Source organism: Arthrobacter sp. zg-Y1219 (assembly GCF_030125545.1).
In the GTDB taxonomy this organism is placed as follows: Bacteria; Actinomycetota; Actinomycetes; order Actinomycetales; family Micrococcaceae; genus Arthrobacter_B.
On the sequence record NZ_JASKLY010000003.1, the window covers coordinates 114926 to 230268 of the forward strand.

Consider the following 115343-nt stretch of genomic DNA (forward strand, 5'->3'; position numbering starts at 1 on the left):
TGGATCCGGTGAAGGACACCTTGTCGACACCGGGGTGCTCGGCCAGCGCAGCACCGATGATGCTCCCCCGCCCGGTCAGGGCGTTGACCGTGCCCGGAGGCAGGTGCCGGGCACAGATTTCGGCCAGCAGCAGGATGGTCAGCGGCGCGTCGTCGGCCGCCTTCAGAATCACTGTGTTGCCCGCCGCCAGGGCTGCCGGGAGCTTGAATCCCGCAATCATCAGCGGGGAATTCCACGGCAGGATGCAGGCGACGACGCCGAGCGGCTCCAGCCGCGTGTACTGCAGCTGGCCCTCACCGGCGGGCAGCGTTACACCCTTGACTTCACCTGCGATGCCGGCGAAGTAGCGGAACAAGGCGACCAGGGTGGTCACTTCCGGGCGGGCCTGGGTGCGAAGGGCGTTGCCGGTATCCAGGGCGGTGAGCCGCGAAAAGTCCTCGGCCCGGGCCTCAATGTCATCGGCGATGAGGGACAGCGCCCGGGAACGGACGGTGAAATGGGCGCTGCGCCAGCCCGGGAAGGCTTCCCGGGCAGCGGCGACAGCGCGGTCCACGTCTTCGGGACCGGCCGCCGGCACCCGGGCGATGACGGTTTCCCGTCGGGCCGGATTCAGCACCTCACGCCACTGCCCGGAGGCGGCTTCGACCGGTGCGCCGCCGATCCACATCGGCTGGTCGAAGCCGGACAGGAACGAGCTGTAGTCGGAGCTGTCCGAGGTGCCGGCGGTGCTGCGTCCGGAGTCCGACGGAAGGTTGAGCTGGGTCATGATGCCTCGTTTTCTCGGGTCGTGCTGGGCCGGTGGTGCTGGGCGGGTAGTGCTGAGCTGGTCGTGCCGGGCTTCTCGTGCCGGGCTTCTCGTGCTGGAACGGATGCTCCTCAGCGGTGCTGGAAATCCGGTTTCCGCTTCTCGATGAAGGCCGCCATGCCTTCCTTCTGGTCTTCCAGGCCGAAGACCGAATGGAACACCCGCCGCTCGAGCCGGATGCCCGAATCCAGGGTGGTCTCAAACGCAGCGTTGACCAGTTCCTTGCCGAGCATGGCGACGGGAGCCGACATCGACGCAATGGTCTCGGCGGTGGAACGGGCGTCGTCGAGCAGCTCGGCGGCGGGCACCACACGGGCCACCATTCCGGACCGCTCGGCCTCGTCGGCGCCGATGGTCCGGCCGGTGAGGATCATTTCCATGGCCTTGGCCTTGCCCACTGCGCGGGTCAGGCGCTGCGAGCCGCCAATCCCGGGGATGACGCCCAGCTTGATTTCGGGCTGGCCAAACGTGGCGGTGTCAGCGGCGATGATGAAGTCGCACAGCAGTGCCAGTTCGCAGCCGCCTCCGAGGGCATGGCCGGCGACGGCGGCAATCACCGGGGTGCGGACGGCGGCAAGGGTGTCCCAGCCGCGGAACCAGTTCCCCAGGTACATGTCCATGTAGCTTTTTTCGGACATTTCCTTGATGTCGGCGCCGGCAGCGAAGGCCCGCTCGGATCCGGTGATGATGATGGCGCCGATGCCCGGGTCATCGTCGAGCTCCGTCGCCGCCGAGACCACATCCTGCATCAGCCCGTAGTTCAGGGCGTTCAGGGCCTTGGGTCGGTTCAGGGTAATGATGCCAACCCGCCCGTTGCGCTCCAGGAGGATGTTCTCGTACTCGCTCATACTGCTCCGCTCTGTTCCGCCGGCGACTGTCCGGCCGCCGGTGTGTGCTGGTTCACTTCAGTATTGCTTTCCGCGCCGGATGAAGCGGCACGGATGACGTTGATGACGGCGGAAAAGTCCTGCCCACCGCCACCGGACGCCGCAAGATCCCGGTAGATTTCTCCGGCCCGCCGGCCCAGTTCGGCGCGCACTCCGGTGGAATCCAACGCGTCGGCGGCCAGACCCAGGTCCTTGGCCATCAGGGCCGCGGCGAATCCGGGCTGGTAATCCCGGTTCGCGGGGCTGGCCGGCACCGGGCCGGGAACCGGGCAGTTGGTGGTCAGCGCCCAGCACTGGCCGGAGGCGGCCGACGCGACGTCGAACAGCGCCTCATGCGTCAGACCAAGTTCCTCCCCGAGGACAAAGGCCTCGCTGACGGCAATCATTGACACACCCAGGATCATGTTGTTGCAGATTTTTGCCGCCTGGCCGGCTCCGGGATCGCCGCAGTGCACGACGCGACCGCCCATGACATTGAGCAGGGGAAGGGCTGCAGCGAAGTCGGCTGCCGCTCCGCCGACCATGAAGGTCAGGGTTCCCGCCTCGGCGCCGACCACTCCGCCGGATACCGGGGCGTCCAGGCCGCGGTGGCCCATTTCCAGCATCAGGGCGTGGGCGGTGTGGGCATCATCCACTGAAATCGTGGAGCACTCCAGGAACAGGGCGTCGGCGGGGGCCGCTGCGAGCAGGCCCAGGCTGTCGCCGTCGCCGGACAGCGCGTTGAGCACATGCTGACCGGTGGGCAGCATCGTGATGACGACGTCGGCACCGGCCGCTGCCTGATCAGCCGTGGCTGCCATTCGGATACCGTTCGCGACGGCGCGTTCCGCTGCGGCAGGCACCGGGTCGTAGCCGGTGACCGGGTAGCCAGCGGTTACCAGGTTGGCGGCCATGGGACCGCCCATGTTGCCCAGCCCGATGAATCCGATCCGGGTCTCGTGTTCTCCGGTCATTTCTGCTCCGAACTGGCAGTGAAGAGGCTCCCCTGGCCGGCCAGCGGCTCAAAGTAGGCATCCACGTCGGCCTGCCGAACCTCCTGCAGAGTGGCGGGCTGCCAGCGCGGCTCGCGGTCCTTGTCAATGACCTGCGCGCGGACGCCCTCGGCGAAGTCAGGCGCGGCAAGCGCATGAAGGGACACCCGGTACTCCTGCTCCAGTACGCTGGCCAGGTCGGGAAGCTCCCGTGCCCGGCGCAGCGACTGCAGCGTCACCTTCAGCGCGGACGGGGACTTGGCGAGGACGACGGCGGCGGCACGATTCGCGGCCTCATCCTCCGAACGGAGCAGGGCATCCACGATGGTCTCGACGTCGTCGTGCCCGTAGCAGGCGTCTATCCACTGCTGCTCGGCGGCGAGCGGTGCTTCCGGTGCCTGCTGTGCGAAATCCTGCAGGACCTCCTCGGCCGGCTTTTCCGCGAGCGCGGCCGTCAGGTCCTCCAGCCGGCTGCTGTCCATGTAGATGTCGGCCAGCCCCAGGAGCAGGGCATCCGGGCCGGTCATGGTCGCTGCGGTGAGGGCTGCATGAGTGCCCAGCTCACCGGGCGCACGGGACAGCAGATAGGTGCCGCCGACGTCGGGAACAAAGCCGATGCCCGTTTCGGGCATGCCCACCTTGGTGCGCTCGGTGACCACCCGGTAACGGCCGTGGGCGGAGACGCCGACGCCGCCGCCCAGGACGATCCCGTCCATCAGCGCCACATAGGGTTTGGGATAGTTGCTGATCCGCGCGTTGAGTTCGTACTCCTCGGCCCAGAACCGGGCCGATTCCGCTCCGCCGTTGCCCGCGTCCCGGTAGATGGCCACGATGTCTCCCCCGGCACACAGTCCGCGCTCCCCCGCGCCCGACAGCAGGACGGTGGCCACGCCGTCGTCGTGCTCCCATTCGTCCAGCGCGCTGCGGATCAGGGAGACCATGGTGGCGGTCAGCGCGTTGATGGCCCGGGGCCGGTTCAGGATAATCCGGCCCAGGTGTCCGCTGCGTTCGATGCGGACCTCCGGCTCGGCAATTTCAGTGGGTACGGGGGTTTCGGTCATTTCAGGCCTCCGCCAGCGTCCGGCCAACAATTAGCTGCATGATTTCGTTGGAGCCTTCCAGTATTTGATGGACCCGCAGGTCCCGGACAATCTTTTCCAGGCCGTATTCCGAGAGGTAGCCGTAGCCGCCGTGCAGCTGCAGCGCGTCATTGGCCACAGCGAACGCATTGTCGGTTGCCACCCGCTTGGCAATGGCGCAAAGCGTAACGACGTCGGGAGCGCCGCGGTCCAGCGCATCAGCGGCGCGCCACAGCATGGTGCGTGCGGTTTGGAGCTTCATTTCCATGTCCGCCAGCCGGAACAGCAGCGAGGACTGCTCGATTAGCGGCTTGCCGAAGGCACTGCGTTCCTTCAGGTACGCCACGGTCTTGTCCAGGGCTGTCTGCGCCCCGCCCAGGGAGCAGGCCCCCATGTTCAGGCGCCCGCCGTTCAGTCCCTTCATCGCGATGCCAAACCCGGCTCCCTCCTCGCCCAGCCGGTTGGCCACGGGAACCCGCAGGTCGGTGAAGATCACCTGGCCGGTGGGTTGCGCGTTCCAGCCCATTTTGCGTTCCGCGGGGCCGAAGGACAGGCCCGGGGTGTCGGCCGGAACAACTATGGCGCTGATGCCGCGAGGGCCGGTGCCGCTGGTGCGCGCCATTACGATGTAGTAGCTGGAGGCACCGGCTCCCGAGATGAACTGTTTGACGCCGTTGAGCACGTAGTGGTCGCCGTCGCGTTCCGCCCGGGTGGTCAGGGCCGCTGCATCGGAGCCCGCCCCCGGTTCCGTCAGGCAGTAGCTGCCCAGCGCCTGCATGGACGCGAGCTCCGGAACCCAGCGGGCGCGCTGTTCATCGTTGCCAAAGGTGTCGATCATCCAGGCCACCATGTTGTGGATGGAGATGTAGGCGGCAATGGAGGGATCAGCTTTGGAAAGCTCCTCGAAAATCACCACCGCATCGGTCCGTGAAAGACCCGATCCGCCGTGCTCCTCGGAGGCATAAATTCCACCCATGCCGAGCTCTCCGGCCTGGGCAAGGACGTCGACGGGAAAGTGCTTGGTCTCATCCCATTTGGCGGCGTTGGGGGCGAGGGCATCCGCGGCAAAATTCCGCACCATGTCCCTGATTGCCTGTTGATCCGCTGTGAGTTCGAACATGCCCTGCCCTTCATTGGTACCGTGGACGCCCAATTTACTTGGACTACCTAGTAATTACTAGGGGCATGTTCGGAGAGATTTTATTCCCTCCGGGTCACGGGGCTTCACTGCTCTTCACGCGGCGCCACATTCTTTGCCGGGCTCCGGCCGGGGCACTAGCGTTGATGGACTGCAGGCGCCTTCCACTTCCGCCTGCTGCGCCGCACCTTTCGTGCCCCACTTCTTCTCCCACCCCGGAAGGGGAATACTGCCATGCTTATTTCCGGCCTGTTCATCGGCATTGCCCTGGGCTTTGTGATGCAGCGCGGACGCTTTTGCGTCACCGGCGCCTTCCGCGACATCTGGGTCACGCGCAACACCCGCTGGCTGACCGCCTTCATGGTGGTCGTTGCAGTGCAGAGCATCGGCGTGTTCGCCCTCGATGCCGCCGGCGTCATCTCACTGGATTCCGGGCCCTTCCCGTGGCTTGCCACCATTGTGGGCGGCTTCATCTTCGGTTACGCCATCGTGCTGGCCGGGGGCTGCGCAACGGGTACGTATTACCGTGCCGGCGAAGGCCTGGTGGGCAGCTGGCTGGCCCTGATCACGTATGCCCTGTTTGCCGCCGTGATGAAGACGGGCCCGCTGGCGGGATTCACGACCTCGATGCGGTCGGTCACCGTGGAGCAGAGCAACTTCTATTCCGTGCTGAATGTCTCCCCCTGGGTCTTGGTGGCCCTTCTCACGGGCGCCGTCGCCCTGGCCGTCCGCCATCACTTGAAAAAGCCGAAGTTCAAGATGGCAACCCCGCCGGCGTCGAAGAGTGGTCTGGCACATCTGCTGTTCGAGAAGCCGTGGAATGCCTTCGCTACGGCACTGGTCATCGGGTTGATCGCCATCGCCGCCTGGCCGCTGAGCTGGGCCACCGGCCGCGAAGCAGGCCTGGGCATCACCACTCCGTCCTCGAACCTGGTCAATTACCTCGTGACCGGCGACCCCGAACTGGTGGACTGGGGTGTCTTCCTGGTTCTCGGAATCCTGGTGGGCTCCTTCATCGCGGCCAAGGGCAGCGGTGAATTCCGGATCCGCGTTCCGGACGCCAACACCGTGCTCAAGAGCCTGGGCGGCGGCGCAATGATGGGTGTCGGCGCTGCACTGGCCGGCGGCTGCACCATCGGCAACGCGATGGTCGAGACCGCACAGTTCAGCTTCCAGGGCTGGACGGCCCTGGTCTGCATGATCCTGGGCACCGGCCTTGCTGCACGGCTCACCATCATGAAGCGCCGGCCCGCGGCCAATCGAACACCTTCTCCCGTTCCAACCACCGTTTCCTCCTGAAAGGAAGAACATCAACATGGCACAAGTAACCCTCGAAACCAACGGTCAGGTCTGCCCCTTTCCCCTGGTCGAAGCCAAGGACGCAATGACCACCCTGGCCACCGGCGATGAGCTGGTCATCCACTTTGACTGCACGCAGGCCACTGACGCCATCCCGCGTTGGGCAGCCGAAAGCGGCTACCCGGTCACCGACTTCTCCAAGATCGGCCCGGCGAAGTGGTCCATCACGGTGCAGAAGGCCTAAGGACCGCCAAAACGCACTCCGGCAGATCTTTTCCGGCGCCACCCGGTGCGGCAGATGTGGGCCAACAGGTCCGCAGCCGCACCGGGTGCTGCACAGCGGGAAGCATTCAACTCCGGGGGTGCAGTGTCAGTTCTTCCATTTCCATCGCCGTCAGCCCGCGAGTCCCGCAGCCTCCCTCGGTGACCTGCCGCGGCGCACCGCACGTCGTTTTCCGGACGGCACCCCCGTAGTGGACGGCGACACCCGCCTCACCTTCGGCGAATTCGAACAGGCTGTCGCCGCAGCTGCCTCGGCGCTCTCCACTCACGGCGTCTCCCCCGGCGACCGACTGGCCCTGCCAGCGGCTGCCTGCCACAGGTGCATCGCCGCATAGGAACGCCACGGAGCCCAGTCCGCGGCACGGGCGGCCAGCGCGCGGTGGGCCGCTGCCTTCGACCCGCCCGCATCGAGCAAGCCGGTGGCTTTCGCACCGGCGATGAGGGCAACGTCCCCCACCAGCCACGCGTCGGGATCTCCGAGTACCCGCATGGCGATGTAGGCGGCAGTCCAGGGGCCGATTCCCGGACGGGACACCAGTTGGGCACGCAGAACTTCCGGATCGGCCCCCACCTGCACGTCCAGCTCTCCGGCTGCCAGGGCACGCGTCGCTGCGAGGACGGCGCGAATGGAAAGCCCGGGAAGCCGCAGCGGACGGTCCGGGTCAAGGTCCGCTCCGGGAACAGGCTCGGGCACCGCTGCCGCAATTTCCGCCGGCGCAGGGAACAGCCGGATCAGGCCCGGAATCGCAGAGCTGTAGGACGATCCGGCCAATGCCGTAAGCCGGCTGAGGTGGGTGCGGGCGGCGGCGATCGAGATTTGCTGGCCGACGAGCGCCCGCACGACGAGCTCCTGCGGATCCACAGCCCCGGGGACTCTGATGCCCGGGGTGCTGGCAACCAGCGCGGCAAGCGCGGGGTCCCCCGCCAGTGCGGCGTCGACGGCGGCCGGGTCTGCGTCGAGGTCCAGCAAACGGCGCACCCGGGCCACCGCGGGTACGACGTCGGCGGGCGATGTGAGCTCCAGGCGCACCCGCAGCCTCCAGCCGGCAGCGGATGTCTTTATTGCGATGAGGTCAATGGCTCCGGGGCCCTGCGGAAGCGCGAGTGTCCGGGCATACCGCAACTGCCTGGGGTCCGTGAGGTCGGCCGTCTCCACCCCCTGAACCGCGCGCACCGCAAGGAACCGGAAAATCCCCGGCGCGTCAAACGGCTGGCGCACCGGCAGATCCAGGTCGAGGTGCACACGTTCACGAGGGCCGGCGTCCGGCTCCGGCCGGGTGCCCGGCGCCTGCTGGGTGCCCGCCTCCTGTGGGGTGCCCGGCTCCTGCCGGGTGCCCGGCGCCGTTCTGCCGGAACGGCGGAACCGGGTGCGCAGCTCACCCGGCCGTGCAGCAAACACGTTCTGCACGGTCTCATTAAACTGCCGCACCGAACCGAAGCCCGCTGTGAACGCCACCTGTGACATCGGCAGTTCGCTGTCCACCAGCAGCGATCGGGCTGTTTGGGCCCGCCCCGCACGGGCCAGCGCCAGCGGTCCGGCACCAAGCTCCGCCACCAACAGCCGGTGGATGTGCCGGGGTGTGCAGCCAAGGCGTGCAGCCAAGCCGGGAACGCCTTCCCGGTCCACGACGCCGTCTGTTATCAGACGCATGGCCCTGCCGGCCGCGTCGCGTCGGAGGTTCCACTCCGGAGAACCCGGAGCCGCGTCCGGCAGGCACCGCTTGCAGGCCCGGAACCCGGCCCCGTGCGCCGCCGCGGAGGTCAGATAGAACGTGACGTTTTCCGGTTTCGGAGTGCGCGCCGGGCACGAGGGCCTGCAATAGATGCCCGTGGAGGACACGGCGGTGAAGAACTGGCCGTCGAAGCGGGTATCGCGCGCAGCGATGGCGCGGTAACACTCGGCGAAGAGCGGATCGCCCGGGGTGCATGCTGGTCCGCCGAACGAGTCTGGTCCGGAACGCTTCGGCCTCAAGTCGGTGATCACAGCTCCAGTACAGCATCCCCGGGCCAACATAACCGGCGGTTTTCGGACGTCACCCGTTTCCGCTTCCCCCGGTGATGCTCCGCCCCGTACGTGAACTCTCGCGGCAGGGCAGGTCGGCCCTCGCCGATTTGCCGACTAAGGTAAGTGATCTGCATTACATCCGCTACCTCTAGGAGAACCCATGGCAGACGCAGCACGGCTATTTGACGGGCACCGCATCGTGTTCGCAGGCGACAGCGTCACCGACTGCGACCGGCTGGCTGGTGTCGGCGGAGGGCTGGGTGACGGCTATGTCCGCCTGCTGGCCGAGAGTGCCTCCCTGGCCGGAGCCGCCGTCGTCAACCGGGGTGTCGGAGGAGACCGCATCGAGGATCTCGCCCGGCGCTGGGATGCCGAGGTACTGGCTGAAACTCCGCAGGTGGTGTCGGTCATGATCGGCATTAACGACACCTGGCGCCGCTACGATGCCGGCCAGAAGACAGATGAGGCGACTTTCCTGGCCAGGTACCGGGCTTTGCTGGAGCGGCTGGCGCCTGACGCCGTCGTCGTCCTCATGGAGCCGTTCCTGCTGCCGGTGACTGCTGAACAGCAGACCTGGCGGCAGGATCTGGATCCCAAGATCGCGGCCGTCCGGCGTCTGGCCAAGGAGTTCGGGGCAGTCCTCGTCCGGACGGACGAGGTCCTGAACTCGCTTGTTGCAGCGGGTGCCGCACCCGAATCCCTGGCCGACGACGGCGTCCATCCCACGGCACAGGGCCATGCGGCCATCGCTGAAGCATGGCTGGATGCGGTGTGCGTCAAACTCTAGAAACCGCCGGCTGTGCAGGTCCGCCGTTTTCACTTTTCCGTTCCGTTCCAGCCCTGAGGATCTCATGAACATCGCGTTTCCGTTGGCCGGACGGACCGCCGTCATCACGGGCGTTAGCCGCCGGCAGGGCATCGGCTTTGCCGTCGCCTCCCGACTGGCACAGATGGGTGCAAACCTGTTCCTGGCACACTATTCCCCGCACGATGTTGAGCAGCCCTGGGGTGCCGACCCGATTGCCGACGTCGTCGGCGCCCTGCGTTCCCAGCTGACGGACGGTGCGCGGCTGGCTCACGAGAGCATCGATTTGGCGGAGGCCGACAGAGCCGGGCAGCTGATCGAAAAGGCTGTGTCCGAGCTGGGACATCTGGACATTCTGATCTGCAACCATGCCCGCAGCGGCAGCGATGGACCGCTGGAGGATACGACCGCGGAGAAGCTGGATGGCCATTGGCAGGTCAATGCCCGCTCAACACTTCTGGCCACGCGCGCTTTCGCCGAGCAGCACGACGGACGGGTCGGCGGCCGAGTCATCTGGATGACCTCCGGGCAGGTCAACGGCGGTGTGATGGAAAACGAAATTGCCTATGCCACGTCGAAGGCCGCCCTTGCCGGGATCACGCCGTCAGTGGCAGCGGATCTTGTCCGCCGCGGCATCATCCTGAATACCGTGAACCCGGGTCCGGTGAATACCGGCTATCTGGATATTGATACTGCCGACCGTCCGCCTGAAGTTCTCCAAGAGGTGCTTTCCCGCTTTCCGGGCGGCCGATTCGGAGAGCCCGACGATCCTGCCCGCCTGATCGCCTGGCTGGTGAGTGACGAGGGCCGCTGGATGATCGGACAGGTGCTGAGCACCGATGGCGGGTTCCGCTGAGCCGGCGGGCTGACTGAGGCGGGCAGAGGCGGCGGGCAGGAGATTCCGCTGATCGCAACGGCGGCGGGGCGGCGAGACTTACAGCTAGAAGGGTGGCGGGTTGTCTCCGTAGTCATCCGGATCACCGGGGATGGACGGAGCTTGGGAGGCCGGATTCGCTGTGCTGTTGATCTGCTCGTCCTGCGGCAGCAAGCTGTCGTCGCCTGTAGTTGTCGATGCCAGGGTGAGGTCCGGTTCGGTCCGGTACCTTCGGCCACTGGGCGAGGTCCACTCAATCACGCCTGGACGAGGCTGTCGGGCTTTCCAGAACCCTGCGGTTTTGAACATGTGATGCCGCCGGCACAAATGCTCCAGATTGTCATGATCAGTCGGCCCGCCCTGAGCCCACGGTTTGGTGTGGTCGATCTCCGAAATCACCGCATTGGTCCGGCAGCCCGGGAACCGGCAGGTCCCGTCCCGCACCCGCAGAACCCGCTTCAGTCCGTCGGGAACCTTCCGCCGTTTCCCCACCCGCAGGACCTCTTCGGTGTCCGGATCCCGTTCCACCGGAGTCCATTTCATGGCCTCGCGTGCCATCCGCCGAGCCGTTACGGGACTGATCGGTCCGTATCCGTTCAGTTCCGCCGGCTGATCATCGGCTCCGAAGAGGGTTTCGGCGTTGATCAGCACCAGGATCTCCGTCCGCGCCCGGGGACCATGTCCAATCCGGCAGGACCCGGACCCCTTGCCGGAACCGGAACCCTCACCTTGGCTGCTGGCCTCTCTGCCGGAGCCGGAACTCTTGCTACGACCCTTGCCCCTCTTTGCTCCCGCGCCTGCGCCACCTGCGTTGCGTCCACCACGGCTACCTTTGCTGCCTTTGCCACGGCCGCCACCACCGTTGCTGCACTCGTCCCCGCATTCATGCTCGTGGCCGCCGAGCAAGTCCGTGAGGATATCCGTGCGCAACTGATCCACCGTGCGCGTGTCCCCGGCGGCCTGCTCACCCCGGGCCGCAACACTGAGCTGAGTGAAGATCGCTTGGGCTTTCTCTGCCGGCAGCAACGCCGAAAGCCAGGACATCCCGTCCGGCTCCGGACGCACCCACACCGTCCGCTGCTCAAACGCCGTCAACTGCCGCTGCACGATGGTTTCCGGATAGTACTGCTCCCGCAGCCGGTGAGCCTTCACCCGGAACTGGGTTCTGGTCTGGCCCGCCGCCAGACCCAGCAGCTCGGCCTCGAATCCGGTCAGCTCGCCCGGCGCCACGCCCACACACTGCTCCACCAGGGTCTCGACGTGACCGTAACTGATGTGCCCGGCCTCCAACGCCTTCAGCGTGGCAGTGTTCCTGGTGCAGAGATCACCGGCCTGACTCATCAACGCCTTTCCCGTACCGGTAGGCACCCCCAGAATAGTTGCTGCTTCCTCCGCGGCGAGGCTGAACGCCAGGCCGGGGTCTAGCTTGCCGGTGACAACGAAGGCCCCGTCCTGATAGATGTCATAAAGCCGTGCCAGGAGCCTGGCCTGCTGGGCCTGCGCCCACCGAATCAACTGATCCACCCGGACAAGTGCGTCACCGGTTTGTTCCCCGGTCAGGGACTCCACATTCTGCAGGACCAAAAACCCGCTAAACCCATCCCGGCAGCCGCCCCGATCCGCGAAGCCAGAAACTCTCCCGCCTTCCACGCCGGGCCCGACCCCCGCCTCGGCAACACCGGCGCCGGCAACATAGACGAACCGGCTGCAGGCTGCAGCCTCATCGCCAGTGCCGGGAGTCCCGGTCGAAGATCCGTTCTGATCCATGTCTAAAGACTGTCACCCGGCACTGACATTTCCGGCTCCACAAGAGCCCCAAAGAGTCCAAAACAGGCCCCAAATGCCTTTTCAATTGACAGCCAAGTACCCTACTTTTGGAGCAGACTACCTAGACCTTTCCGCCGGTTCCGGGTTGAGCTGATCCGGGCGCAGCCGCGGAATCCCGAATCAATATGCCTGGACCCAAAAACATGGCTTCCGGGCAGGCGGGCTTCACAGCTCATCCTGCGCGGAGACCCGTGGCACCGGCTTCGACAATGTCAGCACCGGCGCTGACAGACGTCAGCCGTGGCTCAGGTCGTGACGCGCACCGGGCCGGCAGCAGCGTCAGCAGCATCGCCGGCAGCGTCTGAATCATCCACAATTGCGCCGTAGCGCTCCACTTCGATCTCCTGCAGCGACTTGCCCTGCGTGTCGGGGGAATACAGGACACCCACGATGGCGGCAACAACCAGCAGCACGATCAGGGTCAGGCCCAGCGGAACGAAGCCGACGGTGGCCAGCATGGTCGGGAAGAAAAAGCTGAGCAGACCGGTGGTCGTCCGGGCCGCGAAGAACAGGATGCCCTGCGCACCGGCACGGTAGCGCGTGGCGAACAGCTCACTCGCCCAGAGGCCGTAGAAGGCCTGCGCACCGATACCGGCCGAGATGCCCCACAGAACAACAAAGGCACCGAGCACCAGGGGAATCGGCGGTGCGAAGACCAGCAGCACCCAGGCGATGATGCCCAGAGCGGCTCCAATCCCGTAGAGCAGACGGCGGCTGTAGCGGTCAGCAAGCCGCATGAAGCCGAAGTACGTGGCCAGCACGGTGAAGCTCCACAGAACAACCTGCAGCAGGTTGGCCTGCACACCGTTGAGACCGCCAACAGCTTCATAGATCCGAGGCATGAAGATCCCCATGGCACCGGCCACAGTGTTCCAGAACGCGTACACGCCAAACAGGAACAGCAGGGCCTTGAGGTTGGTTCGGTTGGTGAAGAGTTCAGAATATTTGAGCCGGGACCGCCGGCCGCTGTCCTCATTGCGCTTGGCCTGTGCCTTTTCTTCTGTCCACATCACTGATTCCTTCAGTCCCTGACGGATGTACCAGGTCACGAAGGCCACAACGAACAGGTGGAGGAAGATCAGGCGGCTGCCGAGCAGCCCCAGAGGCCCGACGAGGATGGCAAGAGCGAAGCCGATAACCGGTCCCAGAGACCAGGCCAGCTGGGCCATGCCCACATGGGCGGCACGCTTGTCGGCCGGCGCCTCTTCGGCAATGTAGGTCCACGACGCCGGAACCCCGGCGCCCACAGCAATGCCCGTCATCACGAACGCTGCCAGCAGCATCCAGAAGTTCCCGGCAAACGCGGCGAGAAGGACACCCGCCATGTAGAGCATGAGGTCGTACGTGTAGATGAACTTGCGGCCAAACCTGTCGCAGAGCGGGCCACCGATGGCAGCGCCAAAGGCATTGGCGCTCAGCGCAGCCAGCAATCCGGTGAGGTAGTTGTCGATGCCGAGGTATTCCTGCCAAAGGGACAGGCTCGAAGCAATCGCAATGATCGATCCCGCTTCGATGTAGTTGGACATCGCCACCGAGATGGTGGCCTTCCAACCTTTGGTTTCCTTGCTGCCTATACGCACGCCGTTGTGTCGCCTGATCTTTGCGGTCCCCCGGTATTTCCGACCCGGGCGAAGTCTTTGGAACGTTTCATAAAAACGATTCAATGTTAGACTCGACACAGATTACAACACCCCCGGCGGAAGCTAAAACAGCGTCCGTCATGATTTTGGAGGTTCCCATGCAGCGGGTTTGCTTTACACTTCAGGTCCGTCCCGAATGCATGGACGAGTACCGGAAGCGGCACTCCGAGGTCTGGCCCGAGATGCAACAGGCACTGCGGGAAACCGGCTGGCACAACTACAGCCTCTTCCTGAAGCCGGACGGCATGCTGATCGGCTACTTGGAAACCGAAGACTTTGCCGCCGCCCAAGCCGCCATGGACAAGCGCGAGATCAACGCAACTTGGCAGGCCTCCATGGGAGACCTGTTTGCACCCCTGGACGGCCGGCGCCCCGATGAGGCAATGGTCGCCATCCCAGAGGTTTTCCACCTCGACTAAGCGGCGGGCACGGCCGACGACGACGACGGGGGCTGGCTGGCTTCCTGGCTGGCTGGCCCACGACTGGGCGGCCGAGCCGCCCGGCGCGCCAACCCACCCCAACCCGAGGCTTAACCAGCAGTGGACCGGCTCCCCCGCAAAAGCGGAAGCCGGTCCACGCCCCCGGCCAAACGCCGGGACATGAGTTGTTGCAGGACTAGCCGACGTGCGGAACGGCCGGAACGTCCATGAGGTCCTTCTTGGACAGCCGGATCATGAAGTAGCTGATCGGAGCGGCCAGAAGGATGGCTGCACCGGCCCAGATGAAGGCCGACGAGTAGCCGCTGACCAGGGCTTCCAGCTGTGTGACGGGCAGGCGTTCGGCGCTGTTGCTGAGGTAGTCCGAAACAGCAGCGGTGTAGATCGCGGTGAACAGCGCGGTACCAATGGAACCGCCGATCTGCTGAGTGGCGGAGACAGCGGCACTGGCAACGCCGGCGTCGTGCTCGTCAATGCCCGCCAGCGCAACGTTCTGCAGCGGCACAAAGATCATCGCGAGTCCGAAGCCCAGGAGAACCAGTCCCGGCAGGACCTCCAGGGCGTAGTTGCCTTCAACCGTAATGAAGGACAGCCAGAAGAGGCCGACGGCGCCAACCACCGGACCCAGCGTCATGGGCAGGCGAACGCCGGTGCGGGGCAGGAACTTGGACAGCACGCCGGCGCCGGCCGTGATGGCCAGCGTCATGGGCAGCGATGCCAGGCCGGACTTCAGCGGCGAGTAGCCCAGGACAATCTGGAAGTAGAAGACCAGGAACAGGATGCCGCCCAGCAGTGCGGCACCGGTCAGGGTCGAGACCAGGAACGCTCCGCCGCGGACCCGGTTGGTGAGGACGCGCAGGGGCAGCAGCGGATTGGCCACCTTGGATTCCACGAACACAAAGAGGGCGAGGATGACGACGCCGGCGACGAGGAAACCGATGGTCTCCAGGCGGGCCCAGCCTTCTTCAGCCTGGGCGAATCCGTACACAAGCGAAGCCAGGCCGGCGACCACGAGAATGGCACCGGGCAGGTCGTAGCGCGTATTGCCGTGGGCCTTGCTCTCACGGATCAGCGGCAGGCCTGCGGCAATGGCGACGACGGCGATCGGCACGTTCACGAGCAGGCACCAGTTCCAGGACGCGTACTGCGTCAGGACCCCACCGAGCAGCAGGCCGATTGCGGCTCCACCGCCGCCGATCGCACCGTAGACGGCAAACGCCTTGATGCGGTCCTTGCCCGAGGGGAAGGTGATGGTGAGGATGGCCAGGGAGGCCGGAGCCAGAAGCGCGGCGAAGGCGCCCTGCAGGCCGCGGGCAGCCAGGAGGACCTCGGTGCTTTCGGCAAAGCCACCCAGCGCGGAGGCGACGGCGAAGCCGAGCATGCCCACCATGAAGGTGCGCTTGCGGCCCCAGTAGTCGGCGATGCGGCCACCGAGCAGCAGCAGTGAACCGAAGGCCAGGGCGTAAATGGTGACCACCCAGGTGCGGTCACCGTCGGACATGCCAAGCTCGCGCTGGGCATCCGGCAGGGCGATGTTGACGATGGTCCCGTCGAGGACCACCATCAGCTGGGCCAGCGCCAGGACGGCAAGAAGCATCCATCGGTGCGGATGGGCGGAGTGGTCAACGGCCGGAGGCAGTCCGGCGGTGGTCGTGCGGTCCATGTAGGGGAAATCCTCAATCAAACGAACTAGTTGGTTGGCTTAGCTAGACTACAGGTATGAGAACCGACGGCGAAGCTACCCGGGCCCGAATCCTGGCGGCAGCACGAACAGAGTTTGCCCGCTACGGACTGGCCGGTGCCCGCGTGGACCGGATTGCCGCTGAGGCCCGGGCGAGCAAGGAGCGCCTCTACGCCTATTTCGGTGACAAGCGCTCACTCTTCACCGCGGTGCTGGAGGTCAACATGCAGGAGACGACGGAACGGATTCCCCGTGACGCCCACGACCTGCCCGGCTTTGTCAGCGCCATGTTTGACCACGCGACGGAGAACCCCGACCATCTGCGCATGCTTGACTGGGCGCGATTGGAAAACGAACCCGGGCTGGCTCCCCAAACCCCCTGCGGCCGTCCCGGACCGACCACTGAGGACATCGTCCGTGCCCAGGAGCAGGGAATCATCGACCCGGGCTGGGATCCGGATGACTTGGTCGTCCTGCTCCTGTCGCTCGCGACAGCCTGGGCGCAGTCACCCCAGTCATTGTTCACCGGCGAGCCGGAGGAGGCTTCCGGCTCCCCGCGCCGGCGCGACGCAGCCGTTGCGGCTGCCTGCAGGATCCTGAACCCGAAACCGCACGCCGGATAAAAGGCAACCGGCCGAGCCCTTTCCTGAACGGAGCGCATCGGCCCCCGCGGTCAGGGCTTTTGCAGCAGCTGCAGGCGGCTCACCATCCGGAAGGCGTCCGGCCGCCTGTCCACGGTCAAGCGGAAGTCGTCGATCGACAGCGGCGAGGTGATGGTCATCCGGACATCGGCATCGCAGAGGACATCAACAACGTTGATCAGCCGCTGTTGAGCCTGCGCATCGGTGTCGGCAAAGGATGGAAGATCCAGAACCACCCAGGAGTCGAACTCCCGTGACCATTTCAGGTACTCGATCGTTGAGGTTGGGGTCCCGCACAGCTGGTCGAAGGTGATCCACAGTTCGTTGCCGCGCCGGGCAGCAACCGGAAACTGCCTGCTGCCGACCGTAAGTTCCGAAGCTTCCGCAGCTTGCGGCAATTGGAGACCGGCGGCGCCCGGCCGGGGGTCCTGTCGGAGGTCCGTCCGGAGGTCCGTCCGGAGGTCCGTCCGGAGGTCCGTCCGGAGGTCCGACTTCAGGCTAATCCAGTGTCCGGACCGGAATCCTGAAACGGATTTCCGTGGCCGTCCCCGGTAGTCTTCCGTTCCCTCGAGCCTCAGGACTTCCATGTTGGCCAGAATCAGGTCAATGCCCGGTTCGAACATGTGATGCCATTGCGGATCCGGCAGCAGCGACCGGGGTGCGTAATTGGAACTGGCCAGCAGGACGATGCCGGCGTCGAAAAGCGCACGCAGGAGTTTCGTCAGCAGGGTGGCGTCGGCCGGGTCATGCACATGGAACTCATCGAAGTACAGGAGCTTCAGTCCGGCGGTGAGCTCCCGGACGGCACGCTCGACGGCGTTCGACTCTCCCCTGAGCTCATGGATCCGGCGGTGAAGCTGGTCCAGGAATCCATGGAAATGGACACGGAGTTTCGCCTCGGTGGGAAGGGCCCGGAAATAGGCGTTCAGCAACCAGGACTTGCCGCGGCCTGCGTCGCCCCAGACGTAGAGGCCCTGGACATCCAGGCGCGCGGCACTATCGCCCCGTGTCTTGGAACGTCTTATTCGGGGTGCAAACAGCTCGACGCCGAGGGCCAGGAGCCGGTCCCGGACCACCGCCTGTGCACTGTCCAACGTGAATCCCGCCAATGCGGCAGATTCATCGATAGCTGCTTCAAGCCGGTCCCTCACGTCTGTTCTCCGCGCCACCCCTTGATTATGCCGCCTTGGCGACCGGCCGATTTCCACGGCGGCTGCGGCCGGCGGCGCTGAAACGCCGGCCATTGGCCTCGGCAGGCGGAAATTCTCCGCCCAGCATCCGGAGCATCCCTTTCGTTGGCCAATCGCCCACGCCGGGCAATACTGGAAGCCGGGGTTTCTCCCGTTTCCACGTCCCCCATCCCCGTCCCGCACCCCCGTCCCCCATCCCCGGTCCCCCATCCCCGTCCCGCACCGCCCGAAAGGCCCTCCGTGTCAGAGCGAACCATTGTCATCACCGGCGCCAGTGACGGCATCGGTGCCGCCGCGGCCCGAAGCCTGCGCAGCCTCGGCAACCGCGTCGTCGTCGTCGGCCGGTCGCCCGAAAAAACCGCAGCGGTGGCCCGAGAGCTGGACAGCGATTACCTGCTGGCGGATTTTGCCCGGCTCGACGACGTCCGCGCCCTCGCTGAAACCCTGCTCGAGCGGTATCCGCGGATCGACGTCCTGGCGAACAACGCCGGAGGCATCATGGGCAAGCGCGAAGAGACAGTCGACGGCCATGAGAAGACGCTGCAGGTGAACCACCTCGCACCGTTCCTGCTCACCAACCTGCTGCTGGACCGCCTGACGGAATCCGGCGCCAGCGTCATCAACACCTCGAGCGTGGCCAACAGCCTCTTCGCGCACTTCGACGTCGACGATCTGGAAGCCCGCCGCAAGTACAGCCCGAACCGCGCCTACGGCAATGCCAAGCTGGCGAACATCCTCTTCACCCGAGAGCTGGACGCCAGATACCGCGGGCAGGGCATTTCAGCTGCGGCCTTCCATCCGGGCGCCGTGGCGTCGTCCTTCGCCGCAGGATCCACCAGCACCATGCGCGTGATGTACCGGACCGCGCTGAACCGGTTCCTGATCTCGCCGGACCAGGGCGCCCAGACACTGGTGTGGCTGGCCACCTCGGTGCCCGGAGAGGACTGGCAGTCCGGCAAGTACTACTACAAGCGCAAGATCTCCACTGCCAACAAGGACGCGTACGACGCCGCGCTCGCTACCCGGCTCTGGAACCAAAGCGCCGCAATGGTCGGGCTGCAGGCCGATAGGTAACCGTCGGCGAACTCTCCGCTACGAGCCGGCGCAGATCGGCCAGGGAGCCTGACACGGCTCCGGCGGCCCGCGCCTGTACCAGCACGTTGCCCAGCGCTGTTGCTTCCACCGGACCGGCAATCACCGGCAGCCCGGTGGCGTCGGCCGTCAGCTGGCACAGCAGCGAGTTCTGCGAGCCGCCCCCGACAATGTGCACGACGTCGATGTCCTGGCCGGACAGTTCGGCCGCCCGGGAGAGGGTGCGGGCGTAGGCGGCCGCCAGGGAATCCAGGATGCAGCGGGTCACCGCCGCCGGATCCTCCGGCAGCACCCCGCCGGAGGCCGTCACCGCGGCGCGGATCCGGCCGGGCATCTGCCCTGGCGCAATGAACTCGTCGGCGTCCACGTCAATCAGCGGCCCGCCGGGCGGCAGCTGGGCGGCAGCGGCCAGCAGGTCAGGCAGCTCCGGATCGACGCCGGCTTCGGTCCAGGTGCGCATTGATTCGCTCAGCAGCCACAGGCCGCCGACGTTGCGCAGATAGCGGATGGTGGCATCAACACCGCGTTCATTGGTGAAGTTGGCGCTGCGGCTGGCTTCAGTGAGGACCGGCTGCGCCAGTTCGATCCCGGCCAGTGACCAGGTTCCCGAGGAGATGTACGCGAATCCGGGCTGCAGCGCGGGCACCGCCGCCACTGCCGAGGCGGTGTCGTGCGAACCCACCGCCACCACGGGAGTGCCGGCGGGCAGGCCGGTGCGCTCGGCCACCGCCGGCAGCAGGACGCCCACCGTCTGCCCCGGCGCAATCAGCTCCGGAAACAGGTTTGCCGGCAGTCCCAGGGCGGAGAGGAACTCCGGGGCCCACTCCCCCGCCACGGCATCAAAGAGGCCGGTGGTGGAGGCATTGGTTTCCTCAGTGCGTCTTTTCCCGGTGAGCCAGAAGGCCAGCAGGTCAGGAATCAGGAGCGCCTGCCGCCCGGCCAGCTCGGACTCGCAGGCCAGCTGGTAGAGCGTGTTAAAGGGAAGATGCTGCAGCCCGGTCGTCGCGTACAGGGCCGCTTCCGCCAGCTTTTCGTGCACCAGCGGCACGACGGCGGCAGTCCGGCCGTCGCGGTAGCTGTGCGGCAGGGCCGCCATGGCGCCGTCGGCGTCGATCAGTCCGTAGTCCACCGCCCAGGTGTCGATTCCGATGCTGACGATCCGCTCGCCGCCCTCCGCCGTCCGTGCGGCGGCCAGGGAGAGTCCGGTGAGGACCTCGTCAAAAATTCCGCGCAGGTCCCAGCGCAGCGCCCCGTCGATTTCCCGGACACCGTTGGGAAACCGGTGCACGGTCTCCAGGGCGGGACCGCCGGGCCCCGTCCGGCCGAGGATGACCCGGCCGGACGAGGCACCAATGTCGACGGCGGCAAACACGCCGCCCGCAGCCCGCGTGTCCGGCGTGTTCGCGTTCATCGCAGGAAAGCCGCCGCCACGCCGGCGTCAACCGGAATGTGCAGGCCGGTGGTGTGCGAGAGGTCCTCGCCGGTCAGCACCGCCACCGCGTTGGCGACGTTTTCCGGAAGCACCTCGCGCTTGAGCAGGGTGCGCTGGGCGTAGAACTTGCCCAGCTCTTCCTCGGGCACGCCGTAGACCGCAGCACGCTTGGCGCCCCAGCCGCCGGCGAAGATGCCGGAGCCGCGGACCACGCCGTCGGGGTTGATGCCGTTGACCTTGATGCCGTACTCCCCCAGCTCAGCGGCCAGCAGGCGCACCTGGTGTGCCTGGTCGGCCTTGGTGGCGGAGTAGGCGATGTTGTTGGGCCCGGCGAAGACCGAGTTCTTGGAGGAGATGTAGATGATGTCCCCGCCCATGTCCTGGTCGATCAGCACCTTGGCCGCGGCCTTGGAGACAAAGAAGGAACCCTTGGCCATGACGTTGTGCTGCAGGTCCCAGTCTTTCTCGCTGGTTTCCAGCAGCGGCTTGGAGATGGACAGGCCGGCGTTGTTGACTACCAGGTCCAGGCCGCCGAAGGCGAGGACGGTGGCGTCGATGGCCGCCTGCACCTGCGCTTCATCGGTCACGTCCGCCTGCACGCCGACGGCGACGTCGGAGCCGCCCAGTTCGGCGGCCACCGCTTCGGCGTTCTCCAGGTCCAGGTCCGCGATGACCACGCAGGCGCCCTCGGCAGCCAGACGCGTGGCGATGGCCTTGCCGATGCCCGAGGCCGCACCGGTCACCAGGGCGATGCGCGTGGCGTGGGACTTCGGCTTCGGCAAACGCGCCAGCTTGGCTTCCTCCAGCGCCCAGTACTCGATCCGGAACTTTTCGGATTCCTCTATCGGAGAGTAAGTGGAAATGGCTTCGGCGCCGCGCATGACGTTGATGGCATTGATGTAGAACTCGCCGGCCACGCGAGCGGTCTGCTTGTTGGCACCGTAGGTGAACATGCCCACCCCGGGAATGAGGACGACGGCGGGGTCGGCGCCGCGCATCGCCGGCGAGTCTTCGCTGCGGTGGCGGTCATAGTACGCCCGGTACTCGGCGCGGTACTGCTCGTGCAGCTCCTTCAGGCGGGCAATGCTGTCCTCAATGGAGGCGTTGGCCGGCAGGTCCAGGATCAGCGGCTTGACCTTGGTGCGCAGGAAGTGGTCCGGGCAGGAGGTGCCCAGGGCACCCAGGCGCGGGTGTTCGGCACGTGCCAGGAAGTCCAGGACGACGGCGTCGTCGGTGAAGTGCCCCACCTGCGGCTTGTCGGTGGAGGCCAGACCGCGGATGACCGGAGCCAGGGCGGCTGCCTTGGCGCGGCGTTCGGCTTCGCTCAGCGGCGAGTAGCCCGGCAGCACAGCGCCGAAGGGGTCCTGCCGGCCATTTCCGGCGATGAAGGCTTCAGCGGTTTCGATGATCCACAGCGAGTTTGCCTCGGCTTCCTCGGACGTGGCGCCCCAGGCAGTGATGCCGTGGCCGCCGAGGATGGTGCCGATCGCCTGCGGGTTGGCTTCCTTGATGGCCGCAATGTCCAGGCCGAGCTGAAAGCCCGGACGGCGCCAGGGCACCCAGACCACCTTGGAGCCGAAGATCTTCTGCGTCAGCGCTTCGCCGTCGGCTGCTGTGGCGATGGCGATCCCGGAGTCCGGATGCAGGTGGTCAACGTGCGCGGCGTCGACCAGGCCGTGCATGGCGGTGTCGATGGAGGGGGCGGCGCCGCCCTTGCCGTGGAGGCAGTAGTCGAAGGCCGCCACCATTTCGTCCTCGCGGTCCAGGCCCGGGTAGGTGCTGACCATGGCGCGCATGCGGTCCAGCCGCAGGACGGCCAGGCCGGATTCCTTCAGGGTGCCCAGGTCTCCGCCGGAGCCCTTGACCCAGAGCAGTTCGACGTCCTCCCCGGTGACCGGGTCGGCGGCGGTGCCCTTGGCGGAGGTGTTTCCGCCGGCGTAGTTGGTGTTGCGCTTGTCGGCTCCGAGACGGTTCGAGCGGGCGATCAGCGCGCTGACGGTTTCGTTGGTCATGTTCTTAGGCTCCCCATCCCGCCTGCTGGCCGCCCTGGCGTTCGGTGTTGATCTTGTCCTGGTAGCCGCTGGCCGCGTAGGCGGCCATCGGATCCGCAGGCAGTCCGCGGGACTCGCGCCACTGCGCCAGGCCCGGACGGACATCGGTGTAGAAAGCGTCCATGAAGACGGCATTGGCGCCGAGCACGTAACCGGCGGCCTGTGCCGCATCCAGTGCGTCGGAATCGACCAGCAGGGCCCGGGCCATCATTTCCTGCACATTGAGCACGGAACGGATCTGGCCGGGGATCTTCTCTTCGAGGTTGTGGCACTGGTCCAGCATCAGGGAGACGCCGCTGTCCGGGCCGAAGCCGCCGCCGCGGACAACCTCGAAGAGGATCCGGAAGAGCTGGAACGGGTCGGCCGAGCCGACAATCAGGTCATCGTCAGCGTAGAAGCGGGAGTTGAAGTCGAACGAGCCGAGCTTGCCCAGGCGCAGCAGCTGGGCCACGATGAATTCAATGTTGGTGCCCGGCGCGTGGTGGCCGGTGTCGAGGCAGACCAGGGCCTTCTCGCCCAGGGCCAGGGTGTGCGCGTAGGACGTGCCCCAGTCGGGAACGTCGGTGTGATAGAAAGCCGGCTCGAAGAACTTGTACTCGAGGACCAAGCGCTGGTCGTCGCCGAGGCGGTCGTAGACCTTCCGCAGTGATTCCCCCAGCCAGTCCTGCCGCGAGCGCATGTTGCCCTGCCCGGGGTAGTTGGTGCCGTCCGCGAGCCAGATCTTCAGGTCCCGTGAGCCGGTCTGGTGCATGACGTCGATGCAGTCATACATGTGGTCAATGGCCTTCTGCCGCACTGCGGGGTTGCTGTGCGTGAGGCTGCCGAACTTGTACTCGTCGTCCTGGAACGTGTTGGAGTTCACCGTTCCCAGGGCGATGTTGTGTTCCTTGGCGTAGGCGCCCAGCTCCGCGTAGTCGTCAACCTTGTCCCAGGGAATGTGCAGGGCGACGGCGGGGGCCAACCCGGTCAGTTCGTTGACCTTGGCTGCATCGGCGATCTTCTCCCGGATGGTGCGCGGCGTGCCGGGGGTCGCGAAAACCTTGAAACGGGTGCCGGAATTTCCGTAGGCCCATGAGGGAACCTCGATTCCCAGGCCCTCCAGGGCGGGAAGGATGTCGGTCAGTGACGTCATTGGCTGTACTCCAAGCTGGGCGGGAAGGTGGAAAGCGATTCCTGCGGACGCCGGCGCGCCCTGGCCGCTGCTGAACCGAAAGATGCGGAACAGCGGCGGACGCTGGGAGCTGAACGAACGGCGCGGCCCGCGAGGCTTTGAATCGTTTCATTAATACGATTCAAACATAGGGTTTCCGCGATAGGCTGTCAAGACAGAGGCGGCACGAAATCAGGGGATCACTATGGCAGCGAGCATAAAAGAGGTGGCGGCGCGTGCCGGCGTGGCCGTGGGAACCGTATCGAACGTCCTGAACCATCCGGACCGGGTGTCTGCGCCCACCCTCGAACGGGTGATGGACGCCGTCAACGCACTGGGTTTTGTCCGCAACGACGCGGCCCGCCAGCTGCGGGCCGGCCAGAGCCGCACCATCGGCCTGATCGTGCTTGACTCCTCCAACCCGTTTTTTGCCGCCGTCGCCCGTGCGGCCGAAAACGAGGCCACCCGCCACGGCGCAGACATCATCCTCGGCAACAGCGGCAATGATCCGGCGCGCGAAGCACGCTACGTCACCCTGTTCGAGGAGCAGCGGGTCCAGGGTGTGCTGATCTCGCCCGCCGGAGACATCAGCAGCCGCCTCGGCTCCCTGCGGGACCGCGGCGTTGCTGCCGTCCTGGTGGACCGTGAAGGCGATCCGTCGGTCCACAGTTCCGTCTCGGTGGACGACACCGCCGGAGGAACCATGGCCGCGGAGCACCTGCTCGAGACCGGACGACGGCGGCTGGCCTTCGTGGGCGGCTCCCCCGGCATCCGGCAGGTCGCCGACCGGCTGGCCGGCGCCCGCAGCGCCGTCATCAAGGTTCCGGGAGCCAGCCTTGAGGTACTGGAGGCCGCTGACATGACAGTCCTCGCCGGACGGGCCGTCGGCCAGGAGCTGGTGGAGCGGGGCAGGGATCAACTGCCGGAGGCCATCTTCTGCGCCAACGACCTCCTGGCGGTGGGCGTGCTGCAGTCCCTGCTGCTGATCAACGGGCTGCGCGTGCCGCAGGACGTGGCACTGATCGGCTACGACGACATCGATTTCGCCCAGTCCACCGTGGTTCCCCTCTCCTCGATCCGCCAGCCGGCCGAGGAGATCGGGCGGACCGCCGTCGCACTTCTGCAGGAACAGCTGGGGGACTCTCCGGCTCCGCCCCGCCAGGTGCGTTTTACGCCCGAACTCGTGGCCAGGCAGAGCACCCGGACCTAGCCCGGCACCTCCCGGCGCTGCCACCTCACCGCTGCTTCTTAACGGCTCTTCCATAACCGCTGCTTCTTGACCGCTGCTTCTTAACCGCCCGCCGGGTGTTACCGGCGCTTCCCGCTGGCTACCGTGGAAGGACCGGTGCGATCCGGGCGAGCAGAGAGGCGAAGTCCATGCACGACTCATCAGGCATCAACGTTTCCGTTCCGCCTTCGGGGCCGGGCTGCGTGGAGTGCACGGCGGAGGGAAGCTGGTGGTTCCATTTGCGCCGTTGCGCCGAGTGCGGCCACATCGGCTGCTGCGACTCATCCCCGAACCGGCATGCCACGGCGCACGAAGCCTCGACCGGCCATCCGGTAATCCGGAGCTTTGAGCCGGGCGAAGACTGGTTCTGGGACTACCGGACCAGTTCGGCCTTCGAAGGCCCGGTCCTGGCGGCGCCGGACTCCCATCCGCCGAGCCAGAGCGTCCCCGGTCCCGCGGGCCTGGTTCCGCCGGACTGGGTCTCCAAGCTGGCCCGGTGACGCACGTCCCGGGATTCCAAGATCCCGACAACCAGACCCGAAACCCCAGACCCCAGACCCCCAGAGCCCCAGGCCCCGGACCCCAAACCCACAGAGCCCGGACGCGCCGACGCGCCGTCATGCAGCTCACAAAGATCCGCACGCTCCCATGTTTACAGCGTAAGCTGGAGCTATGACTCGTACATATATCGTTACTGGATCAGGATCGGGAATCGGCGCCGCTACTGCCGAGCTGCTGCGCGAACGCGGTTACACAGTGGTTGGCGTTGACCTGCGCGGCGCTGAGGTCGAAGCGGACCTGAGCACTCCGGAGGGCCGGCGCGCAGCCGCCGACAAGGCACTCGAGCTGGCCGACGGCCGCGTCGATGCCGTGATCGCCTGCGCAGGCATCTCCGCGCCCGCGCCCATCACCGTCGCAGTGAACTTCTTCGGCGTCACGGAATTCCTCGAGCTGCTGGCACCGGTGCTGGCCAAGAGCGACGCTCCGCGCGCCGCCGTGGTCAGCTCCATGGCTTCCCTGCAGCAGAACTCCCCCGAGCTGGTGGAGGCCCTGCTGGCCGGGGATGAAGCCCGCGCCCTGGAAATCGGCGCCGCACTGGCCGAGCAGGGTCCTCGCGTCGGATACCTCAACTACCCGTCCTCCAAGCGCGCCCTCAGCCGCTGGGTGCGCCGCGCCGCCGTGACCGAGCAGTGGGCAGGCGCCGGCATCCCGCTGAACGCCGTCGCTCCCGGCACCGTCCTCTCCGCCATGACCAAGGACCTGCTGTCCACACCGGAAGGCCGCCAGATGGTGGACTCCTCGGTGCCCATGCCGCTGAACGGCCACTCCGAGCCCGTTGTCATTGCCCGGCTGCTGGCCTGGCTGACGAGCGAGGAAAACACGCACACCACCGGCCAGACCATCTACACCGACGGCGGCGCCGACGCCACCCTGCGCGGCGACGACATCTGGGGCGGGGCCGGCCAGAGCATCTCGGCCGGCTAAGCAGCACCGCCGGCTAGCCAGCGCCGCCGGCTAAGCAGCACCTCCGCCGGCCAACCAGCACTGCCGGCTAACCAGCACGACGGCGGCTCCGGAACCGAGGTTCCCGGGCCGCCGTTCGCGTTTCCGGATGCCGGACTTCCTGCCGCATAATCCCCAGCCGCAGCGAAAGATAGGCCAAGCCCCCCACCGGAATCGGCAACCAGAACTGCACCACCCGCCAGGACAGCACGCCCAGCACCGCCACATGGTCCGGCGCCCCAAATCCCACGAGCATCGGCACCAGCACCCCCTCGACCAGGCCGAGGCCACCCGGCGTCAGCGGCACGAGGGCCACCAATTTAGCCAGCGAATACGCCAGGAGCAGCTCGCCCGGCTGCAGGACATGCCCGAACGCGGCCAGAAAGACCCAGAGGGCAGCGGCATCCAGAACGTACCGCAACGCCGCCAGCAGCGCTGCCGCAGCCGGCCGCCGGGGATTCCCGCGGAACATATGCACTTCCGCCGCAATCGTCCGGACAAACTGCTCGGCTGACTCCGGATGGATCAGCCGGACGGTGCGCGCAATTCCCCGTGCCGCCCGAACGGCACCCTCCAAGTGCCGTTCAAGCAGCGCCAGGGCCACCAAGGCGAGTGCGAGCAGAACCAGCACGACCGCTCCGGCCGTGGCAAGCGACCGGCCGCCGGCGCTGCCGTCCCGGCCGAAAAGCAGGCCGGCCGCAAACAGCCCGGCCAGCACCAAGTTGCTTCCGAGCACTTGTATCGTGGCGGCGCTGAGCGCGTTGTCCGCTTGCACACCGCAGCGCGTCAGCAGGCGGAACCTGACCGCTGCCGCCGTCGCGCCCCCGCCGGGAACAGTATGGTTCACTGCCAAGTCACACAAGTCGATCCGGAACAGGGTGAAAAACCCTGGACTGTCGTCCCCAAGCAGCACCGCCCGCGTCAACAGGCTGTAGCTGGCCAGAGACGCCGCCTCAAGCAGCAGTGCAAACAGCACAAGAACCGGCGGAAGCCGCCGCAGTGCCGCAACGACGTTGTCCGACCCCACCAGCTGCGGCAGGACAACGTACTCAACCACCAGCACCACGGCCAGGATCGCCGCCATCCAGCGAAGCAGGCGGCTGCTTCGCACGCGGCGCCAATCCGCACTCAGGTGGTGCCGGGTCATCAATCAAGGACAGCAGACGCCCGGGGTTCAGGCTAGAGCAAGGAAGGCTGATCAGCGCGGCAGCGCTGAAGCAGATGCCAAGCCGAAGCAGATGCAAAGTTGCACCCCGCCGGCGCGGGGAACCGCGGAGCGGGGCGTTGCTACAGTTATGGTGACGCACGATCACGACGGCCTGCGCCATTGCCACCGGGTAGTGGAGATGGTCGACGGACGGCTCATCAACCCGTAACCGCAGCAAACAGGAGGGCTTGTGCCCCGCATCACCGCCCCCACGGTCGCAGCACACCGCGCGGCCCAGCAACGGGCGCTTCTGGATGCGGCACGCACCCTACTCGCCCAGACGGGCGAGGCCCCCAGCATGGCCGACGTGGCCGCGCTGGCCGGCCTCGCCCGCCCAAGCGCCTATCAGTATTACAAGTCACGCCAGGACCTGCTCCACGCCCTGGTCCTGGACGTCTTTCCGCGGTGGGCTCAGCGGGTCGAGGAGGCCATGCGTGCCGAGCCCGAACCGGCCGACCGGATCCTTGCCTACGTGCTGACGAACATCGCCCTGGTGGCCGAGGGCGAGCACGCCGTGGGAAACGCCCTCGCGGCCGTCGCGCCCAGTGAGGAACTCAACACGCAGAGTGCCATGATGCACTCAAAGCTGCTGGATCCCTTGGTCAGCACACTCCAGGAGCTGGGCTCCCCGGATCCGGCCGCCACTGCCGAACTCATCAACGGGATTGTCCATACCGCGACCAAGCTGCTCGATGGCGAAAGGACGCAGGACGCCGTCACGGCACGCGTCACCGAACTTTTGGAACCCTACGTACGGGAGCACCGCCGCAGCGCTCCCGGAGAGCAGCAGCCGTGAACAACACTTTCCGCAGCACCCCTGGCCGCGCCGGACGCAGCCTTTACCTGTTCCTGGCCCTCGACGTCGTCCTCATCGTCCTGTTTGCCGCCCTCGGCCGGGACACGCATGAGCACGGGTTGGACCCGGCCGGCATCCTCATCACCGCCTCCCCCTTCCTGGCCGCCTGCCTGGCCGGCTGGGCACTCCTGGGGCGGCGGCACTCCCCTGCTGCCCTCTGGCCTTCCGGGGTGGCCCTGTGGCTGCTCACCGTAGTTGCCGGACTGGGAATCCGCGCCCTGGCCGGCGGCGGCGTTGCCCCGAGCTTCGCAGTGGTGACCCTGTGCGTCCTCGGTGCTTTCCTGCTGCTCCCCCGCGCTGCGGCGGCCCTGGTGCTCCGCGGCCGATCCCCGGGTGCCGGCAGCAGCGCCACCAGCGCTTCGGGCGGCGCTTCAGGCGGCGCTTCAGGCGGCGCTTCAGATAGGCTCGAAGGCAGGGCATAACGCCTCCGCCACACGGCAGCACCACGAAAGGGCTTCCCATGATCACCGCTTTTGTACTCATCCAGACCGACTCAGCGCGCATCCCAGAATGTGCCGAAGAGATCTCTGAGATCGAAGGCATCAGCGAGGTCTACTCGGTGACCGGCGAGTGGGACCTCATTGCGATCGCCCGGGTGCGCCGCCATGAAGATTTGGCCGATGCCATTGCCAACCGGCTGTCGAAGGTGGAGGGCGTGATCGGAACCACCACGCAGATCGCGTTCCGCGCCTATTCACAGCACGACCTCGACGCTGCGTTTTCCCTGGGGTTCGACAGCTGAAACCAGCGGATTCCGCGGGCTGAAACCGGCAGTTTTCGACCCGTAAATATTCCAATATCCGCACCGTGCCGGACACATTTGGATAACGTTTTTTGGATCCGGCCGTGTTGGGCCAGGTTGGCGCCGCGAGGTGAAAATTCCTGCTGTGGAAGACAAAAATGAGGCCGTCCCGGGTGCGGGAAACGGCCTCATGTTTCGTTCTTTTTGCCTGCTCCGGGGCCCTGATCAGCGCGTTATTTCGACCCAGCGCCCCAGCGCGGCCTGCGCATGGCCGCCGTCGATGGCAGCCTCGGCACGCCGGATTCCGGAGGCCAGGCGTTTCGTCAGGCTGCCGGCGGCGTCGGTGTCCAGGGCCACAAGGGCAGCCGCCGCATTGAGGACAACTGCATCGCGCACCGGCCCCTTGTCGCCGGCCAGGACACTGCGAACCACTGCGGCGTTGACGGTGGCGTCTCCGCCCCTCAGATCGTCCAGCGTCGCCCGGGGTATCCCGAGGTCCAGAGGGTCCACCTTTGACGTCTCCACGGCCCCGTCGCGGACCTCCCAGACGTTGGACACGCCGGTGGTGGTCATCTCGTCGAGTCCGTCTTCCCCGCGGAACACCAATGCGCGCACGCCGCGCGCGGCCAGGACACCGGCGATCAGCGGGGCCAGCCGGGCATCAGCCACGCCGATGGCCGAAGCGGCCGGTCGTGCGGGGTTGGTCAGCGGCCCCATGAAGTTGAACGCAGTGGGGACTCCCATTTCCCGGCGCGGCACGGCGGCGTAGCGCATGGACGGATGGAACACCTGGGCAAAGCAGAAGGTGATGCCCGCGGTGAGCGCCGCTTCGGCGACGCGGTCCACGCTCAGGTCCAGCCGCACGCCCAGTGCCTCGATGACGTCCGCGGACCCCGACGACGACGACGACGCCCGGTTGCCGTGTTTGACGACCTTGGCACCGGCCCCCGCGCAGACGAGGGCAGCCATGGTGGAAATGTTGACGGTGTTGTGGCGGTCTCCTCCGGTGCCGACGATGTCCAATGTCTCACCGGGTATCTCGATCGGCCGGGCATTTTCCAGCATGGCCTCCACCAGGCCGGTCAGCTCCTCCACGGTTTCCCCCTTGGCCCGCAAGGCCACCAGGAAGCCCGCCACCTGGGCGTCCGAGGCTTCCCCCGCCATGATCGCGTTCATTGCCCAGCGGGTCTGGTCCGCGGGCAGGTCCTGCCGCGAAATCAGGGCGTTGAGCAGCAGCGGCCAGGTGTGTTCGGAGCTCGGATTCGTAGTCACATCCCCAAGGTTATCTACGAATCGTAGAAAATACTGATTTGTTTCTGGGGAGCCACTTCCGCGCCGTTACTGGGATCGGCGGGGTTTCGGCACTATTTAGACTCGCCGTACGTCTTTATCTGTTGGAGAACTGGGCAGTTTTACGTCCATAATGTCTATGTGACAACAGCGACCCATGCCCCCAGTACCCCGGCTCACCCCACGCTGAACCGCCCCAACATGGTTTCCGTAGGAACCGTAGTGTGGCTGGCCAGCGAACTGATGTTTTTCGCCGCCCTTTTTGCCATGTACTTCACGCTTCGCTCGACCTCGAGCGATCTGTGGGCCATGGAGACGGAGAAGCTCAACGTTCCGTTTGCGTTTGCCAACACGGTGATCCTCGTTCTTAGTTCCGTTACCTGCCAGTTCGGCGTCTTCGCCGCAGAACGCCTCCAGCCGCGCCGCACCGGAGGACTGTTCCAAGTCTCCCGTTGGGGCATGGTCGAGTGGTTCCTCCTCACCTTCGTCATGGGCGCGGTGTTCGTGTCCGTCCAGGCCTACGAGTACGCAATGCTCGTGACTGAAGGAGTCTCGCTTTCCTCGAACTCCTACGGTTCGGCGTTCTACCTGACGACCGGCTTCCATGGCCTTCACGTCACCGGTGGTCTGATCGCGTTCCTGTTCATCATTGGACGCGCCTACGCAGCAAAGCGATTCGGCCACTTCGAAGCCACCTCTGCGATCGTGACGTCTTACTACTGGCACTTCGTGGACGTAGTCTGGATTGCCCTGTTCGTCATCATCTACTTCCTCAAGTAACAACTGCTTGAGCCGGCAACCCTTAAGAAATCCACAGTGGCACCAGCACACCAAAGACCACACAAGTTAGGAACCACCAAGTGAAGGCACTATCGCAAAGGCGACGTCATCCCCTAGCAGCAGTTGCGCTGCTGCTGCTGGGACTCCTCGTTACGGGTGGGCTCTACGCAGCCGTAAGCGGCGCCAACGAGGCCCAGGCTGCAAGCACCGCCTACACGGCTGATGACGAAAACCAGGGCGAGAAGCTCTTCATCGCCAACTGCGCCACCTGCCACGGCATGGAGGCATCGGGCTCCGAAAACGGACCGTCCCTCGTAGGTGTCGGCGCCGCGTCCGTCGACTTCCAGGTCGGCACCGGCCGCATGCCGATGGCCATGCACGGTCCTCAGGCCCAGCAGAAGCCCGTTCAGTTCACCGAGGAACAGACGAGCCAGCTTGCTGCCTACGTCGCCAGCCTCGGCGCCGGCCCCACTGTTCCGGACGCCGAGTACACGGACGCCGCAGCCGGCGATGCAGCCGAGGGCGGCGAGCTCTTCCGCGTCAACTGCGCCATGTGCCACAACGCTGCCGGCGCCGGCGGCGCCCTGACCGAGGGCAAGTTTGCCCCGTCCCTGGACGGCGTCTCCGAGAAGCACATCTACGAGGCCATGGTCACGGGCCCGCAGAACATGCCCGTCTTCAACGACGCCAACATCTCCCCTGAGGACAAGCAGAGCATCATCGCTTTCCTCAAGAACATCGAAGCCAACGGCTCCCCGGGCGGCGCCGAACTCGGCGCCCTGGGCCCCGTCTCGGAAGGCCTGTTCATCTGGACGGCCGGGCTTGGCCTCGTCATTGCTTTCACCATTTGGTTGACCGCCCGGTCTTCCTAGACATCACCCGCGCTCACCTCTCGGGGTGACATCACAGTTACACATAGGTCTATAAATGCAGTTTCAAGAGAAGGATGAGGGGGATCATGGGCGACCATAGTCACGGCAGTCCGAACACCTCGGGCACCGTCGCTACGGCTGGCCAGGGCGACGAAGAGAAGTTCCGGAATCCGGGACTTCCTCCGCACCGCCCTCGCCTGGCTGATACGAATCCCCGCGCTGAAAAGCGTGCCGAGCGGCAGGTGGCGGCACTGTTCGTCATCTCCATCATCGGTACGCTCGTGTTTTTTGTCGGCTACTTCGGCATCAAGCTTGAAGGCGGCCACACCATTGCGGACCTCAGGGTGCAGAACCTGCTCCTGGGGCTGGGAACTGCCTTCGCGATGCTGGGCATCGGCGTCGGCATTGTCCACTGGGCCAAGACGCTCATGCCGGACCACGAAGTCATCGAGGAACGGCATGAAATCCGTCCCGAGGAAGACCGGGCAGTCGCCGAAAAGATGCTGGGCGACATCGTCGAAGAGACGGGCATCAAGCGCCGCCCGCTGATCCGCAACACCCTGCTGGGTGCCATGGTTCTTGCACCCCTTCCGGCGATCGCCGTGTTCCGCGACCTTGGTCCGCTTCCCGGCAACACCCTGCGCCACACCATGTGGGCCGACGGCGTGCACCTGACCCGCGATCCCAGCGGAACCCGGATCAAGGCATCGGATGTGACGCTGGGCTCTGCCTTCCACGTCATTCCCGAGGGCCTGAACGAGTCCGAGCACAAGCTGGAGGAGAAGGCCAAGGCCGTCGTCCTGCTGATGCGCCTGGATCCGAGCTCGCTCAACCCCTCCCCCGGACGCGAAGACTGGAACGTCGACGGCATCGTCGCCTACTCCAAGATCTGCACCCACGTGGGTTGCCCGGTTGCGCTGTACGAACAGCACACCCACCACCTGCTCTGCCCGTGCCACCAGTCCACCTTTGACCTGACGCAGGAATGCAAGGTCATCTTCGGACCGGCTGTCCACCCGCTTCCGCAGCTGCCCATCGCCGTTGACAGCGATGGCTACCTGATCGCGACCAGCGATTTCCATGAACCTGTTGGACCGAGCTACTGGGAGCGTGGCTAACCATGAGTGTTCCCTCTGCTACTCCCTACGAGCCCAAGACCCGTCTGGGCCGCGTCACCAACTTCGTCGACTCCCGCGTCGGCGGATCTGCCATGGTCAAGGAATTCGGCCGCAAGGTCTTTCCCGACCACTGGACGTTCATGTTCGGCGAAGTTGCCCTGTACTGCTTCGTCATCCTGCTGCTGTCGGGAACCTTCCTGACGTTCTTCTTCGACCCGTCGATGGCAGAAACGCATTACAACGGCAGCTACGTCCCGCTCAAGGGCGTGGAAATGTCAGTGGCCTACGAGTCCTCGCTGAATATCTCCTTTGATATCCGCGGCGGTCTCTTCATGCGCCAGGTGCACCACTGGTCAGCGCTGCTGTTTGTCGCTGCAGTTGCCGTGCACATGCTTCGCGTCTTCTTCACCGGTGCGTTCCGCAAGCCCCGCGAGCTGAACTGGGTGGTGGGCGGCGTGCTGCTCATCCTCTCCCTGGCAGCCGGTTTCACCGGTTACTCGCTTCCCGATGACCTGCTCTCCGGCAACGGCCTGCGGATCATCGACGGCGTCATGAAGGCCATTCCGGTGGTTGGCACGTACCTCAGCTTCTTCCTGTTCGGCGGAGAATTCCCGGGCACCGACATCATCGGCCGCCTGTACATGCTGCACATCCTGCTGGTGCCCGCCCTCATCCTGCTGATGATCGCCGTTCACCTCTTCATGGTCGTTGTGCACAAGCACACGCAGTTCCGCGGCCCCGGCCGCACGAACAACAACGTTGTCGGTTACCCGGTTGGACCGGTTTATGCGGCAAAGGCCGGTGGATTCTTCTTCATCGTCTTCGGCATCATTGCCATCATCGCCGGTTTGTTCACGATCAACCCGATCTGGAACTACGGCCCGTACGACCCCTCCCCCGTGTCCGCCGGTACCCAGCCTGACTGGTACATCGGCTGGGTTGACGGCGCCCTGCGCCTGATGCCGGGCTGGATCGGCAACATCCCGATGGAATGGAATATTCCGTTCCCGTGGGGCACCAACACGCTCTCCCTGAACGTGCTGTTCCCGGCGCTGGTTCCGGCCGGAATCGTCTTCACCCTGCTGTTCGCCTGGCCTTGGATTGAAGCCTGGCTGACCAAGGACACGAAGGTCCACAACCTGCTGGACCGCCCGCGGAACGCCCCGTTCCGCACCGGCGTCGGCGTTGCCGGCGTTATCTTCTACTGCACCATGTGGGCCGCTGCCAGCTCCGACCTCATCGCCACGCACTTCATGGTCTCGCTGAACGATGTCACGTACTGGCTGCGCTTCCTGGTCATCTTCGGCCCGCTGATCGGCTTCGCCGTCGCCCGCCGGATCTGCCTGGCCCTGCAGCGCAAGGACCGCGAGATCGTGCTCCACGGCGTGGAAAGCGGACGCATTGTCCGTCTCCCGCACGGTGAGTACATCGAGGTTCATGAGCCCGTTGACGAGTTCAAGCGCTACAAGCTGGTGGACTTCACCTCCCCCGAGGTGACTCCGGCCCAGCCGGACGCCCGCGGCAAGGTCTCCGGCAAGGAGAAACTGCGCGGCAGGCTTTCACGGTTCTTCTTCGAGGATCGGGTTGCCCCGGTTACTCCGCGGGAACTTGAAGCAGCGCATCACCACGAGTCCCCCGCTGAAGTTGAAGCGGATACGGAAGACCAGGCTTCGATCACGAACCGGTAGTCCTCCGCTCGGGACAGTTTGACGGATAAACCAAAGGGAGCCGGTCAGCATTTGCTGACCGGCTCCCTTTGGTTTATCCACCAGTGATGTGCGGCATCAGCCTGTGGCTTACGGCGTCCTAGTCCAGGACGAACGGCTTCTTGGCCGGAAGCGGATGCCGCCGCTTCCAGTTGCCCGGCTCCGCGTACGGCGCCGACCCGATGCCCAGCTTCGTGAAGTCCAGATTGGCCTCGCGCAGGACAACGAGCATGCCCTTCACGGCCTTGGGAACGTCGGGCACCAGGCAGAAGATGTTCAGCTTGCCGGGTGCGAATTCGCTCTCCTCGACGGTGCCCAGGCCGCGCCAGGAGAAGTAAGAGGTGAGGGCGGTGCGTGCCTTGTACTCCAGGTAGCGGTCACGCTCCGTGCCCTCGGCAGACTTCAGGGCGTACTGGGCCACCACCCAGTGCTGCTCCTCCGGCGGCAGCTCCGCATATCCCAGCTCGGCTGACTTGGCGGCGAAAGCAGCGAACTTCTTCTCCGCCGCGGCTTCATCGATTGAGGCAACCGCGCTGCTGGTTCCCATGTAACCCACGGGTCCCTGGCTGATCATGAATTCCTGCGACTCGGCCTCGTACATCGCCTCGCGGAAGTGCAGGACCCCCTTGTCGTCCCGGTGGTACATCACGGTGATGCTCATTTTTCGGTAGCCTCCCTGGCTGATGGTGCTGTGGGTGGTGTCTATCCACGCTGTTGGTCTTGTAAGTGCTGTCTTGTGGGTGTCTGCTGGACAGCGCTGAGCTGAACAGTGCCGCACGAGCCTCTTCCGCGGCTTCAGGAGCCCGGATGCCTGCCCGGGTGGTAGGAACGCGGCGTCCGCATTCCGGGACGCTGCAGAGGCACCCAGAGCTTGTACCGGTCAGCGCGGTAGTACGAGACCGAGTAGTCCACCATCGACCGGGCGACGTAGGCGTGCCGCTGGATCTTCAGCAGCGGAGCGCCGAGCTCCACGTTGAGCAGTCGTGCGATGGACGCGGAGGCGGCGGTCGCCTCGATGGTGTCCTCGCCCCACTCCATCACCATGCCGTACCGTTCACTGAGCACCCGGTACAGCGAGGTGGGGGGCTCTTCGTCGAGCATCCCCGGAACGTGGACGGCGGGAATGAAGTTCTCATCAACGCTCATTGGCTCGCCGTCCGCGAGCAGTTGGCGGCGGAACCGGATCACCGGCTGGCCGGGATCAATCTGCAGCTCCCTCGCCACCAGATGGGAAGCGCCGATCTGTTCGAAGCTGAGGACCCGGGCGTCCGGGACCATGCCGCGTCGATGCATTTCCTCGCTGTACGACGTCAGCTTGACCTGCAGGTCCATTTTGGGGCGGGCCACAAACGTGCCCAATCCAACCACGCGTTCGAGCACTTCGTCAGCGACGAGGGCATCGATGGCCTGCCGTACCGTCATCCTCGCCACACCGAAGTGGTCGGCCAGCACACGTTCGGAGGGAATGGCGGCGCCGGCAGGCGCATGCTGGTCCACGAAGCGGCGCAGTATGTTCTGCAGCTGCAGGTGCTTGGCGACGCCGGAGGCCGGGTCGAGCAGCTCCGGAAACCGCCTCAGTGCCTGGTGCATGACAGCCGCCGAATTCTGAAGTCCGTTCTGGTGCGCATCCGGTTCCTTCCCTCGGCGTAGGTGCTATTCAAGGATAACGGCCGGGAGCGCGGGCCAGGAACGCCGCCGCTCCGGAGCGGGCGACGGGCTGGGCAGCTCCGGTGGCCCCCGGAAGCAGGGCCGGATATTAAACAGCAGAGGACCCGCAGTATTTGCGGGTCCTCTGCCTAAACTTCACCGTCGGGTTTTCACCCTGGGTGTTTTGCTTGCCGGAGCCTTAGTGTGCGTGGGCTCCGCGGCTGTATTCGTACACCCAGCCGACCAGGGCGATCAGCGCCAGGCCGGCACTGATGTAAAGAATCCACCAGCCGATTGCCATGCCCAGGAATCCGCCTGCGGCGGCGAGGCCGAGCAGCAGGGGCCACCAGCTCCACGGGCTGAAGAAGCCCTGTTCGCCGGATCCTTCGTGGATTTCGGCGTCGAGCCGGTCCTCCGGACGTTCACCAATGCGCTTGCCGGTGAAGCCGATGTAGAAGGCGATCATGGCGGACATCGCGCCGGTGAGGAACAGTGCCAGGTAGCCCACCGGTTCCATCCACTCGACGAGGTAGCCGTAGACAACGCCGACGACCACGAAGAAGGGCGCCAGGTATGCGAAGAGTTTAGTCTCTACTTTCAATTGACCTTCTCCTTACGGTCGCCCGGTCCGAAGACCTTGCCGGCGGCCGACGTGTCGGTCACCGTCTGCTGCAGTTCAGGATGGTGCAGGTCCAGTGCCGGACGCTCCGAACGGATGCGCGGCAGCGACGTGAAGTTGTGGCGCGGAGGCGGGCAGGAGGTTGCCCACTCCAGCGAGCCGCCGAAGCCCCAGGGGTCATCAACTTCAACCTTCTTGCCGTGGCGCCAGGTGATGTACACGTTCCAGAAGAACGGAATCATCGAGGCACCCAGCAGGAACGAACCAAAGGTGGAGAACTGGTTCATCAGGGTGAAGTTATCCTCCGGCAGGTAATCGGCGTAGCGGCGCGGCATGCCGAGCACGCCGAGCCAGTGCTGAACCAGGAAGGTGGCGTGGAAGCCGACGAACAGCATCCAGAAGTGGATCTTGCCAAGGCGCTCGTTGAGCATCTTGCCGGTCCACTTGGGCCACCAGAAGTAGAAGCCCGCGAACATTGCGAACACAACGGTTCCGAAGATCACGTAGTGGAAGTGTGCCACCACGAAGTAGGTGTCGGAAACGTGGAAGTCGAGCGGCGGCGAGGCCAGGATGATGCCGGTCAGACCACCGAAGAGGAAGGTGATCAGGAAGCCGATGCTCCAGAGCATGGGGGTTTCGAAGGTGATCGATCCCCGCCACATGGTGCCAATCCAGTTGAAGAACTTCACGCCGGTTGGCACCGCGATCAGCATTGTCATGAAGGAGAAGAACGGGAGCATTACCGCACCGGTGACGTACATGTGGTGGGCCCACACGGTCACGGACAGGGCTGCAATGGCGATCGTGGCGTAAACCAGGCCCTTGTAGCCGAAGATCGGCTTGCGGCTGAACACCGGCAGGATCTCGGAGATGATGCCGAAGAACGGCAGCGCGATGATGTACACCTCGGGGTGGCCGAAGAACCAGAACAGGTGCTGCCAAAGGATGGCTCCGCCGCGTTCGGGATCGAAGATGTGCGCCCCGAACCGTCGGTCAGCGCCGAGTGCGAACAGAGCTGCTGCCAGCGGCGGGAAGGCCATCATGACGAGGATGGCGGTGACCAGGGTGTTCCAGGTGAAGATCGGCATCCGCCACATGGTCATGCCCGGGGCACGCATGCAGATGATCGTGGTGATGAAGTTGACCGAACCGAGGATGGTACCGAAACCGGACAGTGCCAGCCCGAAGACCCAGAGGTCTCCACCGACGCCGGGTGAGAACGTGGTGTTCGACAGCGGCGCATAGGCGAACCAGCCGAAGGAAGCAGCACCCTGCGGAGTGATGAAGCCGGCAACGGCGATGGTGCTGCCGAAGAGGAAGAACCAGAAAGCCAGGGCGTTCAGGCGGGGGAACGCAACGTCGGGCGCACCGATCTGCAGCGGCATCATGACGTTGGCGAAACCGGAGAACAGCGGGGTTGCGAACATCAGCAGCATTACTGTGCCGTGCATGGTGAACAGCTGGTTGTACTGTTCCTTGGTCTGCAGGATCTGCATACCGGGTTCAAACAGCTCGGCACGGATGACCAGGGCCATCACGCCTGCGAGACAGAAGAAAATGAATGAGGCGATCAGGTACATGTACCCGATGGTCTTGTGGTCAGTGGAGGTGATCCAACTGACGATGATGCGTCCCTTGGAGACGGGGACGACGCGCGGTGCAACTTGAGTATCTTCCGAAGTGTATTCGAGAGTAGTCACAGCTTCCTCCTACCTCCTTACTTCGCTTGATTCTGAGTTGTACACGCGGTCGTACTCGGAGCCGACCTGGCCGTCGGGCAGGGTGTCGAGGTACGCGTCGTACTCGGCTTCCGAAACCACCTTGACGTTGAAGAGCATTTCCGAGTGGTACTCGCCGCAGAGTTCTGCACACTTACCTTCGTAGGTGCCCTCGATGCCGGGAGTGATGTTGATGTAGTTCGTGCGTCCGGGGTAAAGGTCCATCTTCTGGAGGAAGGCCGGGACCCAGAACGAGTGCTGGACGTCGCGGGAGTTCAGCTGAAGCTCAACCGTCTGGTCGACCGGCAGGTAGAGGGTCGGCATTTCCGTCTCTGCCTTCTCCGTGCCGTCCAGGTTTACCTGCACGTTGAGGTCGTACTTGTCCTCATTGACGTAGTTGAAGTCCCAGGACCACTGCTTGCCGCGGACGTCAACGACGACGTCTGGATCATCCACGCGCTCACTAATGGCCCGAATGTCCTGGTCGGTGAAGTAGAACAACACCAGCACCATGAACAGCGGGATCGCCGTGTAGAAAATCTCCAGGGGAAGGTTGTAGCTCAGCTGCCGCGGGTAGCCGGTCTCGTTCTTCCGGCGCCGGTAGGCGACGATGCACCAAATGATCAGTGCCCAGGTGAGCACCCCAACTGCCAATGCCGCGATCCATGAATTGACCCAAAGGTCCATGATTCGGCCGGTGTGGTTGGTGGTGTCGCGTTCCGTGGGCAACCAGCCTCTTTGGACTTCTGACGAACAACCCGATAAAAACAACGCGCCGGCCGACGTTACGGCTGAGATCTTTAAGATCCTGGCGCGTCGGCTGCTGGTTCGGTCCTGCGAACTCACAGACGGCCCTTCCTCTTGTTACGTGCAAGTGCGGCACAGCAGGCAGACGAATCCCCCAACTGCGCACGATCAGTTTTACTACTACGTGTAGAGCTTACCCGCACGCGTGGCCATCCAGTGACAGACCGCACCGCGTCCCGGCAAAATACCGTGTATTACGGCCGCCGGAGCGGCTGCGGGGTCCCCGTCAGTGAAACGGGGTACCCGGGAGGAAGCCTAGTGGAATGAGTCGCCGCAGGCACATGACCCGCCGGCGTTGGGGTTGTCGATGGTGAACCCCTGCTTGGAGATGGTGTCTTCGAAGTCGATGGACGCACCGGACAGGTAGGGCACGCTCATCTTGTCCACGATGACCTCGACGCCGTCGAAATCCCGAACGGCATCGCCGTCAAGGACCCGCTCGTCGAAGTACAGCTGGTAGATCAAGCCAGAGCATCCGCCGGGCTGGACAGCCACGCGAAGCCGCAGGTCGGTCCGGCCTTCCTGCTCCAAGAGGCTGCGCACCTTGCCGGCGGCAACGTCGGAGAGGGCAACGTCGTGGGTCGGCAGCTCCGTTTCCGGGGCGGCAGCTGCTGCCGTATCCACGCTGGTGCCGGTTTCGCTGGTGGAAGTACTCATTACGTCTCTCTTTCTTCACGTGGTCCGTGCACGGGAGGGCAGTGGCGCTCCCCCGGGCTCCGGGCCAGTTCCTTCTCCATGGTACGTCGATGCATACACACAGATATACAGAGCCAACGCGGCCGGGCCCGAAAAGATTTCCGTGCCCGGCCGCGTGCTTTCCGCGCAGGCTACGAGCCGGCGCGCCCGAGGCTGGCCAGGAGCAGTGCTTCGGCCAGCACCGCGTTGCGGAAGTCACCCAGGTCCAGGGACTCGTTGGCGCTGTGGGCCCGGGAATCCGGATCCTCCACACCGGTGATCAGGATCTGTGCGGACGGGAACAGCTCGGTGAGGTCGGCGATAAACGGAATGGAACCGCCCATGCCGGACTCCACGGGCTCCACGCCGTCCCAGGCCTCGCGCAGGGCCCAGAGGGCAGTGCGTGCCGCAGCGGCGGACGTGTCGGTGGCAAAGGCCTGGCCCTGCTCCCCCGGGACGAAGGTCACCTTGGCGCCGAACGGCGCGTTGGCCTGGACGTGGCGCTCGACGGCGGCCATCGCTTCCGCGGGACTCTGCCCCGGGGCGAGGCGCAGGCTGAACTTGGCCCGCGCCCTGGGCTGGATCGTGTTCGAGGACATGGCCACCGTCGGCACGTCGATGCCGATGATGGACAGCGCGGGCTTGGTCCACAGCCGGGACGCGATCGAGCCCGTGCCGGCCAGCTGCACGCCGTCCAGCACTGAGGAGTCCCCGCGGAAGTCGGCTTCGTCGTATTCGACCGCGGCGCTGTCGGACGAGACGAGGCCGGCGATGGCGACGTCTCCGGCGTCGTCGTGGAAGGTGGCGATCAGGCGCGCCAGCAGGGTGGGCGCATCCAGCACCGGTCCGCCGAACATTCCCGAATGCACCGCGTGGTCCAGGACCTGCACTTCGACGGTGCCGTCCACCAGGCCGCGCAGGCTGGTGGTCAGGGCCGGCACGCCGACCTTCCAGTTCCCGGAGTCCGCCACCACGATCACGTCGGCCTCCAGCAGGCTGCGGTAGGTCTCGAGGAACTTCCGGAAGGTTGGTGAACCGGCTTCCTCCTCACCTTCAATGAAGAGGGTGATGCCGACGCCGGATTCTTCCCCGAGGACCTCGTCCAGGGCACGCAGGGCGCCGATGTGGGCCATGATCCCGGCCTTGTCATCCGCGGCGCCGCGCCCGTAAAGGCGGCCGTTGCGCTCGGTGGCGGTGAAGGGCTCCGATTCCCACAGCGCCAGGTCCCCCGGAGGCTGAACGTCATGGTGGGCGTACAGCAGGACGGTGGGCTTGCCTGCCTTTGCGGGCCGGCGGGCGACGACGGCGGGGCCTCCGGGCTTGCCGTTGTTGTCCACCCGCAGGATCTGCACCTCCGACAGTCCGGCTTCCCGGATCAGTGCCGCCACGGCTTCGGCGCTTTCGTTCAGCCGCTCCGGGTCAAAGGAATCCCAGGCAATGCCGGGAATGGAGACCAGGGACTTGAGCTGCTCAACCGTACGGGGGAAATCGGCCGCCACGGCGGACCGCAGGGCATCCACATCCACGGACGAAGAGGGAGATTCTGGATTCAAAGTCATAACAAAACAGTACATGCGGGCCCCCGCGTCCGGGCAACGGAAATTCGGGACCGCTCGGGCCGCCGCCAAGGTATCCTAAAGGGGTGTTCGGACGAAAGAATGAAGCGCCCACCGCGCAGGAAACTGTGGACCAGGCTGCCGCGGCAGCCCAGACCAGCTCAGCGCGCACCGCCGCGGGGAAGGGAACCCCTACGCCCAAGCGCAAAGACCAGGTGGCTGCGCGGCAGCGGCCGCTGGTGCCGACCGACCGCAAGGCGGCGAAGAATGCCAGCCGTGATGCCATGCGCGAGGAACGGCTGAAGACCCGCGCCGCGCTGGACACCGGCGACGAGCGCTACCTCCCCCTGCGTGACAAGGGACCGCAGCGCCGGTTCATCCGCGACGTGGTGGACTCCCGCTGGAACCTGGGCGAGTTTGTCATGATCGCCGCCCTGGTGTTCGTGGTGTTCAGCTTCATCCAGAACATCACTGTGCAGAGCATTGTCATGCTGGCGTTCTGGGTCCTGATCCTGGCCGTCATCCTCGACTCGTTCATCCTGCGGTCGCTCCTGCGCCGCCGCCTGACTGACAAGTTCGGCGGGCCCAACTCAGGTGACGTCTGGTACGGCGTGTCCCGTGCGCTCCAGCTGCGCCGCTTCCGCCTGCCGAAGCCCCAGGTCAAGCGCGGCGAAAAGCCCGTCTAACCCGCACGGGTTCCCGGCAAGACCCCTGTTTCAGCAAGACCCCTGTTTCAGCAAGACCTGTTTTCAGCAAGACCTGTTTTCAGCAAGACCTGTTTTCAGCAAGACCCAAAAAGGGCCGCTCCTTGGAGCGGCCCTTTTTCTCGTCTTGCAGCTGCTCCTGCAGTTACACCTGCAGCTACTTCAGCAGGCGGGCCAGCCGCCGGTTGATCCGCGCCGCCCAGAACGGTCCCTCGTAGAGGAACGCCGTGTACCCCTGGACCAGGGTGGCGCCGGCGTCAAGGCGCTCCTTGACGTCGCGGGCCGATTCCACGCCGCCCACCGAAACGATGACCGGCCCGTCCTCGCCGAGGCGTGCCCGCAGCCGCTTCAGGATTTCCACTGACCGCCGCCGCAGCGGCGCTCCGCTGAGCCCGCCCACTCCGCACGCGATCACCTTCTGCGGATCGGTGACGAGACCCTCGCGTGCAATTGTTGTGTTGGTGGCGATCACGCCGTCGAGGCCCAGGTCCAGGGCCAGCCGGGCGACGTCGTCGACGTCGTCGTCCGTGAGGTCGGGGGCGATCTTCACCAGCAGCGGCACATGCCTTCCGGCCGCTGCGTCAGCAGCCTCGCCCACCGCGGTGAGCAGCGGACGCAGCGACTCAATGTTCTGCAGCTGACGCAGTCCCGGAGTGTTGGGCGAGGATACGTTCACCACCAGATAGTCGGCCTGGGGCGCCAGCTCCCGGGTGCTGATCAGGTAGTCATCGATGGCGTCGGCCAGGTCCACGGCCTTCGTCTTGCCGATGTTGATGCCGATGACCGGGCGGTTCGGGCCGGCTTTGGCCAGCGCCGCGCGGGCCTGCGCCACCCGGGGGGCCACGGCTGCCGCGCCGTCGTTGTTGAACCCCATCCGGTTGATCACGGCACGGTCCTCCACCAGCCGGAAGAGCCGCGGTTTCGGATTGCCCGGCTGGGCCCGGCCCGTCACCGTTCCAACCTCCACATGGCCAAAACCCATGTTGGTCAGGGCCACAATGCCGGATCCTTCTTTGTCGAACCCGGCGGCCAACCCGAAGGGCGACGGAAAGTCCAGCCCGAGGGCGTGGACGCGCAGGTCCGGCGAGGGGCGCATGAGCCGTCGCATCACCGGTCCGGCGGGAGTCGAGGCTGCGAGCTTGATCAGGTCGAAGCCGATTCGATGTGCTTTTTCCGGGTCCATGCCGGCGAAGACGACACGGAAGAAGGCAGGGTAGACGCGCATGTTTTCATGCTTGCACTGACGACGGCGCTCCAGCAACTCCGGCCTCGTCCTGTCTCCGGCCGGCGGATCCTCCTGCGCGGCTGCACTATTCTCGATTTATGGGCAGTACTCAATACATGGGCAGTACTCAATACATGGGCAGTACTCAATACATGGACAGTTTTGCGGGCGCCGACGGGAACGGCTCGGAGTGGAAGCCGGACATCCTGGGCGACGGCTACCAGTATCTGACCCTGGAGCTGGGCGAAGATGAGGAAGGGCCCGTCGTGGCCACGCTGGTGTCCTACTCTCCTGAGCCGCCGCCTCCTCCCACGCTTGGCGGCCGGGCCCGGCGCCTGCTGCACGGCCTGCGGGCTCCCGTGGCACCCGAACCCGTTCACGCAGTCCTCTACATCCACGGCTGGAGCGACTACTTTTTCCAGACGGAGCTTGCGCAGTTCTGGAGCCGGCTCGGCGTCGCCTTCTATGCCTTGGACCTGCGCAAATACGGGCGGAGCCTGCGGCCCGGACAGTCCGAGGGGTTCACCCAAGACCTGCAGGATTATGACGCCGACATTGAAGCGGCGCTGGCAGCCCTGACCGGGCACGTCCGCGAACACCTTGGCGCCGACACCCCGGTGCGGGTCAGCATGATGGCCCACTCCACCGGCGGCCTGGTCGCCTCGCTCTGGGCCCACCGCCATCCCGGGCGCATCGAAGCCCTGATCCTGAACAGTCCCTGGCTGGAGATGACCGGCTCCTGGGTGGTGCGCAACGCAACCGCCGGGCTGCTGGAACCGCTGGCACGGCTGCGGCCCAAAACGCGTCTGAAGGTTCCGGAAATGACCAATTACTGGCGCAGCATCAGCCGCGAGGGCGACGGCGAATGGGACCCGGACCCGGAGCTGAAACCGCGCAACAGCTGGCCGATTAGGGCCGGGTGGATCACCGCTGTGCTCGCCGGACACGCGCAGGTGGCCCACGGCCTGGACATTCGGGTGCCGATCCTGCTGATGGCCTCGGCCACCTCCACGATGGCCGGCCCCTGGAACGAAGCCATGAAGACCTCCGACAGCATCCTGGACGTGCACCTGATGGTCCAGCGCGGGCTGCTGCTCGGTCCGCAGGTCACCGTCTGCCGGTTCGAGGACGCCCTGCACGATGTGCTGCTGTCGGCCGGTCCCGTGCGGCGCCGGGTCTACGGCAAACTTGAACAGTGGGCGCGCGCCTTCATGCTGAAGGGCTAGCCGGGATCAGCCCGCCGCACCGGTTATGCGGGCGATGCCTGATCCACTGCTCCCCCGTACCGGCGGTCCCGGCGGGCGTAAATCTCCACGGCTTCCCAGAGCGTGCGCCGATCCACATCGGGCCAAAGGGTGTTCATGAAGACCATCTCCGCATAGGCGGACTGCCAAAGCATGAAATTGGAGAGGCGCTGCTCGCCGGAGGTGCGCAGGAACAGGTCCACGTCCGGAAGGTCCGGCTCGTCCAGGTATTTCTGGATGGTTTTTTCAGTGATGGATCCGGGGCGCAGTTTGCCCCGTGCCACGTCGGCGGCGATGGCCGACACGGCATCAGTGATTTCAGCCCGGCCGCCGTAGTTGACGCACATGTTCAGGGTGCAGACGGTGTTCTCCCGGGTCACCTCTTCGGCGGTTTCCAATTCCTTGATGACCGACTGCCACAGCCGCGGCCGGCGGCCGGACCAGCGGATCCGAACGCCCCACTCATTGAGCTGGTTCCGCTGCCGGCGCAGCACGTCCCGGCTGAAGCCCATCAGGAAGCGGACCTCCTCGGGCGAGCGTTTCCAGTTCTCGGTGGAAAACGCGTAGACGGAGACGTGCCGGATCCCCATCTCGACGGCGCCGGCCATGACATCCAGGAGGGCCGCTTCCCCGGCGCGGTGCCCTTCGGTGCGCGGCAGTCCGCGCTGGTTGGCCCAGCGCCCGTTGCCGTCCATCACGATGGCCACATGCTGCGGCACCAGCTCTGCGGGCACCGGAGGCGGAACCGCGCCGGAGGGATGCGGTTCGGGCCGGACGGGAGGATGCGGCAGGACTGCCGGTTGGGGCTTTGAACGCAAGCTTAGACACGCTCCACATGTTGAAGTGATTTGACGACCCGTTCCAGGTGCCATTGAAGATAACTGCCCACCAGGCCCGCCGACTCCCGCCGCGGCTGCTGCCCGGCGTCGTCGGCCGTGGCCCAGTCCCCCGAAAGCAGGGCGGCCAGCAGGACCATGGTTTCGGGAGAGGGCGATGCCGCCCCGGGCGGGCGGCACGACGAACAGACGGCGCCGCCCAACGCTGCGGCGAACGCCGAATGCGGCCCCGGGGCGCCGCAGCGGGCGCAGACGGTGAAGCTCGGCGCCCAGCCGGCGGTGGCCAGCGCCCGCAGCAGGTAGGAGTCCAGGATCAGCTCCGGGGCGTGGGCCCCGCGGTTCAGCGCCGCCAGGGCGCCGATGACCAGATGGTAGTGGGCATTGGCTGACTCGCCGTCGACGTCGGTCAGCCGCTCGGCGGTTTCAGCGATGGCTGCCGCCGCGGTGTACCGCGCATAGTCGGAGACGATGCCGTGCCCGTACGCGCCCAGGGTCGTGGCCTGCGTGACGATGTCCAGGTTGCGCCCGGAGTGCAGCTGCAGGTCCGCCACCATGAACGGTTCCAGGCGGGCTCCGAACTTGCTCGAGGTGCGCCGCACCCCCTTGGCAACGGCACGGACCTGGCCGTGGTTGCGGGTCAGCAGCACCAGGATGCGGTCCGCCTCACCCAGCTTGTGGGTGCGCAGGATGACGCCCTCGTCCCGGTACGTCCGGGAAGCTAATGATTTTCCTGCCACCATGCTATTTTCCCACGTCCGGCCCCGGCTCCGGCGCACCCCGGAGCACTTGGCTCCCGGGCGCGCCTGCCGCGCGGCTTCCCGCGACCCGCCGGGTTCCGGTCAGGACCGGTCAGGACCGGTCTCGGATGGCCCGGTTCACGGCGGAAATGACCGCCTTGAGTGCTGACATGGTGGTGTTGGGGTCGATTCCGACGCCCCAGAGCACCCGCTCTCCCACAGCCAATTCCACGTAGGAGGCCGCCGCGGCATTTCCGCTGGCCGATAGGGCATGCTCGGTGTAGTCCAGCAGCCGGACATCGATGCCGTCCTCGCTCAGGATTTCCAGCAGGGCGGCAATTGGGCCGGTGCCGGAAGCCATGCGCTTCTGCTGCACGCCGGCGATGTTCAGCGACGCCGTCAGCTTGAACGTGCCGTCTTCGGCGGTGTCCGCATTGACCGAGGAGAGGGCATAGTGTCCCCACGGTTCGCCGTCGGCCTCCGGGGTGGTGGGCAGGTACTCGTCCTGGAACACCTTCCACAGTTCGGCCCCGGTGACTTCGCCGCCGGCGGTGTCGGTGCGGCGCTGGACGACCCCGGAGAACTCGATCTGTGCCCGGCGCGGCAGGTCCATGTTGTGTTCGTTCTTGAGCAGGTACGCAACGCCGCCCTTGCCGGACTGGCTGTTCACCCGGATCACTGCCTCGTAGCTGCGGCCGATGTCCTTCGGGTCAATCGGCAGGTACGGCACTGCCCACGGAATTCCGTCCACCGTGGTGCCCGCGGCGGCGGCGTCCTTTTCCATGGACTCGAAGCCCTTTTTGATGGCGTCCTGGTGGGAACCGGAGAACGCAGTAAAGACCAGGTCCCCGCCGTAGGGGGAACGCTCGGGAACGGGCAGCTGGTTGCAGTACTCCACCGTGCGGCGGACATGGTCGATGTCGGAAAAGTCGATCTGCGGGTCGATCCCCTGGCTGAACATGTTCATGCCCAGCGTCACCAGGTCCACATTTCCGGTGCGCTCTCCGTTGCCGAAGAGGCAGCCCTCGATGCGGTCCGCGCCGGCCAGGTAGCCCAGTTCGGCGGCGGCCACGCCGGTGCCCCGGTCATTGTGAGGGTGCAGGGACAGGATGATGGAGTCCCGGTTCGCCAGGTTGCGGTGCATCCATTCAATGGAGTCGGCATACACGTTGGGGGTGGCCATCTCCACGGTGGCCGGGAGGTTCAGGATCATCTGCCGGTCCGGGGAGGCTTCCAGGACCTCGGCGACGGCGTTGGAGATGCGCAGGGCAAACTCCAGCTCAGTGCCGGTGTAGGACTCGGGCGAGTACTCGTAGGTGACGTCAATGCCGCGCAGCTGCTCTTCATACTTCTTGCACAGCCGGGCGCCGGAGAGCGCAATGTCCACGATGCCGTCCTGGTCCGTGTTGAACACGACCTTGCGCTGCAGCACCGAGGTGGAGTTGTACAGGTGGACGATGGCGCGGTCAGCGCCCTCCAGGGAGTCGTAGGTCCGCTCGATCAGGTGCTCCCGGGACTGGGTCAGCACCTGGATGGTGACGTCATCGGGGATGCGGTCACCCTCGATCAGCTGGCGGACGAAGTCGAAGTCCAGCTGGGAGGCGGAGGGAAAACCGACCTCGATTTCCTTGTAGCCCATCTGCACCAGCAGGTCGAACATCTTGTGCTTGCGTTCGGGGCTCATGGGATCGATCAGGGCCTGGTTGCCGTCCCGCAGGTCCACCGCGCACCAGCGCGGAGCCTTGGTGATGAGCTTGTCCGGCCAGGTCCGGTCCGGCAGCTCGAAGCTGATCTGGTCCTGGAAGGGAACGTATTTGGAGACGGGCATTCCCGAGGGCTGCTGTGCATTTCGCATGTCTGGTGTGGCCTTTTCTAGTGGTTCAAAAGAGCGGCCGGGCAACACAAACTCCGCAGCGAGGGGCGGCCTATACGTTGGTTATGGCCCCGCCGCGGCAGCTAAGAAGACGAAGCTCTGCGCGCACGTGACCACCCTAACAGCAGCCCGAGGGGCTACCCAATTGTGAATTGCGAATTTGTTAGTTTCCGAAAGCCGACTGGCACGTCACCTGAGCCGCGGTCTGGCCGGTGAGGCCGCCCACGTCTCCGGCGTCGGGCATGGTGTTTCCGGTGGTGAAGTCCTGCCCGACCTGCACGCTGACGCCGGTGACCAGGTTGCTCGCCACGACCTGCACTGCGGGAATTCCCAGTGCCGCGGCCACCTGCTGCGCCATTTCAAGGTAGCCCGGGCCGTGGAACACCTGCGTTGCCGGGCTCGGTGCGCCGGTCTGCCCGCCGGAGGCCGCCAGGGCGAAACCCTCCGAGAGCAGGTAGGCGGCCAGGTCCTGGTCACGGGACTCGGTGCCGGCCTCGTCGGCGCTGCCGGTGGCATCAAGGATGGTGACGGGAATCGTTGCCGGATCGAAGAGCGGAGCTTCCTCCGCCGGAGGCGGCGTTCCCTCCGCCGGAGCGGTGCCCGGAGCCGTTTCCGGTTCCGCCGGCTTGGTGATGTCGCGGTCTTCCACCAACGCGGTGAAGAGCGGCTCGGCTGCCGCTTCGTCCAGCACCAGCCGATTGTTGTCGTACTCGTACGGGACAACCGGTGCGGTGACGAAGGCAACCCGGCCCAGGTCCACGTCCTTGAGCCGGCCGGCCAGGGCGATCAGCGAGGAGGCGCTGGTCAGGTCCTTGTCCACCGTCAGGTTCTGGGTCACGGTTTCGGCGATGGAGTACAGCTTGGGCAGATTCTTGAGCGTGCCTTCGTCCTGGACCTTGCGGACCATGGACGCCATGAAGCTCTGCTGCGCGCGGATGCGGCCCTCGTCGCCGCCGTTGCCGAAGCCGTGGCGGGTCCGCAGGAAGGCCAGGGCCTGATCGCCCTGGACGCTGCTGACTCCGGCGGGGAGGCTCAGGCCGGACAGTTCGTCTTCCACGGGCTGGTTCACGCACACCTCAACACCGCCCAGGGTGTCGGACAGCTCCTTGACCGCGTCGAAGTCGGCCATCATGAAGTGGTCAATGTTCAGCCCGGTCAGCTCGTTGATGGCCGCCACTGTGCAGCCGGGTCCGCCGTTGCCCAGGGCACCGTTGAGCTGGCCCAGGTCCATGGCCGGATAGGTGTTGCCGGTGTCCGGATCCGAGCACTCCGGCAGCGGCACCAGCAGGTCGCGGGGGAAGCTGACCACCGTAACGTGCGAGCGGTCTGCTGACATGTTCGCCAGCATCATGACGTCGGAGTTGTTGCTCTCCTGGCCCTCGCGGTTATCAGTGCCCAGGATCAGGATCTGCAGCGGATCGGTGTTGGTGTCCACCGGCACTGCCGCTTCCTGGCTGGCGCCCAGGTTCAGCGGTTTGGTATCCAGGTTGTTCTGCAGGCGGACAACCTGCACGCCGACAAATGCCAAGCCGGAGACCAGTGTCAGGGCCAGGATGACTGCCACTGCCCGCAGGACCGGGTGCGCGGCGCCGTGGCGGCCCAGATGGCGGCCGCCGGGATTGCCGGCAGGAGCCGGACCGGAGGCTGAATCTCCGGAGCCGGAGTTTCCGGAGGCTGAATCTCCGGAGCCGGAGTTTCCGGAGGCTGAATCTCCGGAGCCGGAGTTTCCGGAGGGACCGGCACCCGTTACGGCACGGCGAGATGACATGAGCCGGTCCCCTTCAGTAATTCGTGTTCAACGGTGGCGATTCGCAAGTGAACGTTCGGTAGTGATTCGCGAGTGAATGTTCAAAGTGTACGCGGCGACCCTGAAAAGAATATTCAGGGCCGCTGCATTCCTTCGGGACTAGAAGCCGAGTTTGACCAGCTGCTTGGGATCGCGCTGCCAGTCCTTGGCGATTTTCACGTGCAGGTCGAGGTAGATGCGCGTGCCGAGGAGCGCTTCGATGGCCAGGCGGGCGTTGGTGCCGACTTCCCGCAGGCGGGCACCGCCCTTGCCGATGATGATTGCCTTCTGCGAGGACCGCTCCACATAGAGGTTTACGCGGATGTCCAGCAGCTGGTTGTCTTCGGAGCGCCCTTCGCGGGGAACAATCTCATCCACCACCACTGCCAAGGAGTGGGGAAGCTCATCCCTGACGCCTTCAAGGGCAGCTTCGCGGATAAGTTCGGCCACCATGACGGCTTCGGGCTCGTCGGTCAGTTCGCCGTCCGGGTACAGGGGCGGGGAAGACGGCATGTATCCGGAGAGGACCTCGGCCACGGTGTCCACCTGGAAACCGTCGGCAGCGGAGACCGGCACCACGTCGGCCCAGCCGGCCTCGCCCAGGACTTCATTGCCCAGGGCCGTCACCGACATCAGCTGCTTGGCCAGGGCGGCACGGTCCACCAGGTCGGTCTTGGTCACCAGCGCCACCACCGGCTTGCCCTTCAGCGCGGCGAGCTGCTTGGCAATATAACGGTCGCCCGGGCCCACTGCCTCGTTGGCCGGCAGGCAGAAACCGATGGCGTCCACCTCGGACAGCGTGTCGGCGACCAGGTCGTTCAGGCGCTTGCCCAGCAGGGTCCGGGGCCGGTGCAGGCCCGGAGTGTCCACGAGGATCAGCTGGGAGTCTTCGCGGTGCACGATCCCGCGGATGGTGTGGCGGGTGGTCTGGGGCTTGCTGGAGGTGATCGCCACCTTCTGGCCGACCAGGGCGTTGGTCAGCGTCGATTTGCCAGCGTTGGGCCGGCCCACCAGCGAGACAAAGCCGGCGCGGAACTGTGGATCAGTCATTACGGGGTACCAATTCTGTTGAGTGGACGCGGGAGGATTCCCTGCCGTCGTCGTGTTGAGCGTCTGTTTCCGCTTCGCGGTGCTGTTTCCAGGCGATGATGTGCGAGACCCGGTTGCGGCGGCCCTCGAGGCGCTCGGCGTGCAGCACGACGCCGTCGACCACCACTTCGCTGCCGACAATCGGCACGCGGCCCAAGGCCTTGGCCAGCAGGCCGCCCACGGTGTCGACCTCGTCATCGTCAAGGTCGACGTCGAACAGCTCACCGAGGTCGTTGATGCCGGCGCGGGAGCTGATCCGGTAGCGGCCGCCGCCGAGGTTCTCGATTTCGGGGCGCTCGGAATCGTATTCATCCACGATTTCGCCCACGATCTCTTCGATCAGGTCCTCCAGCGTGACCAGTCCCGCGGTGCCGCCGTATTCGTCAATCACCACGGCCACGTGGGTGGATTCGCGCTGCAGTTCCTGGAGCAGTTCGCTGACGGCCTTGGATTCCGGTACGTAGCGCACGCCGCGGGCGAATTCCTCCACGCGCCGGACCGTGGCTTCGGCCGGGTTGGAGTGCATCTGCGCGGCAACATCCTTGAGGTAGAGGATGCCCACGATCTGGTCGGCGCTGTCCTCGATCACCGGTACCCGGGAGTAGCCCGAGCGCAGGAACAGGGACATGGCCTGGCGCAGGTTGGAACCGGACTCGATGCAGACCATGTCGGTGCGGGGCACCATCACTGACCGGACCTTCGTGTCGCCGAGTTCGAAAACCGAGTGAATGAGCTCGGCCTCGGTGTTTTCGATCATGTCCGCCTCGGAGGCACGGTCCAGCAGTTCGCGGAACTCCTCCTCCGTGAAGAAGGCGGCATCGGGGCCCTGGGTGCCCGGCGCGACGGCGGTGCCCAGCCGCACGAGCCAGCCGGGAACGGGTCCCAGCACCACGCGGAGGAACCGTACCAGGCCGGCGGTCAGGACGACGACGGCGGTCACGTGCTTCCGGCCGATCTGGCGGGGCGAAACACCCACCAGGACAAAACCGATGCCGGCCATCACCACGGTGGCCAGCAGCCCGGCCAGCCAGATGTTCTCCAGGAGCATCTGGAATACGGTGGCAACGGTGACTGCTGTCGCCATTTCGAACCAGACGCGCCAGAACCGCAGCGCGTGCATGTGTGCCACGGGATGCTGCAGGATCCGGCGGAGGGGTTTGCCCGCCTTGCCCTGCAGCAGGGCTTCGGCCTCATGCCGGGGCAAGTAGCCGTATGCGGATTCAGCGGCCGTGAGCAACCCGGCCAGGACCATGAAGGCCACGGCCATGAGGATCAGCAGGGCAACGCTCAACTGCGCGTCTCCTTCGGGGCATCCCGGCCCAGGTAGGCGGACAGGAGCTCGCGCTGCAGGCCGAACATTTCCTTTTCCTCTTCGGGTTCGGCATGGTCATAACCCAGCAGGTGCAGCACGCCGTGCGTGGTCAGCAGCAACAGTTCCTCCTGCATGCTGTGGCCGGCCGTTTCCGCCTGCTCGGCGGCCACCTGGGGGCAGAGGACAATGTCGCCGAGCACGCCGGCGGGGGTCGGACGTCCGGGGACTCCGGGCCGCAGCTCGTCCATCGGGAAGGAGAGCACATCGGTGGCGCCGGGGATGTCCATCCATTCGATGTGCAGCTTCTCCATGGCTTCCTCGTCCACCAGGATGATGGACAGTTCCGCTTCCGGATGCACGTACAGGCTTTCCAGCAGGTAGCGCCCCAGCCGGGACAGTTCTTCCTCGTCCACGGCAACCGCGGATTCATTGTTCACTTCGATGCTCATTTGGCAGTCCCCCGTCCTGTCCGGCGGCCGCCGGCGGCCGGATCGCTGTTGCGGCGGGACTCGTCCCATTCGCTGTACGCCGTCACGATGCTGCTGACCAGCGAATGCCGGACCACGTCAGTGGCGGAAAGCTCGGAGAAGGACACGTCGTCAAGATCGCCGAGGATGTCATGCACGATGCGCAGGCCGGAGGCCGTGCCGCCGGGCAAGTCGACCTGCGTGACGTCGCCGGTCACCACCATCTTGGAGCCAAAGCCCAGCCGGGTCAGGAACATCTTCATCTGTTCCGGCGTGGTGTTCTGCGCCTCATCCAGGATGATGAACGCATCGTTCAGGGTGCGCCCGCGCATATACGCCAGCGGGGCCACTTCGATGGTCCCGGCCGCCATGAGCCGGGGAATCGAATCCGGGTCCATCATGTCGTGCAGCGCATCGTAGAGGGGGCGCAGGTACGGGTCGATCTTGTCGCTCAGCGTCCCGGGCAGGAACCCCAGGCGTTCTCCGGCCTCGACCGCGGGGCGGGTGAGGATGATCCGGGAAACTTCCTTCTGCTGCAGCGCCTGCACTGCCTTCGCCATGGCGAGGTAGGTCTTGCCGGTGCCGGCCGGTCCGATCCCGAACACGATGGTGTTTTCGTCGATCGCGTCGACGTAGTTTTTCTGGTTCAGCGTCTTGGGCCGGATGGTCCGCCCGCGCGAAGACAGGATGTTCTGCGTGAGGACCTCCGCCGGGCGCTGCGCCGTCTGGTCCCGGAGCATGGTGATCAGCTGCTCCAGGAGCTGGGGCGTGACCTTGGTCTGGCTGCGGGCCAAAATCCGGACCTCGCTCACCAGCCGGTGCGTGAGTTCCACTACGGGCGCCGGTCCGGTGATCGAAAGCTCGTTCCCGCGCACATGCAGGTTGGCTTCCGGATAAGCGGCCTCAATGATCTTGAGTGCCTCGTCGTTGGCACCCAGTGACTGGACCATGTGTTCAGTGGAATCAAAGACGATGGTCTGCCGATCCAGTCCGATGGTGCCAATTCCTGAGGATTCAGTCATATATTCGGCCTTCCCAGGCCTTTCATCGCCCCTTTGCAGAGTTTCTCGGTCGTGCCGTGTGTGTGGTGTTCGTGTGGTGTTCGTGTGCTGATCGTGCGCTGTTCGCGCGCCGTTCTGGCAGGAAACGCAGTGCCTGCCTTAAGACAGACACTTCAATATTACTTGATGCCCCCCGCACCCGTCTTCTCCTGTTTTGCGGACCGGCAGGGATTGCCGGCCTGATCGGTCAGCGCCTGCGGGTCTCAATCGGGTCTCAGTCCGGTAGCAGGAAGGTCAAGACAGCGGATCCGGCGTTTGGCGTGTGCCAAGCTTGAAAGCGACCGTTCAGCGAAAGGAGGACAGAATGGGCACATCGCGCCAAACGACACTGCGCAGCCGCCGGGGATTCCTCGGCTTGCTGGCTGCCTCATCGCTCCTCCTCAGCGGCTGCGGAGTGGTGGCAGTTACCCCGACCACCACCATGCCCATCTCTTTCGGCGCGGCGGGCGGTTCAGTGGCGTCCCCCCTGAGCGGTGCGGCTCCTTCGGAGGGAAAGCCCGCCCCGGGCCGCATACCCGTCTACTGGCTGGGCCTGAACGGCTCCGATGTCCAGCTCTACCGGGAATTCCAGCCTGCCGAGAGCGGCGGCGACCCCATCGGTGAAGCAGTGCTCGCCATGACCTCCGGCAAGCCGGCGGATCCGGACTATTTTAATCCGTGGCACAAGGCCAGCCGCGTCACCGCCTCGATCTCCGGCAAGAACGTCATTACCGTCGACATTTCCGAGGATGCCTTCACAACCTCAATGGACGAGGGAATGGCCCACCGTGCCGTTCAGCAGCTGGTCTACACGGCCACCGCGGCGGCATCGAATGCCGGTTTGACCACCGTGGGCCACGAGGCGTCGGTGGTGCTGCTGGTGGACGGCAAGGCGGATTACACCGCCTTTGGGCACGAGGTCCTGGAAGGCCCGCTGCAGCGCGACGCGGCGCTCATGGCGCCCATTTGGATCATCGACCCGCAGGAGGGATCCGGCTCGCAATCCTCCCTCACCGTGCACGGCACGGCAGTCTCCGAAGGCGGCCAGCTCTCCTGGCGGGTGGAACCCATTGTGGACGGCCGGCCGGCGGAGACCGCCATCGAGACCGGTTATGCCGAACTCGAGGCACCCACCGGAGGCAGCTCGCTTTTCGGCTTTACCGTGGAGCTGCCCCCGGGTGAATACAACGTCAGCGTCTTTCACGGCGAGGACCGGGAGAACGAGGATTCCAAGCGCGTGAGCGTCAGCTCCGTGCCGCAGTAGTTCCTACCAGCGGCCCAGCAGGGAGTTGAGGACTGCCAGCGCAGCCGGCCCCGCAGTCGAGGACCGCAGGACGTGTCCGCCCAGCCGGACCGCCACGGCCCCGCCGGACCGCAGAAGGTCCACTTCTGCGGCGCTGATGCCGCCTTCCGGGCCCACAACCACCGCGATGCTCAGTGGCCGGTTCCCGGCCCGCCGGCGCGCTTCCGCGACGGCCGGGGCGAGTCCGCCGTCGGCCTCCTCGTGCAGCACCACCACCAGATCCACGTCAGCCAGCCGCAGCGCCAGTGCCTTTGACTCCACGACCTCTTCGACCAGCGGAACCGCTGAACGGCGGGACTGTTTGGCCGCAGCAGTGACAATCCCCTGCCATTTGGCCTGTCCCTTGGCCGCCTTGTCGGCGCGCCAGCGCACGATGCTGCGCTCGGACTGCCACGGAAGAACCACATGCACGCCGAGTTCTGTTGCCGCTTCGATCGCCTGCTCGTCGCGGCCGCCCTTGGCAAGGGCCTGGACCAGGATCAGCTTTTCGGCTGCCTCGTTTTCTTCGGTGACGGCTTCCACGGATACTTCCAGCCGGGACGGAGCCGCTGCCGACACGGTGCCGGTCAGCCGCAGTCCGGCACCGTCCACAATGTCCACCGGTTCGCCGGGGGCAAGCCGCTTCACGGCTACGGCGTGGTGGGCCTCCGGTCCCTCGAGGACAAACACTGACCCGGGCACGGCGGCGCGGACGGCGCCCGGGTCACCGAAGAAAATGGGGTTGGTCATGGTCAGAGATTGCCCAGGCGGTCCCGCAGCCGGGCGAAGACGCCGGATCCGCTGCCGGCCAGGCGGCCCTCGGCGTATTCCTCACCGCGGAGCTTTGCCAGTTTGCGCAGCAGCTCCTCCTGCTCCGCGTCCAGCTTCTGCGGAGTCTCCACATGCAGGTGGACCAGGAGGTCTCCGCGGCCGTAACCGCGCAGATGGGTGACGCCCAGTCCCTTGAGGGTGGTGATTTCGCCGGACTGCGTGCCGGCCTTGACCGTAATTTCACGGTCGCCGTCGAACGTTTCGAAGTTGATCGAGGAGCCCAGTGCGGCGGCCGTCATCGGCACCGTCAGGGTGGCGTGCAAGTCGTCGCCCTCGCGCACGAACGTGGGATCGGCGTTAACCCGGATCTCCACGTAGAGGTCACCCTGCGGTCCGCCGGCGGTGCCGGCTTCGCCCTGGCCGCCGAGCTGGATGCGGGTGCCGGTGGCAACGCCGGCCGGGATCTTGATGTTCAGCGTGCGGCGGCTGCGGACCCGGCCCTCGCCGGCGCACTCGTGGCAGGGATCGGGAATGACCGAGCCGTACCCCTGGCACGATCCGCAGGGGGCGCTGGTCATGACCTGGCCCAGGATGGAGCGGACAGCGCGCTGCACCTGGCCGGTGCCGTGGCAGATGTCGCAGGTCCGCGGCGAGGTGCCGGGCTGGCAGCAGCTGCCGTCGCAGGTCGGGCAGGTGACGGCGGTGTCGACGTCGATCTTCTTGTTGATGCCGAACACGGCGTCCTTGAGATCGATGCGCACATTGATCAGCGCGTCCTGGCCGCGGCGCGTGCGGGAGGCCGGGCCCCGGCCGCCGCCCGCTCCGGCTCCGCCGAAGAAGGTGTCGAAAATGTCCTGGAAGCCAAAGCTCTGGCCGCCGAAGCCGGCGCCGCCGCCGAAACCGTTGTCGTTGCCGTTCTCGTTGCCGGTGGTGTCGTAGATCCGGCGCTTCTGCGGATCCGCCAGCACCTCGTAGGCGTGGGTCACGGCCTTGAACTCGTCCTGCGCTCCGGGAGCAGAGTTAACATCCGGGTGCAGCTTGCGGGCAAGCTTCCGGTACGCCTTCTTGATTTCTTCGCCCGTTGCGTCGCGTCCGACACCCAGGACCTGGTAGTGATCGCTCACTCGTGCACATCGCTTCCTGTAATTTGCAGTAACCGTGTTGCGGTTTCGCCTTCTCTTGCGAAGACTTCCGCCGGCTCCGGCCGCCTTGGACGGCCGGGAACCGGCGCACTGCTGCTGTATTGTCTAACGTTTTCTAGTTGTTCAGTATCCGGGAAAGGTAGCGGGCCACGGCCCGCACCGTCGCCATGGTGTTGGGATAATCCATGCGGGTTGGTCCGAGCACCCCCACCTTCGCCGAAGCGTCCGGGCCGTAGCCGGTGGCCACGACCGATGCCTCCGACAGCGAACCGTGCGGGTTCTCCCGTCCGATCCGGACCGAAACGCCCCGGGCGTCCTGCTCCATTTCGGACAACAACCGAAGCATGACCACTTGTTCCTCCAGCGCCTCGAGGATCGGGCCAATGGTCAGGGGAAAGTCTACGGTGGACCGTGCGAGGTTGGCTGTTCCGGCCATGACCAAGCGGTCTTCGCGGTTGATTCCGGCCAGTTGTTCCAGGCACCGGGCCAGGGCGGCGGCACTGCGCCGCCTGCGGGCCGGCACCGTGGCCAGGCATTCGGCCAGGTGGCCGGTGATCCGGGTCAGCGGTGTGCCGCTGAGCGAGACGAGGAAGTGCTGCCGCAAATCCAGCAGGTCCGGCTCCGTGACCTGGTCCGGAATGGTGATGACGCGCTGCTCCACCCGGCCGGTCGTCGAAATCAGGACAACCAGCACCTGGGCGGGTGCGAGCAGGACAAACTCGATGTGCCGCACCTTGGCGTTGCCCAAATGCGGATACTGCACCACGGCCACCTGGTTAGTCAGCTGCGACAGCAGCCGGACCGTCCGCTCCATGACGTCGTCGAGGTCGTCGGCGCCCTCCAGCAGGGAGGAGATGGCCTTGCGTTCGGCGGCGGACAGGGGCTTTACATCGGAGATCCTGTCCACAAACAAGCGGTAGCCCTTGTCGGTGGGGATGCGCCCGGCAGAAGTATGAGGCGCAACGATCAGGCCCTCTTCTTCAAGGGCAGCCATATCGTTGCGGATGGTTGCGCTGGAGACCCCGAGCTGGTGGCGTTCCACCAGGGCCTTGGAGCCGACCGGCTCGCGCGAATGCACATAGTCTTCAACAATGGCCCGGAGCACCTCGAGTCTGCGTGGTTCACTCATGGTTTTCCCTCCCTTGCTGACGGTGGACCGGCGGTCAACCGGCGTCGGCCGTTGAGCGGCTGACGGTTAGCACTCACCATGCCTAAGTGCTAAGTCTAATACGGATCAGGGTCGTTGCTAGCATTGAGTGGCCCGAGCCGCGCACGCCTGCGGCGTGCACTTGCCAGCTGCATGCGAACCAACCAAAGCGAGGAAAACACCCGTGTCCAACTTTTCGTGGGGACCGCAGGACATCAGTGCTCCGGCCCGGAAAACCCTCCCCAAGGTCGGGGCAGAGGCCGGTCTGGTGCTCGAGGATGTGCAGAGCGGCTGGGTCGGAGCCGTGGTCCGGGTGGAGAAGTCCGGCGGACTGCATCTGATGGTGCTGGAGGACCGGCGGGGAAAAACCAAGTCGTTTGAACTGGGTTTCGGCTTCCTGCTCGACGGCGAGCCGGTGGAAGTGATCCCGGCGGTCAAGGCGGCGGCACCCGTGTCCCGGCGGACGGCGTCGGGCTCCGTCCGGGTGGACAATGTGCGGGCGCGCACCGCCAGGGCCAGCCGCATCTGGGTGGAAGGAAAGCACGACGCCGAACTGGTGGAGAAGGTGTGGGGCGACGACCTCCGCGTGGAAGGCATCGTCGTCGAGCCCCTGCACGGAGTGGATGATCTGCATGCCGCGGTTCGGGACTTCAGCCCGGGCCCCGGCCGCCGGCTGGGCATCCTGGTGGACCACCTGGTGTCCGGCTCCAAGGAGTCCCGCATCGCCGCCGAAACCATGGCGGTCCCCGGGGCGCGCGGAAACGTGCTGATTGTGGGGCATCCGTACGTTGATGTCTGGCAGGCCATCAAGCCGCAGACCATCGGCCTGACCGCCTGGCCGGTGGTCCCGCGGCACGAAGACTGGAAGACGGGCATCCTCAAGGGCCTGGGCTGGCCGCACCGGGACCACACGGACGTGGCGATGGGGTGGAAGAAACTGCTGGGCAGCGTCAACTCGTACGCCGATCTGGAGCCCTCGCTGTTGGGGCGGGTGGAGGAAGTCATCGACTTCCTGACCGTTCCCTAGCGAACCGCGCGCCGCGTCGGGTACCGGAGACGGGACCCGTTGCCAGTAACCTAGTTGAGGTACAGGGCAGTAAACCGATCCGATCCGATCTGCACAGTTTTATCTGCACAGTCTCACCGGGTTTATCTGCACAGTCTCACCGGGTACCGCGAGTCCAAGCATTGGCCCCAGGGCATAAGACCAAGGCGTCCAGAGTCACAAAGGAAACAGCAGTGTCGAACATCCGTCAGAACCACCACCCGCAGCCCGATGACCGGGGTTCCGGCGCTCGTCCCGCCTACCAGGGAGCGCCCGCCAATGCGCTGCCCCTGACGGCCTCGGAGGACCGGCAGTGGGCAACCATGGCGCACTTCGGCGGCATCCTGGGTTTCATCCCGGCCCTGGTCATCTTTCTGGTTTTCCGCGACCGCGGCCCCTTCACCGCCCAGGAGTCCAAGGAAGCGCTGAACTTCACGCTGCCTCCCACCATCGTTGCCCTGGTGGCTTGGCTGCTGTCCTTCATTCCGGTAATCGGCTGGGTCTTCGCCATCCTTAACGCCCTGCTCTGGGTCATCATTGCCGTTTCCTCGGTGGTGGCCGGCATCGAGGTCAACCGCGGGCGCCCTTACCGGTACCGCCTGAACCTGCGCCGCATCACGTAACGGGCATTCACCTCAGACAGGCCAAAAAAGAAGGACCCCGGCCGGCATCGCTGCCGTCCCCCGGGGTCCTTCTCTTGTTGGATGCCTCTTGTCCCGGTCCGGCAGCCTGTCCTAGTCCGGCAGCCTGTCCTAGTCCGGCAGCCTGTCCCGGTCCGGCAGCCTGTCCTAGTCCGGCAGCAGGCGGCGGACGACGGCGTCGGCGAGCAGGCGGCCCTTGGTCGTGAGCAGCACGCGGCCGGTCAGGGCAGCCCTCGGGTCCACCAGGCCGTCGGCCATCAGGCCCGCGACGGCGAGCCGGCCGGAATCCTTCAGCCGGGACAGCTCCAGGCCCTCCGCAAGCCGGGTGCGCAGCATGACGTCTTCCACGTACCGGGTGTCGGCGTCGAGGGTTTCGCGCCCCACCGCCGGCGACTCCCCCGCCGCAAGCCGCTGCGCGTAGGCGGTCGGGTGCTTCGCGTTCCACCAGCGCACGCCGCCGGCGTGGGAATGCGCGCCGGGACCGATCCCCCACCAGTCATCGCTGCGCCAGTACGCCAGGTTGTGGCGGCAGTGATCAGAGGGTGTCCGGGACCAGTTGCTCACCTCGTACCAGGACAGTCCGGCGGCCGTCATCATTTCGTCGGCCATGAGGTATTTGTCCGCGTGGTCGTCGTCGTCGATCGGCGGCACCTCGCCGCGCCGCATCCGTGCGGCCAGCTTGGTGCCGTCCTCGATGATCAGCGCGTAGGCCGAGATGTGGTCCGGCTCGTAGCTGAGCGCCTCCTTGACGGAGACTTCCCAGTCCGCGAGGGACTCTCCCGGCGTGCCGTAGATCAGGTCGACGCTCACGTTCAGGCCGGCGTCGCGCGCCCACTTCACTGCCTGGGGAACCCGCGACGGCGTGTGCGTGCGGTCCAGGACCGCCAGGACGTGTGGGACCGCTGACTGCATGCCGAAGGAGACCCGGGTGAAACCGGCGTCGGCGAGCAGCTGCAGGGACGCGGGGGTGACCGAGTCCGGGTTGGCTTCGGTGGTGACCTCGGCGCCCGGTTCCAGGCCCCAGGCGTCAACGGCTGTCTTCAGGATCCCGGCCAGGTCCTCGGCGGGCAGCAGGGTGGGTGTTCCGCCGCCGAAAAAGACGGTGCCGAGCTTCCGGTCCGGCAAGCCCGAGGCCTTCAGCGCACGGGCGGCAAAGCGGACTTCCTGTTCCGCGGTGCCGCCGTAGGCGGCCTGCGAGGCGCCGCCGCCGAGCTCGGTGGCGGTGTAGGTGTTGAAGTCGCAGTAGCCGCAGCGGACGGCGCAGAACGGGATATGGACGTAAAGCCCGAAGTTCCGTTCGGCTGCGCCGGCCGCGGCCTGTGCTGGCAGGAGTCCGTCGGCGGGTGCCGGGTCTCCGAGGGGCAGTGCGCTGGGTGTCACTTCTTGGATTTGTCCTTGGATTCGTCGGAGGAAAGCGCTGCCACGAAGGCTTCCTGGGGAACCTCGACGCGGCCCACCATCTTCATGCGCTTCTTGCCTTCCTTCTGCTTTTCCAGCAGCTTGCGCTTACGGCTGATGTCGCCGCCGTAGCACTTGGCCAGCACGTCCTTGCGGATGGCGCGGATGGATTCGCGGGCGATGATCCGGGAGCCGATGGCCGCCTGGATGGGCACCTCGAACTGCTGGCGCGGGATCAGTTCGCGCAGCTTGCCGGTCATCATGACACCGTAGGAGTAGGCCTTGTCCCTGTGCGTGATGGAGCTGAACGCATCCACCTGTTCGCCCTGGAGCAGGATGTCCACCTTGACCAGGTCGGCGACCTGTTCGCCGTCGGCCTTCCAGTCCAGCGACGCGTAGCCGCGGGTCTTGGATTTGAGGATGTCGAAGAAGTCGAAGACGATCTCGGCCAGCGGCAGGCGGTACCGGATTTCCACCCGGTCCTCGGAGAGGTAGTCCATGCCGCCCAGGACGCCGCGGCGGGACTGGCACAGCTCCATGATGGCGCCGACAAATTCGTTCGGCGCCAGGATCGTGGCCGAGACCATCGGCTCGCGGACCTCTTTGATTTTGCCTTCGGGGTACTCGCTGGGGTTGGTCACCGTGACCACCTTCTTGTCCTCCAGCGTCACCTCGTACTCCACGTTGGGCGCGGTGGAGATCAGGTCCAGGTTGTACTCGCGCTCGAGCCGTTCACGGGTGATTTCCAGGTGCAGCAGGCCCAGGAATCCCACCCGGAAGCCGAAGCCCAGCGCCGCGGACGTCTCGGGTTCGTATACCAGCGCGGCATCGTTGAGCATCAGCTTTTCCAGTGCGTCGCGCAGCACCGGGTAGTCGGCGCCGTCGATGGGGTACAGCCCGGAGAACACCATGGGTTTGGGATCGGCGTAGCCTTCGAGGGACTTCTCGGCCGGCTTGGCCAGGTTGGTGACGGTGTCGCCGACCTTGGACAGCCGGACATCCTTCACGCCGGTGATGAGGTAGCCGACCTCACCGACGCCCAGGCCCTTGGACGGGGTGGGCTCCGGGGAACTGACGCCGATTTCCAGCAGTTCGTGGCTGGCGCGGGTGGACATCATCTGGATCCGTTCGCGCGGGGACAGCGAACCGTCGATGACGCGGACGTAGGTGACGACGCCGCGGTAGGTGTCATACACGGAGTCGAAGATCATGGCCCGGGCGGGAGCGTTGGGGTCGCCCACCGGTGCCGGAATCTCGCGGACAATCTGGTCCAGCAGGGCTTCGACGCCAACACCGGTCTTGCCGGAGACCCTCAATACGTCAGCCGGATCGCCGCCGATCAGCTTCGCCAGTTCCTCGGCGTACTTCTCGGGCTGCGCGGCCGGGAGGTCGATCTTGTTCAGGACCGGAATGATCGTCAGATCGTTTTCCATCGCCAGGTACAGGTTCGCCAGGGTCTGGGCCTCGATGCCCTGGGCCGCGTCCACCAGCAGCACGGCGCCTTCGCACGCTGCCAGGGAGCGGGAAACCTCGTAGGTGAAGTCCACGTGGCCCGGGGTATCGATCATGTTCAGGGCGTAGGACTCGCCGTCCACTTCCCACGGCATGCGCACGGCCTGGGACTTGATGGTGATGCCGCGCTCACGCTCGATATCCATCCGGTCCAGGTACTGGGCCTTCATGTTCCGATGCTCCACAACTCCGGTGGACTGGAGCATGCGGTCGGCCAGGGTGGACTTGCCGTGGTCGATGTGGGCGATGATGCAGAAGTTTCTGATGATCGCCGGATCCGTCGCGGCAGGCACCGGTGAGAAGCGGGCCATGGGTGACACTGTGGCGGTTCCTTTACTGTTCACAGGACTTCACGCGGCCGCGGCGGCGGGGCCGCGTGCGGGAACCGGCTTCGGCGCGGTTCGTCGGTTTTTCCTGGTGGTTTTAACTGCTGAATTAACAGTCTCCCACGTTTGCCTGTCCGTGCTGGAACCGCAGAAGGTAATAGCGTGGGGTGATGTCCTTCTCCAACCGTTCTCTTCTTTCCCTTGCCCGCGCAGCCCTTCGCCTGCTCACCCGTTCCGGCACCGCCTCTCCGACGCAGAGCCGGACCCAGCCCAAGGCACAGCCCAAATCCGCCGGCCGGACGTCGTCGCCGCAGAAACCGCAGTCCCGTGCGGCGTCAAAATCCGCACGCCGGACGACGACGCCGACGGCGGGCCGCTCCCAGCCGGCCGCCAAGCCGGGCGGAACGGGCGCTTACCCCGGCGATTTCCGCGGGGAGGTCACGCCCGTCTACGCCCCCTCGCCGGACGGCTCACCCGATCCGGGGGAAGTTGTCTGGGCGTGGGTGCCCTACGAGGATGACTATTCGCAGGGCAAGGACCGGCCCGTGCTGCTCATCGGCCACTCCGGGTCCCGGCTGCTGGCCCTGATGATGACCACCAAGGACCGCAGCAACAGCCGCACCTCCGATCCCGACTACGTCGATGTGGGAACCGGGCCGTGGGATGCGCAGGGCAGGCCGAGCGAGGTCAAACTGGACCGCGTGCTGCAGCTCGATCCCGCTGCCGTCCGACGCCAGGGCGCCGTCCTCTCCCCCGCCGCTTTCGAACGCGTCCGAAAGGCTTTTGCTGCCCGGAACTGACGGCACCGCGGCGGGACGTGCCGCCGCGCCGTCATGCGCTGACCACCCCGAACGGGCGGTTGTGCCCAAATTCTGCTAACATTTATTGCTGTGTGTCCGCGCAGGTCGACGGGCACTTCAGTTCAGGCGCCATTACGGTATCCCCACGCCGCTCAGTCAATGTCTGGGCTGAAATTCCCTCACCGACCAAGTCCGCAATACAAAGAGAGTTTATATAGTGGCCAATATTAAGTCCCAGAAGAAGCGCATCCTCACCAACGAGAAGGCGCGCATGCGTAACAACTCGGTGAAGTCCGAGCTGAAGACCGCAATCCGCTCCGTTGACGCTGCCCTGAAGGCCAGCGACAAGGATGCAGCAGTCGCAGCGGTGGCCAACGCCAGCCGCAAGCTGGACAAGGCCGTCAGCAAGGGTGTTATCCACAAGAACAACGCAGCGAACCGCAAGTCGGCCATCTCCAAGAAGGTCAACGCGCTCTAAGCAGTTGTTTTTGCTTTAGTCTTGTCGGTCTGGCCGGTCCCTTCGGGGGCCGGCCAGACTGCTTTAACCAGCTTTAATCCGGGATCACTAGTCCCGGAAAAACAGTCCCGGAGAATCTGTCCCGGACGCCGGATCAGCGCCCGGGGCCGGATTAGCGCCCGGCAGCCGCCAGGGAGATGACGGTGACCGCGTGCTCGACGGCGTAGACCGGATCCCGGCCGGCGCCCTTGACCTGCGCGTCGGCCTCGGCCAGAACCTGGACCGCTTTGATAAGGGATTCCTGCGACCAGTGCTGGGCATCACGCCGGGCCTGATCCACCTGCCACGGAGCCATGCCCAGTTCCTTGGCCATGGAGGCCGACGAACCGCGCAGGTTCGCCACCTTCGCCACGGCCCGAACCTTCATGGCCAGCGCACCGACCAGCGGGACGGGATCGACACCGGTGTCCAGGGCGTGGCGCAGCATGGACAGTGCCTGCCCGCCGCGTCCGGCCAGCGCCGCGTCGGCGACTTTGAAGGCGGTGGCTTCCACCCGGCCGCCGTAGTACTTCTCGACGAGCTCTTCGCTGATCTCTCCGGAGGCGTCGTTGATCAGCTGCCGGCAGGCTGCGGCCAGGTCCGCCAGCTTCGACCCCACTGCCGCCACCAGAGCGCGCGAGGCCACTGGATCGATCCGCCGGCGGGCAGCCTTGAATTCCTGCGACACGAAGTCCAGCTTTTCCGCGTCCTTTTTGAACGGCTGGCACTCCACCACGGCGGCTCCGGCCGACTTCACCGCGTCCAGGAGCTTTTTCCCCCGGTTTCCGCCGCCGTGGTGCATCACAAGCACGGCATCGGGAGCCGGATCTGACAGGTAGGCCAGGGTGTCGGTCAGGAAATCCTCGTTCATCGTGGCCAGGTTCGAGACTTCAATGAGTTTGGCCTCCCCGAACAGCGACGGGCTGGACTGCAGGGTCAGTTCACCGGCGTCATAGGCTGCGGCATCGAGGCGGACCAGTTCGGTGTCCGGCCGGTCCTGCCGCAGGGCCGCACGGATCCGTTCCATGGCCCGGCCGGCCAGATAATCCTCGGGGCCGCTGAGCAGCACCACCGGGGCCGGTTCGACCTCGCGCCAGGACACGGTTTTTCCCGCCGACTTGCCGGCAGGTTTCGCGGTGCTTCGCTTTGCTGACGGGACGGCCGGATTCACAGCGAACAGACTCCTGGGATGAGACAACGGAACTACGTTTGGGGAACACTCCAACATTACCTGCCCGCCCGGATGCCTGCCTTACGGAGCATGCCCGGTGAGACCGGGCGGGACCCTTCCAACGGCGTCACACCGTTGTTCCGTCTCCAATCCCACCAGCGCCAATTGGTTACTCATTGCAAGCTGAGCGACCCGGGATGACGACAACTGCCGGCTCCAGCAGGACGGACCATCGGGTGTTGATAGGACACCGAGATCCCGATTGCGGGAAGCACCCTCCAGTCGACTCGAAGCGGTTTCCCCTCTGACCACACACTAAGACTTGCACAAGGTCTGCTGGACACGTCAGTCTGCAAAATTGACACTTTTACGGCAGTCTCTGGCCAGATTAGTGTCGCATTCCATGGCTGTAGGCGTAGCCTTCCACCACGGATGCCGCCCGTTGCAGTCGGGTAGCCTCCTGCATCAGCGTCACCTGCATGACACTGCGGGGGTTCGTATGTTCGATACAGCACAGGTTGGCCTTTTCAAGCCGATCCTACCTTCGCTTTGGGAAGATCCCATTGACGTTGACTCGCGCCACGAAGCCACCGGAAGACCGTTCCGCGTGCGACGTCCGAGCTGGACATCGGGAGTACATGGCTCGCCCCACTGCACTTCTGGCGGCTATGAGTGGCATAGCTTCTCGCAGGAGTGGAAGACCAGCGTTTTTCCAAGCCGACGGACGTCTTGGTGGTTGCGACCAGGGTTAGCCGACACAAGCATAAGCCCAGGAGCCAATGCACATGGAAGATAAGAAGCGAGAGGCCATCATCCTGATTCACGGGATGGGTGAGCAGCGCCCCATGGACTCGCTGCGTAGCTTTATTAGGGGCTTACGGCCACACGATTATTGGAATAAACCCGACCGACTATCTGGTTCCTTTGAATTGCGCCGATTTACTTTTAGAAAGACTAATAATGGACCAATGGTCGACTGTTACGAACTGTATTGGGCGCACCACATGGATGACGGTAAATTCCGTGAGACCCTCCGCTGGGCCGTTACACTTGTGTTCCGAAAGCCTTTTTGGAAATTGAACCGAACCCTGCGAGGAATCGTTGGCGTCATACAAGTTGCAGGGCTCCTCATTGCACTGTTCCTCGGAATATCCCTACCCGATCAGGTAATTACAAAAGGACCAGTGGGCGCTTTACAGTCCTGGCAGACCCGAATAGCCCTGAGCCTTGTGATAATCGAGATCATCGCAGGACGGTTTCTTACCCGTTATCTCGCAGATTCGGCACGATATCTGACACCCCACCCCCGTAATGTCACAGCACGCAATAACATACGCTCCGACGGCTTGAAATTGCTGGGAAAGCTTCACGAGGACGGACGTTATGACCGGATTATAGTGGTTGGTCACAGCCTGGGAAGCGTCATTGGTTATGACCTGCTTCGGTTGGCTTGGGATGAACTCCGGCACCCTGATTCCGCCCACTATGGAAACCAACCCGAAGCTGGAGTATTTGACCAGCGTGCGCAGAAGCTTGGCAAATTGCCCAGCCCATCCCAGGTTGACAAGTACCAACAAGCCCAAGCACGACTCAGGGAGGAAAACCGAAAACGAGGGGTCCGCTGGCTGGTTACAGACTTCGTCACGCTTGGTTCCCCTCTCGCGCACGCTTCCCTTCTTCTTGACACACGCTCTGTAAAACTCCGGCAACGGCAGGATGAGCGCGAATACCCGCGATGCCCACCGACTATCGGAAAGGGGGACGAAAAATCTTTCCATGGAAGATCCTACGAAACAAGAGGCAAGACAAGGACCATGCAGGTTGCACACTCTGGAGCACCATTCGGTCCAACCCGCTGGTCGAATCTCTATTTCCCGGTGCAGTCCCGAGTCTTTGGCGATCCCGTAGGTGGACCTGTTGCTCCGGAATTCGGGCCAGGTGTGCGGGATATCCCCATACGGCTGTCGCTGACCGGATGGAGAGCTAAGGTCTACAAGCTTCTGTTTTTTCCTCACACCCGCTACTGGACTTATGACGCACCAAGCGTCGAGCCCAATGGCACGACCCGCAAACAGATGGACCACGCCACGGGAACCAAAGATGCGAACACCATCTTGCGCCATCTTTTAGGACTTTCTGGCCCCCAGCCTCAGACCTCTTCCCCAACTCCCACAGGGGCAAACTTGTAGCTGCGATACCGCAGCCACCGAGCAATTGGCCGAAGGTTCCCGTGAACTTCACGCGGCAAGACGTTCAGGCAGTCATCACGTTCGGGCAGTCATCCGTGGCCCTGTGAGCCGGGTGCGATAGAGAACGGGTTCCTTCATCTGGCATCGGGAGGCCCGGCAAGGCGTTGCGCTTCGCCTCATTGCCCAAGTGGCGTATGGGAGACCCCTTCTCGGCCCGAACGGACTCATCATCATGGATCAATGAGGCCATGCCACACCAGGAAGCAGAGCGCCCCGTTTTAGTGAAACCACCTTTCAGCCGCCGTGACCATTCTCATCCGCGAAGTGCACGGCGAACGAGCCGCCTAACCTTCACAGTTGTGCCGTCCGTTTGAAGGACGATCGAACCCAGCAGATCGGTGCGGGCCACGGCGGTGCCGGCCCGTTCCAGGGCGGAAAGAATCGCCGGGCCGGGGTGTCCGTAGTCGTTGTCGGCTCCAACCGAGATCAGTGCAAGACTCGGCCGAAGTTCTTCGATCAGCTGCGTACCGCCGTTCCGGGCTCCGTGATGGGGGACCTTGAGCACATCCACGCCGTCCGCTGCAAGCCACGCATGCCGGGACAACACCGCGGCTGCGGCCTCCTGCTCGATGTCTCCGGTAAGCAGCAGGGTGAGCTGTGGCCTGCCGGGTTGCGTTTTCGAGTCCGGCTGGTCCTCCGCGCCGACCGTGATCAGAACAACGGCGCTGGCGTCATTCTCAGTGGCCTGCGCACCGTTCCCGGGAGGCCAGAGTACTTCCCACTGGAGTGTGCCGATCCTGGCGGCCATGCCCTCCGTGAGGTGGACCATCTCTGCACCGGCCCCTTCCAATTCCTCCCGCAGCGGTCCGGAAAGTTGCTGCTCCGCGGTGGAATAGGCGATGCCGTGCACCTGCCGGTCCCTCAGCACGCCAGCGGATCCTCCATAGTGGTCCAGATGCGCATGGGAGAGGATGAACAGGTCCACCGTTTCCACGCCCAGCCGATCCAGGCACCGGTCCATGACATCCGGATCGGGGCCGGCGTCGATCACCACAGCCCGGTTTGGACCTGTCCGCACCACCAGGCCGTCGCCCTGCCCCACGTCGCACGCTGCGGCCGTCCATCCCGGAGGGGCCGGTCCGGGCAGCATATAGGTCCAGGCGGCCGATGCTGCGGGCGGCAGCAGCAGAAGGAGGGCTGCTGCCGGTACCGTTTTCCGCCACCCCGTCGCGGCATCCCTCCCCGACTCCTCCCACGCCGCGTCCGGCCGCCGGTGGGTGCGGCCCGAGGCTCGACGCCCGGACAGCAGCCGACCCATCCGCCGTTTCTCGCCATCTGTCCGTTCCTCGCCACCCGTCCGTTCCTCTCTACCCGGCCCCGCCCGCCAGAGAAGCCAGACGCCGGCACCGGCCGCGGCCGCCATGAGAAGGACTCCGGGTGCACCCGCCGGCCAGGGCAGCAGTGATCCCGGCAGCGTGCTGAAGGATCGGGCAACAAACGCGGTCCAAGCTGCTCCTGCCCCGGCTGCCAGCAGGAACGGGACCGCCAGCGCCGGAACAGTGGCCGCAAGGACGGCTGCTGCCATCCCGGCCACCGTCACCAGAGGTACCACTGGCGCAACTGCAACATTTGCCGGCAGCGAGAAAACCGGAACCTGAGGCTGCAGCAGCACAAGGACAGGAGAGCAAAAGAACTGCGCGGCCAGAGGCACGGCCAGGGCAGCAGCCAATGACCAGGGCAGGCGCCGGGAGAGGAGCTCGGTCAGGCGAGGTCCCAGCAGGATCAGCCCGGCAGTCGCCAGTACGGAGAGGATGAAGGCGTAGCTGCCGCTCAGCCAGGGATCCACGGCCAGCAGGACGGTGATGGACAGGCACAGCAAGGCTGCCGGCAGCTTTCCCCGCCCCGTCAGCACTGCAAGCGTTCCCAGGCTGCCCATCACTGCCGCCCGCAGAACGCTGGCATCGGGCCTGACGACAAGGACGAATCCGAGCAGCGCCAGCACTCCGGCGGCTGCTGCAACACTCCGCGGCAACCGCACCGAGCGGGCCAGCAGAAAGACGAAGGCGAGTAAAAATCCGCAGTTGGCCCCGGAGACCGCAACAATATGCGTTAGTCCGGTGTTTTTCATTGCACTTTCCAATGACGCATCGAGGGTGCTCCGGTCCCCCAGGGCCATGCCCGGCAGCAGGCCCGCAGCATCCGTTCCCACGACACCGGAGTACTGGCCGGCAGCAGCGGCAAAAGTGGTTCGAATCCGGGCGGTCTGCCCATACCAGCCGCCGGCGGGTTCCACGCGAGGCTGCCCGTTTGCATACAGCACGGCCACGGAACGCTCTCCCGGCGCGGTCGCCTGCAGGTTCCCCGCCGCGCTGAACGTGTCACCCAGATGGATGCTCCCGTAGCCGCTGTTGCCAATCACCAGAACCGTTGCGGCGGATGTGAACCGCTGTCCCCCGCTGGTCGCTTCCTCGAGCACGGTCTCCACCAGGAATCGGGAGTCTCCGCTGAACTGGTCAGCAGCGACGGCCCGGGCATCGGTTACGGCGCGAAAGTCGCCGGTGACCGCCGCTCCGTCGGCGATGGCGGCGGCGACGGGACCGGCGGTGCGTTCCGCCAGGAGCGCCCCGGCGCAGACGGAGACCAGAGAAGCAGCCGCCAGCGGAACGGCAGCGGCCCGGGCCAAGGTCCTCAGCAGCGGCCAAGGTCGGCCGGGGCCGGCCCGCCTCACTGCGAACCTGCGCTTCTGCAGCAGGAAAGCCATCGCCACCACAATCAAGGCCGTGCCGGCCAGGCCGAAGCCGGCGGCCGTGGCCGACGCACCCTGGTCGGCACGCACTGCCAGGGCGGCCGCGATCCAGGCGGCGGCGGCCACCGGCACCAGACGCAACTCCAGCAATGGGTGTATCTGCAGGCCGGACGGGGCATCCGATGCCCGCGCCCGTACGCGAAGCCGGTGCAACAGCCGGGACGCGGGGCCCGAACCTGCGGCCCGTGAGGCTCCGGACGGCCCGGAGGTCCTGGCCGAGCCTGCAGTTTTGGATGAGCCTGCTGCAGTGGACGAGCCTGCGGCAGTGAAGGAGTCTGGTGAATTGGAGAAGTCTGCCGTATTGGCCGAGCCCGCAGTGACTGCCGGCAGCTGCCCCTGGACCGCAGCGGCCGTGTACCGATGCCACCGGCTGCCCCGCCGGACGGGCCCGGGTTCATCGGGTTCACCCGGTTCATCGGGTTCACCCGGTTCGACGGGTCCCGGCTCACCCCGCCCCGGTTCAACGAGTCCCGGCTCACCCGGACCAGACGCACCCGGACCCGAACCAGACTCACCCGGCCCTTCCTCACCCGCACCCCTCGGAAAACTGCGTGCCGGTTTCGACATCTGCGGGCCTCAGACCGTGATCAGCGGCAGCAAGGCGGCAAGCATGGCTTCACCGATGCCGGGCACCGCATCAATGTCCTCCGGACGGGAGAAGCTGCCGTGGTCCTCGCGCCAGGCAATGATGCGTTCGGCAATAACAGGCCCAACCCGGGGCAGGGAATCGAGTTCCTGCAGCGAGGCAGTATTGATGTTGAGCAGCCCAGCCCCGCCGCCCGCTGCTGATCCAGATCCCGTCCCTGATCCACCGGTGCCGGTGCCGGCATCGGCCCCGCTGGCCGGTCCCTGCGGCGGCGGTACGGCAGCCTCTCCCACCCGGGGCACGACGACCATCATTCCGTCCTGCAACGGCGCCGCGAGATTCACGGCAGTGAGGTCTGCCTCCGGCATCACTCCGCCTGCGGCGTCCACCGCATCAGCGGTCCTGCTTCCGGACGGCACCCGCACCACGCCGGGATGCGTCACGGCCCCGGCGACGTGGATTACCAGCACTGACGGAACAGGAGATTGCCCTGGGGCACCATTGGCTGGATCACTGCGGGTGCCGACGTCCGCTCCGGAGCCCTGTTCGTCCTCCTGGTTCTGCCCGTGTGCCTGGTTTTGTCCCTGATCTTCGGTGCCGGATGTCTGGTCCTCGGCGCCCGAGCCGGAGCCTGAGCTGTCTGCAGCACCATCCCCGTCTGAGCCGTCCGGATCCGACCCGTCCAGGTCGAGCTCGACGCTGCTGATTTCAGCAGGAGTGCCACCGCCTTTAAAAACCGCCAGGCCGGTGGCCACTCCGATCAGCAGGCAGACGGCAAGGACCGCGGCGCGAAAGGACAGGAGCCATCGCCGCGGCGGACCTGACGGGACCCCCGGGCCAGTACCGATGCCATCGGGGGCTTCGGACATGCCGGGAGTTTTGGGGGCCTTCCCTGCTTCATCAGGGTGATCGTCTTTCAGCCACGATGCCGAAAGCCTCGGGGCGGAGGGTGCGGTGTCCCAGCGGTGTTCTGCCATGCCCTCACGCTAGGACGGCAGCGCACGGTGGGGGCGGGAACATTCATCGCTGTGAGTTAGGTGCCCTGCCGTGTAGCCGCTGCGGAACCTGTGCAGGGCAGAACTGCAGGGTAGAACGAAGAGCACTCGGCCCGTGCCGGATTATGCCGACGGGCGGCCCGGCCCGGTTCCGCCACCAGATCCCGGTCGAGTTCCAGCCTCAGGCCCGGCGCCGGGGCCCGCACCCGGTTCCGGCGGAGGCACCGGTGATTCTCCGGCTATCGCCACAGCCAGCACGCCCAGCCCGGCGTGCGCGGCCAGCACGGCGGGCAGCGAACAGATCATCAGTTCCACATCGGGCGAAACGTCGGTGATGGTCCCGGCCAGGCGCTCGGCTTCGCCCTCGTTGCCGAAGTGGTGCACGGCAACGCGCACCCGCCCGGTCCGGGCGGAAATGTCCTGCTGGACCAGTTCGGTCAGCCTCAGGAGGGCTCGCGGAGCGGAACGCACCCGCTCCAGCGGCACGATCCTGCCCTCACGCACCACCAGGATCGGCTTCACGGCGAACAGGGTGCCGATCCAGCCCGCGGCTGCCCCGACGCGGCCGCCGCGGCGCAGCTGTTCGAGGCTGGGAACGTAGAAAAGGATGGTGACGGAGCGGGCGGCCGCCCGGGCCGCCGCAGCCACAGACTCAACGGATCCGCCGTCGCGCGCGGTTTCCGCTGCGGCGACGACGGCGAAACCCAGGCCCATGGCCACGCTGGAGCTGTCGATGACGGTCACGGGGATGGCCGCCGAGCGCGCCGCGAGCCGGGCGGAATCCACAGTTCCGGACAGGTGGCCGGACAGATGCAGTGACACCACTGACGAGCACCCGGCCGCAGCCAGCTCCGCGTAGGCAGCTTCAAACTGCCCCGGCGACGGTCGCGAGGTCCGCACTTCTGAGCCTTGCGCCAATGCCAAAGCGAGGGCACCGATCATGCGGTCGGTGCCCTCGCCGTAAATCTGGTCGCCAATCATGACCGGCATGGAAACCACCCGCACCAGGTCAGTGACTGCTGCGGAAGCGGCCCAGTTTTCGGGCAGCGCGGCGGCGGAGTCGGTGACCACGCCGACCCGGGGCGCGGGGGCGGCTCCGGCTTCGCGGAGCCGCCCCCGTTTCGCTCGCTGGCTCAGCTTTTCCAGCCAGTCCGCGTTCATCTTTCCCCCGTGCCGCTTGCCCGTTGTTGCCTGCCTGGTCTGTCCGTCCGTGCGCCAGCCTACGCCGGAACGACGTTCACGAGCTTCGGCGCGCGCACGATGACGGTGCGGATTCCGCGCCCGTCGAGCGTCTTCTGCACCGCTTCCGAAGCCAGCGCCAGTTCGCGCAGGTCGTCTTCGCTGATGTTGGCGGGCACCTCGAGCCGGTCGCGGACCTTGCCCTGGACCTGGACGACGGCGGTGACCGTGTCCTGGACCAGCAGGGCTTCATCGACTGCCGGCCAGCCGGCGTTCGCCACCGAGGCCGGGCGGCCCAGCAGGGACCACAGGTCCTCGGCGGTGTACGGGGCGAACAGGCTCAGGATGATCGCCACGGTCTCGGCGGCCTCGCGGACCGCGGGATCCGCACCGCCGACGCCGGAGTCGATCGCCTTGCGGGTGGCGTTGACCAGTTCCATGGTCTTGGCCACGACCACGTTGAACTTGTTGTTCTCCAGCAGCTCGGTCGCGTCGGCAATGGTCCGGTGCGTCAAGGCGCGCAGCTTCTTGTCGCCGGCGGTGAAGTCGACGCCGGGTTCACTCGTCACGCCCTGGCCCAGGCGCCAGGCCCGTGCCAGGAACTTGGCCGAGCCCGACGGCGAGACGTCCGCCCAGTCGACGTCGTCCTCCGGCGGGGAGGCAAAGATCATCGTCAGGCGCACGGCGTCCACGCCGAACTTGTCCAGCTGCTGGCTCAGGTCCACGCCGTTGCCCAGCGACTTGGACATCGCCTTGCCGCCGTTGAGGACCTGGCCCTGGTTCAGCAGGGAGCTGAAGGGCTCGCTGGCTTCCAGCAGGCCCATGTCGTGGACCACCTTGGTGAAGAAGCGTGCGTAGAGCAGGTGCAGGATGGCGTGTTCCACGCCGCCGACGTACTGCCCCACGGGCATCCAGTTCTTGGCGGCCTCCGGGTCGAACGGTCCGTCGGTGTAGTGCGGGGAGACGAAGCGCATGAAGTACCAGGACGAGTCCACGAAGGTGTCCATGGTGTCGGTGTCGCGCTTGGCCGGGCCGTCGCACGTCGGGCAGGACACGTTGACCCATTCATCCACCGAGGCCAGCGGTGAGGTGCCCTTCGGTGCCAGTGCTTCGCCGCGCAGCCCGGTGGGCAGCGTAACGGGCAGCTGGTCATCCGGTACCGGAACCTCGCCGCAGGTTTCGCAGTGAATGATCGGGATCGGGGTGCCCCAGAAACGCTGGCGGGACAGCAGCCAGTCGCGCAGCCGGAAGTTGACGAACTTCTCGCCGGTGCCCTGCTCCTCGAGCATGGAAATGGCGGCCGGGATGGCTTCGGACTTGGGCAGGCCGTCCAGGGTTCCGGAGTTGATCAGGGTGCCCTCGCCGGTGGTGGCGGTGCCGGAGACGGACGGATCCTCTTCCCCGGTGTCCAGGACCGGGCGGACCGGCAGGTCGAAGGTCTTGGCGAAGTCCAGGTCGCGCTGGTCGTGCGCGGGCACGGCCATGATTGCGCCGGTGCCGTAGTCGGCCAGCACGTAGTCGGCGGCCCAGACGGGCAGCTTCTCGCCGGTGAGCGGGTTCACGGCGTAGCGGCCGGTGAAGACGCCGGTCTTGAAACGTTCGGTGGACTGGCGCTCGATGTCGGAGAGGGCCTTGACCTGCTCGCGGTAGTCCAGCAGGGCGTCCATGTGCTCGTCGGTGGTCAGCTCCACGGCCAGCGGCGCGTCCGCGGCGACGACGAAGAACGTTGCCCCGTACAGGGTGTCCGGGCGGGTGGTGAAGACGGTGACCTGCTCGGCGGGCTTGTCGCCGTCGGCCTCGATGTTGAACCGGACGTGCGCACCTTCGGAGCGGCCGATCCAGTTCTTCTGCATGGCCAGCACGCGCTCGGGCCAGTGGCCCTTGAGCTGGTCCATGTCATCGAGGAGGCGGTCGGCGTAATCCGTGATCTTGAAGTACCACTGGTTCAGGGACTTCTTGGTGACCTGGGTGCCGCAGCGTTCGCAGGCGCCGTTGACGACCTGCTCGTTGGCCAGCACGGTCTGGTCCTTGGGGCACCAGTTGACCGGGGAGTTCTTCCGGTAGGCCAGGTTCCGCTCGTAGAAGCGCTTGAACAGCCACTGGGTCCAGCGGTAGTACTCGGGGTCCGAGGTCTGGATCCGGCGCGACCAGTCCACACTGATGGCGTAGCGCTTGAATGACGCCGCCTGGGTGTCGATGTTGCGGTAGGTCCAGTCGCTGGGGTGGGCGTTGTTCTTGATCGCCGCGTTTTCGGCGGGCAGGCCGAAGGAGTCCCAGCCGATCGGGTGCAGCACGTCGTATCCGAGCTGGCGCCAGTAGCGCGCGACGACGTCACCCATGGCGAACGCCTCGGCGTGGCCCATGTGCAGGTCGCCGGAGGGGTACGGGAACATGTCCAGCACGTAGCGGCGTTCCTTGGAACCGTCGTCGGCGGGCTTGAACACGCCGAGCTCATCCCAGACCGCCGGCCACTTCTGCTCGATGTCCGCAAAACTGTAGACGGCCTCTTCAGACTCATCCGTCTGTGACTGCGTACTCACTGTTGTCGCCTCTGTCCTCAAAGAAATCCTGTTGATCCGCGGTTGCCGGTCCGTGCCGGTCCCGCCGCTTAAAACTCAAGTTCCTGACGCTCTCCCCCAGACACACAAAAGCCCCTCGGCAAGCAAGGGGCTTGGCCGCGCACGGACGGTGCGCGGCTACCTAAGGAGGAGGGAAACGTTCATCTTTCCACTTTACAACAGCACCGCCCGTACACCAGCCGAACCGCGGGCGGGGAAACTGCGGGCCGCAGGCAAAAGGTACGACGACGGCGGCAGCTGTCCTGCGTGTGCCGGTTCCTTCGCCTTGCGTATCTTTGCGGGGCGTCCGTGCGTCTACCGGATAGGACGCCCTGGGGCAGTTACTGCTTGCCCTGCCGCCGCGGCGGCATCCCGGGCGGCACGGAAGGCCAGGAACGCCTCACGGCTGGTGTACGTGGGGGCAAAGCCGAAGTCTTCCTTCAAGGCCGTGTTGTCCAGCACCGGGCGGTAGCGCAGGAACCGCAGTTGTTCCGGTCCGTGCACGGTCAGCTTCAGCCGGCGCCCCAGCCACAGGGCCGCCGCCAGCACCGGGCCGGGAACCGTGAGGGTTCCCCGGCCCAGCAGTGCGGCGATCTCGCGGACGGTCAGGGCGCCGTCGCCTGCCACATTGAAGATGCCGCTGCGCCCGGTCACCACGGCGCGGACCATGGCGTCGGCGACGTCGGTGTCCCAGGCAAAGACAAACGGGGACTCACTGCCCGCAACCCGCAGCAGCCGCGGCGCATCGAACAGTGCGGTGATCTGGTTGCGGACCTGCTCCCCCAGGATGGTGCCGATGCGGAAGATCGTCTGTTTCAGCTCCGGATGCTCCTGCCGGCAGCGGGCCAGCTCCTCCTCGACCAGGCGCTTGTGGCGGCTGTAGGCAAACTCGTCGTTGCCGCGCAGCGGATCGTTTTCCCGCAGCCACGCCGGGTTGTCGGGGTGGTAGCCGTAGGCCGCTCCGGAGGAGGAAATGACCACATGCCTTACCCCCGCGTCGATGCAGGCCGCCAGCACGTTCCGGGAACCGGTCACATCCACCCTGAACTCCTGTTCGCGGGTGGTGTCCTTGCCCGGATTCACGATCGCCGCCAGATGCACCACGGTGTCGATCCGGCGCTCCGCCAGCAACCGGCCCACGTCGGGGGAACAAACATCGGCCAGGGCGTAGTGAACGCCGTCGAGGCGGCGTTCGGCGGCGGGTTCCCTGATGTCCAGGGACAGGACGTGGGAAATCTGCGGATGCTCCAGCAGCCGGGCCACCACCGCGCTGCCGAGGAAGCCGTTGCCGCCGGTGACGCAGACCCGGCTCACGCGGTTCCCTCCCGGGCTGTGGTGCCGGCAGCACCGCCAGCGCGGACGGCTTTCCGGGCATCCCGCCGCCGCCACCAGGTGGCCAGCAGCAGGCCGGCCAGAATGTCCCAGATCCCCCACCAGGCGGCGATCATGGCCATGCCGCCCAGCCCGGCGAAGAAGGTGAGGGTCAGGCCCAGCCCCAGCCCGGTGTTCCGGGCCCCCACCTCGAAGGCGAAGGCCCTGCGGTCCGGTTCCCCCAGCCGGGCTGCGGCGGCTGTCCAGTAACCGACGGCCAGGGCCACGGCGTCATGCAGCAGCACCACCAGGAAGATGGTGCCGAGGTGCTCGCGCAGCGGTCCCAGGTTGCTGGCCGTGCCGGAGACGATGAACACCAGCAGCGCTACCAGGCCCACCCGCTGCACCCACGGCAGGGCCTTGGCGGTCAGGGCGGGGAACCGACGGGCCAGCGGCATCCCCACGGCAAAGGGAACCCCGATGATCAGCAGCACCTGGACCAGCATCTCTGCGCGGTTCAGGGAAAAGTCCCGCATCAGGGCGTCAGTGGCCGGGTTCAGCGACGCCCAGAGCGCCACATTCAGCGGCATGACCACGATGGCCACCAGGTTGGATACCGCGGTCATCGACGCTGACAAGGCAACATTGCCTCCGGCCCGGTGGGTCAGCACATTGGAGATTCCGCCCGGCGGGCAGCACGCCACCAGGATCATGCCCAGCGCGATCGAGGCTGGAACCTTCAGCAGCAGGGCAAGCCCGACGGTGACGGCGGGCAGGAGCAGGTATTGGGCGCCGATGCCCAGCACCACCGCCTTGGGATGGCGGGCAACGGTTCGGAAGTCAGACGGGCGGACCTCCAGGGCGATTCCGAGAATGATCAGGGCCAGGACCGCGTTCAGGACGATCAGCGAGGCTGGGGTGAAGCTCAGTACGACGTCGTCAATGGGCATCCGCGCCCACCTCCTGCCGCGCCGGCGCCCCATTCTTGCCGCCGGGGTGGTCCGGCGGGTCAAGGAGCGCCAGGTGGGCGGCCAATTGGGCCCGGTAGGCATCCTTGTTGACGTAGTAGCTCATCCGGTCCAGCCCAAGGTACTTGTAGCCGCCGGTCATGTCAGGTGACGGTCCGGCCAGGGCCTTCCGGAACCCGGCCGCGCGCTGGGGCGCACGGGCCTGCGCGGCGAGGTAGGCGGCTGCGAGTTCGGCCTGCCGGTAGCGGCCCTCCCAGCCCAGCCCGGAGGCTTCCACCATGCCCACCACCATCAGGTTTTCCGCCTGCCGGCTGAACATGTTCAGGTACAGCGACGGCGACGGGCCGGTCCAGCCCAGCTGGGCCCGATCCAGGAAGGGGTAGGAAAGGACGTAGCCGGTGGACAGCAGCACGAGGTCGTAGTCTCCGGAAGTGCCGTCGCGAAAGTGCACTGTGTGACCGTCGAGCCGGGAAACGTCCGGCATGACCCGGAGGTCGCCGTGGCCCAGGTGGTGCAGGATCAGCGAGTTGACCACCGGATGCGATTCGTAGATCCGGTAGCCCGGGTCGGGGAAGCCAAAGCGGCGGGGGTCGCCGGTGAACATCCGCAGCAGCCGCTTGTCGATGAACTGCTTCAGCGGCCGGGGCAGCGGACGGCCCCGGTTCAGTGTGTCGGCGGGCCGGCCGAAAATGTACTTCGGGATGAAGTAGTACCCGCGGCGGACGCTGATGTCCACGGCCGCGGCATGGTGCACGGCGTCCACGGCAATGTCGCAGCCGCTGTTGCCCGCACCCACGACCAGAACGCGTTTGCCGGCCAGCTCGGCGGGGTTTTTATAGTGCGCCGAGTGCAGGATCTCGCCGGCAAAGGTGCCCGGAAACTCGGGCACGAAAGGAGTGTGCAGCGTGCCGGTGGCCACAATCACTGCCCTGAACCTGGCGCTGCCCTCCCCGTCCGCGCTGCGCCAGGACACCTGCCAGCCGCCGTCGTCCTCCGTGGCGCAGGTGATCTGCGTCCCGAACCGGATGGAGCCGCGCAGCCCGAAATGGTCCGCGTACCCGCGGAAGTACTCCCTCAGGTGCCGGTGCCCGGGATAGTCCGGGGTGCCCGCGGGCATCGGATATTCCGCGAACTCGGTGGTGGTTCTTGACGAAATGAGATGGGCGGATTCATATACGGTGCTGGACGGATTCTCGATGTTCCAGAGTCCGCCCACATCGGTGTGCTGTTCAAAGCCGACAAAATCCAGCCCCCGGCGGGACAGCGCCCGCATGGCCGCCAACCCGCTGGGTCCTGCTCCGATGACCGCCACCGGCAGTCCCCCGCGTCCTGCCGTAGGTTCCAACACTCATTCCCGCTTTCGTGACCTGCATCACCTTTGATGCTGCCAGCACGCTACGACAAAGGGCAGGAAGGGTCAAACACCGCCCCCGGCCGGTTGCCGCCGGGTTCTGCGCGCGGACGACGAAGGGCCCCGGCGAAAATTCGCCGGGGCCCTTCAGTCCTGCCGCTGCAGCAGTCCTACCGCTTAAGCAAAAGCGCTTACAGCACGTCCTCGTCGACCCAGTCGAAGGTCTTCGTTACGGCCTTGGACCACAGCCGCATCTGACGGTCACGCTCGCTGACCTCCATCTGCGGAGTCCAGCGGGTATCTTCGGCCCACTTCATGGCCAGCTCATCGGTGTCGTTCCAATAGCCCACGGCCAGTCCGGCTGCATACGCGGCGCCCAGGGCCGTGGTCTCGACGATCTTGGGGCGGACCACGTCCACGCCGAGGATGTCCGCCTGGAACTGCATGAGCGCCTCGTTGGCGACCATGCCGCCGTCGACCCGCAGCTCGGTGAGCGGCACGCCGGAGTCGGCATTGACGGCGTCGAGCACCTCGCGCGTCTGGAAGGCGGTGGCCTCCAGCGCGGCGCGGGCGATGTGGTTCTTGTTGACGAACCGGGTCAGGCCCACGATCGCGCCGCGGGCGTCGGAACGCCAGTGCGGAGCGAACAGTCCGGAGAAGGCCGGCACAATGTACACGCCGCCGTTGTCCGTGACCTCGGTGGCGAGGGTTTCGATCTCCGCGGCACTCTGGATCATGCCCAGGTTGTCGCGCAGCCACTGGACCAGCGAACCGGTGACGGCAATTGAGCCTTCCAGTGCGTAGACCGGCTTGGCATCGCCCAGCTGGTACGCCACGGTGGTGATCAGGCCGTTCTCGGAGCGGACGATCTCCTCACCGGTGTTGAAGATCAGGAAGCAGCCGGTGCCGTAGGTGTTCTTGGCAGCACCCTGGCTGAAGGCAGCCTGGCCGAAGGTGGCGGCCTGCTGGTCGCCCAGGATTCCGGCGACGGGGGTTTCGCGCAGCAGCTGCGCGCCGTGGACGGTGCCGTACACCTCGGAGGAGGACTTGATCTCCGGCATCATGGACATCGGCACGCCGAAGTCCTTGAGGATTTCCTCGTCCCAGGTCAGGGTCTCAAGGTTCATGAACAGGGTGCGCGAAGCGTTGGTCACATCGGTGATGTGGACACCGTTTTCCGTGCCACCGGTGAGGTTCCAGACAATCCAGGAGTCGGTGTTGCCGAAGAGCAGGTCTCCGGCCTCGGCGCGCTCACGTGCGCCTTCCACGTTGTCCAGGATCCATTTGATCTTGGTGCCGGAGAAGTAGGTGGCCAGCGGCAGACCCACCCGTTCCTTATAGCGGTCCAGGCCGCCGTCCTTCGCCATTTCGTTCACCGTCGGCTGCGTGCGGGTGTCCTGCCAGACAATGGCGTTGTACACCGGCTTGCCCGTGGTCTTGTCCCAGACCACGGCGGTTTCGCGCTGGTTGGTGATGCCGACGGCGGCGATGTCGTGCCGCGTCAGGTTCGCCTTTGACAGCGCGGTTCCCACAACTTCCCGGACGTTTGTCCAGATTTCCTCGGGATCGTGCTCCACCCAGCCGGCACGCGGGAGGATCTGCTCATGTTCCTTCTGACCGGTCGAGACGATTTCGCCGTCGTGGTTGAACACGATGGCACGGCTGCTGGTGGTGCCCTGGTCAATGGCAATGATGTAGGTCGGGTCAGGCATGGTTGGCTCCTTTTACTGCTGGACGGACGGGAGAGCACGGGAACAAGCCGCCGTGCTGAGGGACTTAGACGACGGGCATCGGAATGCCGTTGAAGACCAGACCTGCCAGCGAGCCGCCGATGATGGGGCCGACAATCGGCACCCAGGCATAGGCCCAGTCGCTCTTGCCCTTGTTGGGGATGGGCAGCAGGGCATGGACGATGCGCGGGCCGAGGTCACGTGCGGGGTTGATGGCGTAGCCGGTCGGGCCGCCGAGGGAGGCACCGATCGCAAGCACCAGAAGGCCCACCGCGAGGGGGCCGAGCTCATTCGGGGTCCCGCCGAACGCGAGGATGACAAACACCAGCACAAAGGTGCCGATGACTTCAGTAACAACGTTCCAGCCGTAGGAGCGGATCGTCGGGCCGGTGGAAAACACGCCCAGGATGTTCGCCGCGTCGGGTTCATCGTCAAACTGCTTCTTGTACGCGAGCCAGGCCAGCACGGCCCCGAGCATTGCGCCCAGCAGCTGCCCGGCCAGATAGACCATGACTGAGGCGAAACTTGTTTCCACGCCGGGAGCCAGGTCTGAGCCGTTGAAGATCAGGCCCATGGTTACCGCGGGGTTAAGGTGAGCGCCGGACTGAACCGCCACGAAGACACCTGCGAAAACGCCAAGACCCCAGCCGAAGTTGACGAGAAGGAAGCCTCCGCCGTTGCCCTTCGTCTTACTCAACGCCACATTCGCGACCACGCCGCAACCAAGCAATATGAGTGTTGCCGTTCCTGCGAACTCACTGAGGAATACCTCACCGAGAGTCACCATTGACTTCTCCATCCTTCTGATCAGGTTTACCGGCTGATGTTTTAGTCGGTCTGAACAACTCTGTCATGACTCTGCCCCCCAACCAGACACGCCGGCATCGCCTGCGCACTGCCTACTTGCGCAGTATTGCGGTCTTGCACTAGGCAATCAAGGACTCCCCCGTAAACGCAGTTGGCGACCCGGAAAACGCAGGGATCTGCCGCCTCAACCCGGCCCCGGCGACCGGCGGACGGGCTCGGATTCAACCGCCGGGCGCCATCCTCGGTAGAGTCAACTGCATGGAACCAGCCCCCAAACTGACCCTCAATAACGGCGTTTACCTTGACCAGGTGGGCTATGGCACATACAAGGTCCCCGCCGCAGATGCAGCCGGCCTTGTCACCGACGCCCTCGCCGCCGGATACCGGCACATCGACACCGCTGCCCTGTACGGAAACGAGCAAGGTGTCGGCGAGGCTATCCGCACCTTCACGGCCTGCAGCGGCGTTCCCCGCAACGAGATTTTTCTCACGTCCAAGGTGTGGAATTCGGACCAGGGTTACGACCGAACGATGCAGGCGTTCGAGGATTCGATGGCCCGGCTGGGCCTGGACACCCTTGACCTGTACCTCATCCACTGGCCCTGCCCCGAGCGCCGGCTGTTCGTGGAGACCTATCGGGCGATGGAGGAGCTTTACCGTGAAGGCCGCGTGCGGGCCATCGGCGTATCCAACTTTCAGCCGGACCACTTGGCGCAGCTGATGGATGCCGCTGATGTCGTGCCGGCGGTCAACCAGGTCGAGCTGCATCCCTGGCTGCAGCAGCACCGGCTCCGCGCCGTGCACGCCGAGCTGGGCATATGCACGGTCGCTTGGAGCCCGCTGGGGCGCGGCGCCGTCCTGTCCGATCCGGTGATCACGGCCATCGCCGTCGAACTCGGGGTGTCTCCGGCACAGGTGATCCTGCGCTGGCAGGTGGAACAGGGAAACGTCGTGATTCCCAAGGCCAGTTCGCCCGGGCGCATGGCCGAGAACCTGGACGTCTTTTCCTTCAAGCTGACTGCGGGCCAGCGGGCCGCCATTGCCGGCCTGGACCGGAACCAGCGCTCGGGCTCGCATCCGGACGAGGTGAACTAGTGCGCACCGCAGCTGAAGACAGCAAGGCAGCCGGCGTAACGTTCGCCCGCCGCGCGGAGGAACGGACTTTTACCGTGGACGGCATGCTCCAGCGATGCTGGGATTTTGCCCCCGTGCCGGAGGGCTCCGGAGCCGCGAATCCGGACGGAGACGACGCCGCCGGCCGGGACGCGGCTCCGCCGATCTTCATGGTCCATGGCTTCCGCGGCGACCATCACGGACTGCTGCGGATTGTCGAGGCGCTGCCCGGACACCGCGTCCTGGTCCCCGATCTGCCCGGTTTCGGACGGGGCGAGCCGCTGCCGGGACCGCACGACGTCGGAGCCTACGCCGGGTTCGTGGCAGCGGCGCTGGAGGGCGGGGTCCCGGGCCTGGGGTCCGACACCGTTCTGCTCGGGCACTCCTTCGGCTCCATCATCGCCTCCAAGGTGGCGGCCGAACGCCCGGAACTGATCAGCGAACTGGCGCTGGTGAATCCCATCTGCGAGCCGGCGCTGGAAGGACCCAAGGGCATCACCAGCAAAGCGGCCGAACTCTACTACCTGTCCGCGGCACGCTTGCCGGAGCGGCTGGGCATGGCCCTCCTGCAGCACCCGGCCATTGTGCGGGGCATGAGCATCTTCATGGCCAAGACCCGCGACCCGGCGCTGCGGCGCTGGATCCACGGCCAGCATCGGGCCTACTTCAGCGCGTTTGCCAACCGGGATGTCGTTCTGGATGCGTTCCGGGCCTCGATTTCCTCCACCGTCCGTGACACCGCCGCGCAGCTGGACATGCCGGTGCTGCTAATTGCCGCGGAACGCGACGACCTCGGATCAGTGGCCGGTCAACGGAAGCTCGCCGCACTGATTCCGGACGCGGAGCTGCACATCCTGCCCGGCGTCGGGCATCTGGTGCATTACGAGGCTCCCGCCGAAGCGGCGGCGCTGATCACCGATTTCCTGCAGCGGAGGCACCCGTGAGCCTGCGCATCGCAGTGGACGCCCGGTTCACCCGGACCGACCAGCACGACGGCATCAGCCGGTACGGCGCCTCCCTGATCGAGGCTCTCGCCGAAAACGGGGGCTCCGCTGAAAAGGCGCAGGTGCTGATGCTGATTTCCGACGAGCGGCAGCTGGCGCTGCTGCCGGACCTCCCTTGGATCAAGCTCAACAGCCCCCTCTCCCCCGCCGAGCTGCTGGTCGCCTTCCGCGTCAACCGGCTGGGCGCCGACGTCGTCGTCTCACCTATGCAGACCATGGGCAGCTGGGGGCGGAAGTATCCGCTGATCCTGACCCTGCATGACCTGATCTATTACTCGAATCCGACGCCGCCCGGTTTCCTGCCGCTGCCCGTGCGGGCTTTGTGGCGGCTCTATCACCTGGCGTACTGGCCGCAGCGGCGTCTGCTGAACCGGGCCGACGTCGTCGCCACCATCAGCGAAACCACCCGCTCGCTGATGGCCCGGCACCGGCTGACCAAACGTCCCGTGCGCATCGTCGGGAACGCGCCGCAGCCGGGCACTACCGTCCGGAATCCTGCACAGGCGCCGGAAAAGACGCTGCTCTACATGGGCTCGTTCATGCCGTACAAAAACGTGGAAACGGTGGTGCGCGGCATGGCGCATCTGCCCGGCTACACGCTGCACCTGCTCAGCCGGATTTCCCCGGACCGGCGGCGCGACCTCGGCGCGCTGGTGCCGGACGGCAGCGAGGTGGTGTTCCACAACGGCGTTTCCGAAGAGGAATACGCGGAGCTGCTGCGCTCGGCCACCGCACTGGTGACGCTGTCCCGTGCGGAGGGCTACGGCCTGCCGATGATCGAGGCAATGGCAGCCGGCACCCCGGTGGTGGCCAGCGACATTCCGATCTTCCGCGAGGTCTCCGGCGGAGCTGCCCTGCTGACGGATCCGGACAGCCCGGAGGCGTTTGCCGCCGCTGTCCGCGAGCTGTCCGAGCCGGATCGCTGGCGCCGGATCTCCGAGGCGGGACTGCGCCGGGCGGCGGAGTATTCCTGGGAGACCTCGGCGGCCCAGCTGCTGGACGCTGCCGCCGAAGCGGTGCGGCTGTTCGGGGAGCGCCGGCCGGCCTCCCGCTAGGCCTGCAGGGTCACGACCATCTTGCCCTTGTTGGCACCCTTCATCAGATCGATGAAGGCCTGAGGAGCATTCTCCAGCCCGTCGACGAAGGTCTCGTCGTAGCTGACCGTGCCTTCACTGAGCCAGCCGGACATCAGCGCTGCGAACTCATCCGCGTACTGGTTGTAGCTGCCGACGATAAAGCCGCGCAGGGTCAGTTCCTTGCCGATGGCCAGCGCCAGGTTGCGCGGTCCGGTGGGTGCCTCGGTGGTGTTGTACTGCGAGATGGCGCCGCACATGGCGATCCGGCCAAACTTGTTCATCACCGAGATGGCGGCTTCGAGGTGGTCGCCGCCCACGTTGTCGAAGTACACGTCGATGCCGTCGGCACCGGCTGCTTTTTTCAGTGATTCCTTGACCGGGCCGTCGTGGTAGTTGAACGCCTCGTCAAAACCGAGGTCCAGCAGGTGCCGGACCTTCTCATCGGAACCGGCGCTGCCAATGACTTTCTTGGCGCCCAGGGCCTTGGCGATCTGGCCGACCAGGGACCCGACGGCGCCGGCGGCACCCGAGACAAAGACGACGTCGCCTTCCTTGAATTCCGCCACCTTGGTCAGTCCGGCATAGGCGGTCAGCCCGGTCATGCCGAGCACCCCCAGGTAAGACGTCGCCGGAGCCAGGGCCGTGTCGATGACCCGGGCACGCTTGCCGTCGAGCACGGCGTAGTCGCGCCAGCCCAGGCCGTGCAGCACGAAATCACCGGCACTGTGGTTTTCAGAGCGGGACTCGAGAACTTCACCAATCGCGCCGCCGTCCAGCGGTGCATCGACCTGGAAGGGCGGAACATAGGACTTCACATCATTCATGCGTCCGCGCATGTACGGGTCCACCGACATCCAGCGGTTGCGGACCAGGATTTGGCCGTCCTCGAGCTTTGGCACGGGCACCTCGGCAAGCCGGAAGTTCTCGTCGGTGGGCCAGCCCTCGGGGCGGGAGGCCAGCTGGATTTCGCGGCTGGTCTGAGGAGCGTTCGTCATGAAGTGCCTTCCTTTGTGGGCCCGGAGGCCCGGTGGGGATTAAAGATTGTCTCTGGTGGGCGTCCGTGCCGCTGCCTGCAGCGCCCCGGTCACCTTGGCGAGTGTCTCCTGCAGCGCCTGCAGCTCTTCCGGTTCCAGTCCCGCGGCTTCGGCAATCCGCTGCGGCAGCGGCAGCGCCTGCTCCTGCAGGGCGCGGCCCTCGTCCGTCAGATGAACCTCAACGCGGCGTTCGTCGGCGGCGGAGCGGTTCCGGCGCACCCAGCCGGCGGCTTCAAGGCGCTTGAGCAGGGGCGAGAGGGTGCCGGAATCGAGCTCCAGCGAGCGGCCCAGGTCCCGGACGCTGGCGCCGTCGTTCTCCCACAGGACCGTCATCACGAGGTACTGCGGATAGGTCAGGCCCAGCTGATCCAGCAGCGGCCGGTACACGGCGGTCGCCGCGCGGGACGCCGTGTACAGCGAGAAGCAGACCTGGCGATGGAGGGAATCACTCATGCCCCGACGTTAGCTCACAATTTAGTTGTACACAACCGATCGCGGATGCGGGTCCGGTCTCCTGCCGGCGATTCGGTATTTGCGGAGCGGGATTGACCGGTAAACGCTCCGGGTGCAAAGTCAGCAGCATGGCATCGTCTCCGGCAATCCGCACCGAGAACCTGTTGGTGCGGCGCAGCGGAACCGCGGTCCTGAACGGCCTGAGCCTGACCGTCCCCGCGGGGCAGGTCGTGGGCCTGCTGGGCCCCAGCGGCAGCGGCAAAACCACCCTGATGCGCACCGTCGTCGGAACGCAGAAAACCTCGGGAGGCACCGTCACCGTCCTTGGCAACCCCGCCGGCAGCCCGCAACTGCGCCGCAAGGTCGGGTATCTCGCGCAGGGGCCCGGCGTTTACGACGACCTGACGGTGGCCGAGAATCTGCGCTATTTCGCCCGCATCGTGGGAGCGCCCGACACCGACCCGGAGCGGGTGATCGGCGAAACCGGGCTGGAACAGCAATCCCGGCGCCTGGCCGGGAGCCTCAGCGGCGGCCAGCACAGCCGCGTCTCACTGGCTGTTGCCCTGCTGGGTGCGCCGGAACTGCTGGTGCTCGACGAACCGACGGTGGGACTGGATCCCGTGCTGCGGCGTGATCTGTGGAAACTGTTTGCCTCGCTGGCGGAGCGCGGCGTGAGCCTGCTGGTCAGCAGCCACGTCATGGACGAAGCCAGCCGCTGCGCCCGCATCCTGCTCCTGCACGAGGGCCGGCTGCTGGCTGACATGACGCCGCCGGAGCTGCTGGAGAGCACGGGCACCACCGATGCCGACGCCGCTTTCCTGGCCCTGCTGGGGGCGGCATGAATCCGGGCCTTGCCCTGGCCACGGCGCTGCGGGTGCTGACGCAGATCCGGCATGACCCGCGGACGGTGCTGCTGCTCCTGCTGGTTCCCAGCCTGCTGATCGGGCTGCTCTCCTGGATCTTCGAAAACACCGGCGTTTTCCAATCCGTTGGCCCGGCGCTGCTGGGCCTGTTTCCGTTTGTGGTGATGTTCCTCGTCACCAGCATCACGACACTGCGGGAACGGCGCTCGGGCACATTGGAGCGGCTGATGACCCTGCCCCTGGGGAAGTTCGATTTCATCACCGGCTACACTCTCGCCTTCGGCCTGCTGGGAACGCTCCAGTCCCTCATCGCCTGTGCCTATGCCGTCTGGATCTGCGGACTCGAGGTCGCCGGCAACACCTGGCTGCTGCTGGCGGTGGCGGTGCTCGATGCCGTGCTGGGAGCCACCCTGGGCCTGTTTGTCTCGGCCTTTGCCGCCTCGGAATTCCAGGTCATCCAGTTCATGCCTGCCCTGGTCTTTCCGCAGATCCTGCTGGGCGGAATCTTCATTCCGCGCCCCCAGATGCCGGACGCGCTGGAGGCGGTCTCGGACTGGCTGCCGCTGTCCCACGCCGTGGAAGCCCTCAACCTGGTTTCCGGCGGCACCGGATCCACGGCGGAGATCCTGCGCGAAATCGGCATCCTGGCGGCTTTCGCCGTCGCCTTCGTGGTGCTGGGAGCGATAACGCTGCGCCGCCGAACTCCCTGAGCGCCGGGCTCAAGCCGGGCCCAGCCGGCCGCTTTGCGCGGGACTTTGGCCATCGATTTTTTTACCCGCCCCGCCCAGTTCTAAACTGCTGATATTCAGCTTAGGTCTCCGGCATGGCGAGGGAGTTGATACTGATGGTTTTCCGGTTCGATCCGGCACCGGGATTGGACCTCTTCGATCCGCTTTGCGGCAGCCCGGGGGCAGCCGACGACAGCGACATTCCCGTGGATCTCTACCGCGAGGGAGACCACTACATCGTGAACGCCGACCTTCCCGGCCTGGACCCCGGCTCCCTGCATCTGGACGTCGAGGGGCGGCTCCTGACCGTCAGCGGGCACCGCACCCTGCGCGACCTTTCCGGAGCCCGGTGGCTGGTCCGCGACCGCCGCCGCGGCCTCGTCCAGCGGCAGATCCTGCTGGGCAGCGACATCAATGCCGCCGGCATCAGCGCCCGCTACGACTGCGGGATCCTCAGCCTGTATCTTCCGGTGGATCCGAATCACCGCCGGCGGAAGATCCCGGTGCAGTACGGCTGACCCGCGGCTGACTACAGGACGTCGGTTCCGTCCACCCGCACGTACACAGGATCCCCGGTTCGACGGGCGGAGACCGCGGCCTTGGTGGCCCGCAGCGCCGCGGTCACCGCGGGGGCAGCGGCGTACGAGAAGAACAGCAGTGTGCGGTAGCGCCCTCCCGAGCCGCCCAGCTGCCCGTCCCGGTGCACGGGGGCCGGCCCCGGCGGGTCTTCCAGGGGTGCCGGCCCCACCACCCGGATTTCGGCCGGCAGGTCCAGCCGGGGCAGGAAGGCGGTCAGCGCTTCGCGGGAGCCCGTGAGCTCGGCGTACCGGACCGCCGGCGGCAGGCCCAGCTCGCCGCGCAGTGCCAGCTCGCGATCGGCGGCTCCGGCCGGATCCCAGCGCAGCAGGTGTCCGACGGTGGAGGTGTCGTCGGCGGTGACCACCACCACGCCTTTGTCGCCGGCGGGGCGCACCAGCGCCGCCGCGCTGAACCAGCGCCGCAGGGTGTCCTCCCCCGCGCGCAGCGACTCGCGGGACATCATGGCGTTGCCGTCCAGCAGGATCGCCGCGGCATAACCGCCCGCCGCCACCGGCTCGGCACCCGGTGTTGCCACCACCAGGGCGGGAGCATCGGGAACGTCCGCCCGCACATGGTCTCCCGCCGAGGAAATGACGGTAACGGAAGGAAAGGCCCGGCCCAGCTCTTCGGCGGTGCGCCCGGCGCCTGCGGCGGATCCGCGCAGGTGTGTGCCGCCGCAGTTGCTGCAGCTCCACACCGGTTCCGGCCGGCCGCACCAGCGGCAGGCGGGAATGCCGTTCCGGCTGGCCAGGCCCAGCGGCCCGGCGCACGCCCGGCAACGCGCCGGTTCCCGGCACTCCTGGCAGGACAGCGCCGGGGAGAACCCCGTGCGCGCCACCTGCACCAATACCGGGCCACGGGTCAGCCCGTCCTGCGCTGCCTTCCACGCGGCATGCGGAATCCGCGCCCGCGCAGCCAGCGGATCCCGTTCCATGTTGAACGAGTCTGCGGTGCTGACCACCCGCGGAGCCAGCGACCGCACCGTGCTGCGGTCTGCAGAAATATTCGCCGCCCAGCCGCTGGCCACCAGCCGCTGAGCCTCGGTGCTGCGCGAGTGCGAGGCCAGCAGCAGCGCCGCGTCCTCTGCTGCGGCCCGCAGCAGCAGGACGTCACGGACATGCTGGTACGGAGCACGCTGCTCGGCATGCAGGTCATCGGCGTCATCCCAGAGCACCGCCAGGCCAAGGTTGCGCACCGGAGCGTAGGCCGCCGACCGGGTGCCGATCACCACCTGCACGTCCCCGTGCAGGACCTGCAGGAAACTGCGGTAGCGGGGCGTGGGACCGTCGTCAGCCGTCAGGCGCGCAAAGGTTCCCTTGCCGATGCGCGCAATCAACGCCGTCTCCACCCGGGCCAGATCCTTGGCATCGGGCACGACGACGACGGCGCCGCGTCCGGAGAGCAGGGTCGCCTGCACTGCGGCGGCGATTTCCTCAGGCCAGGCGCCGGCTCCGTATCCGCCCAGCGACGACAGCGCGGCCCGCGGGCTGTGGCCGGCTGCCAGATGGGTCAGGAACCGCGGGCCGTGCGGATACCGGCTCCACGGATTGGGTCCGGAGCCTTCCGGCCCGGACGGGAGGTTCTCCCCGGAGAGCTCGGCCGCGGAGGCAGGGTCCGCTCCGGTCGGTGCTTCCGCAGCTGCGGCGGCGCGGGCCTGCGGAGTAAATTCCTTGTCCACCCGTGCGGCGCGCGGCGGAATGGCCACCCGCAGCACATCATGGACGGTGCCCGAATAGCGCGCGGCAACGGCCTCGGCCAGGCGCAGGATCTGCGGCGCCAAAACCGGCTGCGGCGACACGACTTTTCCCAGCGGCATAAGGCGGGCCGAGGTATCCGCCTCGGCGGTCCGCTCGATAATGAATCCGGACAGCTCCTGCCCGCCGAACCGGACCCGGACCCGCGCGCCGGGCACGGCGTCGTCGTCCAGGTTCTCGGGCACCAGATAGTCGAACGGACGGTCCAGGTGCGGCAGGGGCGAATCCAGCAGCACCCGCGCGATCGGCAGCGCAGGTGCCGCGGACTGTGTCCCCAGGCTTCTGGACGGGGAGACAAAGCCGTGCAGCAGGGACAGCTGCCCGGTTTCCCCGGCCGGTTCCTGCCGCCCGGTCTTCCCTGCCGGTTCCCGCTGCATGCGCCGGTTAGGCGTTGAAGTAGCTGCGGAGGTCCTCGACCTTGTCCTTGCGCTCCCAGGTGAACTCCTCGTCCTCGCGGCCGAAGTGGCCGTTGGCGGCAGTCTTCTGGTAGATCGGGCGCTTCAGGTCGAGCGAGTTGATGATGCCCAGCGGGCGGAGGTCGAAGACCTCCTCGATGGCGGCGGCGATGCGGGCCGGGGCCACGGTTTCCGTGCCGAAGGTCTCCACGTAGATGCCGACCGGATGGGCCATGCCGATGGCGTAGGCAATCTGGATCTCCGCGCGGCGGGCCAGCCCGGCGGCCACCACGTTCTTGGCCACCCAGCGCATGGCATAGGCGGCGGAACGGTCAACCTTGGACGGATCCTTGCCGCTGAACGCGCCGCCGCCGTGGCGGGCGAACCCGCCGTAGGTATCCACGATGATCTTGCGGCCGGTGAGCCCGGCGTCTCCGACCGGTCCGCCGATGACGAACGGGCCGCCCGGATTCAGGATGTGCTTGACGTTGGAGATGTCCAGTTCGGTGCCGGCGAGGACCGGCTTGATGACGTGGGTGACCAGGTCCGCGCGCAGCTGCTCGAGTTCGACGTCGACGGCGTGCTGCGAGGAGATGACCACTGAGTCCACGGAGACCGGACGGTCGCCGTCGTAGCCGATGGTGACCTGGGTCTTGCCGTCCGGCCGGAGGTAGCCCAGCGTGCCATTTTTGCGGACGGCGGTAAGGCGCTCGGAGAGGCGGTGGGCCAGCCAGATGGGGGTGGGCATCAGGACCGAAGTCTCGTCCGAAGCGTAGCCGAACATGATGCCCTGGTCGCCGGCCCCCTGCACATCGTAGGGGTCGACGTTTTTGCCGGCACGGTTTTCCACCGAGTTGAACACTCCGGAGGCGATTTCCGGCGACTGCTGGCCGATCGAGACCGAGACGCCGCAGCGGGCCCCGTCAAAGCCGTTGGCGGAGGAGTCGTACCCGATGCCCAGGATGGTGTCCCGGACCAGCTGGGGGATCTCCACGTAACCCTCGGTCGTGACTTCGCCGGCCACATGGACCAGCCCGGTGGTGACCAGGGTCTCCACCGCCACGCGGGATTCGGGGTCAACCTTGAGCAGGCCGTCGAGGATCGCGTCACTGATCTGGTCACAGATTTTGTCCGGGTGACCTTCAGTGACGGATTCCGAGGTGAAAAGACGCAGCCCGTCGCGGGGAGCGGAAAGTACTGAAGCATCTGGGAAAGTCACGAGTTTTACTCTACTGGGTCTTAGGCCGGGTCCCCGAATGCGGGCCCGGCGCCTGTGGGCGGCAGCCCGGCGCTTGTGGGCGGCAGCCCGGCGCTCAACCGGAAGCCGGCAACGGCTTCGCAGCCTGTCAGGGGACGGCGACGGCGGCGTCGAGCTCCCGCACGACGCGGGCGAGGATGCGCCGGGCGATCTCGGTTTTGGTTCCGGTGTAGGTGGGAGCCGGAGCCGCTGCGGAATCCTGCGGTGAAAGCAAAGTCACTTCCGTGCTGTCCTGGCCGAATACCAGGGAGGTGCCCACCCTGTTCAGCACCAGCAGTTCACATCCCTTGCGGGCAAGTTTCTGCCTGCCGTAGTCCAGCACCTCTGAAGTGCCGTCGCCGGTTTCGGCCGCGAAGCCGACAATCAGCGACGGCCGGGCCGCCCCGGAGGCACCGGCCGCGTTCCGTGCTTCGACGGCCTCGGCCAGGATGTCAGGATTGCGGACCAGGGTAATCACCGGGTTGGTGCCGTCGTCGCGCTTTTTGATTTTGGTGTCGGAATTGCGGTCCGGGCGGAAATCGGCGACGGCGGCGGCCATGATCAGCACGTCGGATCCGGGCGCGGCACGGTGCACTGCCTCGCGGAGTTCCAGTGCGGATTCCACCCGGGTCAGTTCCACGCCGTCGGGCGCCGGAACGTCCATGTGCGCGGCGATGAACCGGACACGCGCGCCGGCTTCCAGGGCGGCCTGGGCAAGGGCAACGCCCTGCTTCCCGGAGGACCGGTTGCCCAGGAACCGCACCGGGTCCAGGGATTCGCGGGTACCCCCGGCAGTGATGGTGACGGTTTTGCCGTGAAGCGCGGCGGCTTCGGAGGCGGCGGCTTCGGAGGCCGGAACACCGGCGCCGGCAGCAACCGCGGCGATGGCGGCTGCGAAAATCTCGTCTGGTTCGGGAAGCCGGCCTGCCCCGGAGTCTTTCCCGGTCAGCCGGCCCACTGCCGGATCCAGGACCAGGACGCCCCGGCTGCGCAGGGTCGCAACGTTGGCTCGGGTTGCCGGGTGCGACCACATCTCAGTGTGCATGGCGGGGGCGAAAAGAACCGGCCCGCGCGCCATCAGGAGTGTGTTGGTGAGCAGGTCATCCGCCTGCCCGGCGGCCGCCCGCGCCAGCAGGTCGGCGGTGGCGGGGGCCACGACAATAAGGTCCGCCTCGTGACCGAGACGGACGTGGTTGACCTTCTCCACCTCGTCAAAAACCGAGCTGGAGACCGGATTTCCGGACAGTGCCTCCCAGGTGGCCACACCCACAAAGCGGGTGGAGGCCTCCGTGGGAATGACCGACACATTGTGTCCGGCTTCAGTGAAAAGCCGCAGCAGCGACGCGGACTTGTAGGCGGCGATGCCGCCGCCCACACCGAGAACTATGCGCACCGCTGCTGCTCCTGACCCTGACCAGTGGTCAGCTGTTACCGAAGGGGTTCTTGCTGGCTACTCGGCGGATTCGACCGGGCGGCTGACGAGCATGCCTTCGTTGATTTCGCGCAGGGCGATGGACAGCGGCTTCTCGTTCAGCTTGGTTTCCACCAGCGGGCCGACGTACTCGAACAGGCCCTCGTGCAGCTGCGAGTAGTAGGCGTTGATCTGGCGGGCGCGCTTGGCGCCGTAGATGACCAGTGCGTACTTCGAGTCAGCTACGTTCAGCAGGTCGTCGATCGGCGGGTTGATGATGCCTTCAGACACAGTAGACACAGATTCTCCAAAATCTTTTATACGGGATGTGGCGGTGCGTCAGCGCGGGCGCGGACTGATTCCCATGAGTGATACAAGCTCAGCTGCTGCCCGCTGGACGTCATCATTTACCACAGTGTGATCGAACTCGGGCTCGGCAGCAAGTTCCAGTTTAGCGGTTTCCAGCCTTTGCTGCTGCTCTTCGGGTGTTTCGGTGCCGCGTCCTACCAGCCGGCGGACCATCTCGTCCCACGACGGCGGGGCCAGGAACACGAAATTTGCCTCGGGCATGGACTTTTTTACCTGCCGTGCGCCCTGCAGATCAATCTCCAGGAGCACCGACCGGCCCTCGGCCATGGCGGCCTCGACGGTGCTGCGCAGCGTGCCGTAGCGGTTGCGGCCGTGGACCACTGCCCACTCCAGCATCTGGCCCTCTTCGACGAGTGAATCAAATTCCTCGGCGGAGACAAAAAAGTAATGCACCCCATGTTCCTCGCCGGGACGCGGCGGGCGGGTGGTTGCCGAAACGGACAGCCACACCTCCGGATAGTTGTCCCGGATGTACGTGGACACCGTGCCTTTGCCAACTGCGGTTGGACCTGCCAGAACTGTCAGCCGCGGTTGCGACACTGAGGACCTCATTTGCTCTCGTTGTGATTCGGCCCCGACGGCGCGGCCGCAGTGAAAGCGGCCCCTAGTCGGATTCCAAAAATTCAATCAGCGCTTTGCGCTGGTGGACGCCCAGACCACGCACACGGCGGGTCGGAGCAATACCTACGGTAGTCATTATTCCAGCTGCGCGGCGCTCTCCGACGCCAGGCAGTGCCCGGAGCAGATCCACCACCTTCAGGCGGCCTACTGCTTCCTCGGAAGACCGGGACAGGATGACCTCTTCCACGGACAATTCCCCGGTCTTGATCTTGGCCTTGATGTCGGCCCGCACGGATCTGGCCGCGGTTGCCTTTTCCCGGGCTCTGGTGCGTTCGTCTTCGGTCAGTGGCTTGAGGTTCAACAGAGCCTCCCGGGCAAGGACTGACCCGGCATCAGCTGCTCAAAACACAGCGGCAGTGCTGGGACGGTGCTGGTGTATGGGGGTACGGTCTGAACCTATCCGCAACCCCGCCGCAATTGCAATGTGCTCCACTACCCGATCAGGGCACCGGGACGGCACCGGGGACGACACCGGGGACGGCACCGAAAGCCGGTTCAGGATCCGCCCAGCCCCGCCAGCGTCCGCCGGGCGGCGTCCCGCAGTCCGGCCACGGCGGGACCGGCCCGCAGGATGTCCCGGCTGGAGGTGGCCAGGACGTTGGGATACGCCTCGCCGAAGGTGGCGCGCAGGTCGGCTCCGGTGGCGCCCTGGGCGCCAAGGCCCGGGGCCAGGATCGGCGTATCCGCCGCCGCCGGTCGGATGCCCAGCTCCGTGAGGGCGGAACCGACCGTGGCGCCGATGACCAGTCCGGTGGATCCGAGCGGCCGGCTCCGGGGCATCGGAGCGTCAGCACCGTCAGCAGCCCCGTCCAGCCCGGGGGCCTCCTCCCGTCCGGCCAGCTCGCGCCGGTTCTCCGCCGCCGCAGCGTCCACGATCCGGGCCGCCACCGACCGCGGACCGCCCACATGCTGGACGGAAGCGCCCTCGGGGTTGGAGGTCAGGGCGAGGACAAAGACACCGCGCCCGGAGGCGGCCGCCAGGTCCAGGGCGGGGCGCAGCGACTCAAATCCAAGGTACGGACTCAGCGTGACGGAATCCGCGGCCAGGGCGGATCCGTCCCGCAGCCAGGCATCGGCATAAGCGGCCATGGTGGAGCCGATGTCCCCGCGCTTGGCGTCGGCGATGCTGAGGATTCCCGCGTCGGAGCAGGCCGCCAGCACCCGTTCCAGGGCAGCCAGGCCTGCGGATCCGTGGCGTTCAAAGAGCGCCACCTGCGGCTTCACGGCAGCGGCGTACTCCCCCGCGGCCTCCAGGACGGTGAGGGAGAAGCGCTCCAGGGCGGCGGCGTCGTCGTTCAGTCCCCAGGCGGCCAGGAGCGCCGGATGGGGATCGATGCCGACACACAGCTGCCCGCGGCGGTCCATCGCCGCGCGCAGCCGTGCGCCGAAGGTTCTGCCCGGATCAGACACTTGATGAAGCCCGGAGCTTGGCGGCATGCTCCTGCAGGGAGGTGACATCCCACTCGTAGGAGCGCATCGCCTCGATCGCCTGCACGGCGGCACCGAACTCGGAGACAGTGGTCACCACCGGGCAGCCGATGGAGGTGGCGGCGGCACGGATTTCGTAGCCGTCGCCGCGGGCCTGGCCTCCGGAGGGAGTGTTCACGACGAGGTGGATTTCACCGGCGGTGATCAGGTCAGCGACCGTGCCCTCGCCGTCGGGACCGGTGCCCTCGCCGACCTTGCGCACGGTGGTGGCCTGGATGCCGTTGCGGCGCAGGACCTCGGCGGTGCCGCCGGTGGAGAGGATCTCGAAGCCCAGGTCCACCATCAGCTTCACCGGCATGATGATGGAGCGCTTGTCCCGGTTGGCCACCGAGACGAAGATCTTGCCCTCGGTCGGCAGGGCGGAGTTGGCGGCCGCCTGGGACTTGGCGAAGGCGGTGTCGAAGTACTTGTCGATGCCCATCACCTCGCCGGTGGAGCGCATTTCCGGGCCGAGCAGGGAATCCACCACGGTGCCCTCGGGGGTGCGGAAGCGGTTGAAGGGCAGGACGGCTTCCTTCACGGCCACCGGGGCGTCCGGCGGCAGCACCGAGCCGTCGCCGACGGCGAACAGCTTCCCGGCGGCGCGCAGCTCGGCGATGGTCCGGCCGGTTCCGATCAGGGCCGCGGCCTTGGCCAGCTGCACCCCCGTGGCCTTGGAGACGAACGGCACGGTCCGGGAGGCGCGCGGGTTGGCTTCGATGACATACAGGACGTCCGAGGCCAGCGCGAACTGGATGTTGATCAGACCGCGCACGCCCACTCCGGCGGCGATGACCCGGGTGGCTTCGCGGACGCGGTCGACGACGTCGGTGCCCAGGGTGATGGGCGGCAGGACGCAGGCGGAATCGCCGGAGTGGATGCCGGCTTCCTCGATGTGTTCCATGATGCCGCCCACGTACAGGTCGGTGCCGTCGTAGAGGGCGTCGACGTCGATCTCGATCGCGTCCTCCAGGAAGCGGTCCACCAGCACCGGGTGGTCCGGCGTGATTTCGGTGGCGTTGGCGATGTAGCGCGAGAGGTTCGCCTCGTCGTAGACAATCTCCATGCCGCGGCCGCCCAGCACGTAGGACGGGCGGACCAGCACCGGGTAGCCGATTTCGTCGGCGATCTTCTTGGCATCGTCGAAGGAGACGGCGGTGCCGTTCTTCGGGGCGATCAGTCCGCCAGCGTCCAGCACGCGCTGGAAGGCGCCGCGGTGTTCGGCCAGGTCAATGGCTTCCGGCGAGGTGCCCAGGATCGGAACGCCGGCGTCGGCCAGGGCCTGTGCCAGCTTCAGCGGGGTCTGGCCGCCGAGCTGGACGAAGACGCCGAGCACTCCCCCGGTGCGCTGCTCAGCGGCGATGACCTCGAGGACATCCTCCAGGGTCAGCGGTTCGAAGTAGAGCCGGTCGGAGATGTCGTAGTCGGTGGACACGGTCTCCGGATTGCAGTTGATCATCACGGTCTCGTGGCCGGCTTCGCGCAGGGCCATGGTGGCGTGCACGCAGGAGTAGTCGAACTCGATGCCCTGCCCGATCCGATTTGGGCCGGAACCGAGGATGATGATGGACGGCTTGGCGTGCTGCGCCACCTCGTCCTCCTCGTCATAGGAGGAGTAGTGGTAGGGCGTGTAGGCGGCGAATTCCGCGGCGCAGGTGTCCACCGTCTTGTAGACCGGGCGGATGTTCAGGGCGTGCCGGACGCCGCGGATGACGGCCTCGGGCGTGTTGGTGAGCGCGCCGATCTGCTCGTCGGAGAAGCCGTGCCGCTTGGCTCGGCGCAGGATTTCCTCGTTCACGGTGCCGGCGCCGCGGATTTCTTCGGCCACCTCGTTGATCAGGACCAGCTGGTCCAGGTACCAGGGGTCGATGCCGGTGGCCTCGTACAGGTCCTCCACGGTGGCGCCGCCGAGCAGGGCCTGCTGGACCTGCTGCAGGCGGTCCGTCGTCGGCCGCTTGGCGGCTTCGATCAGGGCCGGAACGTCGGCCGGATCCACGGGGGCGAAGGACAGCGAAGCGCCCTTCTGCTCCAGGGAGCGCAGCGCCTTCTGCAGCGCCTCGGTGAAGTTCCGGCCGATCGCCATGGCTTCGCCCACCGATTTCATGGTGGTGGTCAGCGTGGGGTCCGCGGCCGGGAACTTCTCGAACGCGAAGCGCGGAACCTTCACCACGACGTAGTCCAGGGTGGGCTCGAAGGACGCCGGCGTCTGCTTGGTGATGTCGTTGGGAATCTCGTCCAGCGTGTAGCCCAGGGCCAGCTTGGTGGCGATCTTGGCGATCGCGAAGCCGGTGGCCTTGGAGGCCAGCGCTGAGGAGCGGGAGACGCGCGGGTTCATTTCGATGACCACGACGCGGCCGGTGTCCGGTTCAATGGCGAACTGGATGTTGCAGCCGCCGGTGTCCACGCCCACCTCGCGGATGACGGCGATCGCGATGTTGCGCAGGTTCTGGTACTCGCGGTCGGTCAGGGTCATGGCCGGAGCCACGGTGATGGAGTCGCCGGTGTGCACGCCCACCGGATCGAAGTTTTCGATGGAGCAGACCACCACGACGTTGTCGTTGCGGTCGCGCATCATTTCCAGCTCGTATTCCTTCCAGCCGAGAATGCTCTCCTCGAGCAGCACCTCGGAGGTGGGGCTGTACTGGATGCCGGCGCCGGCGATGCGGCGCAGGTCCTTTTCGTTGTAGGCCAGGCCGGAGCCGAGTCCGCCCATGGTGAAGGAGGGTCGGACCACCATCGGATAGCCCAGCTCGTCGGCGGCGGCGAAGGCTTCGTCGAGGCTGTGCACGATGATTGACTTCGCCGATTCGGCGCCGCAGCGCTCGACGACGCCCTTGAATTTTTCCCGGTCCTCGCCGAGCTCGATGGCGGCGATGTTGGCGCCGATCAGCTCCACGTTGTACTTGTCCAGGACACCGTTCTTGTCCAGGGCGATGGCCGTGTTCAGCGCGGTCTGGCCGCCCATGGTGGGCAGGATCGCGTCGGGGCGTTCCTTGGCGATGATCTTTTCCACCACCTCGGGGGTGATGGGTTCCACGTAGGTGGCGTCGGCGAATTCGGGGTCGGTCATGATGGTGGCCGGATTGGAGTTCACCAGGATGACCCGCAGGCCCTCCTCCCGCAGTACGCGCAGCGCCTGGGTGCCGGAGTAGTCGAATTCCGCGGCCTGGCCGATCACGATCGGACCGGAGCCGATGACCAGGACGGACTTAAGGTCGGTTCTGCGGGGCATTAGAGGGATTCCTTGATCTTGCTGGCGTCGGTCTTGCTGGATTCCATGAGGTCCACGAAGCGGTCGAAGAGGTACGCGGAGTCATGCGGGCCGGCGGCGGCCTCGGGGTGGTACTGGACCGAGAAGGCCGGGATGTCGAGGCAGGCGAGGCCTTCCACGACGTCGTCGTTCAGGGACACGTGGCTGACCTCCACCCGGCCGTAGCGGGCCTCGGGCGCGGTGACCGGCCCGTCCAGCGGCGCGTCGACGGCGAAGCCGTGGTTCTGGCTGGTGATTTCGACCTTGCCGGTGCGGCGGTCCAGGACCGGCTGGTTGATGCCGCGGTGGCCGTAGCGCAGCTTGTAGGTGCCAAAGCCCAGGGCGCGGCCCAGGATCTGGTTGCCGAAGCAGATGCCGAAGAACGGGGTGCGGGTGTCCAGAACGCCGCGCAGCAGGTTCACCTGGGCGTCGGCGGTGGCGGGGTCGCCGGGGCCGTTGGACATGAACACGCCGTCGGCGTCCAGCGCCGTGACGTCCTCCAGGGTGGCGGAGGCGGGCAGGACGTGCACGCGCACGCCGCGCTCCGCGAACCGTACCGGCGTCATGGACTTGATGCCCAGGTCCAGGGCGGCGACGGTGAAGCGCGGCTCGCCGTCCCAGCCGTGGTCCTGCGGCTCGATCACGTAGGAGGCCTCGACGCTGACCTCTTCGGCGAGGCGGGCACCGGCCATGGATTCCTGCGCCAGGACGTCGGCCAGCAGCTCGGCCTCCGGGCGGTTGGCTGCGGTGCCGGAGAAGATCCCGGCCTTCATGGCGCCGCGTTCGCGCAGGTGCCGGGTCACGGCGCGGGTATCCACGCCGGAGATCCCGACGACGCCCTGCGCCGCGAGCTCTTCGTCCAGGGTGCGCTCGGAGCGCCAGCTCGACGGCCGGCGGGCGGCGTCGCGCACAATGTAGCCGGCCACCCAGATCCGCCGGGATTCGGCGTCGTCGGTGTTCACTCCGGTGTTCCCGATGTGCGGCGCCGTCTGCACCACCAGCTGGCGGGCGTAGGAGGGATCGGTGATGGTCTCCTGGTAGCCGGTCATGCCGGTGGCAAAGACCGCCTCGCCCAGGGCGGTGCCCTCGGCGCCGTAGCTGCGGCCACGGAAGGTGCGGCCGTCTTCAAGCATCAGGACAGCTGCGGTCGGGGTGGGGATGTGCTGCACGGTCACAGTTGTTCCTCGCTTGTTGGTGCCGATTCGGCAGGCAGGAGTTCGGTAATCGCTGATACCAGCGGTGTCTTCTCGTCGGCGGAGCGGGTGCGGAACCCGGTGTCCACGGAGGTGGTTCCGAGTTTCCAGGTCACGATGACCAGGCCCTCCTTCTCCACGAATTTCCCGGCCATGCCGCGCTCCAGCCGGACGCTTTCCAGGTCCGCCCGGGGAATCCAGAGGTCGGGTGCGCCGCTGCGGACCAGCAGGAGGCCTTCGTCGAAGACTGCCGCGGTGGCGTTGGACTTCACGCCCAGCCCGTAGACGGCAATCCGGTCCAGCCAGTCACCGGCGGTGGTGGTGCAGACGTACTGGCCCAGGGCCTGGAACCGGGGTACCTCCAGGCCGTCGGGCATCGGCACCGGGCGCGGGACCCCCTTTTGGCGCTGCCGGCGGCCGCGCCAGCCCAGGGCAAACAGGCCCAGGAGCAGCACTATAAGGACAATCATGCCCAGGGCGAATATCAGCCGATCCATGCGGACTCCTCTGCGGAAACGGGGTGAGGCGTGTTCAGGGCGGCGTTCAGGACCGTGGGATGGCCGGCGAAGAAGGTCGCCTGCACGGTGCCGGGCAGTTCCAGTCCGGCAAATGGTGAGTTGCGCCCCTTTGAAGCCATCTTATTCGGGTCCACCGTGCGGCGCGCAGACGGGTTCACCAATATGACGTTGGCCGGTTCTCCCGGCACCAGCGGCCGGCCCTGCGATTCGAGGGCGCCAATGGCCGCCGGGGTGACGGAAGTCACGCGGGCGAAGCCCTCCCAGTCCATTAATCCGGTCTCGATCATCGCGTGCTGCACCACCGACAGGGCGGTTTCCAGTCCGATCATGCCCATGGCGGCCTGCGCCCACTCGCACTCCTTGTGCTCGGACGGATGCGGTGCGTGGTCGGTGCCGACAATGTCGATCGTGCCGTCGGCCAGCCCGCGGCGCAGGGCGTCGACGTCGGCAGCCGTGCGCAGCGGCGGGTTGACCTTGTAGACGGGGTCGTAGCTGTGCACCAGGTCGTCGGTGAGCAGCAGGTGGTGCGGAGTGGCCTCGGCCGTGACGTTGATGCCGCGTTCCTTGGCCCAGCGGATGATTTCCACCGACCCGGCGGTGGACACATGGCACACGTGCAGCCGCGATTTGGTGTGCTGGGCCAGCAGCACGTCACGGGCGATGATCGATTCCTCGGCCACGGCGGGCCAGCCGGCCAGGCCCAGCACGGCGCTGACCTCCCCCTCGTTCATCTGCGCACCCTCGGTCAGGCGCGGCTCCTGTGCATGCTGGGCAATCACGCCGTCGAACGCTTTGACGTACTCCAGGGCGCGGCGCATCAGCACCGGATCCGCGACGCACTTGCCGTCGTCGGAAAAGACGCGCACGCGGGCACGGGAATCCGCCATGGCGCCGAGTTCCGCCAGCTGTTCGCCGTCGAGCCCGACGGTCACCGCGCCGACCGGGCGCACGTCCACCCAGCCGGAGCGGCGGCCCAGGCTGTAGACCTGCTCCACCACGCCGGCGGTGTCCGCCACGGGGTTGGAGTTGGCCATGGCGTGGACGGCAGTGAAGCCGCCCAGGGCAGCGGCACGGGTTCCGGTTTCCACTGTTTCGGCGTCTTCGCGGCCGGGCTCGCGCAGGTGGGTGTGCAGGTCAACCATGCCGGGCAGCGCAATCAGGCCGGCCGCCTCGATGACGGCGGCGTCCGCCGGTGCTGAGAGGTCCGGGCCGACGGCGGTGATTCGTCCGGCGGAAATCAGGATGTCGGCGGTTTCCTTGCCGAGGATTGACGCGTTCCGGATCAGGTAAGTGCCGGTTGCTGTGTTCTCAGTCGTCACTGTGTTTTTTGTCGTCACTGTGCGGTCTCCAGGGTGGCGGTGCCGGCCGGGGTGTGATCTCCGGACAGCAGAAGGTAAAGGGCGGCCATTCGCACGGAGACACCGTTGCTGACCTGTTCCAGGATGGTGGCGCGGGGCGAATCAGCGGCCCGGGAGGAGATCTCCAGTCCGCGGTTCATCGGTCCCGGATGCAGCAGGATCGTGTCCTGAAGTCCGAGCGTGTCCAGCCGGTCCAGGCGGACGTCGTCGAAGCCCCAGCGGCGCGAGTATTCGCGGACCGAGGGGAAGAATGCCGAGTGCATCCGTTCGCCCTGCACCCGCAGCATCATGACGGCGTCGGGCCCGGCGTCCAGGGCTGCGTCCAGGTCGTAGCTGACCTCGCAGGGCCAGGACTCGACGCCGAACGGCAGCAGGGTGGGCGGGGCCACGAGCGTGACGGTGGCGCCGAGCGTGCGCAGCAGCCACAGGTCGGAGCGCGCCACCCGGGAGTGCAGGACGTCGCCTACGATCACCACGTGCATGCCGGTGAGGTCGGTGCCGGGAGAGGCCGTGCCGTGCAGGCGGGCCCAGTGGCGGCGCATGGTGAAGGCGTCCAGCAGGGCCTGGGTGGGATGCTCATGCGTGCCGTCCCCGGCGTTCAGGACCGAGGCGTCGATCCAGCCGGAGCCTGCCAGCCGGGCCGGAGCCCCGGAGGAGCCGTGGCGGATCACGACGGCGTCGGCGCCGATGGCGGCCAGGGTCTGGGCCGTGTCCTTGAGCGATTCGCCCTTGGACACCGAGGAGCCCTTGGCGGAAAAGTTGATGACGTCGGCGGAGAGGCGCTTGGCGGCCGCTTCGAAGGAGATCCGGGTCCGGGTGGAATCCTCGAAGAAGAGGTTGACCACGGTCCGGCCGCGCAGGGCGGGGAGTTTCTTCACCTCGCGCTGCGATACGGCCGCCATTTGTTCGGCGGTGTCCAGGATGGCCAGGGCGTCGGTGCGGCTGAGGTCGCGGGTCGAGAGCAGATGCTTCACGGGGCTCCCTCGATGACGACTTCGTCCACGGCCGGAACATCAGTTTCCCGCAGGTGGACGCGGACCTTTTCCACGACGGCGGTGGGCAGGTTCTTGCCGACGTGGTCCGCGCGGATCGGCAGTTCACGGTGGCCGCGGTCCACGAGGACGGCGAGCCGGACAATCCGTGGCCGGCCCAGTTCCGTGAGGGCGTCCAGTGCGGCGCGGATGGTCCGGCCGGAATACAGGACGTCATCTACGAGGACCACCACTTTGTCATCGATTCCGGACAGCGGAACCCTGGTGGCGTGCGGAGTGCGGGTGGGCTGGCGGGCCAGGTCGTCACGGAACATGGTGACGTCCAGCTGCCCGACAATTGCGGCGGGATCCACTGAAGGATCGGCGGCGGCGATCTTGTCTGCGAGCCGGCGGGCCAGCGGATAGCCCCGGCGCGGAATGCCCATCAGGACAAGGTCTGCGGCGCCTCTGTTGGCTTCCAGGATCTCGTGGGCAATCCGGGTGAGCGCCCGGTTTATGTCAGCTGAAGCCAGAACGGTGCGTGCGGGTGCGGATGCGCCCGGCGGGTTGGACAAGTCCATATTCTGCCTCCTCCTTCCCCGCCTCACAGGACGGAATTTAAAGGGTGAATGCGGTTTCAAGCTACCACAGCGGGCGGTCCGGGCTTCGAACTGTGACGCCGTCCCGTCCGCTCCGATCGCGGGATCCGGCTGCCCGCTCCGCGATAGGGGCAACTTTGCGGTTTTTCATCCCCAGTGCGCCGGTCTTCGGCCCGCAACAGCCTTTTCCTCATAGGGTTGCCCTATGAAGGACGCAGATTCATGAGCGGGCACAACCCCGACCACTTTGCCGGACAGGCCCGTGCGGTCCCCTGGACTCCCCCTCCGGGTGCCCCGCAGCCGGCCGCCGAGCAGCCCCCGGGGTACGGTCCGGTGCCGGTGCAACCGCTGTGGTCCGCCCAGCCGCGCGGAGGCACCGGCACGGCCGCGACGGTGCTGCTGATCATCGGGTCATCGCTGGCCCTGCTGCTGGTGGCCTGGTTCCTCTGGTGGCAGCTGGGGACCACCGCGTTCCTGCTCTGCGGGATCCTGGCACTGGTGCCGCTGGGCATCTGCCTGCTGGGACTGCATTGGGTGGACCGCTGGGAACCCGAGCCCCGTTCGGCGCTTCTGTTTGCGTTTCTGTGGGGTGCCGGCATCTCGGTGGGCATCGCGCTGCTGGTCGGCCCCTATGTGCGCGGCGCCCTGCATCTCCTGCTGCCGGGGCTAGCGCCGGAGTTCATCGGCCCCGTCCTGGAAGCGCCGATCGTCGAGGAAACCGCGAAGGGACTGGGCGTCCTGCTCCTGGTCCTGGTGCGGCGCAGCCACTTTGACGGGCCGGTGGACGGGATCGTTTATGCCGGCACCGTCGCTGCCGGCTTCGCGTTCACGGAAAACATCCTGTACTTCGGATCGGCGCTGATCTCCAGCGGAGGTTTGGGTGCGCAGCTGGGCTTTGTCTTTGTGCTGCGGGGAATCTTCTCGCCGTTCGCGCATGTGCTCTTCACGGCCGCCATCGGCGTCGGACTGGGGATCACCGTGCGGCGCGGCGGTGCCCTGCGCATCACTGCCGGTTTCCTCGGCGGCCTCATCGCGGCGATCCTGGGCCACATGTTGTGGAACGGCGGCACCGTGCTGGTCTCCGGCAGCTTCTTTGTGTTCTATTTCCTGCTGCAGGTGCCGCTGTTCGCCCTGGCGGTGACTGGCGTCATCCTGCTGCGCCGGGCCGAACAGCGGCTTACCCGGCAGCGGCTGGGCGAATACGCCGCAGCCGGATGGTTCACGCCCCAGGAGGTCCTCATGCTCTCCACCCGTGCCGGCCGGCACCAGGCGATGGCCTGGGCCGGCCGGTTCGGGGCCCGCAGCACAATGAAAACCTTCATCCGGGAAGCCACCCGGCTGGCGCTGACCCGCCAGCAAATCGCTGCCGGGCGGGACCTGCCGGCCAACCGGGCCGCTGAACACACTCTGCTGCACGACCTCACCCGTACCCGCGGAACCATGCTGGCCCGCGCCGGCGGGTCCTGAGGAACGCAAAAACCCGCCCGGCCCACTTGCGTGGCCGTGCGGGCTTAGTGCGGAACCGGTGTGCTTAGGCCAGCAGCGAAGGCTTGAGCTGGTGAAGCCGGCTCAGGAGACCGTTCACGAAGGCCGGTGACTCGTCAGTGGACAGGGTCTTGGCGAGTTCAACGGCTTCGCTGATCGCCACCTTGTCCGGAACGTCGTCGTTGTAGAGCAGTTCCCAGGTGCCCAGGCGCAGGATGATGCGGTCCACAGAGGGCATCCGCTCCAGGGGCCAGCCCTGCGAGTAGGTGCCGAGGAACTCATCGATGGTTTCCTGCATGGAAACCACGCCCTCCACCAGCTCCAGGGTGTACGGGTTGATCGTCTGATCGGTCTGTTCCCGGCGGGCCTTGATCATGTCAAAGGCCGACGCCGAACGCTGCTCAGCTTCAAACAGAACTTCCAGTGCCCGGGTCCGGGCTTTAGTGCGTGCACTCACTCGTTAACGCGTCCCAAATAATCGCCGTTGCGGGTATCTACCTTGACCTTGGTGCCCTGTTCCAGGAACAGGGGAACCTGGATTTCGTAGCCGGTCTCCACGGTGGCGGGCTTGGTGCCGCCGGTGGAGCGGTCGCCCTGAAGGCCCGGCTCGGTGTACGTGATTTCCAGGATTACCGACGGGGGCAGCTCAATGTACAGCGGAGAACCCTCATGGATGGCAATCGTCACCATCAGGGATTCGAGCATGAAGTTGGCGGCGTCCCCCACGATGGAACCCGGCACGGTCAGCTGGTCGTAGTCCGAGGTGTCCATGAAGACGTAGTCGTCGCCATCCTGGTACAGGTACTGGTAATCGCGGCGGTCAACGGAAGCCGTTTCGATCTTGATGCCGGCGTTGAAGGTCTTGTCGACTACCTTGCCCGAACGCACGTTGCGCATCTTGGTACGGACAAACGCACCACCCTTGCCCGGCTTCACGTGCTGGAACTCGATGATGCTCCAAAGGTTGCCTTCAAGCTTCAGCACGGTGCCGTTCTTGATGTCGTTGGTCGTCGCCACAGTTTCTCTTTCGTTGATCCGCAAAAGTTTTCGTTTTAAGTCCGCAGACCATTCTACCTGCTCCGTGCCCCTACAGGCTGAGGCGGATGCCGCCCTGGGGTTCGGAGGCGATCTCCTGGTAGGCAGCGAACAGCAGCGAGGTGTCCGGAACCTCCAGCATGGAGGGCCGGGCGAGGCCGTCCAGGACCACAAAACGCAGCAGGTCGCCGCGGGATTTCTTGTCGCGGCGCATGCCGTCCAGCAGGGCTGACCAGCGGTCCTTCCGGTAGGTGACCGGCAGTCCCAGCAGGGACAGGATGTCCTTGTGCCGGTCCGCCGTGGCGTCATCCAGCCGGCCGACCATGCGGCCGAGCTCGGCGGCGAAAACCAGCCCCACTGACACGGCGGCGCCGTGGCGCCACTGGTAGCGTTCAGCCAGTTCGATGGAGTGGCCCAGCGTGTGGCCGTAGTTCAGGAACTCCCGGCGGCCGGCTTCGCGCAGGTCCGCGGAAACCACCTCGGCCTTGACCGCAATGGAGCGTTCCACGAGTTCGCGCACGACGGCGGAGGCGCCGTCGCCCACTGCCTCCGGGTTGGCTTCCACCAGGTCCAGGATGGCCGGATCCGCGATGAAGCCGCACTTGATGACTTCGGCCATGCCGCTGAGGAGCTCGTTCTTGGGCAGGGTGCCCAGCGCGTCCAGGTCCGCCAGCACGCCGGCGGGGGGATGGAAGGCTCCCACGAGGTTTTTGCCCTCGGCCGTGTTGATGGCGGTCTTGCCGCCAACTGCCGCGTCCACCATGCCCAGCAGGGAGGTGGGAATGTGGACCACCTTGATGCCGCGCAGCCAAGTGGCGGCGACGAAACCGGCCAGGTCGGTGACCGCGCCGCCGCCCACCGCCACGATGGCGTCGGAACGGGTGAAGTCGTTCTGCCCCAGGACCTGCCAGCAGAAGGAAGCCACCTGAATGTGCTTGCCCTCTTCGGCGTCCGGGATTTCGGCGGTGACGGCGGTGAGGCCGGTGGCGGCGAGTTCGTCACGGACGGTGTCGCCGGTGGCACGGAGCGCGCGGGGATGGATGACCAGGACTCGGCGCACCCGCTCCCCCAGCATGGCCGGAAGGCGGTCCAGCAGTCCGTTGCCGATCACGACGTCGTAATTGCTTGCGGGGCTTTCGCCGGTCACCGGGATGACGGTGGGATCGGAGGCCATGGAGTTAAGCTCCTTCATTGAGGATTGTCGTCAGCCGGTCGATGATGGCCGTGACGGTGAGTCCCCTGGTGTCAATGGTGATGTCGGCCAGGGATTCGTAAACGGGCCGCCGGGCCTTGGCCAGTTCCTGCCAGCGGCGCACGGGGTCGCCGGCAAGCATGGGGCGGTGCCCGGAGCGGATAATGCGGGGCAAAACTGTTTCCAGGTCGGTGTCCAGAAACACTACGGTGGAGCGGCGCAGCAGCTGCTGCGTCCCGGTGTCCAGCACCGCTCCGCCGCCCAAAGAAATGACGGCGCAGGGTTTTTCGGCCAGCGCCGCAGCCACGCAGCGGGCTTCAACCTCACGGAAGTAACATTCCCCGCGTGCGGAAAAGAGTTCCGGAATGGGACCGTGGCGCTCGGTGACGAGCTGATCGGTGTCGGTGAACTTCAGCTGACGGCGGGCCGCCAACTCGCGCCCCACCACCGACTTGCCGGCCGCCATGAAGCCGATCAGGACAATGTGCCGGCAGGACTGGTCAGTCTGTCCGGACACTGGTGCCAGCCGATGCCAGGGCGCCCGGAATGTTCTCCAGGTAGGACCGCAGGTTCCGCGCCGTCTCGGCCACGGAATCGCCGCCGAATTTCTCGGTGACCGCCTCCGCCAACACGAGCGCGACCATGGCCTCGGCCACTACGCCGGCCGCCGGCACGGCGCACACGTCGGAGCGCTGGTGGTGGGCGCGGGCCGGCTCGCCGGTGCTGACGTCCACTGTCTGCAGTGCGTGCGGGACGGTGGCGATCGGCTTCATGGCCGCCCGCACCCGCAGCACCTCACCGATGCTCATGCCGCCTTCGATGCCTCCGGCACGGTTGCCGGAACGGACCACGCGGCCCGCGGCGTCCTGGAGGATTTCGTCGTGGGCGGCGGAGCCGCGGCGGGCCGCGGTGAGGAAGCCGTCACCGATCTCCACGCCCTTGATCGCCTGGATGCCCATCAGGGCACCGGCGATCCGCGCGTCGAGCCGGCGGTCCCAGTGCGTGTAGCTGCCCAGTCCCGGCGGCAGGCCGTAGGCAACAACCTCCACCACGCCGCCGAGGGTCTCGCCGTCCTTGTGGGCAGCGTCCACCTCGGCCACCATTGCCGCGGACACGTCCGCGTTGAAGCAGCGCAGGGGATCGGCGTCGAGGGCGGCGACGTCGGCGGGGCCGGGCAGCGCCGATCCTTCGGGGCTGCCGACACCGGCGATGCTCACGGTGTGGGAAACCAGTTCAACGCCCAGGGACTTCAGGAACGAGGAGGCCACCGCGCCCAAGGCCACGCGGGCGGCGGTTTCGCGGGCGCTGGCACGCTCCAGCACGGGACGGGCCTCGTCGAAGCCGTATTTCTGCATGCCGGTAAAGTCTGCGTGTCCGGGGCGCGGGCGGGTCAGCGGGGCGTTGCGCGCGGACTCGGCCAGCAGTGCCGGGTCCACCGGATCCGGAGACATGACCTGCTCCCACTTCGGCCACTCGGTGTTGCCCACCTCGATGGCAACGGGGCCGCCCTGGGTGAGCCCGTGCCGCACTCCGCCGAGGATGCGGACCTGGTCCTGTTCGAACTTCATCCGGGCGCCGCGCCCATAGCCGAGCCGTCGGCGCGCCAGCGCCTCTTGGATCAGGGAGGTGTTCACTTCGACGCCTGCAGGGACGCCCTCAACTATTCCTACCAGTGCAGGCCCATGGGACTCACCGGCGGTCAACCAACGCAACATGGTTTCAATACTGCCATGATCGGCGCGCGGCTTCAGCGCCGCGGCGCACCGACCGCGTCACACATCACGTTTGTGACGGCATTCTCGTCACGGAACTTCCCGCCGGCGAAGAGCCGCACCTGTTCCACTGCCTGATAGAGCAGCATTTCCAGTCCGGGCACGATCCGGCCGCCCTGCGCGGTCCAGACCCGGGCGATGCTGCTGGGCCACGGGTTGTAGGCCACGTCGAGGAGGACGGCGCCCGGCCCGGCAACGGCCCTCGGTGCCGCGGCCAGGGCGTCGGCCAAGGCATCGGCGCCGTACGGAGGAAGGGTGGAGATCACGACGTCGGCATCCGCGCAGAGCGCCGCCGCATCGGTCCAGGGCCGCAGCTCCAGCGCGGTGCCGGTGCGGCGGCCGACGTCGGCCACCGCCGCGGTGCCGTTTTCCCGTGCGGGAAACCGTCGGGCGCAGACCGTCACCGAAGCGGCGCCGAGCCGGCCCGCTGCCGCAACAGCGGCGCAGGCGGTGCCGCCGGCGCCGAGGATGACCACACGCGGCGTGCTCCGGGCACCCGCGTGGCGCAGGGCGTTCACGATGCCGGCCACATCGGTGTTGTGCCCGGTGAGGACGACTCCGGCGCCGGTGTACTCGAAGGTCACGGTGTTCAGGACCTGCAAGTCCGCGGCGGTGGCGGTGAGCCTGTCCATGGCCGGGAGCAGCGCGGACTTCAGGGGCATGGTGACGGAGAGCCCTGCCCACTGCGGTTCCGCGGGGTCGGGCACCCGAAGGGACGCGGCAAAGGCTGCCGCGTCCTCCTCGGGGACGTCCAGGGAATCATAGGTGCAGTTGAACCCGAGGTACTGATAGGCGGCGCGGTGCAGCATCGGCGACTTGGAGTGGCCGATGGGATGCCCCAGGACGGCTGCCCGCCGGGGACGCTCCGTCAACTACCCGCACCTGCCCGGTTTCTGGGTGCCGCACCATTCCTGGTACTCCAGCACGTACTTGGCGTGCTCGGCCAGGGTGGAGGAGAACTCGGTCTGGCCGGTGTCCAGGTTCACAGTCACCCAGTAGTAGTACGGAACGTCAGCGGGGTTGGCGGCCGCATCGATGGCCTCCTTGCTCGGCGAACCGATGGGTCCGACGGGCAGCCCCGGGTTGGCGTACGTGTTGTACGGGTTCGACTTGTCCGCCTTTTCCTCGGGCGTCAGGTCGTAGCTCTTGCGGTTCAGGCCGTACGTCACGGTGGCATCGGACTGGATCAGCCCACTGGTTTCCACGTTGTCGGCCCGGAGACGGTTCTGGATTGAACCGGCAACCTTGGCGTAGTCGGCCTCTCCGGCCTCCGCCTGGATAATGCTGGCCTTGGTCAGGATCCGGTACTGCTCGGCGGGATCAGTGATTTCGGCGTCCTCGAGCGTGGCGAAGGTATTGCCGATCATCTCCTCGATGATGGAGGTTGCGTCCTGCTCCAGCGGGAAGCGGTATTCACCCGGGTGCAGGTAGCCCTCCAGGCTCACTGCCTCGGCCGGCAGCCCGAAGGCTTCCGGATCCTCGGCCAGGGCCTCGAACTCCGCCAGCGGAATTCCGGTGGATGCACTGAGGATGTCGAACACTTCGCCCTGGCGCAGGTCGCGGGCAACGGCGGCGTAGTGCACCGCGGCACCCTGCTCGCCCAGCAGCGCTTCGAGAGCAGCCGAGGATGACATCTGCTGCTTCATTTCATAGGATCCGGGCTGGATCTGCCGGCCCTCGGCCTCTTCGGCGAACGCGTTGACGAATTCCTTGGCCGTGGCGACGATGTCCGCCGTTTCCAGCTTCGTGCCGATGATCATCGGTCCGTCGCCCTCGGCGACCGTGAAGCTCACGCTTCCCGTTCCGGCGCCTTCATAGTCCTTGATCTCATTCAGTCCCAGCAGGTCCCGAAGGAACATGGTGAGGCCGAAGACGACGCCCCCAAAAAACACCAGCACAACGAGCATGACGATGGTGCGACGGCGGCGGCGGCGCTGTTTCTCCCCGGTGGGGCGGCTGTTGCCGCGCGTGTCCTGCTCGTCCTCGAAGAAGTCTTCCACCGGAGGGTTGCCTCCAGCCTGGTCAGCTCCGTGATGGGCGTTCGGTTCATAGTCCGGTTCCGCTCCCATGGGCGGAAAATCCGGATATCTGTGGCTCACAGCGCGGACCCGTTTCCGCGCTTGTTGTCCTGGGAAATGATTGGCTCCTGTGTCGGGGCCGGCAGGGCGCCTGTCTGGCGCTGCTGCCGGCATGATGTGACCGGCTCCCCCACATCGCGTTCAAGGGAACGCTGCATGTCAATGGCCTGCTGCAGAATCGCTACAGCGGCCGCTTGATCCACCACTCTACGGTGATCCTTGCTGTTCAAGCCAGCTTCGTGCAACGAACGATGTGCGCTCACAGTGGTGAGGCGCTCGTCCACGAGGTGAACGGGAAGACCGTTGCCGCTGCGTTCCAGTTCGGTCAGCAGCAGATCGGCGTAGTCCCGGGCCATCTGGGTTGAGGCGGTTTCCGTGCCGCGCATGCTGCGCGGCAGGCCAACGAATACCTGAACGGCATTGCGGTCAGCAGCCTCGCGGACGAGTACCTTGATGTCGCTGTTCTTTTTCGCGTCCCGCTTCAGGGTTTTCACCGGCATGGCCAGCATCCCGTCCGGATCGCTCACGGCCAGGCCCACCCGGGCCAGGCCGACGTCTACCCCCAGCTTAACCCCGCGGGGGTAGTCCTGCAGCTCCATGTCAGCCCCGGTTGGCAACTGCGGCTTGGATGGCGGTGAGTGCCTCACCGAGCTTGGAAGCGTCCGAGCCGCCGCCCTGCGCCACATCGTCCTTGCCGCCGCCGCCGCCGCCGAGCACCCCGGCGGCAAGCTTCACCAGCGCACCGGCCTTGACGCCTGCGGAACGTGCTTCCTCGTTCGTGGCCACAATCACCACGGGGCGGGAATTGGACACCCCGGCAACGGCGACGACGGCGGCGCCCGCACCCAGGCGGGAGCGCAGGTCCAGGGCCAGGGTGCGGAGGTCATCCGCACCGGCTCCGGGTCCGGCGTCGTGTGCAAGAACACGGACGCCGTCGACGTCAACGGCCTTGCCCACCAGTGCCGCGGCGGACGCGGCCAGCTGCTCGCGGCGCAGGCGCTCGAGTTCCTTTTCGGTGGACTTCAGCTTGGCCAGGGTGGCGGCCAGGCGGTCCGGCAGTTGAACGGACGGAACCTTGAGCATTTCGGAGAGTTCGTTGACCAGTGCGCGTTCCGCGGCCAGGTGCCGGAAGGCATCCATGCCCACGAAGGCTTCCACGCGGCGGTTTCCCGAGCCCACTGACTGCTCGCCCAGCAGCGTGAGGCTGCCGATGCGGGAGGTGGATTCGACGTGCGTCCCGCCGCAGAGTTCGCGGGACCAGTCGCCGTTCATCTCCACAACGCGCACCGTGTCGCCGTAGGCCTCGCCAAACAGCGCCATCGCGCCGAGGGCCTTGGCCTCGGCCAGGGACATGACCTTGGTCTCGACCTGGTAGTTGCTGCGGATCGCGAGGTTGGACACCTCTTCGATTTCAGACTTGGCGGCGTCCGAGAGGCCTTCGCCCCAGGAGAAGTCGAAGCGGAGGTAGCCGGCCTTGTTGAAGGAGCCGCGCTGCAGCGCCTCCGGGCCCAGGATCTGGTGCAGTGCAGCGTGCACGATGTGCGTGCCGGAGTGCGCCTGCTCGGCCTCGTGGCGGCGCTGGGCGTCGACGGCGGCCAGCACGGCCGAGCCCTCGGCGATTTCGCCTTCCCGGACGATGGCCTTGTGCACGCTCAGGCCCTTGACCGGGCGCTGCACGTCCTGCACTTCGAGGACGAAACCGTCACCGGTGATCAGGCCGGTGTCGGCGGCCTGGCCGCCGGCTTCGGCGTAGAACGGGGTTTCGTTCAGCACCAGGGAGATTTCCGAGCCCTGGCCGGCGTGCGGAACCCGGGCGCCGCCCGAGATGATGCCGCGCACCAGGGATTCGCTGGTCAGCTCGTCGTAGCCGGTGAAGACGGTGGAGCCGGCGGCCAGCAGTTCGTTGAACACCGAGACGTCGTTGTGGCCGTGCTTCTTGCCGCGGGCATCCGCCTGGGCGCGCTGGCGCTGTTCCAGCATCAGGGAGCGGAATCCGGCCTCGTCGACCTTCAGGCCCGCTTCCTCGGCCATTTCCAGCGTGAGGTCGATCGGGAAGCCGTAGGTGTCATGCAGGGTGAAGGCGTCTTCGCCGGAGAGCGGCTTGTTGGCGGCCTGGGATTCCTTGACGGCTTCCTCGAGGCGCTCGGTGCCGGAGGCAATGGTGCGCAGGAACGCTTTTTCCTCGGCGTAGGCGATGCGGCTGATGCGGGCGAAGTCGGTTTCGACCTCGGGGTAGGTGCCCTTCATCGCGTCGCGGGAGACGGGAAGCAGTTCGGGCAGGACGGCGGTCTCCACGCCCAGCAGGCGCATGCTGCGCACCGCACGCCGGATCAGGCGGCGCAGCACGTAGCCGCGGCCTTCATTGGAGGGGCTCACGCCGTCGGCGATCAGCAGCAGGGCCGAGCGGACGTGGTCGGCGACCACGCGCATCCGCACGTCGTCGGTGTGGTGCGGATCGGAGGGGTCCTCGGCAGAGGTGTACTCCTTGCCGGAGAGCTCCGAGGCCTTGTCCAGGACCGGGCGGACCTGATCAGTCTCGTACATGTTCTCCACGCCCTGGAGAATCATGGCCAGGCGCTCCAGGCCGAGGCCGGTGTCGATGTTCTTCTGCGGCAGTTCGCCGAGGATCTCGAAGCTGTCCTTGCCGGTGCCTTCGCCGCGCTGGTACTGCATGAACACGAGGTTCCAGATTTCCACGTACCGGTCATCGTCAGCCGCCGGGCCGCCGTCGACGCCGTAGGCGGGTCCGCGGTCGTAGAAGATCTCGGAGCAGGGGCCGGCGGGGCCGGGCTGTCCGGTGGACCAGTAGTTGTCCTTCTTGCCGAATTTCTGGATGCGTTCGGCGGGAACGCCGATCTTGTCGCGCCAGATGGCGAGGGCTTCGTCGTCGTCCTCGTAGACCGTGATCCACAGCTTTTCGGACGGCAGGCCGAAGCCGCCGTCGGCAACCGGCTTCGTCAGCAGTTCCCAGGCGAAGCCGATGGCTTCTTCCTTGAAGTAGTCGCCGAAGGAGAAGTTGCCGGCCATCTGGAAGAAGGTGCCGTGACGCGCGGTCTTGCCCACTTCCTCGATGTCCGCGGTGCGGATGCACTTCTGCACGCTGGTGGCCCGCTTGTACGGGGCCTTTTCACGGGCGGTGAGGTAAGGGATGAAAGGCACCATGCCGGCCACGGTGAAAAGCAGCGACGGATCATTGGTGACGAGGGACGCGGAGGGAACCACCGTGTGGCCCTTGTCGCTGAAGAAATCCAGCCAGCGGCGTGCAATCTCGTGGGACTTCATGGTGCTTTTTACCCTTCCGGTAATTCAGGCGTTCGCAGGTTGATGCTGCTGGCACGGCGTTCCAGACGGTGCGGCGTGCCAGGTGGTGCAGGCTAGGTTTCGGCGGTCAGCGGCGCGCGGCGGCCATGGTGTCGGCGACCGTGTCGCCGGTGTCCATGCCCAGGGCGGTGCGCAGTTCGCCTTCACGTTCAGTCATGCCGTCACGGAACGCGTCGGCGAAGTTCTGCAGGGCGCCGGCGGCGGTGCCGATGGCCTGGTTGAGTCCGGCCGGACCCAGGGTGTTCTTGGCGTCCGAGAGACGGCGGACGGCGATGACTCCGATGGTGACACCGATGGACATCCAAAAGACTCGTTTGATCATGCTCTTCGCTC

At 66.2% G+C, this 115343-nt stretch carries 104 protein-coding genes (1 of these 104 cut by a window edge); 33 read left to right on the forward strand and 71 right to left on the reverse strand.

Annotation, left to right across the window (positions count from 1 at the left end):
- From QNO00_RS01720 to QNO00_RS01740, 5 genes are all read right to left on the reverse strand, one after another.
- A protein-coding gene (locus QNO00_RS01720) for an aldehyde dehydrogenase family protein (RefSeq protein WP_349643460.1) crosses the window boundary here: on the reverse strand, positions 1-766 show its beginning. Its footprint begins 767 nt before the window's first position; only the first 766 of its 1533 coding nucleotides appear in the window; its start codon is at positions 764-766; its stop codon lies off the left edge, out of view.
- A 110-nt stretch (positions 767-876) separates the two neighbouring features.
- Positions 877-1653 carry an enoyl-CoA hydratase gene (locus tag QNO00_RS01725; RefSeq protein ID WP_229965646.1) on the reverse strand — a complete coding sequence of 259 codons (777 nt, stop codon included), beginning with the start codon at positions 1651-1653 and terminating at the stop codon, positions 877-879.
- The gene (gene mmsB, locus QNO00_RS01730) at positions 1650-2645 is read right to left on the reverse strand and encodes a 3-hydroxyisobutyrate dehydrogenase (protein ID WP_229965645.1); all 996 of its coding nucleotides are present in this window, start codon (positions 2643-2645) and stop codon (positions 1650-1652) included. The genes QNO00_RS01725 and mmsB overlap by 4 nt, the downstream gene beginning before the upstream one ends.
- The gene (locus tag QNO00_RS01735; RefSeq protein ID WP_284023435.1) at positions 2642-3724 is read right to left on the reverse strand and encodes an enoyl-CoA hydratase/isomerase family protein; all 1083 of its coding nucleotides are present in this window, start codon (positions 3722-3724) and stop codon (positions 2642-2644) included. Before QNO00_RS01735 ends, mmsB begins: the two co-directional genes overlap by 4 nt.
- Position 3725: 1 nt before the next feature.
- Positions 3726-4862, reverse strand: coding sequence for an acyl-CoA dehydrogenase family protein (locus tag QNO00_RS01740; RefSeq protein WP_229965643.1), 1137 nt, complete (start codon positions 4860-4862; stop codon positions 3726-3728).
- Positions 4863-5114: 252 nt separating this feature from the next.
- Here QNO00_RS01740 and QNO00_RS01745 point away from each other — a divergent pair, with 252 nt between their 5' ends.
- The 3 genes from QNO00_RS01745 (at position 5115) to QNO00_RS17345 (ending at position 6796) form a co-directional block, all read left to right on the forward strand.
- Positions 5115-6179 carry a YeeE/YedE family protein gene (locus QNO00_RS01745; RefSeq protein WP_229965642.1) on the forward strand — a complete coding sequence of 355 codons (1065 nt, stop codon included), beginning with the start codon at positions 5115-5117 and terminating at the stop codon, positions 6177-6179.
- Positions 6180-6195: 16 nt separating this feature from the next.
- Positions 6196-6423 carry a sulfurtransferase TusA family protein gene (locus QNO00_RS01750; RefSeq protein ID WP_284023436.1) on the forward strand — a complete coding sequence of 76 codons (228 nt, stop codon included), beginning with the start codon at positions 6196-6198 and terminating at the stop codon, positions 6421-6423.
- A gap of 118 nt (positions 6424-6541) precedes the next feature.
- Positions 6542-6796 (forward strand): AMP-binding protein, encoded by a 255-nt coding sequence (locus QNO00_RS17345; RefSeq protein ID WP_502862959.1) that lies wholly within the window; start codon positions 6542-6544, stop codon positions 6794-6796.
- Here QNO00_RS17345 and QNO00_RS01755 read toward each other — a convergent pair.
- Complete coding sequence (locus QNO00_RS01755) at positions 6727-8475, reverse strand: AlkA N-terminal domain-containing protein (protein WP_502862961.1); 1749 nt, start codon at positions 8473-8475, stop codon at positions 6727-6729. The genes QNO00_RS17345 and QNO00_RS01755 overlap by 70 nt on opposite strands.
- Positions 8476-8626: 151 nt before the next feature.
- On the opposite strand from QNO00_RS01755, the gene QNO00_RS01760 reads away from it, so the two are divergent.
- Together QNO00_RS01760 and QNO00_RS01765 are read left to right on the forward strand one after the other, a co-directional pair.
- Entirely contained in the window at positions 8627-9253 is a 627-nt protein-coding gene (locus QNO00_RS01760) for an SGNH/GDSL hydrolase family protein (RefSeq protein ID WP_229965639.1), read from the forward strand.
- A gap of 64 nt (positions 9254-9317) precedes the next feature.
- Positions 9318-10127, forward strand: a complete 810-nt coding sequence (locus tag QNO00_RS01765; RefSeq protein WP_284023437.1) for an SDR family oxidoreductase — start codon at positions 9318-9320, stop codon at positions 10125-10127.
- A gap of 84 nt (positions 10128-10211) precedes the next feature.
- Here QNO00_RS01765 and QNO00_RS01770 read toward each other — a convergent pair whose 3' ends face one another.
- Complete coding sequence (locus tag QNO00_RS01770; protein ID WP_284023438.1) at positions 10212-11669, reverse strand: HNH endonuclease signature motif containing protein; 1458 nt, start codon at positions 11667-11669, stop codon at positions 10212-10214.
- Positions 11670-12217: 548 nt separating this feature from the next.
- Positions 12218-13552 carry an MFS transporter gene (locus QNO00_RS01775; protein ID WP_284023439.1) on the reverse strand — a complete coding sequence of 445 codons (1335 nt, stop codon included), beginning with the start codon at positions 13550-13552 and terminating at the stop codon, positions 12218-12220.
- Between the two features lie 158 nt (positions 13553-13710).
- Between QNO00_RS01775 and QNO00_RS01780 the strand changes: the two genes are divergently transcribed.
- Positions 13711-14031: an L-rhamnose mutarotase gene (locus QNO00_RS01780; protein WP_229965790.1), complete on the forward strand. Its 321-nt coding sequence runs from the start codon at positions 13711-13713 to the stop codon at positions 14029-14031.
- 196 nt (positions 14032-14227) lie between these two features.
- On the opposite strand, the gene QNO00_RS01785 is transcribed toward QNO00_RS01780, so the two are convergent.
- Complete coding sequence (locus QNO00_RS01785) at positions 14228-15712, reverse strand: MFS transporter (RefSeq protein ID WP_229965635.1); 1485 nt, start codon at positions 15710-15712, stop codon at positions 14228-14230.
- Between the two features lie 56 nt (positions 15713-15768).
- On the opposite strand from QNO00_RS01785, the gene QNO00_RS01790 reads away from it, so the two are divergent.
- Positions 15769-16353 carry a TetR/AcrR family transcriptional regulator gene (locus QNO00_RS01790; protein ID WP_284023440.1) on the forward strand — a complete coding sequence of 195 codons (585 nt, stop codon included), beginning with the start codon at positions 15769-15771 and terminating at the stop codon, positions 16351-16353.
- Positions 16354-16403: 50 nt separating this feature from the next.
- Here QNO00_RS01790 and zapE read toward each other — a convergent pair whose 3' ends face one another.
- Positions 16404-17771, reverse strand: a complete 1368-nt coding sequence (gene zapE / locus QNO00_RS01795) for a cell division protein ZapE (RefSeq protein ID WP_349643461.1) — start codon at positions 17769-17771, stop codon at positions 16404-16406.
- Positions 17772-17801: 30 nt separating this feature from the next.
- Between zapE and QNO00_RS01800 the strand changes: the two genes are divergently transcribed.
- A complete protein-coding gene (locus QNO00_RS01800; RefSeq protein WP_284023442.1) occupies positions 17802-18635 on the forward strand; it encodes an SDR family NAD(P)-dependent oxidoreductase in 834 nt (277 codons plus the stop codon).
- On the opposite strand, the gene QNO00_RS01805 is transcribed toward QNO00_RS01800, so the two are convergent.
- Genes QNO00_RS01805 through rhaI form a run of 3 tightly spaced genes read right to left on the reverse strand, consistent with a single transcriptional unit; the run spans position 18580 to position 23268 of the window.
- Positions 18580-20064 (reverse strand): rhamnulokinase, encoded by a 1485-nt coding sequence (locus QNO00_RS01805; RefSeq protein ID WP_284023443.1) that lies wholly within the window; start codon positions 20062-20064, stop codon positions 18580-18582. The genes QNO00_RS01800 and QNO00_RS01805 overlap by 56 nt on opposite strands.
- Positions 20061-22097 (reverse strand): bifunctional aldolase/short-chain dehydrogenase, encoded by a 2037-nt coding sequence (locus QNO00_RS01810; protein WP_284023444.1) that lies wholly within the window; start codon positions 22095-22097, stop codon positions 20061-20063. The genes QNO00_RS01805 and QNO00_RS01810 overlap by 4 nt, the downstream gene beginning before the upstream one ends.
- Positions 22098-22101: 4 nt before the next feature.
- Positions 22102-23268, reverse strand: a complete 1167-nt coding sequence (gene rhaI, locus QNO00_RS01815) for an L-rhamnose isomerase (protein ID WP_284023445.1) — start codon at positions 23266-23268, stop codon at positions 22102-22104.
- A gap of 217 nt (positions 23269-23485) precedes the next feature.
- On the opposite strand from rhaI, the gene QNO00_RS01820 reads away from it, so the two are divergent.
- The 3 genes from QNO00_RS01820 (at position 23486) to QNO00_RS01830 (ending at position 25999) form a co-directional block, all read left to right on the forward strand.
- Entirely contained in the window at positions 23486-24496 is a 1011-nt protein-coding gene (locus QNO00_RS01820) for a LacI family DNA-binding transcriptional regulator (RefSeq protein ID WP_284023546.1), read from the forward strand.
- A 167-nt stretch (positions 24497-24663) separates the two neighbouring features.
- The gene (locus QNO00_RS01825) at positions 24664-25014 is read left to right on the forward strand and encodes a UBP-type zinc finger domain-containing protein (RefSeq protein WP_284023446.1); all 351 of its coding nucleotides are present in this window, start codon (positions 24664-24666) and stop codon (positions 25012-25014) included.
- 172 nt (positions 25015-25186) lie between these two features.
- Positions 25187-25999 (forward strand): SDR family oxidoreductase, encoded by an 813-nt coding sequence (locus tag QNO00_RS01830; RefSeq protein ID WP_229965627.1) that lies wholly within the window; start codon positions 25187-25189, stop codon positions 25997-25999.
- A 67-nt stretch (positions 26000-26066) separates the two neighbouring features.
- Here QNO00_RS01830 and QNO00_RS01835 read toward each other — a convergent pair whose 3' ends face one another.
- Positions 26067-27128 carry a lysylphosphatidylglycerol synthase transmembrane domain-containing protein gene (locus QNO00_RS01835; RefSeq protein WP_284023447.1) on the reverse strand — a complete coding sequence of 354 codons (1062 nt, stop codon included), beginning with the start codon at positions 27126-27128 and terminating at the stop codon, positions 26067-26069.
- Positions 27129-27414: 286 nt separating this feature from the next.
- Between QNO00_RS01835 and QNO00_RS01840 the strand changes: the two genes are divergently transcribed.
- From QNO00_RS01840 to QNO00_RS01850, 3 genes are read left to right on the forward strand one after another with little or no spacing between them, the layout of a single operon-like run.
- Positions 27415-28020, forward strand: coding sequence for a TetR/AcrR family transcriptional regulator (locus QNO00_RS01840; RefSeq protein ID WP_284023448.1), 606 nt, complete (start codon positions 27415-27417; stop codon positions 28018-28020).
- Positions 28017-28502, forward strand: a complete 486-nt coding sequence (locus QNO00_RS01845) for a DUF3054 domain-containing protein (protein WP_284023449.1) — start codon at positions 28017-28019, stop codon at positions 28500-28502. The genes QNO00_RS01840 and QNO00_RS01845 overlap by 4 nt, the downstream gene beginning before the upstream one ends.
- Before the next feature lie 38 nt (positions 28503-28540).
- Complete coding sequence (locus QNO00_RS01850) at positions 28541-28822, forward strand: Lrp/AsnC family transcriptional regulator (protein ID WP_229965623.1); 282 nt, start codon at positions 28541-28543, stop codon at positions 28820-28822.
- Between the two features lie 225 nt (positions 28823-29047).
- Here the strand turns inward: QNO00_RS01850 and trpD are convergent, their stop codons facing one another.
- Complete coding sequence (trpD, locus tag QNO00_RS01855) at positions 29048-30094, reverse strand: anthranilate phosphoribosyltransferase (protein ID WP_284023450.1); 1047 nt, start codon at positions 30092-30094, stop codon at positions 29048-29050.
- Between the two features lie 159 nt (positions 30095-30253).
- Here trpD and ctaE point away from each other — a divergent pair, with 159 nt between their 5' ends.
- From ctaE to qcrB, 4 genes are all read left to right on the forward strand, one after another.
- Positions 30254-30892 carry an aa3-type cytochrome oxidase subunit III gene (gene ctaE, locus QNO00_RS01860; protein ID WP_229965621.1) on the forward strand — a complete coding sequence of 213 codons (639 nt, stop codon included), beginning with the start codon at positions 30254-30256 and terminating at the stop codon, positions 30890-30892.
- An 80-nt stretch (positions 30893-30972) separates the two neighbouring features.
- A complete protein-coding gene (qcrC, locus tag QNO00_RS01865; protein WP_229965620.1) occupies positions 30973-31764 on the forward strand; it encodes a cytochrome bc1 complex diheme cytochrome c subunit in 792 nt (263 codons plus the stop codon).
- A gap of 86 nt (positions 31765-31850) precedes the next feature.
- Entirely contained in the window at positions 31851-32882 is a 1032-nt protein-coding gene (gene qcrA, locus QNO00_RS01870) for a cytochrome bc1 complex Rieske iron-sulfur subunit (protein ID WP_229965619.1), read from the forward strand.
- A gap of 2 nt (positions 32883-32884) precedes the next feature.
- Positions 32885-34570 (forward strand): cytochrome bc1 complex cytochrome b subunit, encoded by a 1686-nt coding sequence (gene qcrB / locus QNO00_RS01875; RefSeq protein WP_229965618.1) that lies wholly within the window; start codon positions 32885-32887, stop codon positions 34568-34570.
- Between the two features lie 118 nt (positions 34571-34688).
- Here qcrB and QNO00_RS01880 read toward each other — a convergent pair whose 3' ends face one another.
- From QNO00_RS01880 to QNO00_RS01910, 7 genes are all read right to left on the reverse strand, one after another.
- Positions 34689-35249 carry a hypothetical protein gene (locus QNO00_RS01880; protein ID WP_284023451.1) on the reverse strand — a complete coding sequence of 187 codons (561 nt, stop codon included), beginning with the start codon at positions 35247-35249 and terminating at the stop codon, positions 34689-34691.
- 134 nt (positions 35250-35383) lie between these two features.
- Positions 35384-36178 (reverse strand): GntR family transcriptional regulator, encoded by a 795-nt coding sequence (locus tag QNO00_RS01885; RefSeq protein ID WP_229965616.1) that lies wholly within the window; start codon positions 36176-36178, stop codon positions 35384-35386.
- A 256-nt stretch (positions 36179-36434) separates the two neighbouring features.
- Entirely contained in the window at positions 36435-36836 is a 402-nt protein-coding gene (locus QNO00_RS01890; protein WP_229965615.1) for a cytochrome c oxidase subunit 4, read from the reverse strand.
- The gene (gene ctaD, locus QNO00_RS01895; protein ID WP_229965614.1) at positions 36833-38554 is read right to left on the reverse strand and encodes an aa3-type cytochrome oxidase subunit I; all 1722 of its coding nucleotides are present in this window, start codon (positions 38552-38554) and stop codon (positions 36833-36835) included. Before ctaD ends, QNO00_RS01890 begins: the two co-directional genes overlap by 4 nt.
- 9 nt (positions 38555-38563) lie before the next feature.
- Positions 38564-39418, reverse strand: a complete 855-nt coding sequence (gene ctaC / locus QNO00_RS01900; RefSeq protein ID WP_229965613.1) for an aa3-type cytochrome oxidase subunit II — start codon at positions 39416-39418, stop codon at positions 38564-38566.
- A 216-nt stretch (positions 39419-39634) separates the two neighbouring features.
- The gene (locus QNO00_RS01905) at positions 39635-40036 is read right to left on the reverse strand and encodes a HesB/IscA family protein (RefSeq protein WP_284023452.1); all 402 of its coding nucleotides are present in this window, start codon (positions 40034-40036) and stop codon (positions 39635-39637) included.
- 170 nt (positions 40037-40206) lie between these two features.
- Complete coding sequence (locus tag QNO00_RS01910) at positions 40207-41613, reverse strand: dipeptidase (protein ID WP_229965611.1); 1407 nt, start codon at positions 41611-41613, stop codon at positions 40207-40209.
- Positions 41614-41696: 83 nt separating this feature from the next.
- Here QNO00_RS01910 and QNO00_RS01915 point away from each other — a divergent pair, with 83 nt between their 5' ends.
- The gene (locus QNO00_RS01915) at positions 41697-42296 is read left to right on the forward strand and encodes a DUF3043 domain-containing protein (protein WP_229965610.1); all 600 of its coding nucleotides are present in this window, start codon (positions 41697-41699) and stop codon (positions 42294-42296) included.
- A 175-nt stretch (positions 42297-42471) separates the two neighbouring features.
- On the opposite strand, the gene QNO00_RS01920 is transcribed toward QNO00_RS01915, so the two are convergent.
- Positions 42472-43539, reverse strand: a complete 1068-nt coding sequence (locus QNO00_RS01920) for a quinone-dependent dihydroorotate dehydrogenase (protein WP_284023453.1) — start codon at positions 43537-43539, stop codon at positions 42472-42474.
- Between the two features lie 134 nt (positions 43540-43673).
- On the opposite strand from QNO00_RS01920, the gene QNO00_RS01925 reads away from it, so the two are divergent.
- Entirely contained in the window at positions 43674-44765 is a 1092-nt protein-coding gene (locus tag QNO00_RS01925) for an alpha/beta hydrolase (protein WP_284023454.1), read from the forward strand.
- A 23-nt stretch (positions 44766-44788) separates the two neighbouring features.
- Here the strand turns inward: QNO00_RS01925 and QNO00_RS01930 are convergent, their stop codons facing one another.
- The 8 genes from QNO00_RS01930 to QNO00_RS01965 all read right to left on the reverse strand — a co-directional run bounded on the left by QNO00_RS01930 (position 44789) and on the right by QNO00_RS01965 (position 53905).
- Entirely contained in the window at positions 44789-45601 is an 813-nt protein-coding gene (locus tag QNO00_RS01930) for an isoprenyl transferase (protein ID WP_229965607.1), read from the reverse strand.
- Positions 45602-45603: 2 nt separating this feature from the next.
- Positions 45604-46356, reverse strand: a complete 753-nt coding sequence (gene recO, locus QNO00_RS01935; protein WP_229965606.1) for a DNA repair protein RecO — start codon at positions 46354-46356, stop codon at positions 45604-45606.
- 112 nt (positions 46357-46468) lie between these two features.
- Positions 46469-48211 carry a 2-isopropylmalate synthase gene (gene leuA, locus QNO00_RS01940; RefSeq protein ID WP_229965605.1) on the reverse strand — a complete coding sequence of 581 codons (1743 nt, stop codon included), beginning with the start codon at positions 48209-48211 and terminating at the stop codon, positions 46469-46471.
- 181 nt (positions 48212-48392) lie between these two features.
- Positions 48393-49997: an LCP family glycopolymer transferase gene (locus tag QNO00_RS01945; protein ID WP_284023455.1), complete on the reverse strand. Its 1605-nt coding sequence runs from the start codon at positions 49995-49997 to the stop codon at positions 48393-48395.
- A gap of 138 nt (positions 49998-50135) precedes the next feature.
- Positions 50136-51065, reverse strand: coding sequence for a GTPase Era (era, locus tag QNO00_RS01950; RefSeq protein WP_229965603.1), 930 nt, complete (start codon positions 51063-51065; stop codon positions 50136-50138).
- On the reverse strand, positions 51058-52395 hold the full coding sequence (locus QNO00_RS01955) for a hemolysin family protein (protein ID WP_229965602.1): 1338 nt from the start codon (positions 52393-52395) through the stop codon (positions 51058-51060). The genes era and QNO00_RS01955 overlap by 8 nt, the downstream gene beginning before the upstream one ends.
- A complete protein-coding gene (ybeY, locus tag QNO00_RS01960) occupies positions 52392-52865 on the reverse strand; it encodes an rRNA maturation RNase YbeY (protein ID WP_229965601.1) in 474 nt (157 codons plus the stop codon). Before ybeY ends, QNO00_RS01955 begins: the two co-directional genes overlap by 4 nt.
- On the reverse strand, positions 52862-53905 hold the full coding sequence (locus QNO00_RS01965; protein WP_229965600.1) for a PhoH family protein: 1044 nt from the start codon (positions 53903-53905) through the stop codon (positions 52862-52864). Before QNO00_RS01965 ends, ybeY begins: the two co-directional genes overlap by 4 nt.
- Before the next feature lie 343 nt (positions 53906-54248).
- Here QNO00_RS01965 and QNO00_RS01970 point away from each other — a divergent pair, with 343 nt between their 5' ends.
- On the forward strand, positions 54249-55187 hold the full coding sequence (locus QNO00_RS01970; protein ID WP_229965599.1) for a GerMN domain-containing protein: 939 nt from the start codon (positions 54249-54251) through the stop codon (positions 55185-55187).
- A 3-nt stretch (positions 55188-55190) separates the two neighbouring features.
- On the opposite strand, the gene QNO00_RS01975 is transcribed toward QNO00_RS01970, so the two are convergent.
- From QNO00_RS01975 to hrcA, 3 genes are all read right to left on the reverse strand, one after another.
- Positions 55191-55955 (reverse strand): 16S rRNA (uracil(1498)-N(3))-methyltransferase, encoded by a 765-nt coding sequence (locus QNO00_RS01975; RefSeq protein ID WP_229965598.1) that lies wholly within the window; start codon positions 55953-55955, stop codon positions 55191-55193.
- Between the two features lie 2 nt (positions 55956-55957).
- Positions 55958-57100 (reverse strand): molecular chaperone DnaJ, encoded by a 1143-nt coding sequence (dnaJ, locus tag QNO00_RS01980; RefSeq protein ID WP_229965597.1) that lies wholly within the window; start codon positions 57098-57100, stop codon positions 55958-55960.
- 133 nt (positions 57101-57233) lie between these two features.
- Positions 57234-58247 carry a heat-inducible transcriptional repressor HrcA gene (hrcA, locus tag QNO00_RS01985; protein WP_229965596.1) on the reverse strand — a complete coding sequence of 338 codons (1014 nt, stop codon included), beginning with the start codon at positions 58245-58247 and terminating at the stop codon, positions 57234-57236.
- Between the two features lie 202 nt (positions 58248-58449).
- Between hrcA and QNO00_RS01990 the strand changes: the two genes are divergently transcribed.
- Positions 58450-59292, forward strand: coding sequence for a DUF3097 domain-containing protein (locus QNO00_RS01990; protein ID WP_284023456.1), 843 nt, complete (start codon positions 58450-58452; stop codon positions 59290-59292).
- A gap of 221 nt (positions 59293-59513) precedes the next feature.
- Complete coding sequence (locus QNO00_RS01995; protein ID WP_284023547.1) at positions 59514-59933, forward strand: DUF4870 domain-containing protein; 420 nt, start codon at positions 59514-59516, stop codon at positions 59931-59933.
- A gap of 165 nt (positions 59934-60098) precedes the next feature.
- Here the strand turns inward: QNO00_RS01995 and hemW are convergent, their stop codons facing one another.
- Both hemW and lepA read right to left on the reverse strand, forming a co-directional pair.
- Positions 60099-61331 (reverse strand): radical SAM family heme chaperone HemW, encoded by a 1233-nt coding sequence (gene hemW, locus QNO00_RS02000; RefSeq protein ID WP_284023457.1) that lies wholly within the window; start codon positions 61329-61331, stop codon positions 60099-60101.
- Entirely contained in the window at positions 61328-63181 is a 1854-nt protein-coding gene (lepA, locus tag QNO00_RS02005) for a translation elongation factor 4 (RefSeq protein WP_229965593.1), read from the reverse strand. The genes hemW and lepA overlap by 4 nt, the downstream gene beginning before the upstream one ends.
- A 176-nt stretch (positions 63182-63357) precedes the next feature.
- Between lepA and QNO00_RS02010 the strand changes: the two genes are divergently transcribed.
- Positions 63358-63987, forward strand: a complete 630-nt coding sequence (locus QNO00_RS02010; protein WP_284023458.1) for a type II toxin-antitoxin system PemK/MazF family toxin — start codon at positions 63358-63360, stop codon at positions 63985-63987.
- Positions 63988-64204: 217 nt separating this feature from the next.
- Positions 64205-64465 carry a 30S ribosomal protein S20 gene (rpsT, locus tag QNO00_RS02015; protein ID WP_210229171.1) on the forward strand — a complete coding sequence of 87 codons (261 nt, stop codon included), beginning with the start codon at positions 64205-64207 and terminating at the stop codon, positions 64463-64465.
- A 151-nt stretch (positions 64466-64616) separates the two neighbouring features.
- Here the strand turns inward: rpsT and holA are convergent, their stop codons facing one another.
- Positions 64617-65654, reverse strand: coding sequence for a DNA polymerase III subunit delta (gene holA / locus QNO00_RS02020; RefSeq protein WP_502862970.1), 1038 nt, complete (start codon positions 65652-65654; stop codon positions 64617-64619).
- Between the two features lie 785 nt (positions 65655-66439).
- Here holA and QNO00_RS02025 point away from each other — a divergent pair.
- A complete protein-coding gene (locus tag QNO00_RS02025) occupies positions 66440-67843 on the forward strand; it encodes a hypothetical protein (RefSeq protein ID WP_229965590.1) in 1404 nt (467 codons plus the stop codon).
- A 313-nt stretch (positions 67844-68156) separates the two neighbouring features.
- On the opposite strand, the gene QNO00_RS02030 is transcribed toward QNO00_RS02025, so the two are convergent.
- The 9 genes from QNO00_RS02030 to QNO00_RS02070 form a co-directional block, all read right to left on the reverse strand.
- Positions 68157-70739 (reverse strand): ComEC/Rec2 family competence protein, encoded by a 2583-nt coding sequence (locus QNO00_RS02030; protein ID WP_284023459.1) that lies wholly within the window; start codon positions 70737-70739, stop codon positions 68157-68159.
- 486 nt (positions 70740-71225) lie between these two features.
- Complete coding sequence (locus QNO00_RS02035; RefSeq protein WP_284023460.1) at positions 71226-72104, reverse strand: helix-hairpin-helix domain-containing protein; 879 nt, start codon at positions 72102-72104, stop codon at positions 71226-71228.
- 249 nt (positions 72105-72353) lie between these two features.
- Positions 72354-73391 (reverse strand): DegV family protein, encoded by a 1038-nt coding sequence (locus tag QNO00_RS02040; RefSeq protein ID WP_229965588.1) that lies wholly within the window; start codon positions 73389-73391, stop codon positions 72354-72356.
- A gap of 59 nt (positions 73392-73450) precedes the next feature.
- Positions 73451-75949: a leucine--tRNA ligase gene (gene leuS, locus QNO00_RS02045; RefSeq protein WP_502862973.1), complete on the reverse strand. Its 2499-nt coding sequence runs from the start codon at positions 75947-75949 to the stop codon at positions 73451-73453.
- A 333-nt stretch (positions 75950-76282) separates the two neighbouring features.
- The gene (locus QNO00_RS02050; RefSeq protein ID WP_284023461.1) at positions 76283-77281 is read right to left on the reverse strand and encodes an SDR family oxidoreductase; all 999 of its coding nucleotides are present in this window, start codon (positions 77279-77281) and stop codon (positions 76283-76285) included.
- Entirely contained in the window at positions 77278-78228 is a 951-nt protein-coding gene (locus tag QNO00_RS02055; RefSeq protein ID WP_284023462.1) for a bile acid:sodium symporter family protein, read from the reverse strand. The genes QNO00_RS02050 and QNO00_RS02055 overlap by 4 nt, the downstream gene beginning before the upstream one ends.
- Complete coding sequence (locus tag QNO00_RS02060; protein ID WP_284023463.1) at positions 78218-79591, reverse strand: flavin-containing monooxygenase; 1374 nt, start codon at positions 79589-79591, stop codon at positions 78218-78220. Before QNO00_RS02060 ends, QNO00_RS02055 begins: the two co-directional genes overlap by 11 nt.
- A 197-nt stretch (positions 79592-79788) precedes the next feature.
- Entirely contained in the window at positions 79789-81309 is a 1521-nt protein-coding gene (gene glpK, locus QNO00_RS02065; RefSeq protein ID WP_229965581.1) for a glycerol kinase GlpK, read from the reverse strand.
- 64 nt (positions 81310-81373) lie between these two features.
- Positions 81374-82111 carry an MIP/aquaporin family protein gene (locus tag QNO00_RS02070; protein ID WP_229965785.1) on the reverse strand — a complete coding sequence of 246 codons (738 nt, stop codon included), beginning with the start codon at positions 82109-82111 and terminating at the stop codon, positions 81374-81376.
- Positions 82112-82392: 281 nt separating this feature from the next.
- Here QNO00_RS02070 and QNO00_RS02075 point away from each other — a divergent pair, with 281 nt between their 5' ends.
- Genes QNO00_RS02075 through QNO00_RS02085 form a run of 3 tightly spaced genes read left to right on the forward strand, consistent with a single transcriptional unit; the run spans position 82393 to position 85306 of the window.
- A complete protein-coding gene (locus tag QNO00_RS02075; protein ID WP_284023464.1) occupies positions 82393-83229 on the forward strand; it encodes an aldo/keto reductase in 837 nt (278 codons plus the stop codon).
- A complete protein-coding gene (locus tag QNO00_RS02080) occupies positions 83229-84191 on the forward strand; it encodes an alpha/beta fold hydrolase (RefSeq protein WP_284023465.1) in 963 nt (320 codons plus the stop codon). Before QNO00_RS02075 ends, QNO00_RS02080 begins: the two co-directional genes overlap by 1 nt.
- Positions 84192-84193: 2 nt before the next feature.
- Complete coding sequence (locus QNO00_RS02085) at positions 84194-85306, forward strand: glycosyltransferase family 4 protein (RefSeq protein ID WP_284023549.1); 1113 nt, start codon at positions 84194-84196, stop codon at positions 85304-85306.
- Here the strand turns inward: QNO00_RS02085 and QNO00_RS02090 are convergent.
- Entirely contained in the window at positions 85303-86322 is a 1020-nt protein-coding gene (locus QNO00_RS02090; protein WP_284023466.1) for an NADP-dependent oxidoreductase, read from the reverse strand. The two genes, QNO00_RS02085 and QNO00_RS02090, sit on opposite strands and share 4 nt — an antisense overlap.
- A gap of 39 nt (positions 86323-86361) precedes the next feature.
- Positions 86362-86814 carry a MarR family winged helix-turn-helix transcriptional regulator gene (locus QNO00_RS02095; RefSeq protein WP_229965574.1) on the reverse strand — a complete coding sequence of 151 codons (453 nt, stop codon included), beginning with the start codon at positions 86812-86814 and terminating at the stop codon, positions 86362-86364.
- 128 nt (positions 86815-86942) lie between these two features.
- On the opposite strand from QNO00_RS02095, the gene QNO00_RS02100 reads away from it, so the two are divergent.
- The 3 genes from QNO00_RS02100 (at position 86943) to QNO00_RS02110 (ending at position 88923) form a co-directional block, all read left to right on the forward strand.
- On the forward strand, positions 86943-87656 hold the full coding sequence (locus QNO00_RS02100) for an ABC transporter ATP-binding protein (protein ID WP_229965572.1): 714 nt from the start codon (positions 86943-86945) through the stop codon (positions 87654-87656).
- Positions 87653-88387, forward strand: coding sequence for an ABC transporter permease (locus tag QNO00_RS02105; protein WP_284023467.1), 735 nt, complete (start codon positions 87653-87655; stop codon positions 88385-88387). The genes QNO00_RS02100 and QNO00_RS02105 overlap by 4 nt, the downstream gene beginning before the upstream one ends.
- Positions 88388-88521: 134 nt before the next feature.
- On the forward strand, positions 88522-88923 hold the full coding sequence (locus QNO00_RS02110) for an Hsp20/alpha crystallin family protein (protein WP_284023468.1): 402 nt from the start codon (positions 88522-88524) through the stop codon (positions 88921-88923).
- An 11-nt stretch (positions 88924-88934) separates the two neighbouring features.
- Here QNO00_RS02110 and QNO00_RS02115 read toward each other — a convergent pair whose 3' ends face one another.
- The 13 genes from QNO00_RS02115 to pyrR all read right to left on the reverse strand — a co-directional run bounded on the left by QNO00_RS02115 (position 88935) and on the right by pyrR (position 104109).
- Positions 88935-91115 carry a primosomal protein N' gene (locus QNO00_RS02115; RefSeq protein ID WP_284023469.1) on the reverse strand — a complete coding sequence of 727 codons (2181 nt, stop codon included), beginning with the start codon at positions 91113-91115 and terminating at the stop codon, positions 88935-88937.
- 7 nt (positions 91116-91122) lie between these two features.
- Complete coding sequence (gene metK, locus QNO00_RS02120) at positions 91123-92352, reverse strand: methionine adenosyltransferase (protein WP_284023470.1); 1230 nt, start codon at positions 92350-92352, stop codon at positions 91123-91125.
- A 127-nt stretch (positions 92353-92479) separates the two neighbouring features.
- The gene (gene coaBC / locus QNO00_RS02125) at positions 92480-93763 is read right to left on the reverse strand and encodes a bifunctional phosphopantothenoylcysteine decarboxylase/phosphopantothenate--cysteine ligase CoaBC (protein ID WP_284023471.1); all 1284 of its coding nucleotides are present in this window, start codon (positions 93761-93763) and stop codon (positions 92480-92482) included.
- A gap of 57 nt (positions 93764-93820) precedes the next feature.
- Positions 93821-94081, reverse strand: coding sequence for a DNA-directed RNA polymerase subunit omega (gene rpoZ, locus QNO00_RS02130; RefSeq protein ID WP_152217989.1), 261 nt, complete (start codon positions 94079-94081; stop codon positions 93821-93823).
- 39 nt (positions 94082-94120) lie between these two features.
- Complete coding sequence (gene gmk / locus QNO00_RS02135; RefSeq protein ID WP_229965566.1) at positions 94121-94702, reverse strand: guanylate kinase; 582 nt, start codon at positions 94700-94702, stop codon at positions 94121-94123.
- 52 nt (positions 94703-94754) lie between these two features.
- Positions 94755-95072 carry an integration host factor, actinobacterial type gene (mihF, locus tag QNO00_RS02140; RefSeq protein WP_229965565.1) on the reverse strand — a complete coding sequence of 106 codons (318 nt, stop codon included), beginning with the start codon at positions 95070-95072 and terminating at the stop codon, positions 94755-94757.
- A gap of 194 nt (positions 95073-95266) precedes the next feature.
- Complete coding sequence (gene pyrF, locus QNO00_RS02145) at positions 95267-96208, reverse strand: orotidine-5'-phosphate decarboxylase (RefSeq protein WP_284023472.1); 942 nt, start codon at positions 96206-96208, stop codon at positions 95267-95269.
- Positions 96174-99470, reverse strand: coding sequence for a carbamoyl-phosphate synthase large subunit (gene carB / locus QNO00_RS02150; RefSeq protein WP_229965561.1), 3297 nt, complete (start codon positions 99468-99470; stop codon positions 96174-96176). Before carB ends, pyrF begins: the two co-directional genes overlap by 35 nt.
- On the reverse strand, positions 99470-100621 hold the full coding sequence (gene carA, locus QNO00_RS02155) for a glutamine-hydrolyzing carbamoyl-phosphate synthase small subunit (protein WP_229965783.1): 1152 nt from the start codon (positions 100619-100621) through the stop codon (positions 99470-99472). Before carA ends, carB begins: the two co-directional genes overlap by 1 nt.
- A gap of 38 nt (positions 100622-100659) precedes the next feature.
- Positions 100660-101178 (reverse strand): PH-like domain-containing protein, encoded by a 519-nt coding sequence (locus tag QNO00_RS02160; protein ID WP_229965559.1) that lies wholly within the window; start codon positions 101176-101178, stop codon positions 100660-100662.
- Entirely contained in the window at positions 101166-102518 is a 1353-nt protein-coding gene (locus QNO00_RS02165; RefSeq protein ID WP_284023473.1) for a dihydroorotase, read from the reverse strand. Before QNO00_RS02165 ends, QNO00_RS02160 begins: the two co-directional genes overlap by 13 nt.
- Before the next feature lie 14 nt (positions 102519-102532).
- Positions 102533-103531 carry an aspartate carbamoyltransferase catalytic subunit gene (locus tag QNO00_RS02170; RefSeq protein WP_229965557.1) on the reverse strand — a complete coding sequence of 333 codons (999 nt, stop codon included), beginning with the start codon at positions 103529-103531 and terminating at the stop codon, positions 102533-102535.
- The gene (gene pyrR, locus QNO00_RS02175) at positions 103528-104109 is read right to left on the reverse strand and encodes a bifunctional pyr operon transcriptional regulator/uracil phosphoribosyltransferase PyrR (protein WP_229965555.1); all 582 of its coding nucleotides are present in this window, start codon (positions 104107-104109) and stop codon (positions 103528-103530) included. The genes QNO00_RS02170 and pyrR overlap by 4 nt, the downstream gene beginning before the upstream one ends.
- A gap of 240 nt (positions 104110-104349) precedes the next feature.
- Between pyrR and QNO00_RS02180 the strand changes: the two genes are divergently transcribed.
- A complete protein-coding gene (locus QNO00_RS02180; protein WP_284023474.1) occupies positions 104350-105594 on the forward strand; it encodes a PrsW family intramembrane metalloprotease in 1245 nt (414 codons plus the stop codon).
- 64 nt (positions 105595-105658) lie between these two features.
- Here QNO00_RS02180 and nusB read toward each other — a convergent pair whose 3' ends face one another.
- The 10 genes from nusB to QNO00_RS02230 all read right to left on the reverse strand — a co-directional run bounded on the left by nusB (position 105659) and on the right by QNO00_RS02230 (position 115332).
- Positions 105659-106069: a transcription antitermination factor NusB gene (nusB, locus tag QNO00_RS02185; RefSeq protein WP_229965552.1), complete on the reverse strand. Its 411-nt coding sequence runs from the start codon at positions 106067-106069 to the stop codon at positions 105659-105661.
- Positions 106066-106629 carry an elongation factor P gene (gene efp, locus QNO00_RS02190; protein ID WP_229965550.1) on the reverse strand — a complete coding sequence of 188 codons (564 nt, stop codon included), beginning with the start codon at positions 106627-106629 and terminating at the stop codon, positions 106066-106068. Before efp ends, nusB begins: the two co-directional genes overlap by 4 nt.
- Positions 106630-106699: 70 nt before the next feature.
- Positions 106700-107821 (reverse strand): 3-dehydroquinate synthase, encoded by a 1122-nt coding sequence (gene aroB / locus QNO00_RS02195; RefSeq protein WP_229965549.1) that lies wholly within the window; start codon positions 107819-107821, stop codon positions 106700-106702.
- Between the two features lie 4 nt (positions 107822-107825).
- Complete coding sequence (locus QNO00_RS02200; RefSeq protein WP_284023475.1) at positions 107826-108356, reverse strand: shikimate kinase; 531 nt, start codon at positions 108354-108356, stop codon at positions 107826-107828.
- Positions 108340-109554 carry a chorismate synthase gene (gene aroC, locus QNO00_RS02205; RefSeq protein ID WP_229965546.1) on the reverse strand — a complete coding sequence of 405 codons (1215 nt, stop codon included), beginning with the start codon at positions 109552-109554 and terminating at the stop codon, positions 108340-108342. Before aroC ends, QNO00_RS02200 begins: the two co-directional genes overlap by 17 nt.
- A 32-nt stretch (positions 109555-109586) precedes the next feature.
- A complete protein-coding gene (locus QNO00_RS02210; protein WP_284023476.1) occupies positions 109587-110483 on the reverse strand; it encodes a shikimate dehydrogenase family protein in 897 nt (298 codons plus the stop codon).
- The gene (gene mltG, locus QNO00_RS02215; protein ID WP_229965544.1) at positions 110484-111680 is read right to left on the reverse strand and encodes an endolytic transglycosylase MltG; all 1197 of its coding nucleotides are present in this window, start codon (positions 111678-111680) and stop codon (positions 110484-110486) included.
- 26 nt (positions 111681-111706) lie between these two features.
- On the reverse strand, positions 111707-112288 hold the full coding sequence (gene ruvX, locus QNO00_RS02220) for a Holliday junction resolvase RuvX (protein WP_284023477.1): 582 nt from the start codon (positions 112286-112288) through the stop codon (positions 111707-111709).
- Between the two features lies 1 nt (position 112289).
- Positions 112290-114971 carry an alanine--tRNA ligase gene (gene alaS / locus QNO00_RS02225; RefSeq protein ID WP_284023478.1) on the reverse strand — a complete coding sequence of 894 codons (2682 nt, stop codon included), beginning with the start codon at positions 114969-114971 and terminating at the stop codon, positions 112290-112292.
- A 106-nt stretch (positions 114972-115077) separates the two neighbouring features.
- Entirely contained in the window at positions 115078-115332 is a 255-nt protein-coding gene (locus QNO00_RS02230) for a hypothetical protein (RefSeq protein ID WP_231712420.1), read from the reverse strand.
- Between the last annotated feature and the right edge of the window lie 11 nt (positions 115333-115343).

What these genes read in the sequence shown, in the direction of transcription:
- QNO00_RS01850 (WP_229965623.1), top strand. Translation starts at nt 28,541, where the DNA reads ATGATCACCGCTTTTGTACTCATCCAGACCGACTCAGCGCGCATCCCA.
- QNO00_RS02180 (WP_284023474.1), top strand. Translation starts at nt 104,350, where the DNA reads ATGAGCGGGCACAACCCCGACCACTTTGCCGGACAGGCCCGTGCGGTC.
- QNO00_RS01780 (WP_229965790.1), top strand. Translation starts at nt 13,711, where the DNA reads ATGCAGCGGGTTTGCTTTACACTTCAGGTCCGTCCCGAATGCATGGAC.
- rhaI (WP_284023445.1), bottom strand. Translation starts at nt 23,268, where the DNA reads ATGACGTCACTGACCGACATCCTTCCCGCCCTGGAGGGCCTGGGAATC.
- qcrB (WP_229965618.1), top strand. Translation starts at nt 32,885, where the DNA reads ATGAGTGTTCCCTCTGCTACTCCCTACGAGCCCAAGACCCGTCTGGGC.
- pyrR (WP_229965555.1), bottom strand. Translation starts at nt 104,109, where the DNA reads ATGGACTTGTCCAACCCGCCGGGCGCATCCGCACCCGCACGCACCGTT.
- QNO00_RS01885 (WP_229965616.1), bottom strand. Translation starts at nt 36,178, where the DNA reads ATGCACCAGGCACTGAGGCGGTTTCCGGAGCTGCTCGACCCGGCCTCC.
- QNO00_RS02110 (WP_284023468.1), top strand. Translation starts at nt 88,522, where the DNA reads ATGGTTTTCCGGTTCGATCCGGCACCGGGATTGGACCTCTTCGATCCG.
- QNO00_RS02075 (WP_284023464.1), top strand. Translation starts at nt 82,393, where the DNA reads ATGGAACCAGCCCCCAAACTGACCCTCAATAACGGCGTTTACCTTGAC.
- QNO00_RS01975 (WP_229965598.1), bottom strand. Translation starts at nt 55,955, where the DNA reads ATGACCAACCCCATTTTCTTCGGTGACCCGGGCGCCGTCCGCGCCGCC.
- QNO00_RS02090 (WP_284023466.1), bottom strand. Translation starts at nt 86,322, where the DNA reads ATGACGAACGCTCCTCAGACCAGCCGCGAAATCCAGCTGGCCTCCCGC.
- gmk (WP_229965566.1), bottom strand. Translation starts at nt 94,702, where the DNA reads ATGAGGTCCTCAGTGTCGCAACCGCGGCTGACAGTTCTGGCAGGTCCA.
- ybeY (WP_229965601.1), bottom strand. Translation starts at nt 52,865, where the DNA reads ATGAGCATCGAAGTGAACAATGAATCCGCGGTTGCCGTGGACGAGGAA.
- carB (WP_229965561.1), bottom strand. Translation starts at nt 99,470, where the DNA reads ATGCCCCGCAGAACCGACCTTAAGTCCGTCCTGGTCATCGGCTCCGGT.
- QNO00_RS02115 (WP_284023469.1), bottom strand. Translation starts at nt 91,115, where the DNA reads ATGCAGCGGGAACCGGCAGGGAAGACCGGGCGGCAGGAACCGGCCGGG.
- QNO00_RS01755 (WP_502862961.1), bottom strand. Translation starts at nt 8,475, where the DNA reads ATGTTGGCCCGGGGATGCTGTACTGGAGCTGTGATCACCGACTTGAGG.
- QNO00_RS01750 (WP_284023436.1), top strand. Translation starts at nt 6,196, where the DNA reads ATGGCACAAGTAACCCTCGAAACCAACGGTCAGGTCTGCCCCTTTCCC.
- ruvX (WP_284023477.1), bottom strand. Translation starts at nt 112,288, where the DNA reads ATGGAGCTGCAGGACTACCCCCGCGGGGTTAAGCTGGGGGTAGACGTC.
- QNO00_RS01880 (WP_284023451.1), bottom strand. Translation starts at nt 35,249, where the DNA reads ATGAGCATCACCGTGATGTACCACCGGGACGACAAGGGGGTCCTGCAC.
- aroC (WP_229965546.1), bottom strand. Translation starts at nt 109,554, where the DNA reads ATGTTGCGTTGGTTGACCGCCGGTGAGTCCCATGGGCCTGCACTGGTA.
- QNO00_RS01910 (WP_229965611.1), bottom strand. Translation starts at nt 41,613, where the DNA reads ATGACTTTGAATCCAGAATCTCCCTCTTCGTCCGTGGATGTGGATGCC.
- QNO00_RS01790 (WP_284023440.1), top strand. Translation starts at nt 15,769, where the DNA reads ATGAGAACCGACGGCGAAGCTACCCGGGCCCGAATCCTGGCGGCAGCA.
- QNO00_RS01725 (WP_229965646.1), bottom strand. Translation starts at nt 1,653, where the DNA reads ATGAGCGAGTACGAGAACATCCTCCTGGAGCGCAACGGGCGGGTTGGC.
- QNO00_RS01945 (WP_284023455.1), bottom strand. Translation starts at nt 49,997, where the DNA reads ATGTCATCTCGCCGTGCCGTAACGGGTGCCGGTCCCTCCGGAAACTCC.
- era (WP_229965603.1), bottom strand. Translation starts at nt 51,065, where the DNA reads ATGACTGATCCACAGTTCCGCGCCGGCTTTGTCTCGCTGGTGGGCCGG.
- aroB (WP_229965549.1), bottom strand. Translation starts at nt 107,821, where the DNA reads ATGGCCTCCGATCCCACCGTCATCCCGGTGACCGGCGAAAGCCCCGCA.
- carA (WP_229965783.1), bottom strand. Translation starts at nt 100,621, where the DNA reads ATGCTTGAAGACGGCCGCACCTTCCGTGGCCGCAGCTACGGCGCCGAG.
- QNO00_RS02040 (WP_229965588.1), bottom strand. Translation starts at nt 73,391, where the DNA reads ATGAACGCGGACTGGCTGGAAAAGCTGAGCCAGCGAGCGAAACGGGGG.
- QNO00_RS01970 (WP_229965599.1), top strand. Translation starts at nt 54,249, where the DNA reads ATGGGCACATCGCGCCAAACGACACTGCGCAGCCGCCGGGGATTCCTC.
- QNO00_RS01830 (WP_229965627.1), top strand. Translation starts at nt 25,187, where the DNA reads ATGACTCGTACATATATCGTTACTGGATCAGGATCGGGAATCGGCGCC.
- QNO00_RS01905 (WP_284023452.1), bottom strand. Translation starts at nt 40,036, where the DNA reads ATGAGTACTTCCACCAGCGAAACCGGCACCAGCGTGGATACGGCAGCA.
- QNO00_RS01765 (WP_284023437.1), top strand. Translation starts at nt 9,318, where the DNA reads ATGAACATCGCGTTTCCGTTGGCCGGACGGACCGCCGTCATCACGGGC.
- QNO00_RS01825 (WP_284023446.1), top strand. Translation starts at nt 24,664, where the DNA reads ATGCACGACTCATCAGGCATCAACGTTTCCGTTCCGCCTTCGGGGCCG.
- QNO00_RS01785 (WP_229965635.1), bottom strand. Translation starts at nt 15,712, where the DNA reads ATGGACCGCACGACCACCGCCGGACTGCCTCCGGCCGTTGACCACTCC.
- QNO00_RS01735 (WP_284023435.1), bottom strand. Translation starts at nt 3,724, where the DNA reads ATGACCGAAACCCCCGTACCCACTGAAATTGCCGAGCCGGAGGTCCGC.
- QNO00_RS02010 (WP_284023458.1), top strand. Translation starts at nt 63,358, where the DNA reads ATGTCCTTCTCCAACCGTTCTCTTCTTTCCCTTGCCCGCGCAGCCCTT.
- QNO00_RS02160 (WP_229965559.1), bottom strand. Translation starts at nt 101,178, where the DNA reads ATGGATCGGCTGATATTCGCCCTGGGCATGATTGTCCTTATAGTGCTG.
- hrcA (WP_229965596.1), bottom strand. Translation starts at nt 58,247, where the DNA reads ATGAGTGAACCACGCAGACTCGAGGTGCTCCGGGCCATTGTTGAAGAC.
- leuA (WP_229965605.1), bottom strand. Translation starts at nt 48,211, where the DNA reads ATGCGAAATGCACAGCAGCCCTCGGGAATGCCCGTCTCCAAATACGTT.
- QNO00_RS02095 (WP_229965574.1), bottom strand. Translation starts at nt 86,814, where the DNA reads ATGAGTGATTCCCTCCATCGCCAGGTCTGCTTCTCGCTGTACACGGCG.
- QNO00_RS01745 (WP_229965642.1), top strand. Translation starts at nt 5,115, where the DNA reads ATGCTTATTTCCGGCCTGTTCATCGGCATTGCCCTGGGCTTTGTGATG.
- QNO00_RS01760 (WP_229965639.1), top strand. Translation starts at nt 8,627, where the DNA reads ATGGCAGACGCAGCACGGCTATTTGACGGGCACCGCATCGTGTTCGCA.
- QNO00_RS02100 (WP_229965572.1), top strand. Translation starts at nt 86,943, where the DNA reads ATGGCATCGTCTCCGGCAATCCGCACCGAGAACCTGTTGGTGCGGCGC.
- QNO00_RS01740 (WP_229965643.1), bottom strand. Translation starts at nt 4,862, where the DNA reads ATGTTCGAACTCACAGCGGATCAACAGGCAATCAGGGACATGGTGCGG.
- glpK (WP_229965581.1), bottom strand. Translation starts at nt 81,309, where the DNA reads ATGCCTGACCCGACCTACATCATTGCCATTGACCAGGGCACCACCAGC.
- QNO00_RS01925 (WP_284023454.1), top strand. Translation starts at nt 43,674, where the DNA reads ATGGGCAGTACTCAATACATGGACAGTTTTGCGGGCGCCGACGGGAAC.
- mmsB (WP_229965645.1), bottom strand. Translation starts at nt 2,645, where the DNA reads ATGACCGGAGAACACGAGACCCGGATCGGATTCATCGGGCTGGGCAAC.
- QNO00_RS02230 (WP_231712420.1), bottom strand. Translation starts at nt 115,332, where the DNA reads ATGATCAAACGAGTCTTTTGGATGTCCATCGGTGTCACCATCGGAGTC.
- qcrA (WP_229965619.1), top strand. Translation starts at nt 31,851, where the DNA reads ATGGGCGACCATAGTCACGGCAGTCCGAACACCTCGGGCACCGTCGCT.
- QNO00_RS01805 (WP_284023443.1), bottom strand. Translation starts at nt 20,064, where the DNA reads ATGAACGCGAACACGCCGGACACGCGGGCTGCGGGCGGCGTGTTTGCC.
- alaS (WP_284023478.1), bottom strand. Translation starts at nt 114,971, where the DNA reads ATGAAGTCCCACGAGATTGCACGCCGCTGGCTGGATTTCTTCAGCGAC.
- QNO00_RS02105 (WP_284023467.1), top strand. Translation starts at nt 87,653, where the DNA reads ATGAATCCGGGCCTTGCCCTGGCCACGGCGCTGCGGGTGCTGACGCAG.
- QNO00_RS01965 (WP_229965600.1), bottom strand. Translation starts at nt 53,905, where the DNA reads ATGACTGAATCCTCAGGAATTGGCACCATCGGACTGGATCGGCAGACC.
- QNO00_RS02055 (WP_284023462.1), bottom strand. Translation starts at nt 78,228, where the DNA reads ATGCCCATTGACGACGTCGTACTGAGCTTCACCCCAGCCTCGCTGATC.
- mltG (WP_229965544.1), bottom strand. Translation starts at nt 111,680, where the DNA reads ATGGGAGCGGAACCGGACTATGAACCGAACGCCCATCACGGAGCTGAC.
- QNO00_RS02025 (WP_229965590.1), top strand. Translation starts at nt 66,440, where the DNA reads ATGGAAGATAAGAAGCGAGAGGCCATCATCCTGATTCACGGGATGGGT.
- pyrF (WP_284023472.1), bottom strand. Translation starts at nt 96,208, where the DNA reads ATGCCGCCAAGCTCCGGGCTTCATCAAGTGTCTGATCCGGGCAGAACC.
- QNO00_RS02035 (WP_284023460.1), bottom strand. Translation starts at nt 72,104, where the DNA reads ATGTCCGAAGCCCCCGATGGCATCGGTACTGGCCCGGGGGTCCCGTCA.
- QNO00_RS01810 (WP_284023444.1), bottom strand. Translation starts at nt 22,097, where the DNA reads ATGACCAACGAAACCGTCAGCGCGCTGATCGCCCGCTCGAACCGTCTC.
- zapE (WP_349643461.1), bottom strand. Translation starts at nt 17,771, where the DNA reads ATGGGGGACCGGGGATGGGGGACGGGGGTGCGGGACGGGGATGGGGGA.
- QNO00_RS01920 (WP_284023453.1), bottom strand. Translation starts at nt 43,539, where the DNA reads ATGCGCGTCTACCCTGCCTTCTTCCGTGTCGTCTTCGCCGGCATGGAC.